We start from the raw sequence: 109,113 nt of genomic DNA, 5'->3' as shown, positions 1-109,113 counted from the left end.
GTGTTAAGCACGCCGCCAGCGTTCGTCCTGAGCCAGGATCAAACTCTCCAAACAATGTCTGAAAAGAAACCCCAGCGAGAAACCCCTCGGCTAAAAGAGGCCTCTCATCAAAGGAAAACCATCCCCGGACACGCCGAAACGAGCCCCAGGGGACGGGGTTAATGCATATTCATGCACTGGCTTTTAGCACACTGTTGAGTTCTCAAGAAACGGACGCGTACACCGGCTGAAACGGATCTTCGATCCGGCCCGCCGGGGCTCATTTCCGTTCGCTCTGGTGTCAGAGCAACCCCTCGAACTTACCCAAGTATTGGAGTCTGGTCAAACCGCGACGCAGCGCTCTGAAACTCGGACGAGTCATCGGGAGTGCAGGAGACCGAACACTGCGAGAAACCTGGTCGGTTCCTGGCCTCCGCCCGGTGGGGCGGGGGCCGTGATCGCCCTGCGGATAAAACTGTAGCACCGGTGAAGGGGTGCCATGACCAACTTCCCCGGACTGCTAGTCCTTCCCTGCGGTCCGGGGGCCAAACCTGGAAATCACCAGCGATCCGCGCAACCTGGAGAACGCTGTGAGCCCGCGACCGGGGCAACGCCGGTCGCGGGCTCACGGGAGACCTTCAGCGGGATGCTCAGCCGGTCGGCAGGGCGGCCAACTGGGCTTCCAGGCGGGCGATGTCGGCGTCGGCCTGGGCGGCGCGGGCGCGGACCTTGGTGACGACGTCGTCGGGGGCCTTGGCCATGAACTGCTCGTTGGCGAGCTTGGCGGCCACCTGGGCGGCCTCCTTGCGGGCGGCGGCGAGGTCCTTGTCCAGGCGCTTGCGCTCGGCGGCGACGTCGATGGCGCCGGCCGTGTCCAGCTCCACCGCCGAGGTGCCCACGGCGAGGCGGGCGGTGGCGGAGAAGGTGGGGCCGGGCGCGTCCAGGCGCAGCAGGGTGCGCATGGCGCCCTCGTGGGCGGCGAGGGCCGATCCGTCCAGGGAGAGGCGCGCGGCGACCCGCTGGCCCGGTTTGAGGCCCTGGTCGGAGCGGAAGCGCCGCACCTCGGTGATGAGCTCCTGCACGGCCACGATCTCGCGCTCGGCGGCCGGGTCGGCGTAGCTCGCGTCCAGCGCCGGCCAGGACGCCACCACGACGGAGGGGCGGGCGGTCAGGGCGCGCCAGAGCTCCTCGGTGACGAACGGCATGAGGGGGTGCAGCAGCCGCAGCAGCGCGTCGAGCACATGGCCGAGCACGACACGGGTGCGCTCGGCGCGGTCGCCGCCCTCGGCGATCTGGATCTTGGCCAGCTCCACGTACCAGTCGCAGACCTCGTCCCACGCGAAGTGGTAGAGCTGGTCGGAGATCTTGGCGAACTCGAAGTCCTCGTAGGCCGTGTCCACCGCGCCGATGACGGTGTGCAGGCGGGAGAGGATCCACCGGTCGGCGACGGTGAGGTCGCCGGGAGCGGGCAGCGGGGACGCGACGGTCGCGCCGTTGAGCAGCGCGAACCGGGTGGCGTTCCAGATCTTGTTGCAGAAGTTGCGTGAGCCGGCGGCCCAGTCCTCGCTGATCGCGACGTCCGAGCCGGGCGACGCGCCCCGCAGCAGGGTGAAGCGGGTGGCGTCCGCGCCGTACCGCTCGATCCAGTCCAGGGGGTCGACCACGTTGCCGAACGACTTGGACATCTTCTTGCCGAACTGGTCGCGCACCATGCCGTGCAGCGCGACGGTGCGGAACGGGGTCTCGCCGTCCATGGCGTACAAGCCGAACATCATCATGCGGGCGACCCAGAAGAACAGGATGTCGTACCCGGTCACCAGCACCGTGGTCGGGTAGAAGCGCTCCAGCTCGGGGGTGCGCTCCGGCCAGCCGAGCGTGGAGAACGGCCACAGCGCCGAGGAGAACCAGGTGTCCAGCACGTCGGGGTCCTGGGTGTAGCCGGGCGGCGGCTCCTCGTCGGGGCCGACGCACAGGACCTCGCCCTCGGGGCCGTACCACACCGGGATGCGGTGGCCCCACCACAACTGGCGGGAGATGCACCAGTCGTGCATGTCGTCCACCCAGTCGAAGTAGCGCTTGGCGAGCTCCGGCGGGTGGACGCGGGTACGGCCGTCGCGCACGGCGTCGCCGGCGGCCTTGGCGAGCGGCTGGACGTTGACGAACCACTGCAGGGACAGCCGCGGCTCGACGACGGTCTTGCAGCGCGAGCAGTGGCCGACGGCGTGGAGGTAGGGGCGCTTCTCGGCGACGATGCGGCCCTCGGCGCGCAGCGCGGCCACGACGGCGGGCCGCGCCTCGAACCGGTCGAGGCCCTGGAACGGGCCGTGCGCGGTGACGACAGCGCGCTCGTCCATGATGGTGAGCGACGGCAGGCCGTGGCGGCGGCCGATCTCGAAGTCGTTGGGGTCGTGGGCCGGGGTGACCTTGACGGCGCCGGTGCCGAACGAGGGGTCGACGTGCTCGTCGGCGACGACGGGGATCATGCGGCCGGTGAGGGGCAGTTCGACCATGGTGCCGACCAGGTGGGCGTACCGCTCGTCGGACGGGTGGACGGCGACGGCGGTGTCGCCGAGCATGGTCTCGGCCCGGGTGGTGGCGACCACGATGGACGCGTCGCCCTCGCCGTACCGGATGGAGATCAGCTCACCCTCGTCGTCGGAGTGGTCGACCTCGATGTCGGACAGGGCGGTGAGGCAGCGGGGGCACCAGTTGATGATGCGCTCCGCGCGGTAGATCAGCCCGTCGTCGAACAGGTGCTTGAAGATGGTCTGCACGGCGCGGGACAGGCCGTCGTCCATGGTGAACCGCTCGCGGGTCCAGTCGACGCTGTCGCCGAGCTTGGCCATCTGGCCGAGGATGCGGCCGCCGGACTCCTCCTTCCACTGCCAGACGCGCTCCACGAAGGCCTCGCGGCCGAGGTCGTGGCGGGACAGGCCCTGCTTGGCGAGCTCGCGCTCGACGACGTTCTGGGTGGCGATGCCGGCGTGGTCCATGCCGGGCAGCCAGAGCGTCTGGTGGCCGCGCATGCGGGCGCGGCGGATGAGGACGTCCTGGATGGAGTGGTCGAGGGCGTGGCCGATGTGGAGGACGCCGGTCACGTTGGGGGGCGGCAGCACGATGCTGTACGGCTCCCCCCCGCCGCCTACGTCCGCCGTGAAGTAGCCCTCCGCGACCCAGCGCTCGTAGCTGCGGGTCTCGACGTCTGCGGGTGCGTACTGTGTCGGCAGATCAGGCGTTGTCACAGCGACAATTCTAGGGATGTCCTGACGCTGTCTGGGCCCACGTACAGCCGCGCGCACTTAATCCGCTATTCGGACAGGCCGCCTGTTTACCGTGATCTGTCACCAAAACCCACTTTTTGTGTGGCACAAAGGGGGCCTCACTACGGAATGTAATCTCCGGTGCGGGTCCCCCGGGCCGGTCCGGCCGCAGTTCGGCCCGCCGCGGCACAGGCCGGGCGGGCCGGATGGATCACGCCACGTGAGGAGTCAGGCCGACTTCTCCCGCGGGGTGCGCTGCTGCTTGGTGGCGTTGAGCTGGTCGCGGGGCACCAGCGTGGGGTTGACGTGCTCCAGGACCGACTCCCTGGTGATGACGACCCGGGCGACGTCCTGGCGGGACGGCACCTCGTACATCACCGAGAGCAGGACCTCCTCCATGATGGCTCGCAGGCCGCGGGCGCCGGTGCCGCGCAGGATCGCCTGGTCGGCGATGGCCTCCAGCGCGTCGTCGGTGAACTCGAGCTCGACGTTGTCGAGCTCGAACAGCCGGCGGTACTGCTTGACCAGGGCGTTCCTCGGCTCGGTGAGGATCTGGATGAGGGCCTCACGGTCGAGGTTGTGCACGCTGGTGATCACCGGCAGACGGCCGACGAACTCGGGGATCATGCCGAACTTCAGAAGGTCCTCAGGCATGACGTCCGCGAAGATGTCCGAGGCGTCGATGTCGTCCTTGGAGTGGATGATCGCGTTGAAGCCGATGCCCTTCTTGCCGACCCGGGACTCGATGATCTTCTCGAGGCCGGCGAACGCACCGCCGCAGATGAACAACACGTTGGTGGTGTCGATCTGGATGAACTCCTGGTGGGGGTGCTTGCGGCCGCCCTGCGGCGGGACCGAGGCGGTGGTGCCCTCCAGGATCTTCAGCAGCGCCTGCTGCACGCCCTCGCCCGAGACGTCCCGGGTGATCGAGGGGTTCTCGCTCTTGCGGGCTATCTTGTCGACCTCGTCGATGTAGATGATGCCCGTCTCTGCCTTCTTGACGTCGTAGTCGGCCGCCTGGATGAGCTTCAGGAGGATGTTCTCGACGTCCTCACCGACGTACCCGGCCTCCGTGAGCGCCGTGGCGTCCGCGATGGCGAACGGGACGTTCAGCATCTTGGCCAACGTCTGCGCCAGCAGGGTCTTGCCCGAGCCCGTGGGGCCGAGCAGGAGAATGTTGGACTTGGCCAGCTCGATGCCGTCGTCTCGGCCGCGCTCTCCGGACTGCACACGCTTGTAGTGGTTGTACACCGCTACCGAGAGCGCCTTCTTGGCCTTGTCCTGGCCGATGACGTAGGCGTCCAGGAACTCGTAGATCTCCCGAGGCTTGGGCAGGCTGTCCCACTTCAGCTCGGACGACTCGGAGAGCTCCTCCTCGATGATCTCGTTGCAGAGATCGATGCACTCATCGCAGATGTAGACGCCGGGTCCGGCGATGAGCTTCTTGACTTGCTTCTGGCTCTTCCCACAGAACGAGCACTTCAGCAGGTCTCCGCCGTCGCCGATGCGTGCCACCCCAGATACTCCTTTGCGTGGGACCGCCTGCTCCGCGATCCGAATCTTGCGGACTCGGTCCGAAAAGTCATCCCGCTCAGGTTTCGACGTTACCGTCTTCTGGGCCCTCAGTGCGCCCCCTAGCGGTGAGTCGCACCGGAACGTGCCCAATTGGGCACCGTTCCGGTGCGATCCGCGTCCTCAGGAAGCCACCGCTTGAGCGCGCTTCTTCCGTGAGGGGATGATGTCGTCGATCAGGCCGTATTCCTTGGCCTCGTCGGCGTTGAGGATCTTGTCGCGCTCGATGTCGCGACGGACCTCGTCGGGCGACTTGCCCGAGTGCCGGGCGACGATCTCCTCCAGCAGCGCGCGCATGCGCAGGATCTCGCGCGCCTGGATCTCGATGTCGCTGCCCTGGCCGCCGCCCTCGGTGGACGGCTGGTGGATCAGCATCCGGGCGTTCGGCAGCGCGAAGCGCTTGCCCGGCGTGCCGCCGGCCAGCAGCACGGCCGCGGCCGAGGCCGCCTGGCCGAGGCAGACCGTCTGGATCTCCGGCCGGACGAACTGCATCGTGTCGTAGATCGCCGTCATCGCGGTGAACGAACCACCGGGCGAGTTGATGTAGATGCTGATGTCCCGATCGGGATCGAGGGACTCCAGCGTCAGCAACTGCGCCATGACGTCGTTCGCCGACGCGTCGTCGATCTGCACCCCGAGGAAGATGATGCGGTCCTCGAAGAGCTTGTTGTACGGGTTCATCTCCTTCACGCCGTACGTCGTGCGTTCGACGAACGAAGGGATGATGTATCGGCCGTTGATGTCTCCCGGCCGGATCAAGTCGCTCACTGTTGCCCCTTAGGAGACGGCGCCCTCAGAGGGCACCTGCCGCGCGCTGCGCACGACATGGTCGATGAAGCCGTAGTCCTTGGCCTCCTCGGCCGTGAACCAGCGGTCCCGATCGGAGTCCTTCTCGATCTGCTCAAGCGGCTGGCCGGTGTGGAACGCGATGCGCTCCGCCAAGGTCTTCTTGACGTAGAGCATCTGCTCGGCCTGGATCGCGATGTCCGCGGCCGTGCCGCCGATTCCGCCGGAGGGCTGGTGCATCATGATGCGGGCGTGCGGCAGTGCGTACCGCTTGCCGTGAGCACCGGCGCACAGCAGGAACTGCCCCATGGAGGCAGCGAGCCCCATGGCCACCGTGCAGATGTTGTTCGGCACATACTCCATCATGTCGTAAATCGCCATGCCGGCCGTCACCGAACCGCCCGGCGAGTTGATGTAAAGCCAGATGTCCCGATCGGCGTCGTCCGCGGCGAGAAGGAGGAGCTCGGCGGTGATGCGGTTGGCGACCTCGTCGTCCACCGCGGTGCCCAGCACCACGATGCGCTCGCGCAGCAGACGGTTGTACAGCTGGTCCTCAAGGCGGTACGCGCCGTTTTCACGGCCGCGCCCCTGCGGCCCGAAGCCGATGGGCGAATGTGAGGTCGGCGGGCTGGTCACAGCGTCACCTTCCGATGCGTCGTAATCGATGGGCTTTGCTTGTGACCTTAACCCGGCACACCGACCGGTTACGCCTCGTCTCCACCCTGTTCGCTGACGGCGCAGGTCCGCCGGGTGGTCAGGCGGGGCCCGAGCGGCGGCGGTGCTCCAGATCCAGTTCGTGCGTCAGCCGCCTGCGGACCTCCACGCTGATGCGGCCGCTCTCGTAGAGGTTGTCGAGCTTCTCGCGCTGGGCCCTGGCCAGTTCCTCGCGCACCTCGCGGGCGCCTTCGGCGTCCTCGTCGTCCTCGTCGCCCAGCAGGGCGCGGACGCGGTCCAGGCGGAGCTCCAGGAGTTGCCGGAAGACGTCGGCGGTGCGCTCGTCCACCTTGTCGTCGGCGGCGAGCTCGTCCAGCCTGGCCAGCGCCGCCTCGGTGGTCTCCCGGCGGGCCCCGGCCTCCTCGGCGGCCTCCTCCTCCGACTCGCCGAGCCTCAGGCGGCGTATCAGGCGCGTCAGGGTGGTCGCCTGGCCGAGCAGGGTGACGAGCACGACCACGGCGGCCAGGAAGAGCAGCAGGGGGCGGTGGCGCACCGGCAGCGGGATGGACAGGGCGATGGCCAGGGTGATGGCGCCCCTGATGCCCGCCCAGCCCATCACCAGGCGCTCGGAGCGGGCGATCCTGTCGAAGGACAGGTGGCGGCCGGGGAGCCACCTGGCGAGGGGGAACACCGCCATCGTCCAGCCGAGCCGGGGCAGCACGACGGCGGCGACCACCACGGCGGCCACGCCGGCGAGCACCGGCACCGGGTAGCCGGCGACGCCCGCGACGACATGACGGATCTCCAGGCCGAGCAGGACGAACAGGCTGGACTCCAGCAGGAACACCAGGACGTCCCAGAAGGCGTTCCCGGTGAGCCTGGAGGCGGGCTGGAGCAGGCCGTGGGCGCGGACGCCGAGATAGAAGCCGGTGGTGACGACGGCGAGGACCCCGGAGACGCCGAAGTGCTCTGCCGGGAGGTAGGCGAGGAACGGCGTGATCAGCGAGACGACGATCTGCGCACCGGCGTCCGTGATGCGCACACGCACGCGGGCCATCACCCAGCCGAGCACCAGTCCGTACAGCACGCCGCCCGCCGCGACCCGTACCAGCGTCACGGCGCCCTCGGCCGCGCTCACTTGGGTCTCCAGGGCCGTGAGAGCGAGGCCGAAGAGCGTGAGGGCCACCGCGTCGTTGACGAGGCTCTCGCCCTCCAGGATGGTCACCAGGCGCCGTGGGGCGCCGAGGCGCTTCATCACCGAGGTGGCGGAGACCGGGTCGGTGGGGGCCACCGCCGCCCCTATGGCCAGCGCGGCGGCCCATTCGAGCTCGGGTACGGCGAACTTCACGGCGGCCGTCACCGCCACGGCGGTCACGCAGGTCAGGCCGAACGCCATGACCGAGATGGGGACGGCGTCCTCTCTGGTCTCGCGGGGAGCGGTGAGGAACGCGGCGCGGTAGACCAGGAGGGGGAGGTAGATGTTGAGGATCACCTCAGGTGGGGGCACCGTGGCGTCCAGGCCGGGGAGGAAGCTGGCGCCGACGCCCAGCAGTACCAGCGGGATCGCCTGGGGCAGGCCGAAGCGGCGCGCGGTCACCCGCCCGGCCAGCATCAGGACCGCGACGAGCATCGCTATGAAGAGATACTCCTCAACCATCGGCCGGCCGGATCGCGCATGTCACAGCCCGACAGTTGCCCACGAATTCGTAAAAATCACGCTAAAGCTGACCGTCGTCGGACAGCCTCAGGAACCGCGGGGGTGCCCCGCCATGCGAACTGCCGTTGACGGCCGTCCCCGCCCCACCAGGTGCGCCACCCAGGGCTCGGCGGGGACCAGCAGGTGACAGAGAAGCCTGGGCCCGGGAAGTGATGGGGCCGTCCGGAGCCTTCCGGCTCGGCGGACGGCCCCTTTCGTCACTGGGCGGGCTGTGCGGTGGGCTCGGGGGGCGGGGCGGCGCCCTCCTGCTCGGGGTTGAGCTCGGTGTAGATGGACTTGAGGTCCACGTCGTTGCCGGACTCGTCGGTGATCTTGGCGGAGTCGCCCACCACGGTCTTGGCCTTCTCGCGGACGATCTCGACCATGGCCAGGGTGAGCTGGTCGTTGTCGGCCAGGTGCTGGGCCAGGGTGTTGGGGGCCACGCCCAGCTGGGCGGCGCGGCGGACCACGAAGTCCGTGAGTTCCTGCTCGTTGACGCCGAGCTCCTCCTGCTTGACGATCTTGTCCAGGACGAAGCCGGTCTTGATCGCCTTGCGGGCGTTGGTGTCGAACTCGGCGAAGCGCTCTTCCTCGGTGGTCTGGTAGAGGCGGAAGTACGCCTCGCGGCTGAGGCCGCTCTCCGCGATCTGGTGCTCGAGGTTGTGCTTGCGGGCGTCGATCTCGGCGGTGAGCGCGCTCTCCGGCAGCGGGATGTCGATCTTGTCGAGCAGGGCCGTCACGGCGTTCTCGCGGGCCTGCACGACCTGGTCGATGAGCTTGTTGCGGCGGGCCTGCGCGCGCAGGCTCTCGCGGAGCTCCTCGAGGGTGTCGAACTCGCTGGCCAGGCCGGCGAACTCGTCGTCCAGCTCGGGCAGCACCTTCTCCTTGACGCTCTTGACGTGGATGGTGACGTCGGCCTCCTCGCCGGCGTTCTCACCGCCCACCAGGGTCGTGGTGAAGGTCTTCTCGTCGCCGGCGGCCATGCCGACCAGGGAGTCGTCCAGGCCCTGGAGGACCGAGCCGGCACCCACCTCGTAGGAGACGTCCGAGGCCTGCTGCTCCTCGATGTTGCGGCCGTCGATGGTGGCCGCGAGGTCCATCACGACGTAGTCGCCGGTGGCGGCAGGCCGCTCGACCCCGGTGAGGGTGGCGAAGCGCTGCCGCAGGGCGTCGATCTGGGCGTCGATGTCGTCGTCGGTGACCTCGGCCGAGGGCACGGTGATCTCGATGCCCTCGTAGTCGGGGACGTCGAAGGTCGGCCGGACGTCCACCTCGGCGGTGAACTCGACCTCCTTGCCGTCATCGATCTTGGTGACCTCGATCTCGGGCTGGCTCACCGGGAAGACGTCGCTCTCGTCCACGGCCTGGCCGTAAAGCTTGGGCAGGGCGTCGTTGAGGGTCTCTTCCAGGACCACCGCGCGGCCGAAGCGCTGCTCGATGATGCGGGCGGGAACCTTGCCGGGGCGGAAGCCGGGAACGCGCACCTGCTGCGCGACCTTCTTGTACGCCGCCTGCATGCTCGTTTCGAGCTCCTCGAACGGCACCTCGACGGTGAGCTTGACCCGGGTGGGGCTCAGCTCCTCGACAGCGGTCTTCACGGGGTGGTCTCCTTGATCAAGCTTCTGGTGATCGCGGGCGCGTCATGCCGTACGGCCACCGCGACATGCTCGCGCGCCGCGCCCACTTGGGCGGCTCAGTGCACGGGCCGAACGGGCACATCCTGTGGGGCATGCGCTACCGCGGCGGGTGTCCAGCGCCGCCTGCCAGTCTAGGGCAGGTGGGCGCCTCCGGCGTCATCGACAGGCGTCAGAGTCTATCAGAGATGATCTTCTGCAGGATCTCGACGGTCGCCTCGGGAGTGGTGCTGACCGCGCACAGCCGCTCCATGACCTCGCTGTAACGGTCCACCTCCTCGCGTTTGTCCAGGTAGAGCGCACTGGCGAGCTGCTCGACGTAGACGACGTCCGGCAGTTCCTTGTCACCGAAGCGCAGGATGCTGAACGCCCCGCCCTCGGCGCTGTGGCCGCCGTAGCTGAAAGGCATCACCTGAATGGTGATCCCGGGGAGCCGCATCAGCTCCAGCAGGTGCTGGATCTGGCCGCGCATCACCTCGGCGCCGCCGATGGGACGCCGCAGCGCGGCCTCGTCGATGACGGCCCAGAAGATCGGCCCGTCGGGACGGTCGAGCACGCGTTGCCGCTCCATGCGCAGGTCGACGCGGCGGGCGATCTCCGCGGGCCCGATGCCGGCCGCCCCGGCGGTGATGACGGCGCGGGCGTACTCCTTGGTCTGCAGCAGGCCGGGCACGAACTGCACCTCGTAGGTGCGGATGCGGGTCGCGGCCTCCTCGAGACCGACGTAAGCCTGGAACCAGGACGGCAGCAGGTCGTTGAACCGGTGCCACCACCCGGGCTCGTTCGCCCGCTCCACAAGGTCCATGACGGCCGTGCGCGCCTCGCCGTCCGCGACGCCGTACAGGGTGAGCAGGTCGGCGACGTCACGCTCCTTGAAGCCGACCCGTCCGAGCTCCATGCGGCTGATCTTGGACTCGGAGCCGCGGATCAGGTGACCCGCCTCCTCACGAGTGATGCCCTTGTTCTCCCGCAACCGGCGCAACTGTGACCCCAGCATAATGCGGAGGGCCGTGGGACCGGATCCGGTCTGGAATGAAGTCATGCGCGCCCTCCTTTCTTCGGTTCACTCGGGCCCAGCCCACACAGTGTCACCACTTCCGGCCCTCGTGACAAGGGCTGGTCACCGCAGCGTTTTTCCGGACGCACCACCAGAGGGTGTGCGTCTGCACGCTCCACATGCACGTGCATTTGGGTCTTGCACCGAACCGAATACTCGCCCATGATGGCCTAGTGCATATTGGGTTAAACGTGCACCGACCCATATAACAGCCATGTGGCCGCGGAGACTCAAGATGACAGCGGGAGGTATCGGCACCATGCTGGAGCCCGTATCCGCGGCCCACTGCCTGGAAGTGACGCGCGAGGTCGGATTCCAGAAGCTGCTGCGCTCCACCGGCAGGGAGGACACCACCACCTGCCCCCTGCGCCCGCAGGCCGACTCGGTGAAGACCGCCCGGGACGTCACCCGCAGCACGTTGCGGCGATGGGGCTTCGAGCAGATCGGCGACGACGCCGCGCTGGTGGTCTCCGAGCTCGTCACCAACGCCGTCCGCTACGCCCCCCACAGTGCCCGGCACCACGACGGCCACCCGATCGTCTTGATGCTGCTCAGGCTCGCCCCGCACGTACTGCTCGCGGTCTCGGACCCGAGCGACGAGATCCCCCGCCCCAAGGAGCCGGATTTCGTCTCGGAGAACGGCCGCGGCCTGTACATCGTGGAAACCTACAGCACCTGCTGGGGCTGGGACGTACTGGACGAAGGCGGCAAAGCCGTATGGGCGTTATTTCGCAGCCCCAGCTGATCGCCCGCAACAGACCGTTTCGCGCCCGCTAAGCGCCGGACGGCTTAGGCCGGTGGTTTTCGGGCCTCTCCCCGACCATTTTCGGCGGCCCCATCCGGCGGCCGTTCCGGCGGCGCCCGGTGAAACTTTCCCACCTGGCTCGCCGCCCGAAAACCGACCCGTCGGGGTGACCGGATTTGAACCGATGATCTCCTGCACCCAAAGCAGGCGCGCTACCAAGCTGCGCTACACCCCGGACCGCCGGCCGCTCGCGCACCTGGAATCTCCGGTACGCTTACGTCCTGACGACCGGCAGAAGTCTAGACCAGACCAACACCGGCTCGCGCGGACGTAGCTCAATGGTAGAGCCCCAGTCTTCCAAACTGGCTACGCGGGTTCGATTCCCGTCGTCCGCTCTCACCACGAAGGCCCAGGCCGGGGGCATGATCCCCCATCCAGGGCCTCGTTCGTTTCCGGCCTACTTCTGATGTCGTGCCCGTTGCGTGCCCGTTCCCTGGTTCGTGCCCCTCACCTGCCGGCCAGGGTGCCCTTTCCCGGACCGCCGCTTCGGCCCTTCGCCACGGGCTACCTTGAGCGCCTGGCCCAGGGCTTCCGCGATGGCCTTGTCCCGGTCCTGCGTCGCATGCTGGTAGATCAGGGCCGCCCGGGGGCTGGCGTGGCCCATCCTCGCCATCAGCTCCTTGAGGCTCGCGCCGGACGCCGCCGCGAGGGTGTTGCCCACGTGACGGAGATCATGAAAGTGAAGGCCCGGTAGCCCGACGTCTGCTCGGGCCTTGTTCCAGATCCGCCGGAAACCCGATCGACGCAGCCATGCCCCTTTGGGACCGACGAACACCCGGCCGTTCTCCTCCTGCTCCGCGAACCGGTCGAGGTGGTGACGAAGCTCCGGGATGATCTCCTGCGGTATGGAGACCACCCGGCGCCCGGCCCGAGACTTGGGGGTGTCCTCCATGAGCTTGCCGCCGTCGAGTTCGGCCAGTTCGCTCACGACTCGCACCACTCCCCCGTCCAGGTCGAGGTTCGGACGGCGCAGGCCGGCCAGCTCACCCCATCGCAGGCTGGTGAACGTCCCGAGGAGTACGAGGGCCCGGTACCGCTCGGGGACCTTGCCCATGATCTCCAGAACCTTGGCGAGCGGGATCATCTGCCGCTCAGGCGTATCCGGGGTGCCAGCGCCTTTGATCCTGCACGGGTTCTTGCGGATCAGCTCATCTTCGACCGCCGTACTCATGATCGATTTGAGGAGTTGGTACGCCTTGGCCACGGTCGACTGTCCGACCACGCCGAGCCGTTCCTTACGCCACCGCCGTACGTCCGCCTCCTTGAGGTCGCACACGTTGTAGTTGCCGAAAGTCGGTACTAGGTGGTTCTTGAGGAGGCTCCGATACAGACCCTCTGTCCGCACCTTGAGAACCCGGTCATCGATCCACGATTTCGCGTAGACCTCGAAGAGGACCTTCCCGGCGTCCGGGCTCATCCAGTCGCCCCGCTGGATCTCCGCCTCCTTGAGGACCAGCCAACGCTCAGCCTCCCTCTCGCTGGTGAAGGTGTACGGGGCCGGATGATCGACCCCGTCAGGCCCGGGGTAACGCGCCTGGAAACGTCCTGAGGGCAACTTGCGCACGCGACCGAACCGCCGCTTACGCTTCTCGGCCATCACGCGGCCCTCCCCCGCCGCACCGTGATGGGTTCCACGACCCCGGCCCGGATGAAGTCCTCCAAAGCGGATTCAGGGATGCGGACGTTCCGCCCGACGCGCACGAAGAGGATGCGCCGCTCTGCGATCAGCCGACGAGGGAAGCGCGCCGAGGTGTTGAGACGCTCCGCCGCCTGATCAACGGTGAGAAGGGCACCGCGGACCCGGTCCGAGGTCTCCTGCCTTACGGTTTTCCGGGTCATGCCGCCCTCCCGCCCCTCTCGGTTGCCGAAAGATCTCGCCCCGCCGCTTCGGCCTGGAGTCGCTGCAAGGTCGCGCGCCAGCGCTGGCGTTCCGCGACGGAGCGCAACAGCCGCAGGGTGAGCGGCGGCACATTGGCGTCCCCGTTGGGCACAGGGCGCCATATATAGCGGTCGGGATGCGTGGCCGTTCGGTCGTCCAGCCCGAGCGCTTCCAGAACCCAGGTACGGCGGTCCTGCTTGTGTTCGGTCAGGGTCTTGTTCGACCACTTGCGTGAGACCAGGACGCGACGTCCCGCGTAGCCGAGGTGTTCGGGCTTATGGGCCTTGCCCTTGCAGCCGCCCGGCCGCATCCCCGATCTGGCGCACTTGGGCTGTATGCCATAACGCAGCCAGTTCGGGCAGGTCGGAGAGCATGGTTCGAAGCGCAGGGCTTCCGCCATCCGTGCCGCATGGTCGCGCTGTGCCGGATTGTCGGGGTCGAGGGTCTCGCCGATGGACTTGGTCAGGTACTTGGACAGGTACCGGATGCACTGGTCGACATCCGGGGTGCCGGCCAGCACGCCCTGAACATCGACCTGGGCACCGAAGCGGACCACATGCAGGGGTTCGGCACCGGCGTCGAGCCGATCGAGCGCCTCATCCCAGGTGGGCAGGATCTCCCCGGTCATCGGGTCGAGGTAGTCGCCCGCCCGCTGGTCGACGTCACCGGCGTCGTCATCCCGCCCGGCCCACACGGGCAGGTGCTCCCCCTCGAAGACGACCCGGTCCGCCTGAGGCCACCACACCTGGTGATAGGTGGCCGCCACGACGGCTTTGACGTCCGCGCGTGGCAGGGTCCCCCGGACGGCCATGTGCAGGTGCGGAGCCAGCCGCTTCTGAGGTTCGACGCTGGCGAAGTACTGGACGTCGTAACCGGCCACACGGCGAAGGTTCTGCACGAACCGATCCACCAGCTTGGAGAAGTGCAGCGCATCCCGAGCGGCCCGCCGGTAGTCGTAGGTGGAGGGGTCGAGCGGTACGCCGTTGCTCACCCGCCCGTACGAGGGAAGCGTGAGGGTCACGAACAGCGACGGCCGGTAGACCTTGCCGTCCGAGCCGGTGAACGTCCGGCCCAGAGTCGTGTTCCGCCTGGCCCGCTTGGGCAGGTCGGGAGCATCGTTGCGCCGCCTGGTGGACCGGTTCCGCTTCGGAACGGTACGGCCGAGCACGTTGCCCCGCATCCCCGCGCCTCTGATCTCCTCATCCAGTTCTGCGATGGCCGCGTCCAGGTGATCGACGGGTTCGCCGGCCGACGCGGCCCGATCGCGTTGCGCCTGGACGTCGGAGCGGAACTCGACCAGCCAGCATTGATCCGCGTCCGGCTCGTCCGGGGTGATGACGGGTTCGTGGTCGAGGTGCCAGCCCTCACGGCACTGGGCCATCCGCAGGTGCCGGTTCCGCTTGGCGCACGAAGGACACTTGCTCGCCAGAGTGGCCCCGCAGGGCACGTCGATGATCTCTGCCTTCCCGGTCCCCGTGTCGATGCGCTTGAGCGGCACGGGCCGGATGCATACGCCGTGCTGGACGGCCACCAGCTCGACCACATCACGGGCGAGGGGTTGCGCCATTCGTACCGCCCGAGGCGTCTTGCGATCAACGATCACGCCGCCTCCCCGGATTCGGGGACGCACCGGGCCGTCCCACCACATTCGCGGCACTCGACCGTGCCCCGGACGGGGTCCAGCCAGAGCAGGCCGAGAGCACCGCAGAGCGAGCAACGCAGCCCTTCGAGGAAGTAGGCCAGCGTCATCGACCACCGCCCGCCCCGGCGAACTCAGCCGCCATGGCCCGGATGTCGGAATCCGTGACGTAGGCCGCCCGGACGCGCACCGGATCGGGATCGGCCTCCAACCGGACGTACCCGATGCCCGCACCGCGTGTGTGATCGGGTGAGATCCGATCGGCCAGTGCTCCCCGGTCGCGTGCCCCGTCCCCCAACACCATGTCGACCTGTTCGGACTCGTCGAGCCGAAGAGCGATCTTGTCCGGGAACAGGTTACGGATGTTCATGACTTCCTTGCGCGGATCTTGAAGTGCCGCCATGACGCCGACGCCGACCGCGCGGCCTTGAGTCGTCAAGGTGGCAAGGGCACTGGTGATGCGCTGGCGAAGCCCCTTGTCCGATTGGTAGGCAGTCAGGAACGCCACCTCGTCGACCAGCACCAGCACGAACGGATCATCAGCGCTGGGAGCGTGAGAGCGCCGGATACCGGCGAACCGGTCGGCCCGCTCCTGCATCAGCGCCACAGCCGCCTCCAACAGGTCAGCGCACTCGCCAGGCGTCGCGGCGTACCGGTCACCGAACAGGGCCCGCCCGTAGGACAGCTCCATCCGCTTGGGATCGAGTGCCCACAGCTTGACCAGCCCGGCCCCGGCCGCAGGGAGCAGACCGCGAATGGCCGACCACAGATAGGAGCCTTTGCCGGCCCCGGTCGCCCCCGCGATCAGCACATGAGTGCCATGAACCTTGAGCCGGTAGGGTTCGCCGTCCTCCCGTATACCGATCTCGACCGGCCCCACTGATGCCGTCTCGGGCACCGGTAAAGCTGGTATGGGCACGGCCAGCGGGTCACGACGCGGGAAGGTCAGGATCAGCCGCCCGGCCCGCTGGACCGTCACCCGGCACGACACCGAGCCGAAGCCGTGCGCCAGGTGCTCGATACGGTCGGCCCAGTCCTTCACCGCCTGCCCCGACAACATCTTCACCGTGACCCGGTCGGCCCAGGAGTCGCACTCGACCCGGACCAGGTGAGGAAGATAGTCGCGCCCCTTGAGGTGACGACCTAACCCGGAGACGATCATCACGGGTTGCCAGTGCCGCCGGTAGATCCAGAACCGGCGCCAGAAGGCCAGTAATCGCCACGTCATCCAGCGGGTGAAGGAGACCCGATCGGCGATGAACCAGCCAGTCAGGGCGGAGGCCAGCACGCCGAGCGTGACGACGACGGCTAACCAGCCCGCCAGCCGCCAGAGCACGAACAGCGCCGACAGCGAGACCGTCGCGATCGGGTGAACAAGGATCAGCCGGACCAGTCCCGCCAGGCAGCGCCAGACGAAGATGATGATCGTGATGATCGCGGGAGTCTGGACGACCGCGGGCCGGAAGACGACCGCAGTGTCCGGGGTGGTGGAGACGAGATTGCGTGTCTCATCCCCAGGGAGCCGCTTGAACATAAGCTTGGTGCCTCTCGTGATGTGGAGTCAGGGGAGAACCAGGGGCCGCCGGAAGTTGCTGCTTCCAGCGGCCCCGCCTTGCGCCTCAGGCCGCTTTCTCGCCGGGGTCGGCCTGTTTGCTCTGGTCGTGGTCCGGGGTGTGTAACCGCTCGCAGTCAGCGAGGTAGCGAGCGGCGGCCTGGAACAGTTCGTGGGCGACGGACAGGTCCCCCGCCGTGACCGGACCGGCGCCCGTGGTGGAGATCGAGACAAGTCCCTGGGGCGTCTCCAAGAAGAGATGCGGACGCGTCTCGCTGACCACCAAGGCACTGACATGGAGGTCAGCGGTACGGAACGAGACCGAGACGCGGGGGTCGTGTTCCGGCTCGACGGCCACCGTGATGTAGGTGTAAGGGTCGTGTTTCATGCCGGTGCGTCCTCACCGGTCGAGGAGCGGAGGAACATGCGCTCGACCGAGACGGCGAATGCGTGCGCCTCACTGGCGAGTTCGCGAGCGAAGTCGACGTCCGAGGCGGTCACCGTGTCACTGGCCGTGGTGGTGACGAGGACCGACGTCGCCCCGAAGTCGAGCATCAGCACCGGGGTACGCGCCGGGTAGGGGTGGTTACCGGCCTTGGCTCCGTGACCGGTGTTGAGGTTGATCACGCTGGACGCACGGCGCCGGCGGTGACGGGGCATCAGATGTTCTCCCTACTGGGGTTGGGGGTGTTCTTCGCCGCACCCGCCCGAAGCCCGCGCATCTCACGGACCCGGATGGAGTACGCCAGCCGTCCCTGTCCGTTGACGTACGGGGTGACAGTCACGCCGTCGAACTCCACCGGGGTGAACGGCGAACCGGACGTCGGAGCCGGGGGAACCGGCTGGACCGGCGCCAGGATCTTGACCGCCACCGTCTTCTGAGCGGGCTTGAGCGTCGGGTCACCGTCCATCACGGCGACCTGCCAGACGAGTTCCCCCGTCTGCTTGTCACGCGCCTGGACGAACCGCCCGTTGGTCGAGGCGTCGAAGTCCTTGACCTTCTCGACCTCCCCCACGACGTAGCAGCCGTGCGGGAAGACCATGCCGAAGGTGACCGGGATGGGGCCTTGCAGTGCCATGGGATCGCTCCTGACTTGGATGACAGACACTTAACCTGTCAACTGACTAGAGCATAAGAAAACCCGCTTGATAGGTCAAGTGCCTAAGCGGGTTTTCTTGGACATCTCCGGTCAACTGATCGCGTAGGCGTCCTCCAACTCGTGACGGTCGGCAGGAAGCAGCACGTCAACCACGGCCAGGGCACGGCCGGCGGCATCTCGCAGCGAGGCGAACACCACGAGCAGCGGCACGCTCTTCGGCATGCCGAGCTGGTGTGCCTCATCGGCGGTGGGCATCCGCGCGATGATCTGCTCTAGGACGTGATCGAACCGGACGCCCTTACGTGCTTCGATGTGCTCGCGTAGCCCCTGCGACAGTGGCTCAGCACTGGTCAGATCGGTTCCCTCCGACAGGTCGAGGGGCAGCCAGACCGAGACGATCTCAGAGGGCTCATCCCCATGGGAGAGAAGGCGACGACGAAGGAAGACCCTGCTCTTGGGCTTGAGACCGAGCAGCACGGCTATCCGGTTCGGCGCGGTGACCGCCGCCACGTCGAGCACCTGGCCCGCCGTACTGGTTTCCGGACTGCTCACGTACGCCTGGCCCGGCCGAGGCTGCTCCATCGTCGTCATCACCGGACGGCCCCGTACGAACCGGCCCTTACCTTGCTGTGATTCGACCCAGCCCTGTTCCCGCAACATGCGCAGGGCCGCCACCACCGTGGGACGGGAGACGCCGAATTCTTGGATCAGTTGGTTCTCGCTGGGCAGCAGCGAACCAGGCGGGTAGGTTCCCGCATCTATGCGCCGCTGAAGTGTCTGCACAAGCTGTGCGTACTTCGGCGGCACCGACTCTAGCGACATCACGACCGTCCAACACCCGACAGGTTGTTTTACCAAGCTGAGCGTAGACCTGCACCATGCCACCTGTCACGCGAACGGAGGCTTACCACTCAGCCAGGGGCCCGGACCAGTACAGAGGGCGAGCACGCAAAGGGCGCGACGAGACAGGGGGAAGTTTCCTCCCATACCTGTTATGGGAGGTCGCCTGTCTCGCCGCGCCGGTCCTAGAAGACCCGTCCGACGATGTAGTCGGAGAGGGTCTGCGCCGCACCCTTCACGTCATTGACCGGGTGCCGCTTCTCCGCCGACTGCCAGGAGTAGAAGGCGCCGCCGTACCCGACGAAGACCCACACCGGCAGTCCGTTGTACGGGCGATGAACCATGAGAGCGCTGTTGTTGTCGCGCAGCTCGGCCCGCACGCCCAGTTCGGTCAGGTGATCACGTAGCCGCACCAGCTTGGCGGCCTCATCCGGAACCTGCGGATCCATGTCACCACCCATCACTTTCAAGATCACCGAGTTCATGCCGCTTCCCTTCCGACCCGGCCCGCGCCAAGGCAGTCGAAACAGTCGCGTTCCTCCCTGACGGGACCTTCACCGTCATCAGGGCTGATCAGGAGCCCGCGCCGCGAGTTACACAGCTTCGTGCCACGTCCTCGGCATAAGGAACAGGGGACTGTGTCGCTGGTCTCGACTGGCCGGGTCACCGTTGCCATCTCCTTGGTTGCCCCGCGCTCCCTACGACGGAAGGCGGTCTGACGTACCTTGGTTGCCTGACGGCAAGACAAACAGCGAACCGATCAAGGCGGGACCCCCAACCCGGCCCCCTTTTTCGCCCCCCTGAATGGGAGGTTTGCCCGGAGATGCCGAACACAGTGCCCAACGTGCAGCTCCGCGCCTGGCGCAACGCCCAACACCTCACCCGCGCCGAGTTGGCCGCCCGAATCAACGCCACCTCAACCGGCATCAGCGAACGCCTCAATTGCGACGAGGAACGCATCCGCCGCTGGGAAGCCGGCGAAGTCGCCTGGCCACACGCCCCCTACCGCCTGGCCCTCATCCAGGCCACCGGATACCAACCCGAAGATCTCGGCTTCATCCCCAACAAACGCGGAAACGCGAATCGCCTCATAGAGACGCCATTCATCCCGGCCGACGCCATGCGAGCCGAAGCCGACCTGTACGGCACCATGGAACTCGCCCAGCAGCTCCAAGCGTCCGACGTCGGCCCCGGAACCCTAGAGGCCCTCGCTGAAGCCGTCGATCTACTCTGCCGCGCCTACCCGGTCGTCCCCGCCGCCACCCTCCGCGACCGCACCCAAAAGCGCCTCGCCCAAATCAACCGCCTGCTGTCCGGCCGGCTCACCCTGGCCCAGCACCGCGAACTCCTCGTCATCACTGGGTGGCTTACCGCGCTACTGGGCTGCATCCACTACGACCTAGGCGAACGCGAAGAGGCAGAAACCTCCCGCCGCGCCGCCTACGAAATGGGTCACCAGGTAGGACACGGCGAACTGATGGCATGGGCCCACGAGATGTCCGCCTGGTTCGCCCTAGTCGAAGGCCGATACGAAGACGTAGTCACCGCCGCCCGAACTGGCCAGAAAGCCGCCGGTCAAACCAGCGCCATGGTTCAACTCACCCTGCAAGAAGCCCGAGGCCTAGCCCGCATGGGAAACCGCCGAGAAGCCGACCAGGCCCTCTCCCGCGGCGCCGACATCCTCGCCAAACTCCCCACCCCCGACCACCCCGACCACCACTTCGTCTTCGACCACGCCAAATGGATGTTCTACGCCGCCACCGCCTACACCTGGCTAGGCGACAACGACCGCGCCGAAGAACACGCCCTAGAAACCATCCAAATGCACACCCGCCCCGACGGCACCAGCAACGCCCCAATGCGCGTAGCCGACGCACACATAGACCTCGGCATCATCCATGCCAGACGAGGCAACCTCGACGCCGCCGTAGACCAAGGTGTGACGGCATTCCACATCGAACGCAGATCCCTCACCGACCTTGTCAACCGCGCGGCCGACCTCGATCGAATACTGCATCAACATTATCATCGCGAAAGCCTTGCCAGGGAATTTCACGACCGATATACGACAGCGCGACAAGCTCTTGCGACTAACCGTCCAGAACTGCTCGATTGATCACTAACGCACACCAATTGGTGGCAGCCCGAGCACGAAACGCGACTGCCTTAACGAATCCTCAGCAGTAACGGCCAGGCTGGACTTAATCGCAGACATTTTGACGGTGAAACGACTAGTCTGCTCACCTAAATCTGGCGGCACCTCCATAAAAAAAGGTTCGCCGAATTCCGCAACCTCTTCGGCCTTCGCTTTCACAACTCGTATGGCCTCACGGAGATGCACTTCTAGAGCAATGAACGTTCTAGCCAACATACGCTCCGTAGCCAGCATGGTGGAATTAAGAACAGGAAAGAAGTCAAAAATTCCGCCGACAGATTCAAGATCCGCTTTGACGATGCTTCCCCACCCGTCATACTGGGAAAGAAGGCTACGCGAATCGAACTCCAGCTTTAAGTAGTGTTCAAACTCGCCTGGCTCAACCTCCATCCCTCCATAGGTGAAGTTCTGCAATGCCTGCCCGACATGCTGGCTATAGTTTCGCAGTTTGCAACAGAACCGATATGCAAAATAATCATCAAAGGCTTCACTAGCAGCATTCCTGAATGATTTCAGCTCATCAGAATCCTTTCCGAAACGACCAGACAGCCAATGCGCCGTATGGTCATCCAAAGAACGTAGGCTACGCAGCCAGTCGTCTACTCCCATATGAACCCTGCGGGAAATCAAATTCACAAACGCAGAGTCCGTGCGATTAGATTTAACGAGCTCTCTAACCAAATTAACTATGCGATCAGCGGCGGCACGGAGGTCACCAATAGGATTCACTTCAACCATGAATGACAGCAGCGAAATAGCGCTTTTGGTCTGGTCTATCTCTTCAGGGGACGCTTCCCGAAGTACGCTGATCTGCGGTTCGTCGTCGCCAACCGCTCCGCGCATCGCTCCCAAATGAAGAGTTGCAGCACCCTGCTCCGCCGTCATACGCACAGTCTTACCCGAAAAGGCAGTTCAGTGCAGCTGCATGCGGAACAATCCCTCTTACGCTGCCGAATTGGTCTCATGAAGATCAAGGCGACGGCGCTCCGCGCCGCCGCACGGCCCGCCGCCCGCTCCGCCCGGCCGGGCGTGCGGCGTGGGCGCCGGTCCCGGCCGGCGGCGGGAACGCGGGCCGCCCGCCGCACCCAGCACCCGCCGACCAAAGCCTGAGCCACCGCCACAAGGCGCGCCGCCGCCTCTACCCTCTTGACGACTTATCTGCTGTGGCTTGGCACCGAGCCTTCGACCGACTTTGCGACCTTGCCGCTTATGAGGCTAGCCGTACCAGCCCTGACGTCAGGCTTAGCCACAACACCAAGTGCGCGGAGCCCAGCCAACCCCCGGGTGTCGCTCACGTGCTTTGCGAGATCAAGGTACGCGCGGTAACGGAGGTACGCGAAGAGTGAGGTGATGGTGGATGTAGCAACAGCTGCGACAGCCAACATGAGCATGGGAACTGACCCTCCAGGGTTCTGTCCCCGGTGCTCATTTCCGGGCGGCTGCGGCGGGGCCATACAGAGATGGCGCACACTCACCTTGATGCAGCGCGAGCTACCAACTTGTTCATGCCCAAACTACACGATCTCAGCGACGCTTGCTGGGGTTGCCTCGCCATGCCTCCGGCTTGGGGTGGAAGCATCTTCGCGCGAGTCCCTTTCGTACAGCTTCTGGGACAGAAGCTCGCATCTGCTCGACTGTCTCGAAGGCATGGTGCCAACCCTTGATAACACGTACAAGATCTAAAAGCCAAGCCCTTTCGAGGGTGCCATGCCCATGTCGACAGCCGACCGGAAACCAAACTGGAGGCCCGTTCCAGCCATCCGAAAAGGCCCAGTTCAGTAAGCGGGCGCGCACCACCTTGCCAGATGTACGCCCCAGGAAAAGCAAGCGTTGCCCGTCCCCTTGCAGCGGGAGAGAGTAGACCTGACCCAGCATGCAGCCCCGATGAGGACACCGTATCTCCAAGGTCCACATGTCTGCTTGAGCCGAGGGAGGTAAGGCGTCCAGCCAGTCCGCTGCAAGATCTGAGTTGTGGACATAGAACTCCCGCTCCAGATCCAGGTCACCGTAAGTCCCGGGCGGAAGTTCTTCTCGCTCTTCGTATAAGTAGGTCACTAGATCACCTGATCTCCTATGGGCAAGCAATGCGTACTTGCTTAGCCACTACCCCATCCTCCTCGCTGTCGAGTGTCCCGGTTGAGCCCACCGAGTCAAGGGCGCCTTCGGCGTCGCTACGCGATCAACTACGTTGACCCTTGACACGGCGGCCTCACCCTGGGGGTCGGCAGCTATGAGAAGGACGGGGAGGGACCAGGAGCCGGGTGGGTACTGCAACAGCCCCACACAACCGCTCACGACCACGCCCGCCGGCCACTGTCGTGAGCGTGGCCGCAGCCTCCGGATCATGGGGCGAACAATACCGACAATGAAGAGCTCCGTGGCCGGTTGCCGTGCCCGTTGCGTGCCCGATGGGGCGCTGATCAAGGGGGACTCATGGGAAGTCATGGACAGGGGCACACGGGCTTTGACGAGCGGCGCGGCAGGTCGGGCAGTCGTGAGCCGAAATCTTCCAAACTGGCTACGCGGGTTCGATTCCCGTCGTCCGCTCCCACGCCGAAGGCCCAGGCCGGGAGACTCCGTCACCCGATCGCGGGCCTCGGCCGTCTCCCCAGGTCGTGCGTCTTCTCTTTTCGAAAGCCGGCGTTCCCCGGTCAGCCCGTGAGGGCCGTGGTGTCGGCCGGGCGGCGGGAGAGGGCTGTACCGAGGGCGGCGCCGCCTACGGCGCCTGTCGTCCAGAAGACGGTCATGGCGGTGAGGAACTCGGGGCGCAGGACGTCGAGGACGGCCGCCTGCCAGGTCGGGGGGACGGCGTCGCCGGTGCTCAGGTAGCCGGCCTGTGCGTTTGCCCAGACGACGGCCTCGGGGATGCTGACGGCGAGTACGGCCGCCATGGCGGTGAGGCCGGCCAGGGCTCCTACGCGCAGGCCTGAGCCGAAGGAGCGGTGGCGCCACGCCGTGGTGAGCGTGATGGCGAGCAGCAGGACGGTCGGGGCGGCCGTCCAGAAGCCGAGCACGCCGCCCCGGTCGTGGGCGAGTGACCAGCGCGAGGCGGCGAAGACCCCGCCGCCCACGACTACGGCCGTCCCGGCGGCCATGATCCACGCGCCGCGCGGCTGACCTGATCGCAGGACGGCCCACACTCCCCCGAGGGCGAACCGGCGGCGTTCGGCCGGCGGGTCGATCGCCGCCAGCTCGGCCCGCAGGGCCGTGCCCCACGCCGACCGGTGGCCGGGCAGGTCCGCGACGGCCAGATCGACCATGAGCTGCCAGGTGTCGCGTATCGCCCGCCGGCGGCCCGGGGTCCCGGCGCGGGCGGCGAGCGCGGCGCCGAGGACGGGCCACGGCAGGGCCCAGGCCAGCGCGGCGAGGAAGACCTCGAACGGGCCGAACAGCCTGCCGGTGCCGATGACCACGATGGCGGGGAAGATGTCTGGCTCCGCCAGGTAGGTGGCACGCAGCGGCAGGTGCGCGCAGGCGGTGCCGGCGGCCACGGCGGCGAGCGCGAGAAGCCCGGCGACGGTCCCGGCCCCGAACCCGCGGGCACGGGCCACCGCGGCCGCGGCGAGGCCGGTGAGCGTGGCGCACACCAGGGCCGCGAGCAGCCCGAGCATCGTGCTCAGCAACACCACGTCGAAACCTGAGGGCAGGCCGTCCGTGACCTCCGCCAGAAACCAGCGCTCCACGCCGGCGGTGAGCAGCCCGGTGGTGACGGCGACGGCTGCCAGTCCCGGCCACACGGGCCGCCCCGTTCCGCCCCGCCACGCGGCGAGGGTGCGGGCGGCGAGCGCCCTCGCACCACCCTGGCGCACGGCGGCCCGCAGCCGGACCGCGAGCACCACGATCGCGATCGCGGGCGCGGGTGCGAGCACCGCCAGGACAAAGAGGTAGTAGTGCATCGACGGCCTCCGAACGGCAGGGGCGGGCCAGGGATCGAGGGATCGAGGGATCGGGGTGAGGTGGTCCTGGGCCAGGAGGGATCTGATCGGGTCACGGGCGGACGAGCCGGAGAGGGGCCTGGCCGCTACCGGACGGGCTGGGAGCTGAAGGTGCGCAGGTCAGGTGCGCCTGGTCGGGGGAATGCCGGATGGCCCTGGTCCATGGAGCGGGGATCAGATGGGGCCTGGTCAAGGGGCGAGGGTGCCGGGAGACGGGGTGCCGGGAGACGGGGTGCCGGGAGACGGGGTGCCGGGAGACGGGGTGCCGGGAGACGGGGTGCCGGGAGACGGGGTGCCGGGAGGCGAGTGTCAGGTGGGTCTGGGTGCCGGACGGGGGGCGCGGGCGGTCAGGGCGGGGCGCGGCGGCGCGGTCACGGTGCGGGCGAGTTCGGCGCCCGCGGTGGTGAGCCGGTACAGGTGCCTGGCCGGCCGGCCGCGGGGCGGGTCGGTCTCCCAGGAGGTCTCCACCTGCCCGCGCTCGGTGAGGCGGATGAGGATCGGGTACACCGTGCCCGCCTTCAGTCCGAGGGCGCGGCACAGGTCGTAGCCGTGGCTCCAGGCCGCGCCCGCCTCGGCGAGGGCGGCGAGCACGGCCGCGGTCTGCGGTGAGGGACGTCGTGCACGTACCATGGCTCAAATATCTACCTAGATAGAGTTAGAGCGCAAGACCTTCCGTGCCGGACGGCGCCGCGGTGGAGGCGGGGACGGCGGCACGCCACGGTGCCTCCCGCTTCGGCCCGCCGCGCCCCTGCGAGCCGAGCCGGGACACACAGCGGAGAGTCGCCTGTGACCGCGGCTCACGCGTCCGGCGTGGGTTGACCCCGTCCGGGGGCTTCCGGATCGGCGGGGCGCCGGGTGGGGACGGCGGCCAGGTCGAGGAGGTCGGTGACGATCTGCTGGAGGCGGTCCACGTCGTGGAGGGCGCAGGAGAGCAGGTCGGGGAGGTCGGTGTCCTCGGGGTGGGCGCGGGCGTCCTCCAGGCGGAGGCGCAGGCCGGTGACCGGGTCGCGCAGGCGGTGGGAGGCGTCGGCGATGAAGAGGCGCTGCCGTTCCAGTGTCTGGCGGGACTGTTCGCTGGTCTGCTCGATCCGGGCGAGGGTGGCGTTGATGGTGCGGGCGAGGCGGCCGGCCAGTCGCGCCTTGGACGGCTCGGAGATCCGGGCGTGCGGGTCGTGGCCGTCGACGGCGGCGAGTTCGGCGCGCACCGCCTCCACGGGACGCAGCAGGCGGCCGGTGATCTGCCAGCCGGCGCCCGCGACGACCCCTACGAGAACGGTCACCCAGATGGACAGCACCATGTCCATGGGAGCCGTCACCTCCTCTCGCCGCCCGAAGGGCTGTATGACCCGTGTGGGTTCGAGGGGGGTGAGGTACGCGCGTCACCGGCTGAGCCGGTGACCTTCACTGTAGGTACCGCCTGCCGTGACCTGTCAAGGCGGTGACGTAAGGCCCGCGCCACGGGCGCTTACAGGAAGGGCAAAGGCGCCGCCGCCGCCCTTCGCCCCTCCCGCGTCACCTGTCAGATTGGTGACGTGGAGTCCGTGTATCTCACCGGACGGCCCGCGCTCGACTTCGCGGCCACGCTGAGGTGGCGCGCCAGCCTCCGTGAGGAACTGCTGGCCACACCCGGCGACCTCGCGGCCTGGGCCGTGCGGGCGGGCCTCGTGACCGAGCCCGTCCCGGCCGGCCCCGGGGACCTCGCCGGGCTCCTGCGGCTGCGGGAGACGATCTACCGCATGGTCACCGCGCGGCTGCGCGCCGAGCCGTGGTCCGAGGAGGACCTGGACGCGCTGCACGACGCCGCCGCCGCGCCGCCCGTCACCCTCCACCTGGCCCCGGACGGCGCGCTGCGCCGCGCTGGGGACTGGCGCGCGGTCGCGTCCGTGCTGGCGCGCGACGCCCTCGACCTGCTCGGCGGCCCGGACGCCGCCCGCGTCAGGAGGTGCGCCGCGGAGGGCTGCACACGTCTGTACGTGGACCACAGCCGGGGCCACACCCGCCGCTGGTGCGACATGGCCGAGTGCGGCAGCAAGAGCAAAGCCGCCTCCTACCGCCGCAGGCGTGCCGGGACGGCCCGCTGAGGCGCTGGTTGGAGCGCGGGAGACCGGGCAGGGGGCATTCATGGTTTCGGAGAAGGAAGAGTTCGACGTCGTCGTGCTGGGGCTCGGCCCGGGCGGCGAGGAGATCGGGCAGCGCCTCGCCGAGGCGGGGCTGGCCGTGGCGGGTGTGGAGGCCGAGCTGGTGGGCGGCGAGTGCCCGTACTGGGCGTGTGTGCCGTCCAAGATGATGCTGCGCGCGTCGGACGTGCTGGCCGAGTGCCGGCGCGTCCCCGGCTTGGCCGGGACGTCGCACGCCGAGCCCGACTGGGCGCCGGTGGCGCGCCGCATCAGGGACGAGGCGACCGACGACTGGAACGACAAGGTCGCGGCCGAACGGTTCTCGGGCACCGGCGCCACGCTGGTGCGCGGACGCGGGCGCATCACCGGCGACCGTGAGGTCACCGTCGAGCCCACAGGGGACGGCGCCGGGGAGATCCGGGTGCTGCGGGCGCGGCGCGGGATCGTGCTCGCCACCGGCACGGTGCCGGCCGTGCCGCCGATCCCGGGGCTGGCGGAGACGCCGTTCTGGACCAACCGCGGGGCGGTGCGGACCGAGAAGGTGCCGGAGTCGCTGATCGTGCTCGGCGGCGGCGCCGTCGGGGTGGAGCTGACCCAGGTGTTCGCGCGGTTCGGCGCGCAGGTCACGCTGCTGGAGTCCGCGGACCGGCTGCTGCCCGGTGAGGAGCCGGAGGCGGGCGAGCTGCTCGCCAAGGTGTTCGCCGAGGACGGCGTCACGGTGCGCACCGGGACGAAGGTGACGCGGGTCGACCACCACGGGTCGGCGTTCACCGCGATGACCGAGGACGGCAGCTACCGCGCCGAGCGGCTGCTGGTCGCCACCGGGCGGCGGGTGGACCTGGCGGGCGTCGGGGTGGGCGCGATGGGCGTCGACGAGTCGGCGCCGGCGATCGAGGTGGACGAACGCATGCGGGCCGCCGACGGGTTGTGGGCCATCGGCGACGTCACCGGGCAGGGCGCCTTCACACACATGGCGATCTACCAGGCGGGCATCGCGCGGGCCGACATCCTCGGCGAGCCGGGGCCGCTCGGGCGACGTCACGCGGTGCCGCGGGTGACGTTCACCGACCCCGAGGTCGGCGGGGTGGGACTGACCGAGGCGAAGGCGCGGGAGCGGGGCCTCGCGGTGCGCGTCGTCACCGGGGACCTGTCGGGCCGGGGGTGGATCCACGGCGCGGAGGGCTTCGTCAAGATGGTGGCCGAGGACGGCGACGACCCGGTGCTGGTGGGGGCGAGCGCCGCGGGGCCGTACGCGGGCGAGGTCCTCGGCATGCTGACGCTGGCCGTGCACGCCCGGGTGCCGGTGCGGGAGCTGCGGTCGATGATCTACGCATATCCGACATTCCATCGGGCAGTGGGGGACGCGCTGAAGAAGATGGGCTGACCCGGGCACGGACGCGGGGCCCGCCGCCGGGAGCGGCCGGGTCCGGTCAGGGCCGGCGCGGTGAAGAGATCTTCCTGACGGGTTAACGTCGGAGCGACGACGCGGGAGGGTCAGATGACGGTGGGCATCCGCGAGGCGTACCGGCGCGCCCTGGACGACTGCGGCACGCAGGTGCAGCGGGTCGGGCCCGACCGGTGGCGGGCACCCACGCCGTGCTCCGGGTGGGACGTGCGCACCCTGGTCAACCACCTCGTGCAGGAGAGCCTGTTGGTGCCCGAGCTGCTGTCGGGCCGCTCGGCCGGCGAGGTCGGCGGCCTGTTCGAGGGCGACCTGCTGGGCGACGACCCGGTGAAGGCGTTCGACGTCGCCGCCGCGGCCGCCGTGCGCGCCACCGAACCGCCGGACGTGCTCGGCCGGGTGGTGCGCTTATCGTTCGGCGACGTGTCCGGCGAGGAGTACCTCACCGAACTGTTCGCGGACGCGCTGATCCACACGTGGGACCTGTCCACGGCCATCGGCCCGCCGGTACGGCTGGACCCTGAGCTGGTGCGGCGGTGCGCCGAGTGGTTCGCGGGCGCCGAGGAAGCGTGCCGCCAGTCGGGCGTGATCGGGGAACAGCCGCCGTTGCCCGCGGACGCCGACCCCCAGACCCGCCTGCTCGCCGCCTGGGGCCGCCACGGCTGACCGCGCCTGACGACCAGGACCTTGATCAGGCCGGCCCGGAGGTACGCGGCGGCTCAGCTCGCCGGGCGCCTGCCGTGGTTGGCCTTCTTCTTCTTGCGGGCCCGGCTCTTGCGTGCGCGTCTGCCCATCGTGGATCCCCTTTCGCGTGGGTCTCGTCCCCCACAATGCCCCCGCCGCCCGTGCCCCACAACCCTGGATCTTGCAAAAGCCCGTCGTGCGCCGCCCATGCCGGCCGTTCCACCATGTTCCAACAGTCAACCCGTGGTTATGTGGGATGATTTGCTGGAATCTGTGGAAAAGGAGGGGCGATGCTGGCCCAGCAGCGGCAGCAGGCCATCCTGCGGCGCGTGCGAAGGCACGGGGCGGCCCGGGTGGCCGAACTGGTGCGCGACCTCGGGGTGTCGGACATGACCATCCGCCGCGACCTGGAGGTCCTGGCCGAGCGCGGGCTGGTCGAGAAGGTGCACGGCGGCGCGACGGCCGTCGGGTCCGGCTCCACCGAGGAGCCCGGCTTCGCCGCCAAGTCGGTGCGCCAGCAGGCCGAGAAGGAGGCCATCGCCCGTCGCGCCGCCGAACTGGCCGGGCCCGGCACGGCGGTCGCGCTGTCGGCGGGCACCACCACGTGGACCCTCGCGCACCACCTGGTGGACGTGCCTGAGCTGACCGTCATCACCAACTCCCCCCGCGTCGCCGAGGTGTTCCACCACGGCGGGCGGCCGGACCAGACCATCGTCCTCACCGGCGGCGTGCGCACTCCCTCCGACGCCCTGGTGGGACCGGTCGCGGTGGCCGCGGTGCGGTCGCTGAACGTCGACACGCTGATGCTCGGCGTCCACGGCATGAGCACGCGGGCCGGGTTCAGCACGCCCAACATGCTGGAGGCCGAGACCGACCGCGAGCTGATCGCCGCGGCGCAGCGGCTGGTGGTGCTGGCCGACCACACCAAGTGGGGCACGGTGGGCTTCAGCACCATCGCCGAGCTCGAGAAGGCCGACGTGCTGATCAGCGACACCGGCCTGCCGGAAGACGCGCGCGAGGCCCTCGCCGAGCGGACGGGCACGCTGATCCTGGCCGAGCCCGCGGCCACCGGGAACGAGAACGAGGACGAGGCGGCGGAACGGTGAAACGGACCATCACATACCTGGCGGACGGCCGCGAGCTGATCTACTACGACCGCCGGGACGACGCGGACCGCGGCGCGCACGACACCCGCGACCTGCCGCCCCGCCCGCCCGCGTCGCAACTGCGGTACGACCCGCTGCTGGACGAGTGGGTGGCGATCGCCGGGCACCGGCAGACCCGCACGTTCCTCCCCCCGGCCGACCAGTGCCCGCTGTGCCCGTCGAAGCCTGGACGGCCCACCGAGATCCCGGCCGCGGACTACGACGTGGCGGTGTTCGAGAACCGCTTCCCGTCGTTCAGTCTCGTGCCGGTGGAGTTCGAGCAGGTCGGCGGGCTCAGCGAGGTACGGCCCGGCGTCGGCCGGTGCGAGGTGGTGTGCTTCACCTCCGAGCACGGCTCGTCGTTCTCCGCCCTCTCCCCCGCCCAGGTTGACCTGGTGCTCCAGGCATGGGCGGACCGCACGGCCGAGCTCTCCGCGCTGCCCGGCGTGGAGCAGGTGTTCTGCTTCGAGAACCGCGGCGCGGAGATCGGTATCACGCTGGCCCACCCGCACGGGCAGATCTACGCCTACCCGTACGTCACGCCGCGCACCCGGCAGATGCTCGGCTCCGCGGCGCGGTACCGGGAGCGCACCGGGGGGAACCTGTTCGCCGACGTGCTGGCGGCCGAGCGGGCGGCGGGCACCCGGGTGGTCACGGCCGGGGAGCACTGGACGGCGTTCGTGCCCGCCGCGGCGCGCTGGCCGTTCGAGGTGCACGTCTACCCGAACCGGCGGGTGCCTGACCTGAACGCCCTGGAGCCGGAGGAGCGGGCGGAGTTCGGGCCGCTGTACACCGATGTGCTGCGCCGGCTGGACGGGCTGTTCGGCGTGCCGATGCCGTACGTCGCGGCCTGGCACCAGGCGCCGGTGCGGGAGGCGCGCGACCTGGCTTACCTGCACCTGGAGTTGTTCAGCGTCCGGCGGGCCAAGGAGAAGCTGAAGTACCTGGCGGGTTCGGAGTCGGCGATGGGGGCGTTCGTCAACGACGTGCTGCCGGAGGAGGCGGCTCGCATGCTGAGAGGTGACTAGTTTCGCCCAATTTGTCCGACGAGTCGCCATAAGAGGCGGCAGAGTACTACCATCCCAACGAACCCGCCGGTCACGGCGGTAACGCCTAATCCCTGGCGCCTCGCCAGGGAACCGGGGACCCATGCTTCTCTGGGGTGAATCCACCGCGTGTGGTAGGGCGACTCCGGCCCGAACCCGTCAGCTAACCCGGTCGGCGCACGAGAGGAGAGGGCTCTGCCGCGCACTTCCGGCGGTTCCGTGGTGTTGGCCGCGTGTGTTCTGCTCATGGCCGGGCTGGTCCCCGGCCAGGCGGTGGCGGGAGCGGCCGCCCCCAAACCCACAGAGAAGGAACTCAAGGCCCAGCTCACGTCGCTCACCAAGAAGGTCGACAAGCTGATCGCCGAATACAACGCCAAACGCGTCGCCGTCACCAGGGCCAAGGCCGCGGAGAAGGCGGCGCGTGATCGTCTCAAGGCCGCCGAGGCGGCCTTCACCCTCGCCGAGTCGCAGGTCGGCGACATCGCCCAGTTGCGTTACCAGGCCGGCGGCATGGGCATGGTCCGTGAGCTCCTGACCCCCGGGTACGGCGGCGCCGCGATGCTCGAACAGCTCCAGGCCGAGCAGGACGCGCGGCTCGGCGGGTTCGCCGCGGCGCGCGACGCCCGCAAACGGGCCGCCGGCGACGCCGCCGAGCTCACCGCCGAGCTGCGGGACGACATGAGCGAGCTCACCGGGCGGCGCAAGGACGCCGAGAAGCTGATCGACGAGATCAAGGACAAGCTGGACCGGCTGGTCCCCACCGCGCCGGGCAAGCGCGCCAACGGCGCCTGGGCGCCCGAGCTGCCCACCGGGAGCGACAACATCACCCCCCGCACCCGGCTGATGCGCACCGAGGTGCGCAGCCACTTCTCGCTGCGTTTCCCCGTCGGCTGCTACCGCGCCGAGAACAGCGGCGAGCACCCGCTCGGGCGGGCCTGCGACTTCATGCTGAGCTCGGGCGGCGCCATGCCCTCCGCCGCGGACGCCGCACTCGGCGAGGAGATCGCGGCATGGGCCGTCAAGAACGGCGGCAAGCTCGGCGTCAAGTACGTCATCTACCGCCAGCGCATCTACAACCTGGGCTTCCCCGGCTGGCGCGCCATGGCCGACCGCGGCGGCGTCACCGCCAACCACTTCGACCACGTGCACATCTCGATGTACTGACGCGTGTCCGGCGCCCGGCCCGGGTCACCGGGCCGGCGGCGCGGACGAGCCGGCTCAGCCGGACAGGCGGATGGGGTTGACGATGTCGGCGTAGATGAGCAGCGTGCTCATGACGAGCAGGACGGCGACCACGGCGTACGTCAGCGGCAGGGCCTTGGCGATGTCCACGTAGGACGGCGCGGGGCGGCGGCGCACCCGGGCGTAGGCGCGTTTGAGGCCCTCCCAGAGGGCGCCCGCGATCTGGCCGCCGTCCAGCGGGAGCAGCGGGATGAGGTTGAACACGCCGATGGCGAGGTTCACCAGGGCGAGCAACTGGATCAGCGAGATGATCTTGGCGTCCAGGGGCGCGGCGGACGCGGCGATCTCGCCGCCGATGCGGCCGGCGCCGACGATGCTCGCCGGGCTGTTGATGTCGCGCTTGGCGCCGCTGAACGCGGCGTCCCAGACGTTGCCGAGGCGCTCGGGGAACCGGGCCAGCGACGCGGCGGTGCGGGTGGTGAAGTCCCACATGGTGGCGGCGACGTAGCCGAGGTTCTGCCGCTCGACGACCACCACGGGGCCCACGCCGAGGAAGCCCTGGTTCTTGTCGATCTTCGTCGGGTCGTCCGTGGAGGGACGGTCCTGCGCGATGAGCGTGGGGGTGAGGGTCAGCGGCGCGCCGTTCCGCTCGACCTGGACGGTGATCGGGCCGGCGCCGTGCGCGCGGATCAGCTTGGTGGCCTGCTCCCAGGTGGTCACCGGGGTGCCGCCGACGGCGCGGATCTTGTCGTTGACGGCCAGGCCGGCCACCGCGGCGGGGGACTTCTGGTGCGCGGCGGTGCACTTCTGGCCTTTCTGCTGCTCCTGGACCGTCATCACGCACTGGGAGACGCTGGCCACGACCGGCTTGGCGACCTGGACGCCGAACCCGATGAACACCACGGCGAAGAGCAGGAAGGCGAGCACGAAGTTCATCGCGGGGCCGCCGACGAAGATGATCAGCCGCTGCCACCAGGGCTTGCTGTACAGCACGCGCTTCTCGTCGCCGGGCCTGACCTCCTCAAGGGATGCCTGGCGGGCGCTCTCGATCAGGCCCTGCCAGTAGCCGGTGGAGAGGTTGCGCAGCTTGCCCTGGTCCTGGGGGCGCGGCGGGAGCGGCCCGATCATGCGGATGTACCCGCCGAGTGGAATCCATTTCACCCCGTATTCGGTTTCCTTGCCCCGCTTCGACCACAGGGTGGGGCCGAATCCGACCATGTACTGGGTGACCTTCACACCGAAGAACTTGGCGGGGACCAGGTGGCCGATCTCGTGCAGGGCAATCGACGCCATCAACCCGAGGAAGAAGATGAGAAACCCGGCCACGACGAGCCAGCTCATAGATGCTGCCCCCCACCTGCGGAGAAGTGCGTTGGGTTTGGATTGCCCCCTCCGAGACTAACCGAACTCCGGCACGGCCCGGACCGGGCGGGTTAATCATCTTCACACCGACCGACCGTAGGAGTGACTTGCGCGAGGTGCACCGAATCGGGAGACTGCATTGACGGTAAGCAATCATCTCGACACCGTGGGATATGACTCGGTTAAGTAACATTTGCCGGATTCTGCGCCAATGCCCCCTAGGAGAACCTTGATACGCATCCTGGTTGCCGAACATCTCCCCCTCGTCCGGCGGGGACTGGTGGCCTCGCTGGACGCGGAGAAGGATCTCACGGTGATCGCCGATGTGGCCTGCGGTGAGTACGTCGTGCCTGCGGCTCTGGAGCTCGATCCGGACGTCGCCGTGATGGACGTGGACCTCCCCGACCTCGACGGCTTGACCGCGGCCTGCCGGCTGCATGAGAAGGCGCCGCGATGCAGGGTGCTGTTGCTGTCCGCGCAGCCCAACCCCGGGCAGGTGCGCCGGGCCTTCGCCGCGCACGCCCTCGGCTTCCTCAGCATCGACGTGGCGCCCGAACAGCTCGCGGACGGCATCCGCAGGGTCGCCTCGGGGCGCAAGGCCGTCGACTCCGACCTGGCCATCGCCGCGCTGACCTCCGCGGACAACCCGCTGACCCCCAGGGAGATGGACGTGCTGCGGCTGGCGGCGCAGGGCTCGGCCTCCAAGGAGATCGCCGCGAAACTGTACCTTTCCGTGGGAACGGTCCGAAATCACCTTTCCCGGGTCATGTACAAGACCGGGGCCCGCAACCGCCTGGACGCCGTGCGCATCGCGAGCGAGGCCGGCTGGCTGTAGGGCGGCGGGAGGGCCTCAGGGGCGCCAGATGAGGATGAGGGCGCAGTCGTCGTTGTGCCCGGCGGACATGGAGTCCACGAGCGGCCGCGCGCCGCTCTGGAAGCCGGACGGCACCAGCCGCTCGGCCTCGCCGAGCAGCCGGTCGAGACCGGAGTCGATGTCGCGCCCGGGCTGCTCGATGAGCCCGTCGGTGTAGAGCATGAGGGCGTCGCCCTTGTGCAGCACGCCGTTGTCGGGCTCGCAGTGCAGGTCGGGCACCACGCCGAGCACCACGCCCTTGGCGGCCGAGACCTGCCAGGTGCCGGTGCCGGCGTCGAACTTCACCACCGGCGGGTGGCCCGCCGAGGTGATCTCGTACGCCCCGGTGGACAGGTCGAGCCGCAGGTGGACGGCGGTGACGAACCCCTCGCCCTCGGGCTGGCGGTGCAGGTAGGCGTTGCAGGCGGGCAGGAACGCGTCGACCGAGCCGAGCAGGCCGCCGAAGGTGCCCGACAGCATGAGCGCCCGGGTGCCGGCGTCCACGCCCTTGCCCGACACGTCCACCAGCGCGATCTCCAGGATGGAGCCGTTGCGGGTGGACACCAGGAAGTCGCCGCCGAACGACGACCCGCCGGCCTGCTTGAGCACGACGCGCGAGCCCCAGTCCTTGGGGAGCGCGGGCAGGTCGCCCTGCCGCTTGAGCCGGTCGCGCAGCTCCAGCAGCATGGCGTCCCCGCGCAGGCCCTGCACGCCGAGCTTGCCCCGGGTGCGGGCCATCAGCACGGCGAGCACCATGGTGAAGCCCAGCGTGACCAGCATGCCGGGCGTGAGGTGGCGCGGGCCGAGCAGCACGGCGATGGTGCCGAGCGCGAAGAAGACCGAGCAGAGCAGCACGGCGAGGCTGCGCAGCCGCAGTTGCAGGCCGCCGACCAGCGTGACGAGGATGAACAGGCTGGGCGAGAACCACTCACTGGAGACGCGGGCGGACAGGAAGCCGAGCGTCAGCGTGAGCAGGCTCAGGGTGATCAACAGGTTCCGGTCGCGCGCCAGCGGCCCCCTGCGGAGGAATCGCACGATCCGCACCAGAAAAGGGATGCGCACCAAGATCGCGCGGAGCCGCGGGGGGATCAGCGGCGCCGGACGGGAACTCATGATGCAGCGACTCTATCTGCCCGGATGCCCTTTGGGCAGCCCACTTGACCAAGACCTTGATCATTAAACGGGTATATTAGGTGGCCGATCCGGTTTGCCCGGTCCTACCGTGACTCCGTGACGTCACAGCCAAGTCCCCGCTTCAGCCCGAGAATACGCACCCTCGACAAGTCCGAGTGGCCCGACTGGATGGAAGTGTTCCAGGAGGCGTTCAACCAGGAGTTCCCGCCTGAGCGCAACGCCCGCTTCGAGGCGGTGATGGAGTTCGACCGCACCCTCGGCGCCTTCGACGGCGATCGGCTGGTCGGCACGACCGTCGGTTCCTCCTTCTCCATGACCGTCCCCGGCGGCCCACGGCCGGTGTGCGGCGTGACGGGCGTCGCCGTGCTGCCGTCCCACCGGCGCCGGGGGGTGCTGTCCTCGCTGATGCGCCGGCAGCTCGCCGACCTGCACGAGAACGGCGAGGCGCTCGCCGCGCTGTACGCCTCGGAGGCAGGCATCTACGGCCGCTACGGGTACGGCAGGGGTGTGGACAACCTCTTCTTCCGCATCCCGAGGCACGGCGCGCGGCTCGCGCCGCACGCGCCGTCCGACCCCGCGCTGCGGGTGCGGGTGGAGAAGCCCGCCACGGTGCGTGAGGAGCTGGAGAAGGTCTTCGAGGCCGTGCGTCCCACGCGTCCCGGCCAGTACGCCAGGAACCACGAGCGCTGGAACGTGCTGCTGGCCGACGACGAGACGGCCCGCCGCGGCAACGGGCCGCTGCGCTGTGTGATCGCCGAGGACGACGCCGGGGTGCGGGGGTACGCGCTGTTCCGCGTCAAGTCGCAGTTCACCGACCACGACGTCCCGGACGGCGAGGTCATGCTGATGGAGCTGTTCGCCGTGGACCCCGCCGCGTACGCCCTGGTGTGGAGCCAGGTGCTCGACCGCGACCTGTGCTCCAGCGTGTACGCGTGGAACCGTCCCGCCGACGACCCGGTCATCCATCTGCTCGCCGAGCCCCGCCACCTCAACGCGGGCTGGCTGGACGAGATGTGGATCCGAGTGGTGGACGTGGAGCGCGCCATGCCGGAGCGGGCGTACTCGGCGGCGGCCGACGTCGTCATCGAGGTCGAGGACCCGGTGTGCCCGTGGAACGAGGGCCGGTGGCGGCTGTCGTGCGACCGCGAGGGTGCCACGTGGTCGCGGACCACCGACCCCGCCGACGTGAGCCTGCCGGTGAGCGTGCTCGGCGCGGCGTATCTCGGCGGCCGCCCGCTCGGCACGTACCACTCGGCCGGGGTCGCCGACGAGCACCGCCGGGGAGCGCTGCGGGAGCTGTCCGCCGCGATGCTCTGGGACATCGCACCGTGGGGCGGCCTCGTCTTCTGAGTAAGATCCGTGCATGGCACTGCAGAGCTTGCAGATCACCACGGTCACGGCGATGCGCGCCCGTGACGTGTCACGTCCGACCAGTGAGCACCAGGAGGCCGCCGACCGGCGGCCCCTGCGTGACGAGACCCCCCGCAAGGGCGAGCCCCCGGCCCGGCGCCCGGAGCCTCAGCCCCGGCGCAAGCCCGAGGCGCGGCGCCGCGCCGACTGACGGCCGGCGCCCGGCGCCGTGCTGACGGGCCCGCTGCTCGCGTTGCCGCGTCAGTCGCCCGCGGGCAGGGGCGGCACGACGCCGGAGGTCTCGTAGGTCGCCATCTGGGCGATGCGGCGGCGGTGGCGCTCGTCGCCGGAGAACGGGGTGCTGAGGAAGACCTCGACCAGGCGGGTGGCCTCCTCGACGGTGTGCATGCGCGCGCCGATGGCCACCACGTTGGCGTCGTTGTGCTTGCGGCCGAGTGCGGCGGTCTCCTCGCTCCACGCGAGGGCGGCGCGGATGCCCGCCACCTTGTTGGCGGCGATCTGCTCGCCGTTGCCCGAGCCGCCGATCACGACGCCGAACCCGCCCGGGTCGGCGGCCACGGCCTCGGCCGCGCGCAGCACGAAGACGGGGTAGTCGTCCTCGGCGTCGTAGACGAACGCGCCGTCGTCGACGACGTCGTGGCCGTGGTCCTTGAGCCAGGACACCAGATGGTTCTTCAGTTCGTAGCCGGCGTGGTCGGCGGCGAGGTAGACGCGCACGGCCTCATTCTCGCAGCCGCGCGCCCGGCGGGTCCAACCGGGCACGCCGCCCTGGCCGAAGGGGGACCGGCCGCGCGCCGTCCGCTAGAGTAATAGGCGCTCGGGCCTTGGACCCCTTACAGGAGACTTCTATGGGCGACATCCGCGTGATCGGCGACCCGGTGCTGCGCAGTCCCGCCGCGCCGGTCACCGAGTTCGGCAAGGATCTGCGGCGGCTGATCGACGAGATGATGGAGGCGATGTACGCCGCGGACGGCGTCGGCCTCGCCGCGCCGCAGATCGGCGTGCCGAAGCGGTTGTTCGTGTACGACGTGAGCGGCCGCAAGGGCCACGTCGTCAACCCCGAGCTGACGGTCGACGACGCCGACACGGTCCTGGACCAGGAGGGCTGCCTGTCGATCCCCGGCCGCGCGACCGGCAAGCCGCTGTACGCCGCCACGCCACGCGCGGCCGGCGTGACCGTGCGCGGCGCCGACCGCCTCGGCCGTCCGGTGGTGCTGAAGGCGCGCGGCCTGACGGCCCGCTGCTTCCAGCACGAGTGCGACCACCTCGACGGCGTGCTCTACGTCGACCACCTCGCCAAGGACACCGCCCGCGGCATCCTGCTCCAGGCGCCCTGACGCCGGAGCGGGGTCTCAGAGCAGGAGCGCCTTGATCTCCTGGTACTCCTCCAGGCCGTGCTCGCCGAGCTCGCGTCCCACGCCCGACTGCTTGTAGCCGCCGAACGGCGCGGACGGGTCGAAGCGCCCGCCGTTGATCGCGACCTGGCCGGTGCGCAGCCGCCGCGCCACGGCGACCGCGGCCTCCTCGGTGTCCGCCCACACCGCGCCCGCCAGGCCGTACGGCGTGCCGTTGGCGATCTCGACGGCCTCGTCCACGGTGATGTACGGCACGATGACCAGCACCGGCCCGAAGATCTCCTCCTGCTCGATCGCCATGCCGGGCTCCACCCCGGCGAACACGGCGGGCTCGACGTAGAAGCCGCGCTCCCGCGGCGGGTCGGTGCCGCCCGCGACGAGCCGGGCACCCTCCTCCTGGCCCCGGTTGACGTAGCGGACCACCCGGTCGCGCTGCGCCGCGGACACCAGCGGGCCGAGGCGGGTGGTCTCGTCGAACGGGTCGCCGACGGTGTACCCGGCCGCGGCGGCCACCGACAGCTCCACGGCCTCGTCGTAGTGGTCGCGGTGCACGAGCATGCGGCTCCACGCCGAGCAGGTCTGCCCGGAGTTGAGATAGGCGTTCGCCACCCCCACCTTGACCGCGGCCCGCAGGTCGGCGCCGGGCAGGATCACGTTGGCCGACTTGCCGCCGAGCTCAAGGGCGACCCGTTTGACCGTGTGGGCGGCCAGCGCCGCCACCCTGCGCCCGGCGCGGGTGGAACCGGTGAACGACACCATGTCGACCCCGGGGTGGGCGGCCAGCGCCTCCCCCACCACCGGCCCGAGGCCGCTGACCATGTTGAACACGCCGGGGGGCAGCCCGGCGTCGTGGAGGATCTCGGCGAGGGCGTACGCGGCGAGCGGCGCCACCTCACTCGGCTTGAGCACCACGGTGCACCCGGTGGCGAGGGCGGGCGCGACCTTGCACACCACCTGGTGGAGGGGGTAGTTCCACGGGGTGATCGCGGCGACCACCCCGGCGGGCTCGCGCACGATCAGCGAACCGCCCGACCGACGGCCCGTCTCGTCGAGGTCGGCGGCCATGCGGGCGTGGTCCTCCAGCACCGTGAGCGGCAGGAGGGTCTGCACCTTCAGCGCCATGGCGCACGGCGCGCCCATGTCGGTGGAGATGATCCGCGCGACCTCCCCGGCCCGGTCGCGCAGCAGCCCCGCCGCGGCCCGCAGCAGCGCGCCGCGCTCGGCGGCGGGGGTCCGCGACCACGCGGGGAACGCCTCCCGGGCGGCGGCGACGGCGCGGTCCACGTCGTCCGGCGAACCGGCGGGCACGCGGTCGATCACCTGTTCGGTCGCCGGATCGACGACGTCGGTCCCGTCTCCCGAGGAGGACGGGACCCACGTTCCGCGCACGTAAAGCTGCCGCATTCTCCACCCTCGCACCCTGGCGGCGCCCGCCCCCGGAAGGGGCGACCGGCGTCTACCCGAACGACGTTACGGCGCGGCCCGCGGGATGGTCACTCCCTGATGCCGGATGTTGACAACTCGCAACCTGAACGGTACTCACGCGCGTTCGCCCGGCCTCATCGCCCGGGGGCGAACGCGCCGCGACCGACCTGGATCAGGTGAAGATCGGCGACCGGGTGCGGGAGCGCTTGATCTCGAAGAAGCCGTCGGTGCCCGCGACCAGCAGCACGCCGTCCCACAACCTGCCGGCGTCCTCGCCCTTGGGTGCGGGGCTGACGACCGGGCCGAAGTAGGCGACGTCCCCCACCGAGATCACCGGGGTGCCGACCTCCTGGCCGACCAGGCCGATGCCGCGGTCGTGCGAGCGGCGCACGGCCTCGTCGTACTGGGTGGAGTCGGCGGCCGCCACCAGGCCGGGGTCCAGGCCGAGGGATTCGAGCGCCTCGCCGAGCGTCCCGCGGACCGCGGCCACACGGTCCTGGCCCTTGGTCTCGCCGAGGGCCGCCTGGTTGTGTATACGGGTCCCGATCGCGGTGTAGAGGTCGCCGAGGATGTCCTCGCCGTACTTCTCGGCGGCGGCCTGCAGCACGCGCACCGGAGCCATGGCGTCCCGGAGGGTTTCGCGGTACTCGGCGGAGATTTCCTTGTCCTCGTTCAGCACGCCGAGGCTCATGATGTGCCAGCGAGGCTCGATCTCCCGTACCTTCTGAACCTCCAGGATCCAGCGGGACGTCATCCAGGCCCACGGGCACAGCGGGTCGAACCAGAAATCGACCGGGGTTCGTTCGGTCATGCCACTCATGCTCCCTGTACGGAGGTTCGTGGTCGCGGCACTCCGCGACAACAACCCCCAACCCACCCCGTGCGCCGTTCTATTCCAGTCTGAAGGAGTATGGAAATACGAAGCACCGGCGTGCGGCCGCCGGGCGGAAACCCGTGCGCCATCACGGCGCCCGACGTGGCAGGATTCATGCATCCCTTCCGCGAGGAGGCGGGAGGTGGGCCAGACGAGGAGTGGATGTGGCAGGCAATTTGACCCGCGATGAGGCCCGGGACCGGGCCCGACTGCTCGACGTCGAGTCCTACTCCGTCGAGCTCGACCTCACCGAGGGCGAAGAGCGCTTCGAGAGCATCACGACGGTCCGCTTCTCCTGCGCGGAGTCCGGCGCGTCCACGTTCATCGACCTGGCCGAGGCGAAGCTCCGCGCCGCCACGCTGAACGGCACGGCGCTCGACGTCTCCACCTACGACGCCGCCAAGGGCCGGCTGCCCCTGCCGGGTCTCGCCGCCGTCAACGAGCTGCGCGTCGACGCCGACCTCGTGTACATGCGCACCGGCGAGGGCCTCCACCGGTTCGTGGACCCCGTCGACCAGAAGGTCTACCTGCACTCGCAGTTCGAGACGTCCGACGCGCACCGCATGTACGCCTGCTTCGACCAGCCCGACCTCAAGGCGACCTTCGAGCTGACCACGCTCGTGCCGGGCGAGTGGGAGGTCGTGTCCAACGCCGCCCCCGACACGGTCGAGGAGCTGGAGGAGCACCAGGGCCGCCACGGCACGCTGCAGCCCGCCAAGCGGTGGCACTTCCCGCCCACGCCGGTGATGTCGACGTACATCACCGCCCTGGTCGCCGGGCCGTACTCGGTGGTGCGCGACGAGCACGACGGCATCCCGCTCGGCGTCTTCTGCCGGGCCTCGCTGGCCGAGCACCTCGACGCGGACAACGTCCTCGAGGTCACCAAGCAGGGCTTCGACTTCTTCCACCGGGTCTTCGGGCTGCGCTATCCGTTCGGCAAGTACGACCAGTTGTTCGTGCCGGAGTTCAACGCCGGGGCCATGGAGAACGCCGGCGCGGTGACGCTGCTGGAGGACTACATCTTCCGTTCCCGCGTCACCGACGCCATGGTGGAGCGCCGCGCCGAGACCATCCTGCACGAGATGGCCCACATGTGGTTCGGCGACCTGGTCACCATGCGCTGGTGGGACGACCTGTGGCTGAACGAGTCGTTCGCCACGTACATGTCGGTGTTGTGCCAGGCCGAGGCCACCCGCTGGGGCCAGGCCGCGTGGACCACCTTCGCCAACGTCGAGAAGGCCTGGGCCTACCGCCAGGACCAGCTTCCCTCGACCCACCCGATCGCCGCGGACATCCCGGACATGCAGGCGGTCGAGGTGAACTTCGACGGCATCACCTACGCCAAGGGCGCGGCGGTGCTCAAGCAGCTCGTCGCCTACGTCGGGCTGGACAACTTCCTCGCCGGCGTGCGCGACTACTTCGGCGAGCACGCCTGGGGCAACACCGAGCTGAAGGACCTGCTGTCGGCCCTGGAGCGCACCTCCGGGCGCGACCTGTCCTCCTGGTCCAAGGAGTGGCTGGAGACCACCTGGGTCAACACGCTGCGCCCGTCGTTCACGGTGGACGGCGAGGGCCGGTTCCTGTCGTTCGACGTGCTGCAGGAGGCCCCGGCCGACCACCCGACCCTGCGGTCCCACCGCATCGCGATCGGCCTGTACTCCTGGTCGGACGGCGCGCTCACGCGGGTCCGCCGCGTGGAGCTCGACATCGTGGGTGCCCGCACCGCGGTGCCGCAGCTCGTCGGCGAGGCGCAGCCCGACCTGGTGCTGCTCAACGACGACGACCTGACGTACGCCAAGATCCGGCTGGACGAGCGCTCGCTGCGCACGCTGGTGGACGGCGGCATCGCGGCGTTCACCGAGTCGCTGCCGCGCGCCCTGTGCTGGTCGGCGGCCTGGGACATGACGCGGGACGCCGAGACCGCCACCCGCGAATACGTGCGGCTGGTCGCCTCCGGGGTGCACTCCATCACCGACATCACCGTCCTGCAGACCGTGCTGCGGCAGGCCACCCAGGCCGTCCGGCTGTACGCCGACCCGGCCTGGCGCCCGCAGGGCCTCGCGGAGCTGTCGGCGGCGCTGCGCGGGCTGATCGGCACGGCCGAGCCGGGGTCGGACCACCAGCTCTCCTACGTCAACGCCTTCACCGGCGTCGCCACCTCGCCCGAGGACCTCGCGTTCGTCCGGGGCATCCTCGACGGCACCGCGGTGCCCGAGGGCCTCACCGTGGACGCCGACCTGCGGTGGTCGCTGATCCACTCGCTGGTGAGCGGCGGCGTGCTCGGCCCGGACGACATCGCGGCCGAGCTGCGGCGCGACCCGACGGCGACCGGTGAGCGGTCCGCGGCCATGTGCCAGGCGTCCGTGCCGACCGCGGAGGCCAAGGCCGCGGCGTGGCAGGCCATCCTCGGCGGCACGCTGAGCGGCGCGATGCTGCGCTCCACGATCGTCGGGTTCGTCAACCCCGCCCACCCGGAGCTGCTCGAGCCGTACGGCGAGCGCTACTTCGACGAGGTCGGCCGCGTCTGGTCGGAATGGTCGTCCGACAGCGCGCAGCGCTTCGCCATCGGCTGCTACCCCGCGGTGCTGGTGGACCCGGCGACGGTGGCCCGCACCCAGGACCACATCTCCGCGGCGGCGCCGCCGCACGCGCTGCGCCGTCTCCTGCTGGAGGGCGCCGACGGCGTCAGCCGGGCGCTGCGCGCTCGGGCCAAGGACGCCTCGGCCGCCTGACGCCCGTCCGCGAGCCCGGCCCGCCTGACGTCCAAGTCCGGTTGGACGTCAGGCGGGCCGGTCGGTCATCGGGGTTCGGCGGCCTGTAAGCGCGCTGCAAGGAGCAGGCGCTGCAATGGGGACGCAGCACCAGGACAGCGGCCGTATCCATCGGGCCGCGCGAGGTCTACCGTGCGCGCTGTCACCGTATGCCCCGGAGGCTCCCCGTGATCATCGTCGTCGCCGGCGTCGTCGCCCTGCTCGTCATCCTCTTCGTCCTCTTCGCCGTCACGACCTACAACGGCCTGGTCCGCAGACGCGGGGCCGCCGACAACGCCTGGGCCCAGATCGACGTGCAGCTCAAGCGCCGCCACGACCTGATCCCGAACCTCGTGGAGACCGTCAAGGGCTACGCCGCGCACGAACGGCAGACCCTGGAGGCCGTCATCGCGGCCCGGCACCACGCGGTCGCCGCGCGGGGGCCGCAGGACCAGGCCGCCGCGGAGAACATGCTCAGCGGCGCCCTGAAGAACCTGTTCGCCCTGTCGGAGGCCTACCCCGACCTCAAGGCCGACCGGAACTTCGCGGCGCTGCAGGACGAGCTGGCCACCAGCGAGAACCGCATCGCCTACGCGCGGCAGTACTACAACGACGCCGTGCTGACCTACAACAACGGCATCCAGACGGTGCCGGCGAACATCGTGGCCGGCATGAGCGGCTTCACGCCGCGGCCGTACTTCGAGGCCCCCGGCGCGGAGCGCGGCCCCGTCCAGGTCCGTTTCTGAGCCTTCCGATCCCCGATGACGATCGTCCTGCTGTTCCTGGCGGCCACGGCCGTCGCGCTCGCGCTGTGGGCGCTGCTGGTCGCCGCCCTGTCCTACGCGACCCGCTCCCCCGCCGTACGCCCGGGGCCCGCGACCGGCGAGCTGCGGCCCGAGTCGCCCGCGGTGGTCGACCTGATCACCGGGAACTGGCGGCTGTGCGACGAGGCCGCGTCGGCCACCCTGCTCGACCTCGCCGCCAAGGGGGCGGTGGAGATCGAGGAGATCGGTCCCGAGCTGTCCCTGGTGCGGGTGCGTGAGCCCCGCGGCCCGCTGGCGCCGTACGAGAAGCTGGTGTACGACCACGTGCGGTCGCTGGCCGTGGACGGGGTGGTGGCGACCGGCGCGCTCGCCGAGGGCGCCCGCAGCCTCGGCCGGTGGTGGAAGAGTTTCCGGCGCAAGGTGATCGACGAGGCCCGCGCGCAGGGCCTGTCCCGCGCCCGGTGGAGCAAGGCCCAGGCCACGCTGCTGACGTTCACCGCGGCGGTGCCCGCGGGGCTGGCGGGCCTCACGGTGGCGTTCCACGCCGACGACGACAGCCGGGGCGGGGGCATCGGTGCGGCCGTCATCGCGTTCGCGCTGCTCTCCGGCCTGGTGGGGCGGCTGAACGGCGAGCGGGGCACCGCCGCGGGGGCCGCGGCCGCCGGGTACTGGCTCGGCGTGCGCGAGCACCTCGCCGCCGGGGACGCCTACGCCGAGCGGCCCGCCGCGGCCGTGACGATCTGGGGGCGGCACATGGCGTACGCCGCCGCGCTCGGCCTCGCGGGCCGGGCGGTGGCGGGACTGCCGGTGAGCGTGCCCGCCGACGACCGGCGCGCCTGGTCCGACTACGGCGGCATGTGGCACGTGGTCGACGTGCGGTACCCGCGGCGGATCCTGCGGGGGCGGTCGCCGGCGGCGATCGCGCTGAGCGGCGCCGTCTCGGGGCTGTTCGCCGGGTTCTGGACGTGGATCGTGGGGATCGCGGTCAACGCCTTCGGCCTGTGGCCGGAAGCGCTGGTGCTGCCCGGTGGCCTGCTCGTGGGGGGCACCGTCGCGGCCCTGCCGATCGCGTGGGCCGTGGCCGACCTCGCCGCCAGGGCCGAGCTGGAGGGGCAGGTCGTGCGGCTGCGCCGCGTCAGGGTCAGCTCCGACAGCGACAGCAGCGTCAAGTACATCTACTGGGTGGCCCTGGACGACGGGCGGGCCCGGGAGGTCGTCGCGTACGGCGCGGACGAGGCCACGTGGCAGCCGCTCGCGGAGGGCGACGTGGTGCGGGCGCGGGTCTCGCGCCGGGTCGGGTGGGTCCACGAGGCCGAGATCCTGCGGCGCTCGCGGCACCGGGACACCGCGACGTACGACGACACGGGGGAGCACACGATCGACGCACCGCGCGACCTCGGGGAGGCGGGGCCGCTCGGCCCGGGGCGCGGCGAGCGGCCGGCGCGGGCGGCCGTGGTGCCGGACCGGGTCGCGGCGCTGCTGACACCCGCCGACCTGCGCCGGGTCCTGGGGGTCGAGACCGGGCCTGCGGGTGTGAACCCGGACGGGCCGGTCACACCGGGCTGGCTGGCCACCGAGTCGTGCCGGTTCCGCGGCACAGGGGTCAGGGGAGGCGCGGAGGTCACCGTGGACGTGTACGCGGCGTCCGGGCGGCGCGGCGGATACCTGATGGTGCTCGGGCACCTGCTCACCAGGGTCCAGGGCCGTCCGGTCGACGGCCTGGGGTCCGGCGCCATGCTGTACCCCGGGGTGATCGCGGCCCGCACCGGCAGCGGCACGTTCGCCGTCCACGTGCACTCCCCCGCCGGGCCGCCGCCCCCGGGCGCACTGGTGGCGCTCGCCCGCACGGCGGCGGAGCGTATGGAGGGCAGATCGCCGGTGGCGTGAGAGGGTGTCCGGGTGGATTCGCCCCGACATCTGCTCGCCGAGCTCGCCCGGCGCCACGCGTTCGCCGACCTCGGCGCGCTGGCACCCAAGGTCGTGCCCGAGGCGGTGCTGATCCCGCCGCTGTGCGAGTTCGGCCAGCGGCTGCTCACGCTGGACGCCGAGGACTTCGCCGCCGAGGTGGACGCCAAGACCGTGCCCGCCGGGCTGCGGCGGCGGGCCCGCGACTGCCACATGCCGCAGACGGCGCGCGAGCAGCCGCGGGGCGCGCTGGCGTCGCTGCGCCCGGCGTACGGCCTGCTCCTTGAGGTGATCAAGGTGCGGTGGGAGCGCCGCGAGCTCAGCTCGATGATGGCGGCCGTGCACATCGCCGCGGAGTACCTGCCGCTGCTGGCGTTCGAGCCGGTGCTCGGGCACGCGGGCGACCCCGCCCGCTGGCCGGAGGGCCTGCGGGCCGAGGGCAGCCGGTTCGGCGCCATCGGGGACCGCGAGTGCGACCACACCAAGCCCGAGAAGTCGGCCGCCGACCGCACGCTGCGGGTGGCGCAGGAGCCACCCACGGGCTGGCGCGCCTACTTCGACCGCCAGCACAGCCAGCTCGCCGGCGCGCTCGCCACCTGCGTGGCCCGCTGCCGCACCCCGTGCACCGCGATGGACTGGGTGCCCGCCGAGGCGCGGGCCGGCCTGGTGGACCGCTGCAAGGCCGCCCGCGCGTTCGCCGACACGCCGCTCGTGCGGCTCCGGCACGCCGCCCCGGTGGGCCACGGCTTCGGGGTGCCGTCCCCCGAGGAGGTGCAGGAGGCCTGGTCCCGCAGCCGGCTCCACCTCGCGCGGGGCGACGCGGGCCCCGCGGCCCTCACCGAGGACGGCTTCCCCCTGCCCGGCCTGCCCACGCTGTTCTCCGCGGTCGCCGCGGCCCCCATCCGGCCGGCCACCCTGCTGGCCGACGTCACCGCCCACCTGGTGCGCCTCATCGAAGGGCCCTGAGTCACCACACGGCCGGTCGGCGGTCTGCCCAGAAGCCGCCGACGGCCGCCTCGACCTGGGCGGAGACCGAGATCAGCGTGGACTCGGCGCCGACGCGTCCCGACAACATCACCCCGACCGGCAGGCCCTCCGGGGTCCAGTGGAGAGGGAGGTTGACCGAGGGCTGGCCGCTGACGTTGGAGGTGGCGGCGAACGGGGCGAAACGTTCCATGCGGCGGAACGTCTCCTCGGGGTCCTCGACGTCCTCGAACCACCCCACAGGAACGGGTGGCTCGGTGACGGTGGGCGACAGGATGGCGTCGTACTCGTTCATCACCAGGAAGGCGAAGCGGGTGGCGGTCTGCAGCGCCGACTGGGCCTGCAGGAACACCGGCGCCGGGGTGGCGAAGCCGCGCTCGCGCAGCCACCGGGTGAGGGGGCGCAGCTTGGGCTCCATCGACGGCTCCACCGGGTGCACGCCCGCGAAGCAGAACCACAGCTTCTCGAACTCCGGCACGATCGAGTCGCCGAAGGCCGGCGGCATGTCGACCACCTCGTGGCCGAGCGACTCCAGCAGGGCCGACGCCTTCTCGTATGCCGCGAGCACCTCCGGGTGCACCACGGCGCCCGGCACGACGGGCGTGGCGGTGCGGCCGATCCGCAGCCGCCCCGGCTCGCGGGTGACGGCCTCGGTGAACCCTACCTCGGGCGGCGGCGCGAGGTACAGGTCGCCCGGATGGTTGTGCGCCATGACCTCGAGCAGCGCCGCGGCGTCCGCCACCGTGCGCGTGATCGGGCCGTTGGTGGACAGGCCCGCGAGGTCCGGCAGGATCGGGGCGAACGAGATGCGGCCGCGGGTGGGCTTGATGCCGTACAGGCCGCAGAGCGACGCGGGGATGCGGATGGAGCCCGCCCCGTCGCTGCCGTGCGCGGCCGGGGCGAGCCCGGCGGCGACCGCGGCGGCGGCGCCCCCGCTGGAGCCGCCCGCCGAACGTGACAAATCCCACGGTGTGCGGGACGGCGGCGAAACGTAGGTCTCGGTGTAACAGGGCAGCCCGAATTCCGGGGTTGCGGTCTTACCCAGCATGATCGTGCCGGCCTCGCGGAGGCGCTCCACCATGCTGTCGTCCACGGGCGCGACGAACCCCTCGTAGGTCGCCGAGCCGAACAGGACCGGCACATCCTTCACGAGGTTCAGATCCTTGATCGGCACCGGCACACCGAGCAGAGGCGGCGGCTCGGCGCCCGACGCCAGCAGGGCCTCGGCGTCCCGTGCCTGCTCGAGGGCCAGTTCCGGGGTCGGCGTGACGAACGCGCCCACTTCGGCGTTCAGCCGGCCGACGCGTTCCAGGTAGTGCTCGGTGATCTCGACAGGGGACAGCTCACGGCGCCGGACGGCGGCCGCGAGCTCCAACGCTGTAAGATCGTGTATGTGCGCCACGCTTCCGCACAGTAAGGTGTGCGACCGGGAGTTATCTAGAGAGAAAAAATGTAGATACCCGCCTTTCACCGTACGAAGCGGGAACGCACGGCCACAAAAATGTGAACTAGCCAACACTAGGCACCGTCTGGGGCGTCAACTACCGTGAGTAGCGTGGATTCCGGCCTAGACCCAGACGACGGTCACAATACGTCACCCATCTGGGTGAGTGACCGCTCCTCGGAGCCGCGATCACAGCCGGCACCTCCCGAGGAGACTTACGCGCCCGTCGAGCGCGCTTCCCTGCTCGGCCTGCTCCAGCAGCCCAAGTACCGTCCGTTGCGCCTGCGCCTGTTGATCGCGCTGGGCGCCGGGCTGGTCGTCGGCATCCCGCTGTGGAGCTGGCGGCTGGGGCTCATCGCGGCGATCATCGCGGCGATCGCGGACACGATCTACCGTGCGCGCACGGTGTCCTCCGTCGCGCCCTGGCGGCGCGCCTCGGTGGCCGAGCGCCGCACCGAGGCCCAGTTGAAGAAACTCGAACGCAACGGGTACCTCACCCTGCACGCGCGAGCCATCCCCGGCAGCGACGCGCAGATCGACCACCTGGTCATCGGCCCGACCGGCGTGTACGCCGTCGACTCCGAGAAGTGGGACAAACGGCTGCCGGTTCGCGTCCAGTCGCATCGCAAGCTGTTCCACGGGCCGTTCAACCAGAAGCCGCGGCTCGACGAGGCCCGCTGGGAGGCGTCCCAGGCGAGCGAGCTCATCACCAAGGCGCTCGGCCATGAGGTCACGGTCGTGCCGTCCCTGGCGATCTACGGTCCGGCGATCCCGTGGAAGATCCTCAACATCCGCGAGGTCGACGTGTTCGACGGCGGGCGGGTGCGCAGGTGGATCACCAACCGGGAACGTTCCCTGACCCCGGAGGAGATCGAGGACATCTACGCGGTCGCCGCGGAAGTCCTGCCGGCGCGCTATCCCGAGAACTGACCGTCGGAAGGGTCCTTCGGGGCTTCCCGTCATCCACCACTGCCCCCGGGAGCCCCGAAGGATCTTCGCGTGTCCGGCCTGTGGACCGCCGGTCTCACCTGCCGGGCGGCGGCCGTACCATTTGAAGACCGAGCTGTCTTCGATGGGAGAACGGTCATGCCGGCCCTCAGGTCTCGTACGGTCACGCACGGCAGGAACATGGTGGGTGCGAGGGCCCTGCTCCGTGCCACGGGTGTGGCCGGCTCGGACTTCGGCAAGCCGATCGTCGCGGTGGCCAACAGCTTCACGCAGTTCGTGCCCGGTCACGTGCATCTGCGCGAGGTGGCCGACGTGGTGGCGGGGGGCGTCCGCGAGGCCGGGGGCATCCCGCGCGAGTTCAACACCATCGCCGTGGACGACGGCATCGCCATGGGCCATGGAGGCATGCTCTACTCCCTCCCGTCCCGCGAGCTGATCGCCGACGCGGTCGAGTACATGGTCAACGCCCACTGCGCCGACGCGCTGGTCTGCGTGTCCAACTGCGACAAGATCACGCCGGGCATGCTGCTGGCGGCGTTCCGGCTGAACATCCCCACGGTCTTCGTGTCCGGCGGGCCCATGGAGGCGGGCAAGGCCCCGGCGGGACGCAAGCTCGACCTCATCGACCCGATGATCGCCGCCGCGGACGACAGCGTGTCGGACGCCGAGCTGCTGGAGATGGAGGAGAACGCCTGCCCCACCTGCGGCTCGTGCAGCGGCATGTTCACCGCCAACTCCATGAACTGCCTGACCGAGGCGATCGGGCTGGCACTGCCCGGCAACGGCACCACGCTGGCCACCCACACCGCACGCAAGGCGCTGTTCGAGAAGGCCGGGCGGCAGATCGTCGAGCTGGCCACCCGCTACTACGAGCAGGACGACGCGTCGGTGCTGCCCCGGGCCATCGCCACCCGTGACGCGTTCGAGAACGCCATGGCGCTGGACGTCGCGATGGGCGGCTCCACCAACACGATCCTCCACCTGCTGGCCGCGGCCCGCGAGGCGGGCGTCGACTTCGGCCTCAAGGAGATCAACGAGCTGTCGCTGCGCGTGCCCGTCCTGTGCAAGGTCGCGCCCGCCACGTCCAAGTACCACGTCGAGGACGTCCACCGGGCCGGCGGCATCCCCGCCATCCTCGGCGAGCTCGACCGCGCCGGCCTGCTGCACCGCGACGCCCACAGCATCCACGCCGGCTCCCTGACCGAGTACCTCGGCGCCTGGGACCCCGCGTCCCCCACGGTGACCGACGAGGCGCTGGAGCTGTGGCACGCCGCCCCCGGCAACGTCCGCACGGTCAAGGCGTACTCCCAGAGCGCCCGGTGGGACTCCCTCGACCTCGACCGCTCCGAGGGCTGCGTCCGCGACCTCGCCCACGCCTACAGCCGCGACGGCGGCCTCGCCGTGCTGTACGGCAACATCGCCCCCGACGGCTGCATCGTGAAGACCGCCGGCGTGGACGAGTCCATCCTCCGCTTCAGCGGCCCCGCCGTGGTGTTCGAGTCCCAGGAAGACGCCGTGGAAGGCATCCTGGGCGGCAAGGTCACGGCCGGCGACGTGGTGGTCATCCGCTACGAGGGCCCGAAGGGCGGCCCCGGCATGCAGGAGATGCTCTACCCCACCAGCTTCCTGAAGGGCAAAGGCCTGGGCAAAGCCTGCGCCCTGATCACCGACGGCCGCTTCTCCGGCGGCACCTCCGGTCTCTCCATAGGCCACGCCTCCCCCGAGGCCGCCGAGGGCGGCATCATCGCCCTGGTCCAGAACGGCGACCAGATCGACATCGACATCCCGTCCCGCACCATAGAGCTCCGCGTCCCCGACCCCGAGCTGGCCACCCGCCGCGAGAAGCTGCTCGCCACCCTGGGCCGCTACCGCCCCGAATCCCGCACCCGCCCCGTGAGCGCCGCCCTCCAGGCCTACGCCGCCCTGACCACCAGCGCCTCCACCGGCGCCTCCCGCGACCTCACCCAACTGGCCCGCTGACCCAACTGGCCCGCTGACCCAACTGGCCCGCTGACCCCACTGGCCCGCCGACCCGACACGGCCCACCCGGCGCACACGTGCCCCTCGGCACCACGGCACAAGGTACAACCCACCAAAGCCGCGTTCAGCCGAGGTCGGTGCCGCTCGGCGTCGCGTGCCACTCCAGCGCCTGCGGGTCGCACACGTCTGCCGGGGCCGTGGAGCAGCCGAAGTCGTGAGGCGACCGAAGTCGTGAGGCGGCCGAAGTCGTGAGGCGGCCGAAGTCGTGAGGCGGCCGAAGTCGTGAGGCGGCCGAAGTCGTGAGGCGGCCGAAGTCGTGAGGCGGCCGAAGTCGTGAGGCGGCCGAAGTCGTGAGGCAAGGACAGGGCCGCCCCGAGCCGTGCGGACCCGGCACTGAGCGGGCGGGGCCGGGTCCACGCTCCATGTGGCGCCGCGACGGCGCGACGATGTACGGCGACCCCGGCGCCACTGCACGGCGGGACACCAGCCGGTCTGGTGCGCGACCCGGCCTTCAGTGAAGGTTCATGGGACGCTCGCGCAGGATGATCACGACGATCGCCGACGCGAGTATCGCGATCAGCTTGCCCACTTCGTGTCCCATGGAAGTGGCTCATGGTCACCGGGCTGACCGGAGCAGGGAGTCTCGTCGACGGGGCACCGCGACGAGGACGCCGCCGGATCGGCTCGGGAAAGCGTGAGGAGAAGCCGTACCCTTGTGGCATGCCGCGTTATGACTATCGTTGCCGTGCCTGTGGGTCGACGTTCGAGGTCTCCCGCCCGATGTCCGCGTCCGGAGACGCCGTGGCGTGCCCTGAGGGGCACGACGACACGGTGAAGCTCCTCTCCACCGTCGCCGTCACCGGCGGCGCCACCGCCCCCCGCCCGTCAGGCGGCGGTTGCTGCGGCGGCGGCTGCTGCGGCTGACGGCCACCCGCCCGCGGCCCATGCCACCGGCGGCCCATGCCACCGGACGTCCATGACGCCAGCCGTCCATGACGCCAGCCGTCCATGACGCCGGACGTCCATGACGCCGGACGTCCATGACGCCGGACGTCCATGACGCCGGACGTCCATGACGCCGGACGTCCATGACGTCGGCCGTTGATGAGGCCCCGGCATGTCTGGGATGTGCCCCGGGGGTCGGGCGGGGGTGCCGGCCCCCGGGGCGTCCGGTGTGGGCCGGGGCTTCAGGCGGCGGTCACGCTTCGGCGTTGGAAGGGGAGGTAGCGCTCGGCTCTGTGGGGACGGGCGGGGACCAGGGTGGGTTCCACCGCGACTATGCGGTCGAAGCGGAAGGCGCGGATGCCTAGGGCGGTGCGGCACCAGCCGACCAGGTACCAGTGGGTGCGGTGGACGAGGCAGGTGACGGGTTCCACGTCACGGGAGGTGACGCGGGAGGCGGCGTCGCGGTAGTGGAGGCGGATCACCTGGCGGCCGGTGACGGCGCTCGCGATGGTGCGGGCGCGGCGGGCGACGTCGGGGGGGAGCGGGGTGGTGAGGGTGTCCAGGGTGGAGGCGGTCACCTCGTCATCGAGGTCGAGCATGTCGAACACCCGGCGCAGTCCGCGGCGGGCGGTCACGGCCTGCGGGCCCTCGCCGAGGTGGGCCAGGGAGAGGGCGAGAGCGGCTATCTCGGCGGTCGTCAGGAGCGGCGTGGTGACGTTTGCCATACCACTACACTAGCCGCCGGGTACGACATTTTTCGAACACCAGATCTGAAACGCGCACCCCCGCAAGGTGACGCTTCCTTGCCCACCGGTAACGGCGCCCTACCTCTGCGGCCAGGTCAGCGGGCACACGCCACCCCCCACGCACCCGGGTGGGCGCGAGGGGGATGGTGAGTGCTCAGGCCGCGGTCTCCGATAAGTACGGAGCCCACTGGGGGTCGCCGTCGAACTGCGCGCCGATGAGACGCCAGTGGGCGCCCCTCGGCACGGCCGGGGCCACCCGCAGTGTCCAGCCGATCTCGTCGAGCAGGCGATCGGCCTTGCGGTGGTTACAGGTCATGCACGAGGCGACGCAGTTCTCCCACGTGTGCAGCCCCCCACGGGAGCGGGGCAGCACGTGGTCGATGGTCTCCGCGCGCTGGCCGCAATAGGCGCAGCGGTAGTCGTCCCGCCGCATCAGCGCGGCCCGGGTGAGCGGGATGCGTGAGCGGTAAGGGATTCGGACATAACGCCGCAACCGAATCACCGAGGGGACGTCCACCGTGCAGGAGGCCGAGCGCAGTACGGCGCCCCGCCCGTCACGATGCACGACGTCCGCCTTCTCCCTGATCACCAGCACCACGGCGCGGTGCAGGTTCAAGGTGGTGAGCGGTTCGAATGTCGCGTTGAGCAGAAGCACCTGGCGCATCAGCGGGGCCTTCCCGCCGCGCAGGATCGAGAAGGGGGTGCGCTGGTGCACACCCCGGGTTGCGGCCCGTCGGATTGGGCTCCGGATGATTCCGTCACGTGCACCTCCGCCGAGCGGTCCGGTGGATGGGTTCCACGGCACCGCCCTCAGCAAGTGTGGCCTTTCGGTCGACCCTCCCGCCACCCCAATTAACGGTCGTGTCGTCCAGGACCCCGCCTTTCGGTTTATGTCCGGTTGTACCCGCTAAGCAAACCTTTCCGGGAAAGATCACTCTTCTCCCGCCAGATCAGCCCACGGCGAAGCCGGACTCCTTCCGTCCGCCCATCATGACGAAGGTGCCATAAGCTCGCCATCATGACGCGAGAGCCGTACCCGAACGCCCGCCGTGACGACATCGTGGACGATCTCCACGGCACGCCGGTGCCCGACCCGTACCGCTGGCTCGAGGACCCCGAGGCCCCCGCCACCAAGGAATGGCTCGACGCGCAGGCCGATCTCTTCGCCAAGCAGATGGCGGCGGCCCCCCGGCGGGACGCGTTCCGCGACCGCGTCGCCGAGCTGGTGAGCTCCGGCACGATCGGGGCCCCGGTGTGGCGGCGTGACCGGCGCTTCTTCATGCGCCGCACCCCCGACCAGGAGCACGCCGTGCTCTACACGGCGGACCCCGGCGGCACCGAGCGGCCGCTGCTCGATCCGATCGCCATGGACCCCTCCGGCCTGACCACGGTCGACTCCTGGCAGCCCGACAAGGAAGGCCGCGCGCTCGCCTACCAGATCTCCGTGGGCGGCGACGAGGAGTCCAACCTCTACGTGATCGACGTGGCGACCGGCGAGCGGCTGGACGGCCCCATCGACCGCTGCCGCTACTCCCCCGTCGCCTGGCTGCCCGGCGGCGAGGCCTTCTACTACGTCCGCAGGCTGGCTCCGGGCGAGGTGCCCGCCGGCGAGGAGCAGTACCACCGCAGGGTCTACCTCCATCGCGTCGGCACGCCCGTCGAGCAGGACGTCATGATCTTCGGCGAGGGCCTGGAGAAGACCAACTACTACGGCGTCTCGGTCTCCATGGACGGCCGGTGGCTGAGCGTCTCGGCCTCCCGGGGCACCGCGCCGCGCAACGACCTGTGGGTGGCCGACCTGTCCGCCTCGTCCCTGGAGACGCCCGAGCTGACCACCGTGCAGCAGGACGTGGACGCCCAGACCGTGCTGCAGTTCGGCAGGAACGACCGGGTCTACGTCTTCACCGACCGCGACGCGCCGCGCGGCCGCATCTGCGTGACCGAGCCGGGGCGGTTCGCGGCCGAGCACTGGCGCGAGCTGGTCGGCGAGGACGCCGAGGCCGTGTTGTCGGACTTCGCGATCCTCGACGACCTGGAGCGCCCGGTCATGCTCGCGGGCTGGACCCGCCACGCGGTCAGCGAGATCACCGTGCACGACCTCGTCACCGGCGAGCGTGTCGGCGAGGTGCCGCTGCCGGGCCTCGGCAGCATCGGCGCGATCACCGAGCACCCCGAGGGCGGCCACGAGGCGTGGTTCGGCTACACCGACCAGACCAGCCCCACCAGCATCCGCCGTTACGACGCCCGCACCGGCGAGACCACCCTGTGGGAGGCGGCGCCGGGCGCGGTCGAGGTGCCCGAGGTGACCACCGAGCAGGTGGTGTACCGCTCGGCGGACGGCACCGAGGTCCACATGATCGTCACCTCGCGCCCCGGGGACGGCCCCCGGCCGACCATCCTGTACGGCTACGGCGGCTTCGGGGTGTCCATGGTCCCCGGCTTCTCGGCCGGCACCCTGGCGTGGGTGGAGGCCGGCGGTGTGTACGCGGTGGCGCAGCTACGCGGCGGCGGCGAGCAGGGCGAGGAGTGGCACCGGGCCGGCATGCTCGGCGGCAAGCAGCGGGTCTTCGACGACCTGCACGCCGCGGCCGAGCACCTGATCGCCACCGGGGTCACCACGCCGGACCGGCTCGCCATCTCCGGCGGCTCCAACGGCGGCCTGCTGGTGGGCGCCGCGCTCACCCAGCGTCCCGACCTGTACGCCGCCGTGGCCTGCGCGGCGCCGTTGCTCGACATGGTCAGGTACGAGCAGTTCGGCCTCGGCGCCACCTGGAACGTCGAGTACGGCTCGGCGTCCGTGCCCGAGGAGTTCGGCTGGTTGTGGGGCTACTCCCCCTACCACCACGTGCGCGAGGGGGTGCGCTACCCGGCCACGCTGTTCCTCGTGTTCGGCTCCGACACCCGGGTGCACCCGCTGCACGCCTGGAAGATGTGCGCCGCGCTGCAGCACGCCCAGTCCGACCCCGACCGGCCCGTCCTGCTGCGCAACGAGGCCGAGGTCGGCCACGGCGCCCGCGCGGTGAGCCGCTCGGTCGAGATGATGGCCGACCAGCTCGCCTTCCTGGCCCGCCACACCGGTCTCACCGGCTGAGGCCCTCGCGGGTCCCCGGCGAGCGGCCTGCCCGGCCGGTCAGCGGGGGAAGACGATGGTCTTGTGGCCGTCCAGCAGGACGCGTTGCTCGGCGTGCCAGCGGACGGCCCGGGCCAGGGCCAGGCGTTCGACGTCGCGGCCCATGGCGGCGAGGTCCTCGGGCGAGTGGGTGTGGTCGACCCGGGCGACCTCCTGCTCGATGATGGGGCCCTCGTCGAGGTCGGCCGTCACGTAGTGGGCGGTCGCGCCGATCAGCTTCACGCCCCGGGAGTGCGCCTGGTGGTAGGGCTTGGCGCCCTTGAAGGACGGCAGGAACGAGTGGTGGATGTTGATCACCCGGCCGGACAGCTTGGCGCACAGGTCCTCGGAGAGCACCTGCATGTAGCGGGCCAGCACCACGAGGTCCACCCGGTAGTGGTCGACCAGGGTGAGCACCTCGGCCTCCTGGCGCTGCTTGGTCTCGGGGGTGATGGGCAGGTGGTGGTAGTCGATGCCGTACGACTGGGTGAGCGGCCGCAGGTCGGGGTGGTTGGACACCACCGCGACGATCTCGATGTCCAGCAGGCCCGAGCGCGTGCGGTACAGCAGGTCGTTCAGGCAGTGACCGAGCTTGCTCACCATGACCAGCACCCGTGGCTTGACCGCCAGGTCGTGCAGGCGGAACTCCATGGCGAGCTCGGGGGCGAGGCCCGCGAACAACCCGCGCAGGCCGGCCTCGGCGAGGTCCGAGGTGAACTGCACGCGCATGAAGAACCGCCCCGCGCCCGCGTCGCCGAACTGCTGGCTCTCGGTGATGTTGCAGCCGTGCGCGGCCAGCAGGCCCGACACGGCGGCCACCACCCCGGGCCGGTCCGGGCAGGACAGCGTCAGCACGTACTCGGAGCTCATCTCACCCCTCCACCTCGCGTTGAGGAAGGTTACCGCTCCGAGGGGTGATCGTGGCCGGGCCTTCCACAGGTTGGACGCGCCTGCCCGCCCACCGGGCACGAACGGCCAGTACAGTGGCGCCGGGCGAGCGGAGAGGAGCCGGAGCGTGCTGAGATGGGACGCGCTTTCACCGGGGGAGAAGCGGGCGGCCGTCGCGCTGGCGGCGATGCTCCCCGGCTACGTCAACGCGGTGTTCGTCGCCGAGCACCTCGCCGAGGCCATCGCCTGGCAGCGCGGCGAGCTCACCGACGAGGAGCTGATGGAGCGCACCGGCTGGATACTCAACGCCACGCCGGAGCAGTACGCCGAGATGGCGATCAGGGCGGCCCAGGCGGCCGGCGTGGACCCGGTGGAGTGGCTGGAGGCCATGAAGGGCGCGTACGCCGAGCAGCGGGCCATCGCGGCCGAGCTGGAGCGGCAGGGCGAGCGGCGGCCGAAGGGCCGTCCCGACGAGTTCTGGGACATCGTCAACGCCAACACCTGGCCGGAACCGCCGGACGACCTTGACCAGTGACCGGCCGGCGGCCCGGGTCGTCTGCGTGGACGCGCTCGGACGGGTGCTGCTGATGCGCTGGCGCGACACCGTGAGCGGTGAGGTGTTCTGGGAGCCCCCCGGCGGCGGGATCGACGCCGGCGAGACGCCGCTGGCCGCCGCCCGCCGCGAACTGACCGAGGAGACCGGCCTGCCCGGCGAAGCGGTGCTCGACACGTGGATACCGGTGCCGCGTGACTTCCACTGGCTCGGCGTGCACTACGTCAAGGTGGAGCCGTTCTACCTGGCCCGCTTCGCCGCCGTCCCCGAGGCCGCGCCGGTCGTGCTCACCGCCGAGGAGAGCGAGACGTGTCTCGGCAGCGCCTGGCTCTCCTCCGCCGAGATCGCCGCGCTGCCCGATCCGGTCAAGCCGCCGGACGTGGTGGAGATCGCCGCTGAGCTCGTACGGCGCGCCGAGGGCTGCGCGTCCGGCGCCTAAATACCTATAAATCGCTTTTTTCGGTAAACAGCTTCACTCATTCCTCCGGTTCCCGGGGCGTTACTCGATCGAGACGCCGGACCGGCATTCCGGCACGCCCGCGAAAGCGTCCAACGACGCATGGGAATGCCGCACCCGTTCCCGCAGCCAGGGAGAACGCAGGGAAGGACAGTGGAATGGCCGACAAATCACCATCTCCCCGGCCTTGGGGGGCAAAACCCGGAAAGGAGGCAAATAATCCAGAAATACGCCTTACCCAGCGCGGCCTGCTGGGCCTGGCGGCGGGTGTCGCGCTGACGGCTGCCGGCGGGGTCTGGTATTTCTGGGCCTACGCCGAGCGCGCCCTCAGCATCCACGGGGTGGGCGCGCTGACGGTCGCCGGCACCGGCCTCGCGATGACCGCGACGATGTTGCCCCGGCAACTGCGCGCCCGATGGCGGGTACGCGCCGGTGTCATCGGCACGGTGGTGGCCCTCGCCTTCGCCGGGGCCGCGATCATCCCCCAGGCGTCGGCAGTCCCGATGGCCCCAGCCGGACCCGCGGGGCCCGCTGGACCCGGTGGACCCGGCGGCCCGATGAACCCGGACGCTTCCGTCGTCCCAGGAGCCCCGTTCACCCCGGGCCCCCCGCCGCCCCGGCCCGGACGGCATCACGACCGGCCGGAGTGCCACGACGAGGACGGGCGGCCGGCGCACGACCCCACGCCTCCGTCCGGCCGGCATCCTGGCCCGGTCGCGGTCACGCCGTCGGGCCGGGGGCTTGTCGCTCCTCGCCGCACAACTCGGCGAGAGCGGCGGCGATGTCGGAGTCGGCGGGGTCCAAGGTCTGGGCGCGGCGCAGGTCGGCCAGGGCGTGGGCGGCGCGGCCAAGGGCACGCAGGGCCATCGCGCGGTTGAAGTGGGCCTCCGCGCCGGCACCGAGGCCGATGGCGCGGGTCAGGTCCGCGACGGCGCCCTCCGGGTCGCCGCCGTCGTAGCGCAGGGTCGCCCGGCTCGCCCACGTCTGCGCGAGCTCGGGGTCGGCGGCCAGGGCCGCGGCGAACGCCGCCTCGGCCGCCTCAGGACGTCCCGCCGCCGTCTCCAGCTGCCCGAGCACGCAGCACAGGTGCGGGTCCCCGGGCGCCAGTGCCAGCCCGGCCTCGACGTCCGCGCGGGCCTGGTCGTCCAGGCCGAGCCGCAGCAGCAGCCCGGCGCGGTTGATGTAGGCGTCCAGGCAGCCGGGGTCGAGCTCCAGCACCCGGTCCAGGTCGGCGCGGGCACCCGGCAGGTCGTCCAGGTCGAGCAGCAACTGGGCGCGGTTGTAGTGCGCCTCGGGCAGCGGTGGGCTCAGCCGCATCGCGGTCTCGTAGTCGGCGAGCGCGGCGTCCGGCCGGCCCATGCGGAACAGCAGCGTGCCCCGGTCCAGGTAGTGATCGGGGTGGTCGGGGTCGACGGCGATCGCGGCGTCCAACTCGGTGAGGGCCTCGGCGCGGCGGCCGAGCCCGGCGAGCACCTGGGCGCGGTTGGCCCGCAGGACCGAGCGGTGGATCAGATGGCGCCCGGGCGGCAGGCACTCCTCGGCCAGGCCGACGGCCTGGTCCACCAGCGCGAGGGCCGCCTCGGCGTGGCCGCGCCGCATCTCGACGAGGGCCTTGCCGTTGAGGTCGAAGCCCAGTTTGAAGGCGCGGACGGCCGGGTCGGGCAGCAGGGTGGAGATCGCGACGGCCTCGTTGACCCACCGCTCGGCACGGCCGAGGTCGCGCCGGGACGGGTCGGGGTGGCGGGCGTCCAGCATGGCGGTGCCGTACGCCGCCGCCGAGTGCACCTCGGGGTCGATGCTCGCCCCGCGGGCCGTGTCGTACAGCTCGCGCGCCTCGTCCACGCGGCCGAGCCCGGCGAGGGCGGTCGCGGCCGACTGGAGGAACGTCCACCAGTGCGCGGTGCCTGGCCCGGCGAGCCGCAGCCCGCGCCGGCCGAGGTCGGCGGCCGCATCCAGGAAACCCTCGGCCAGGCAGTGGTCCAGCGCCGCGAGCAGGGCCTCGGCGCCCGCGCCGCGGGGGTCGGCGCCGTGCTCGCGGTGGTAGGGGATGGCGCCGAGCAGGAACGACGGGTCTGCGGTGGCGGCGAGTTCGCCGGCGCGCCGGTCGTGCATCCGCGCACGCTCGGCGGCGGGCAGCGCACGGTACGCGGCGGCGGCGCGCGGGTCGTCCACGGTGCCGTCGGAGGCGATAAAGCGCTCCGCGAGGCCGTCCGGCTCGCCCCAAAGGCACGATCCGGTCGTTATCTGGCGACCTTTAAATGAATCCGGTGCCGGTGTGGCAGCACAGGCGACAATTGTCAATACCTCGGGGTCGAAACGGCGCAGGAGCGTGGCCAGCAGTTCACGGTCGGTGGGGTCGGCCTCGTGCACATCGCGGACCACGATGCCGCCGAGACGCACACCGCAGTCCCGGACGAATTCCGCGATCCCGTTGGCGATGCGCGACGTGCGCCGCGCGCCCGGCACCAGAATGCGCTCGTCCTGCGGCAGGACCTCGCTCAGCGGGCGGTGCCGCGCGGGCACCTGCCCGCGCAGGTCCACGGCGGCCGCCCTGATCTCGATGTCGTGCGTGGCGACCACGCCCGGCGCCCGCTCCGCGCCGGCCGGGACCAGGGCGCGGAGCAGGGATCCGCCGAAGGTGTAGGGCCCTCGCCGCCGGCGGTGCGCGTCGAGGACGAGGACAGGAGCGGGAAGGTCCAGGCCCGCGGCCACAGCCAGCCGCGCGCCGGACGATCCGCCGTGGATCCAGCAGTGGTCAGGGTGACGGCTCACCCTTTGTGAATCGCGCCGGCCGCGCCGGACAGACGGGCCATACCAGGCTTGCGGACAACGATCTTTTTCATCCCCGGGCCTCCTCGGGTCGGTCGCTCATACGAGCCGAAAGACCCTATTAAACGCGAGTGACGATAATCCGCAAGCATCATTTACGATTGGGTTGATAAGTGGCTATTCCGCTATCTACTGATCTCCGTCGACGACCGGACCGCCACCGGCTTCTCTCCGTAAACCACCACAAGCCCACCTTGTTGCTCGCGGCGGACCTCCCGCCAGCCGAACTTGCGGTACAGCTCCAGCGCGGCCCCCTGGCTCATGGTCGTGTCACCGCGCAGCCAGGAGTAGCCGAGGCGGGCCGCGGACTCCTCCAGCGCCTCCAGCACCCGCGAGGCGAACCCGCGTCGCTGGAACTCCGGATGGACCCGCAGCCGGCACACCTCGGCGGTGTCATCGTCGACCCGACGCAGTGCGCCCATCGCCACGAGACGGCCGCCGTCCACCTCGCCGACCAGGAACTCGCCCCGGTCGGCCAGGTAGACCTCGTTGATGCGCGGCATGTCGTCCTCGTAGTACACGCCGTCCCCGGCGACGATGCCCACCTGCGCCAGGCATGTGCGGTGCAGCGCCCAGACGGCGTCAAGGTCGGACCAGCGATACCGCCTGAGCAGCAAGGTCATATGATCTCGGCCTCCACGGGATTCTCCGGCTCCGGCTCCGCTGGAGCGGTGACCCGGTCCTGGAACTCCCGCAGGCCCGGGATGTCGCCGCAGCGCAGTTGGATGGCGCGGGCCAGGTCGACCGCGCGCCGGATGATGATGTCGGTGCGGAAGCCGTCGCCGACCCGCCGTATGGCGTCCTGCCCGATGCGCAGGGCCTCCTCGCCGTCGCCTTCCAGCAGGCGGCAGTGCGCCCGGTCGAACCGGATCAGCGTCTGGTCCAGCAGGTCGCCCTCGTACTTCTCCAGCGCCTGCTCCAGGATCAGGTCGGCCTCGATGGTCTGGCCGAGCCGGGTCAGCGCGTCGCCCTGGTGGAAGTAGAGCTGGCGCTCGGTGTAGCCGAAGACGGTGTCCTCCTGCTGCGCCGGGGCCATCTGGGCGAACGCCGCCCGCGCCCGGGCGAGGGCGCGCTTGGCCTGGTCGACGACGTCCTTCTTGCCGCCGGCGTTGGCGAGCATGGACAGGGCCCGCGCCTCGACGACGGGGGCCATGGCCTTGGCGGCGCACGGGGTCTGGCCGGCCAGGTCGCGGCTCTTCTTGGCGAGGGTGAGCGCCTCGCGGGGATCGCCGTAGAACAGCGGGACCAGGGCCTCACGGGCGGTGACCCAGGCCCGCAGCGCGCGGTCGCCGGTCTCGTCGGCGGCGGTGCGTGAGGTGCGGAAGAAGGACCGGGCCAGGCGCTGGTCACCCAGGTCGATCATGATGATGCCGGCCAGGCCGGACAGGCGGGCGGCCAGCGCGCACAGGCGCTCCTGCAGGTCGATGGGCTGGTGGCGCTCCATCGCCTGCCGGACCGTGCTGAACTCCAGCAGCACGTCGCAGAGCTGGCGCATCGGCGGGGTGTTCATGTATTGGCGGCCGAACGACGCCGCCGACTCTTCCCAGTGGTCGAGCATGGCCGGCGACACGGTGGTCGACACCAGGGTCTCGTCCATGCGCCGCCGGATGTTCTCGGCGGCGCTGATGACTTGCGGTGTCAGGGGCACCGAGGCGCCGGTGATGACCTTCAGCAGGGTCCTACGTAACACGTTCTCGTCCTCCTCACCCCCGTCCCCGGAAGGATCGCCGGGCGGTTTCACCCAAAGCTCGCGGGAATCGGGGGAATCATCGGGTTTGGCCTCTTGGAGGCCGCCCCGGACGACGCCGGGCATCCGGTGGCCGTGGCCACAGATGCACGGCCCGTCGTAGCCGAGGGCGACCGGTTCGACCCGGTAGACGGAGCACAGATAGTGGAGGTACTCGGGGCCCGGCCGCTTGAGACCGCTCTCGTAGGCGCTCAAAAGCGTCTCGCCGATTCCAGGCACCGGTTTGCCGTCACGTTCGAACAACGCGCGGACTTGTTCGATGACGTCGGCAAGCGCTATGCCGTGAGCAAGCCGGTGAGATTTAATGCGAGTTGTCCCAAAATGGGGACCACACTCTTCGTAAATCTCCTCGGCGATTCGCGCGGCGGGCCGACCCACCGCGAGCCCACGCGCCCGGGTGCGCCGCGCCAACTCCGTTTCCTTGTGCTGTCTGCCGGACATCCCGGCCCCTCCTTCGTGGCCAGTCGCTCACCTGGTCACTTGTTCCGACCGGTCCCACCTGCACTGACACGACGTCTCGCCCGGGTTTTGCCGCGTCTTGTTAAGAATGATGGACCATTTGACCGAGCGCGAATGGACTGTAAGACCTGCTGGCATAGGATCGTCCCCCGCCGGGGACGTTCTTTCAACCCACTTGAAATATCCCCCCACCCATCTGATGACGATCCTTCGTTGACCCCGTCGGCGCGGTCGGTCAGATTTGGCCCACGAACCCGGAATCACCACCCCGAATCAGACGAGGCGAGGAAGGCTCCCAGTGGACGACGGCTCAGGGCACCTGGAACGATTGGTGGACGAACTCGACGCGAGGGGGCTTCTCGCCCGCGTCGTGCGCACACAGTCCGGGCGGGCGTTCGTCCGGGTGATCAACCCGAGGGCCACGAGCCTCGCCGAGAACGTCACGTGCCGGCCGCAGGCCTCCCCCGTGTACTACTGGTGGTCGTGGGGTGAGCGCATGCACCGGGCCGACGACCCCGCGGGGGCCGCGACCAAGGTCGCCCGAGTGCTGGCCGCGGTGTCCGACTAGGCCGCGCGCGGGACCGGCGGGCCCGCCCGCCTCATCCGCGTCCCGCCGCCCTGGCCGTCCACCGCGGCTGTCCGGGCCGGCGGGGTGCCCGGTGCGGAGCGACCGTACGACGTGGCGACACGCCCGTACGGCCGCTGGGCGCCCCGCCGGCTCCTGGGTGGCCCCCGGCACCACCCGCCGGGCCCGATCGACCGGCACGGCCCACCGGGTCCCGTCACCCGGCGGCCCCGTGCCGGCGTGAACCTCCCGGCGAGGCCGTGCCGGGGCCGGACCTCCCCGGCGACCCTCTGCCGGGGCGGCCCATCCGGCAGTCCCTGCCGGTGTGAACCTCCCGGCGGTCCGCCGCCGGGTCTCGAACCGCCGCCGGACCCGAACCTCCATCCGGGTCCGGCGGTTGATCGGGGATCCGTCCCCGATCGGAAACGGCACGGGACACGCTTCCGGGTGCGTGTCCCGCGCCGGGTCCGTCGTCACCGGGGTGCCAGGGCCCGCCCTCCGCGGCCCCGGGCCCGGGCACTCCCGTCTTCCCCGGCGCACCGTGACGGCGGCCGGGCCGGTCGGCGGGCGCAGTCAGGTCAAGTACCGTTTTCCCTAGGTCAAGACCGCGACTGTGCCGCCGGCCGGTCCGATCCGTGAGGAGGATCCCCCCGCGTGTCCCCGCTCGCCCTGGAGCCCACGCCCACCCCCGCACCGCCCGTCGACCTGAACAAACCCATCAACTCCGTGCTGAGCGGTTGTGAGACCGGTGATGGCAAGGGCGACCCGATCTGTGCGACGCTGCTCCATGTGCTCCCACCTGGCTGGGCGTCGCCGGTCGCGTGGGTGATCGGCCTCGCGATCATCATCGTCGGCGCGCTCGTCGTGCGGGCGGTGCTGCAGCGCCTGATCGACCGGGTGATCCGGCGGGCCGCCGAAGGACTGCGTCCCGACCGCGTGCGCCAGCGGCAGGCCGCCGAGCAGGACATCTCCCCCACCGCGCTGCTGCTCCACGAGCGGCGCCGCCAGCGGGCCGAGACCCTCGGCTCGGTGCTGCGCAGCCTCACCTCGGTGGTGGTGTTCGGCACCGCGGCGCTGATGCTCCTCGGGCGGCTGGGTCTTGACCTCGCGCCCGTGCTGACCAGCGTCGGCATCCTCGGCGTGGCCGTCGGCTTCGGCGCCCAGGAGCTCGTCAAGGACTTCATCGCGGGCATGTTCATGCTGCTGGAGGACCAGTACGGCGTGGGCGACCACATCGACACCGGCGCGGCCGTCGGCACCGTCGAGGCGGTGACGCTGCGCATCACCCGGCTGCGCGACGCCGACGGCCGGGTCTGGTACGTCCGCAACGGCACCATCACCCGGGTCGGCAACGAGTCGCAGGGCTGGTCCCGCGCGCTGCTCGACGTCCCGGTGGCCTACGACAGCGACGTGAACGGCATCCGCGACCTGCTGCAGCAGATCTCCACCGAGATGTGGGAGGACCCGCAGTTGCGTGATGTCTCGCTGGTCGAGGAGCCGCAGGTGTACTCCCTTGAGCAGCTCTCCGACAAGGCGATGATCTTCCGCATCACCGCCAAGGCCGTGCCCGCGCACCAGGCCGAGGTGGCCCGCGAGCTGCGCATCCGGGTGAAGCGGGCCCTGGACCGCGCGGGCGTCCCGCTGGCCGGCGTCTAATAGGACTCGCCGGGGGCTGGGTACCCTTGGAGGCGTGTCCGCTACTCCGCAGGAATCCGAGTCCTTCTTCGACGCCGTCGGCGGCGCCGAGACGTTCGAGCGCCTGGTCGAGCGCTTCTACGAGGGGGTCGTCAAGGATCCCCTGCTCATCCCGCTGTACCCCGAGATGGACCTCACCGGGGCCAAGGAGCGGCTGCGGCTGTTCCTCATCCAGTACTGGGGCGGCCCGAACACCTACAGCCAGCTCCGGGGCCATCCCCGGCTGCGCATGCGCCACGCGCCGTTCGTCATCGGCGAGGCCGAGCGGGACGCCTGGCTGGTCCACATGCGTGACGCGGTGGACTCCCTTGACCTGCCCGCCGACCAGCGCGACCGGCTGTGGAAATACCTCGAGTACGCCGCGCAGACACTGGTGAACTCCTAGCCTGTCCGCATCTGGTCACCGCTGTTTCCCCTCGGCACCAGAGCAACGCATAAGTACGCGGATCAGGGGGACCCCACCACATGTGACTAATTCCCCTTTTCCCTGGTGGCGTGACGCCGTCGTATACGAGATCTACGTCCGGAGCTTCGCCGACGCGTCGGGAGACGGCGTCGGCGACCTGCAGGGCATCCGGTCCCGCCTCCCCTACCTCGCCGAGCTCGGCGTGGACGCGGTCTGGCTGACCCCGTTCCAGCCGTCGCCCATGGCCGACGGCGGCTACGACGTGGCCGACTACCGCGACGTCGACCCGCTGTTCGGCACCCTCGACGACTTCGACGCGCTGGTGGCCGCCGCGCACGAGCTCGGGCTGCGCATCATGGTGGACATCGTGCCCAACCACAGCTCCTCGGCCCACAAGTGGTTCCAGGAGGCCCTGGCGGCGCCGCCGGGCTCCCCGGCCCGCGACCGGTACATCTTCCGGGACGGCGACCTGCCGCCCAACAACTGGACGTCGGTGTTCAGCGGGCCCGCGTGGAGCCAGGTGCCCGACGGGCAGTGGTACCTCCACCTGTTCGCCCCCGAGCAGCCCGACTTCAACTGGCGCAACCCCGAGGTGCACGAGGAGTTCATCGACGTCCTGCGCTTCTGGCTGGACCGCGGCGTGGACGGGTTCCGCATCGACGTCGCGATGGGCCTGTACAAGGAAGCCGACCTGCCGGACGTCCCGGCCGCCGAGGAGGGCTTCCGGTCCCGCTCCCCCATCTGGAGCCAGCCCGAGGTGCACGAGGTGTACCGCGAATGGCGCAAGGTGCTCGACTCCTACCCCGGCGACCGCGCCGCCGTGGGGGAGGTGTGGACCGACAGCGCCGAGGACCTCGCCCGTTACGTCCGGCCCGACGAACTGCACCAGAGCTTCAACTTCGCCTGGCTGGAGGCGCCGTGGTCGGCCACGGCGTTCCGCACGGTCATCGACGCGACGCTGGCCGCGGTGCCCGCGCCGACGTGGGTGCTGTCCAACCACGACGTGGTGCGGCACGTCTCGCGGTACGGCGAGGGATCGCTCGACCCGCAGGCCGGCCCGGCCCGGGGACGCGCGGCGCTGATGGCGATGCTGGCGCTGCCCGGGTCGGCGTACCTCTACCAAGGGGAGGAACTCGGTCTCCCCGAGGTGAAGGATCTTCCCCCGGAGACGCGGCAGGACCCTATCTTCGCGAGGTCCGGCGGGGAACTGCTCGGACGGGACGGCTGCCGCGTGCCGCTGCCGTGGTCCGGCACCGCCGGGCCGTTCGGCTTCTCACCGGAGGGCACCCGGCCGTGGTTGCCGCAGCCCGCCGAGTGGGCCGCGCTGACCGCCGAACGCCAGGCCGGCGACCCGTCCTCCACCCTGGCGTTCTACCGCCGGGTGCTGGCGCTGCGCCGCACGCTGCGCGGGTCGCTGCCGGACACGATCACCTGGATGGACGCGCCGGGGGACGCGCTGATGTTCTCCCGCGGCGACCTGATCCTCGCGATCAACTGCGGCGAGGACGCCGTGCCGCTGCCGCCGTACAGCGAGGTGCTGCTGACCAGCGGCCCGCCCGACCCGTCCGACCCGTCCGTCCTGCCGCCCGACACGGCCGTCTGGCTGCGCGCCTGAACCGACCGTCCGGGCGCCCGGCACGGGCGCCCGGACCAGCGGCGGCTCAGTCGCGGGTGAGCTTGCGGTAGGTGACGCTGTGCGGGCGCGCCGCCTCAGGACCCAGCCGCTCGATCTTGTTCTTCTCGTAGTCGGCGAAGTTGCCCTCGAACCAGAACCAGTTCGAACCACCCTCCCACGCGAGGATGTGGGTGGCGGTGCGGTCGAGGAACCACCGGTCGTGCGAGGTGATGACCGCGCAGCCGGGGAACTCCAGCAGGGCGTTCTCCAGGCTCGACAACGTCTCGGTGTCGAGGTCGTTGGTGGGCTCGTCGAGCAGCAGGACGTTGCCGCCCTGCTTGAGGGTGAGCGCCAGGTTGAGCCGGTTGCGCTCGCCGCCGGACAGGATGCCCGCGGGCTTCTGCTGGTCGGCGCCCTTGAACCCGAACGCCGCGATGTAGGCGCGGGACGGCATCTCGACGTGGCCGACCTTGATGTGGTCCAGCCCGTCGGACACGACCTCCCAGACGTTCTTCTTCGGGTCGATGTTGCCGCGGCTCTGGTCGACGTAGGAGATCTTGACGGTCTCGCCGATGGTGATGGAGCCGTCGTTCGGCGTCTCCTCACCCATGATCATGCGGAACATCGTGGTCTTGCCGACGCCGTTCGGGCCGATGATGCCCACGATGCCGTTGCGGGGCAGGTCGAAGGTGAGATTCTCCATCAGCAGCCGGTCGTCGAAGCCCTTGGTGAGGTCGCTGGCCCGGATGACCGTGGTGCCGAGGCGCGGGCCCGGCGGGATCTGGATCTCTTCGAAGTCGAGCTTGCGGAACTTGTCGGCCTCGGCGGCCATCTCCTCGTACCGCTGCAGACGGGCGCGGCTCTTGGTCTGGCGGGCACGGGCGTTGGAGCGCACCCACTGGAGCTCGTCCTCCAGGCGCTTCTTGCGCTTGGCGTCCTTCTGGCCCTCGACCTTCAGGCGGGCCGCCTTGGCCTCCAGGTAGGTCGAGTAGTTGCCCTCGTAGGGGTAGCAACGGCCGCGGTCGAGCTCCAGGATCCAGCCCGCGACGTTGTCGAGGAAGTACCGGTCGTGGGTGACGGCGAGGACGGTGCCGGGGTACTTCTCCAGGTGCTGCTCCAGCCACTGCACACTCTCGGCGTCCAGGTGGTTGGTGGGCTCGTCGAGCAGCAGCAGGTCGGGCTGCTCCAGCAGGAGCTTGCACAGCGCCACGCGGCGCCGCTCGCCACCGGACAGGGTGGTCACGTCGGCGTCCGGCGGGGGGCAGCGAAGGGCGTCCATCGCCTGCTCGAGCTGGCTGTCGATGTCCCACGCGTTGCGGTGGTCAAGCTGCTCCTGGAGCTTGCCCATCTCGTCGAGGAGCTCGTCGCTGTAGTCGGTCGCCATCAGCTCGGCGATCTCCTCGAAGCGGGCGCGCATCGCGAGGGTCTCGGCGACGCCCTCCTGGACGTTGCCGAGGACGGTCTTGGAGTCGTTGAGCGGTGGCTCCTGCTGAAGCATGCCGACCGTGAAGCCGGGCATCAGGCGGGCCTCGCCGTTGGACGGGTGCTCCAGGCCGGCCATCATCTTCAGCAGCGTGGACTTACCAGTGCCGTTGGGGCCCAGCACACCGATCTTGGCTCCGGGCAGGAAGTGCAGCGTGACGTCGTCAAGAACCACCTTGTCGCCGTGCGCCTTCCGCACGCGCTGCATGGTGTAGATGTACTCGGGCATGTCCTTAAGCCTAGGGGATCCCGCCCTGGGAGTTGTCCTCCTGCGCGCGCTGTGGGGACACCGGGGCGACCGGCAGGCAGATGCGGTCGCGGCCGAGCTCCTTGGCCCGGTAAAGCGCCAGGTCGGCGGCGGCCAGCAACTCGATCAGATCGTCGCCGTGCACGCTCATGATGGCCACCCCGACCGAGATGGTCACGGTGATCAGTGCCTCCTCCACCGGGATGGCCATGCGGCCCACCCGGGACCGCAGGCGCTCGGCCACCCGGCGCGCCTCGGCGACGTCCGCACGGGGCAGCAGCACCACGAACTCCTCGCCGCCGAACCGGCCCACCACGTCGTAGTCGCGTAGCTGGCTGCGGACGGCGGTGGCGACGCCGGCGAGCACCTGGTCGCCGATGAGGTGGCCGTAGGTGTCGTTGACCCGTTTGAAGTGGTCGATGTCGACGATCAGCAGGGCGAGGGTCTCGCCGGTGCGGCGCGCGCGGACGATCTCGGTGTCGGCCTCGCGCTGCCACGCCGTGGCGTTCAGCAGGCCGGTCTTGGGGTCGGTGCGGGCGGCGGCCTGGAGTTGGGCGTGCAGCAGGCTGCGCTGCAGCAGCACGACCGGCGGGAGGGTGAGCACCAGCAGCAGCGGGCTGATGCCGCAGGCGATGGCCACCAGCACGCCGAGACACAGCTCCACGACGTCCAGCAGCACCCGCTCGCGGTCCCACAACACGTCACGCCAGCGGGTGTCGGGGTCGGCCATGACGGCCGCCGCCGCGATCAGCGCGGTGTTGAGCACCGTGAACAGCACCGCGCACGCCACCGCGAGCCCCAGCGCTTCTGCCTCCATGTGGCCGCCCAGCGGCCCGGGCGCCATGCCGTGGAAGCACAACGACGCCACCATGGCGGCCAGCCCGATCGCCGCCGCGCTGAACACCCGCCGGTACAGCACGGTGGGCTTCACCCGGGCCTGCAGCAGGAACTGCAGCGGCAGCGGCGCCAGCAGGGCGTACACCGGCGGCAGCAGCAACGCCACCGGCAGCCACCACGCCGACAGCAGGTCGCGTGACACCCCCGCGGGCATGCCGAGCCGCCGCGTCGCCTCGATGCAGACCGCCCCGCATCCCATCAGCGCGAGGAACGTCAGCACCTCCGGCCACCGGAACTCGGTGGTCCGCGCCAGATGAACCCCCGCCGCGACCGCCAGCCCCACCGTGCCGCACAGGTACAGCACGAGCGTGCCCGGCTGCCCGAGCAGCGGCCACCGGTCCGCCAGCGCCACTCCGCCACGCCGCGCGTCGATCGAGGTCTCTCTGGGCGCCGTCATCCCGTTCCCCCAAGGCAGTGTCCGACCTGGATTGTCCGCAATCCCGACCCTAAGCCTCACGATGTGTAACACAATAGTCGCAGACCGTGCCCCCTGCGAAGAGAACCACTACGTTGAACCCCGCCCCTCACCTCCCCCGTCCCCCCTCCCCCACCAGCCCCAACAAGGAGCCCGCCATGCCCCAGGGCATCATCTGGACGTGACCCCGCCCCCCGGACGGCACGCCGAGGCCGGCTGACGCGGGGGCCAGGGACGGCCGGGAAAGCCGGACGAGCCAGATGCCCGCCAGGGCTACGCGGTCCACGCCGAGCCAGATATTCGCCGGGGCTACGCGGTGCCCACGCCGAGCCAGATACCCGCCAGGGCTACGCGGTCCACGCCGAGCCAGATATTCGCCGGGGCTACGCGGTGCCCACGCCGAGCCGGATGTCCGCCAGGGCTACGCGGTGTCGGCGCCGAGCCAGATGCCGACGCGGTTCAGTGTGCCCTCGCCGCTGTCGACGTCGACCTGTCCGGCGAGGTCGGCGATGCTCACGGAGCGCAGGGCGGCGCGGCGGGCCGACTCGGCCTTGGCCATCGCGCGTGAGATCGGGCACGGCGTGGTGCAGGATTCCGCCGGGGTCGCCAGGGGGCCGCGTTGACGGATCTCGGTGCAGACGAAAGCCGGGTCGGGGCCGTCGATGGCCTCGACGACATCGAGCAGGGTGATCGACGCCGGGGGGCGGGCCAGCACGTAGCCGCCCGACTTGCCCTGCACCGACTGGACCAGGCCGGCTCGCGCGAGCGCCTGGAGCTGTTTGGCCAGGTAGGTCGGCGACACGTCGTGCAACTGCGCCAGCCGGGCGGCCGGCACCGGCTCGGCCACGGACGTGAGCACGACGCAGCAGTGCAGCGCCCACTCCACGCCCCCAGACATCTTCATCCTGTCATTATCCGCGCCCCACGATACTCGGACAAACTTTGTCCGAGTATCGTGGGGCGCACAGACGTTGTTCGCATCTGGTTGAGAGGATCATCATGAAGATCGCGGTAATCGGCGGGACCGGCCTGATCGGCTCGCAAGTCGTGGCGAATCTCCAGGCGGCCGGGCACGAGGCCGTGCCGCACGCGCTGTCCACGGGCGTGGACGTCATCACCGGCGCGGGCGTGGACGACGCCGTCGCGGGCGCCGACGTCGTCGTCAACCTGACCAACTCCCCCACCTTCGACGAGGCCTCACCCGCCTTCTTCCAGACCTCGATGGACAATCTCCTCACCGCGAGCGCGAAGGCCGGCGTCGGGCACTTCGTCATCCTTTCCATCGTCGGCGTCGACCAGGTGCCCGACCTCGTCTACTACCGGGCGAAGGTCCTCCAGGAAGACGTCCTGCGGGCCGGCACGATCCCGTTCTCGATCGTGCGCGCCACCCAGTTCATGGAGTTCGTCGACGCCGTCCTCTCCTGGACCTCCGACGAGAACGGCGTACGCCTCCCCCACACCCCGATCCAGCCCATCGCCGCCGCCGACGTCGCCACCGCCGTCTCGGATGTCGCCACCGCCGCCCCCCTGAACGGCATCCGCAACATCGCGGGCCCCGACGTCTACCCCCTGGACGACCTCGGCAGGATCACCCTGAAGGCCAAGGGCGACCCCCGCCCCGTCGTCACCGACGACACCGCCGGCATGTTCGCCGCGATCAAGGGCAACGCCATCATCGCCCCCGCCGACGCCGTGATCATGCCCACCCGCTACACCGACTGGCTGACCACCACCTGACCCACCCCGGGCCGTCGGCAAGCCCCGCCCACTCCACCCCCAGGACGGGCCCGGGGCGCGTGAACGCCGGCAGGCGACGCGGACAGCCACGGGAATGCCCCCTCCCAGCCGCCCCCGGAGATCTCCTGGAGCCATCGGGTACGAGACAAGGTCCTCCAGATCGTCGAGGGCGGCCTGCGGGATGTCGATACGGAAGGGACGAATCTCGCACTGGTCACGAGGGCCGGACGCGTGCTGCCGTTGGGGAGACCTGCCGCGTCCATCGACAGCCGGCCTTCGCCGCGAGATCCGTGAGCGCCGCTCCGTTTCGCCCTCCGTCCGTGTGATCGGACAGGGACGAAGAACCCGGATCCACACCGATTTCTCGTGAGATCCCTGAGCCTTCTCACTCGGCCGGGCCACGTCTCGGTGCCGCACGGACGTGTGCGCGTTCGCCTTGTTTCCCGATGAGACTCAGGTACTCGACGGGACCGGCGCCGGTGGCTCCGAACCAGTGCGGGGTGCGCGTGTCGAACTCCGCGGCCTCGCCTGGCTTGAGGATGAGGTCGTGTTCGCCCAGTACGAGGCGGAGTGTTCCGTTGAGGACATAGACCCAGTCATAGCCCTCGTGGGTGCGCAGGTCGGGTTCGGTGTCGTCGTTTCCGGCCGGGAGGACGAACTTGTAGGCCTGGATGCCTCCGGGCCTGCGGGTCAGCGGCAGGATGACCGAGCCGTCGCCGCAGGGGATGGGACGTAGGTTGACGCGGGGATCGCCGGTCGGCGGCGCGTCGACGAGCTCGTCGAGGGTGACCCCGTGGGCGCGGGCGAGCGGAAGCAGCTGCTCGAGCGTGGGGCGTCGCAGGCCCGCCTCGAGCCGGGACAGGGTGCTGGTGGAGATGCCGGTCTCCTGCGCGAGGTCGGCGAGCGTGACGTCCCGATGCAGCCGGAGGCGTTTCAATCTCGGTCCGACGGCGTCAAGAGTGCGATCGATGGCTTCGTCCACCCCGCCATTTTGCCATTCGGCAACAAGGTTTGCCCGACCGCCTGCTCTGACAGCACCATGAAGAACCAAGGCACCCGCCGTCGGACGGGGGTGCACGATCGGCCAGACGGATGCGCCGGGCGCAGGTGCCGCACGTGGCCGCGACGAGATCTCAGGCCACGGTAGAGAGATCCGCGAACGAGGGGGACGGCCTGTGTCGCACGGATTCGACAAGGATTTCTGGGAGCGGCACTGGCTACAGGGGCGAGCCGGGGGCCCCGGATCCATGGGCGGCAACCCGCCGAACCCGTACCTCGCCCGCGAGACGGACGGATTGGCACCGGGCACGGCACTGGACGTGGGGTGCGGCGGCGGCGCCGAGGCGATCTGGCTCGCCTCCCGCAACTGGCACGTCACCGCGGCCGACATCTCCTCCGAGGCCCTTGCTCTCGCCGCCGGGCGCGCGGCGGCGAGCGGGACCGCCGAGCGACTGCGATGGGTTGAGGCGGATCTGAGCGTCTGGAACCCAGACGCAGGGTTCGACCTGGTCATGACCCATTACGCCCACCCGGCGATGCCTCAGATGGAGTTCTACGACCGCATCGCCGGATGGGTGGCTCCCGGCGGCACGCTACTCATCGTGGGACACCTGCACACCCCGGGCTCAACCGGCCACGGGCACCACCCTCCTGCCGAGGCGTCGGCCACCTCCGCGGCCGTCACCGCGCGCTTGGACGACAGGGAGTGGGAGATCGTCACCGCCGAAGAGCACCTCCGCACCCTCACCGGCCACAGGGGCCGAGCGGTCTCGCTCCACGACTTCGTCGTGCGCGCCGCCCGACGCCGGTAATCACACCATCCGGCCGCGCCGGGGCCGCCGCTCCGGCGCCGATACCTCTTGCCTTTCTCGAAAGGAATTCCATGAGTACGAACCTGTCCTCAGACCCGGGAGACCCCGACCCGACCGTCCAAGACCCACGACAACGACGTACGATCTTGGTCGGGGTCTGCATCGCGCTCATGGCGGTCATCGCTTCGGTATCCGGGCTGAACGTCGCCCAGCCGCAGCTCGCCGTCGCGTTCGACGCCTCGCAAAGCGAGGTCTTGTGGTTCATCAACATCTACACCATCACCCTGGCCGCGTTGCTCCTGCCGCTCGGCGCGATGGGCGACCGGTGGGGCCGCAGGCCGATGCTGCTCGCAGGCCTGCTCGTCTTCGGAACAGCGAGTGTGGCGGCCGGCCTTGCCACGTCGTCCGAGATCATGCTCGCTGCGCGGTTCCTGAGCGGCGTAGGAGCAGCGATGATCATGCCGGTCACTCTCGCCGTCATCACGTCGACCTTCCCGGACCAGGAACGCTCCAAGGCGATCGGCGTGTGGACCGGCGTCGCCGGCGGTGGAGGCATCCTGGGGATGTACCTGTCGGCCGTCCTGGTCGATCTGGCGAGCTGGCGGTGGCTTTTCGTCCTGCCGGTCGTGCTCGTCGTCGTCGCCATCGTCATGGCGCTACGATCCATCCCCAACTCGCGTGAGGCTTCAGGGCCCGGGTTCGACGCCGTCGGTTCGCTGTCGTCCGTGGTCGCGGTGGTCGGGCTCGTCTTCTTCCTCCACGAGGGCCCCGAACGAGGCTGGACCGCACCCGCGACGCTCCTGAGCCTCCTCGTCGGCGTCATCGCCGCTGCCGGATTCGTGGCATGGGAACTGCGCCGGCAGGCTCCGCTCCTCGACGTCCGCCTGTTCCGTGAGCGAGGCCTCGCGAGCGGTTCCGTGTCGCTCCTGACGGTATTCGGCGTGCAGGCAGGGATCTTCGTGGTCCTCTTCCCGTACTTCCAGGCGGTGCTCGGCTTCTCCGGCCTTCGCTCCACTCTGGCGCTCATGCCGATGGCGCTGCTGATGATGTTCGCCTCCGGCCTCGCCCCACAGCTGGCCGCGCGCATCGGCAGCCGTGCGACGATGGCCTCAGGGATCTTCCTGAGCGGCGCGGGGCTGGTCCTCATGGCCGCCTTCGTCTCCGTCGACGGCGGCTACCTCTCGATCCTTCCCGGCATGCTCGCCATGGGACTCGGTATGGGTTTGACGATGACGCCCTCCACCGAGGCCATCACCACCGCCTTGCCGCGTGAGCGTCAAGGTGTCGCGTCCGCGCTCAACGACATCACCCGAGAGTTCGGCACCGCGCTCGGTGTCGCGCTGCTCGGAGCGGTCCTGACCGCCGGCTACCGCGGCGCCATCGACTCCCGGCTCGACGGAGTACCGGACGACGCCGCCGACACCGCCCGCGAGGGTGTCGCCAACGCCCTCGCGGCCGCCGACGGGGTCGGCCCCCAGGCACAGGAGCTGACCCGAGCCGCCCAAGAGTCCTTCGTCGACGGCTGGCAGCAGGCCATGTGGGCAGGCGCAGTGGTCATGGCGGTCCTCTTCCTCTACGTTCTCGCGCGAGGTCCGCAGCAACGGCCCCAGGGTTCCGGTAACAACAGCCATGAATCCGGCGATGTAGTCGCCGACCTGCGCTGATCTACGGAGGGGAGTGAACGCCGGCCGTTGGGACGAGCTCCATCCAAACCACCATCTGTCAGGTCTCGCCCAGCCGGCCCGGCGACTTGATCACCGTCGACCCGCCAGGTGAAGCACGTTCCCGGCTCCCCGACGTCACCAGCCTTGCCGTTGGTCGCGGGGCGGGTCAGGCGGCCAGTGGGGGTGAGGTGGTGGCCGATGGGGGTTGGGTGGCCGGCGGTTCTGATGTTGCCGGGGTGCTGAGATGAGATTTGGTGAAGGTGGTGGTGCCGCGGCGGAGGTCGTGGCCTATGGTCGTGGCCTCTATTTCCGCTGATTGGCGGCGGTGGCCGTCTTTCTCGAAGGTGCGGAGGCGCAGGCGGCCGTGGACCACCACGGGGTGGCCGGGGTGGACGCAGGTGAGGGCGTGCTCGGCGAGGGTGCGGTGGCACCAGACGTTGTAGTACGCGGTCTCGGCCTCGCGCCAGGTCTGGGTGCGGCGGTCCAGGTAGCGGGGGGTGGCGGCGAGGCGGATCAGGGCGGCGGTGGCGCCGTCCTTCATGGTGTAGCGCCTCGGGTCGGTGATGACGTTGCCGGTGACGGTGATGAAGGTGTCTTCCATGCGGGGCCTCCTGAGATCTCGTCTTCGGAGGCCAGCATGCAGCACGTCGTCACGCCGCGTGTCAACCGAGCTGCGTTCTGTGGATGACTCAGCGGCGAGCCGACGTCAGGGCGGTGAAGAAGTCGTTGTAGTGGCGCAGTGCCTGCTCCACGGGGCGGACGACCTGCTCCTTGGCAACGGCGGCGATGCGGCGGCGCATGTCGCGCTCCAGCGACTCACGTTCCTTGGCGGCGCCGAGGACGACGAAGTTGCGGCTGGCTATCGCGGACAGCAGGCCCAGGCCCAGCACACTGGCGATCATCAACACCACCCAGGGAAGGGCGGAGACGTCGCTCAGAAGCTCCGGGGCGGGCTCGGCGGGGCGCAGAACGCCGTAGAAAAAGATGCTTCCCGCCCACGCGAGACCCGCCACGAAGAGCAGGACGAGGAAGTACTGCCAGATCTTGAGGAGACGCCACCACGCGGGGACGCGGTCCAGGCGGGGAGCGATCTCGGCGACGTCGTCGGAAATGACCTGAGGCAGGTGACGCAGGTTGGTGCGGGCGGCGTCGCGCACACCGTCGCGCCAGGCCTCGGGCATGCCGGGCGTCAGGCCGTCCGCCAGAGCCTGGACGGCGTTCTCGACCTCGGCGGGCTGGGCGCTGATCGAGGTCGCGGTGACGGCCTTGATCTCGTCGCGGAAGTTGCCGAGGCGCAGGCTGTGCGCCGGGTCGGGCCGCAGGCGGGCGGCCCAGCGGGCGTACGGCCATCCGACCCAGGCCACGGACCGGGCACCGTAGACGTTCTCCATGGCCTCCCCGACGGCGGACACGCCCACCGCGTCGCACAGGGCGTCGGTCAGGCCCTCCTGGCGGGCGAGGTCGATCTCCGGCGACACGGTCATGACCTCGGGGGCGGGCATCACCTTGGTGAGCTTGACCATCATGCGGTCGAGGTCGGCCTCCAGGCGCTGCACCGCGGCCCGCCGCCCGGCGACGGACTCGGCCAGCACGCTCTTCAGGCTGTTCACCCCGCGCCCGGTGGTCGCCGAGGTCGGCACGATGCGCGGCTGCGCGACGCCTTCGCTCTTCAGCAGGTCCGACAGGTCCACGACGCACTCGGCCAGTTCCTCGGGCGCCAGCCGGTCGGCCTGGTTGAGCGCGAAGACGGTGACCGCCTCGTGGCCGGCCAGCTCGCGCACGTACCGGGTGTGGGTGGCGGCGTCGGCGTACTTCTGCGGGTCGAGCACCCACACGATGAGGTCGGCCATCTTGATCAGCCGGTCGGCCTCGTGGTCGGTGATCGCGCGGATCGAGTCGTGGTCGGGCAGGTCGAGCAGGATCAGGCCGTGGAGCTGGCTCTCCCCCCGGTCCAGCGCGCTGGCCCGGGCGAACCGGTGGCGCCACTGGATCTGCAGCCAGTCGAGCAGCGGCCCCGCCCCGTCCAGGCCCCACACGCAGGCGTGGGTGCGGGCGGTCGTCGGGCGGCGCACCCCGATGGGCGACAGCTCAAGCCCGGAGATGCGGTTGAAAAGGGATGACTTGCCGCTCCCCGTGCCGCCGGCGAGCGCCACGACCGTGTGGTCGCCGGACAGCTTCAGACGGTCCCCCGCCCGCATCAGCAGCCGCCCGGACTCGGCGAGCAACTCGGGGTCGACCCGTCCCGGCCCGAGCTCGACGACCCTGGCCAGGGCCGAGAGGCGGTACCCCAGATCTTTGCGCTTGTCCATCGTCCCGGCACGTGCGCCGCTGACCGTCATCGGGCGACCTCAAGGTTGTACGTTGCCTGGTAGAGCCGCTTGGCCGCGGCCTCGTCGGGGATCCCCGCCTCGTCGAGCACCTGCACGTACCGCAGTGTCTCCTCGTCGAACAGCACGCTGACCCGCGCCCGCAGGTCGGTGCGCGCCTTGGTGCCGACGCTGCGCAGCGCCTCGGCGCCGAGCACGCCGCGAAGCAACCGCTCGGGCAGGGTGGTCGTGCCGGACGTCGCCGCCACGTCGGAGTTGCCGTAGCCGAGTAAGCCGACCATGAACACCAAGGCGAGAGCCTCCTCGTCGAAGGCGACGACCTTGGCCACGGACCGCTTCGCCATGCCGCCGGAGCGGATCAGCGCCACGACGTGCTCCTGCCAGGCCCCGACCATGCGCCCGGCGCGCCGCACGAGCTCCTCGGACGGCCGCCCGAGGCCGGGTGCGGCGGCGAGGCGGTCGCCCACGCCGTCACGCTGCCGCCACCGGGTGACGACCTCCTCGGCCGCCCGCTGGGCCGCCGAGACGATCACCGACTCCAGCCCGGCGCGCAGCGCGGTCTTGAAGGCGCGCAGCCGGGCCGGCGCCTGCTGCCCGGCCTTGGACGCCAGGCGGCCGGGGCGGCGCACGTGGATGGTCTTCATCAGGTCGCCGGACCCCGCGAAGTCCTGCCAGCGGGCCAGCACCTCGCCGCGCAGCAGCGAGCCGTCGCCGGTCGCCTCGTCGATCCAGGCGAGCGCGCCCATGTACGCGGCGTCCACGTCGGTGCGCAGCTCGGCGCGGAACGCGACCTGGGCCTCCAGGTGGCGGGCCAGGGCGGGCACCCGGGCACGGAAGCTGTTCAGCACGCCGTCCAGGGTGGCGCGCACGGCCTGCTCGCGGCGCTGGTCGTCCACCGACAGGTCGGTCAGCCACATGCGCAGCTCGGCGACGTCCGCATCGGGCAGGCGCCCGGCGGTGACGGTCGACTCCTCGACGACGAAACGCTCGACGTCACCGAGGCCGTACTCCTGCAGCATGCGGGCGAAGTGCTTCTCGATCACCTCGGTGGACTTCTGCGGCACCCGGGACAACACGATGGCGATCCGCGTCCCGCGCTCCTTGGCGAGGCGGAGCAGCTCCCAGGCGGGCGCGTCGGCGTAGCGGGTGGCGGTGGTGACGAAGATCCACAGGTCGGAGGCGTCGAGCATGCGGCGGGCGATGTCGTGGTGCCGTTCCACCACCGAGTCGATGTCGGGGGTGTCGAGCAGCGCGACCCCGGTGGGCAGCCGCTCGCTGTCGGTGAGCACGAGGGTGTCGAGGGAGCCGTCGCCGGTCGGGCGGTCGACCCGCACCATGTCGCCGAGCACGTCGCCCTTGGTGAACCAGTCGCGGTCGTCGGGGTGGCAGACGAGCACGGGGGTGCCGGTGGTGGGGCGGCGGACCCCGGTGAGGCTGACCTTGGCGGCGGCCAGGGTGTTGACCAGCGTGGACTTGCCGGCGCCGGTGGAGCCGACCACGGCGATGAGGGCCGGGGCGGTGCTCATGTGCACACGCGGGATGACGTAGTTCTCGAGCTGGGCGAGGATCTCGGCCTGCGCCTTGCGTGCCTCGGCCACGCCCGGGACCTCCAGCCCGAGCCGGAGGCCGGTGACGCTGTTCTTCAGCCCGGCGAGCGCGGCGCTGAGCGCCCGCGAGACGGGCTGCGGGAGCGGCACCTCACGGGTGCGCGCGGGCGGCGGGGACGGCTCGGCCTCGCCGCCGGACTCGGTGGCACCCTGCTCCTCGGCCGGCCGCTCCTCCCCGGCCTGTACGGCTTCCTCGGCCTGTACGGCGTCGCCGGCTTTTGCGGTCTCCTCAGCCTGTACAGCTCCGGCCGGTACGGCGTCGCCGGCTGGTGCCGCCTCCTCGGCCTGTGTGCCCCCCTCGCCCTGTGCGGCTTGCTGCCTCCATAGCGCGGCCAGGTCCGTCTCCGGCGGCGTGAGGTCGTCCTCAGCAAGGGCGGCGGGCTCCTGCGCGGGGGCGTCGTCGCCGACCCGGGCGGCGGGGTGCTCAGGGACGTCCGCTAGGCTCTGCGGAGCCTCAACGCCAGGGGATTCCTCGGCGGCCGGGGGCGTCACCTTGCCGGCCGCGTCGTCACTCTCCGCCACCGAATGCGAGCCGGGCTCGGCTTCAGCGGGCGGAGGTGTGGGTGCCTCGGTACCGGTGTCGGCGATCGCCGGGAACGTCATCGTCTGCTCCTCCGGCGCCTCGGGGGCAACCCCCTCGGCCGCCGCGTCATCGGGCCGTGCCGCGCGCTCGTCCACGCGACCGGCCTTCTTCGCAGTCGATTTCACGGAACCCGCTCCGCTCGTACCATTTCGATCTCCTGGCCGACCCTGACGACGTCGCCAACGATGACGATCGCCGGGGGCCGTGTGCCCGCGGCGGCAACGCGCTCCGCCACCGTGGAGAGGCTGGCATAAAGAGTGCGCTGGGTCGGAAGAGTACCGTCCTGTACCACCATCACGGGGGTTTCCGGCGAACGTCCATCTCGTTGCAATGTGTCAGCGATCACGGCTATACGTTCAACAGCCATCAGAAGTACCAGGGTTCCCGGTGATCTCGCCAGCCCCGCCCAGTCAACAGTTGATTTCGGGTCGTCCGGCGGCACGTGAACAGAGATGACGTGGAACTCCTGGCTCACCCCGCGGTGGGTCACCGGCACCCCCGCCGCGGCGGGCACGGCCACCGCGCTGGTGACGCCGGGGACCACGGTGACCGGGATGCCGGCCCGGGCGCAGGCGAGCATCTCCTCGCCGCCACGGCCGAAGACGAACGGGTCGCCGCCCTTGAGCCGCACCACGAACTTGCCCTGCCGGGCGTGCTCGATGAGCAGCTCGTGGATGCGCTCCTGGGCGAGGTAACGGCCGTACGGGATCTTGGCGGCGTCGATCAGCTCGACGTCGGGAGCCAGCTCGTCGAGCAGGGCACGGGGGGCGAGCCGGTCGGCCACCACAACGTCGGCCTGGGCGAGGAGTTGCCGCCCGCGCACGGTGATGAGGCCGGGGTCGCCGGGGCCGCCGCCCACCAGCGCCACGCCGACGGGCTTGGCGCGGTTGCGCCGGGCGTCCACGGTGCCGTCGCGCAGGGCGTTGACCACGGAGTCCCTGATGCCCGCGGCGCGGCGCGGGTCACCGCCCGCGGTGATCGCCACGCTGATCTCGCCGACCCGGCCGCTGGCGGGCGTCCACGCGGCGGACGCGTCACGGTCGTCGGCGCGCACGCACCAGATGCGCTTGGCCTCGGCCTCCGCGGCGATCGCGGTGTTGGCGGCACGATCGCTGGTGCAGGCCTGCACGAGCCACGCGCCGTCGCAGTCGCCGACCTCGTACCGCCGCCGGACCCAGGTGACGCGGCCCGCGGCGATGAGGTCGTCCAGGGCAGGGGTGACGCTCGGGGAGACCAGGACGACCGACGCGCCCGCATCGAGCAGCGTGGGCACCCTGCGCTGCGCGACACGCCCGCCGCCGACGACGAGCGCCCGCTTGCCGTTGAGGCGCAGACCGAGCAGATAGGGCGACGACGACATCAGGACGGTGTTCCCTTTCCCCGGGATGTGGCGATGCGAGGTAAACCTACAGGCCCCCGGTGGCACCGGGCGCGGAAAGCCTCCCCGAAAGGAGCGGCAGGCGGGGGTCCCACGGCTCTCCCCCGGCGGCGACCTCCCGGCGGCGGGCCATCGCCGACAGCGCCTCCAGGATCACGCGGTTGCCGAGGAACGCCGTGATGTCCGCGTGGTCGTACGGCGGGGCCACCTCGACCACCTCCATGCCCACCACGGGCAGGTCGTAGCACAGGCGCCGCACCGAGTCGAGCAGCTCCCTGGCGCTCAGCCCGCCGGGTTCGGGGGTGCCCGTGCCCGGGGCGTGGCCGGGGTCGCACACGTCGATGTCCACCGACAGGAAGACACCGTCGCAGTCGTCGAGGGCCTTCGCGGACGCCTCGGTCAGGCACTCGGTGAGCCCGCGGGCGACGATCTCGGTCATCTCGTACGAGCGCATGTTCTGCCCGGCCATCCAGTCCAGGGTCTCCGGACCGGGCCAGTAGCCGCGCAGGCCGACCTGCAGGAACCGGTCGCCGCGGATCGCGCCGGACTCGATGAGCCGGCGCATGGGCTGGCCGTGGCCGTGCAGGTGGCCGAACTCGATGTTCCCGGTGTCGGCGTGCGCATCGAAGTGGATCATCGACACTCGGCCGAAGCCGTGGTGCCTCGCGACGCCCCGGGCGTCCGGCAGGGCGATGGTGTGGTCGCCGCCGAGGACCAGCGGGATCGCGCCGGACGCCGCGACGGTGTAGACGGCCTCCTCGATGTCGGCGATCGACTTCTCGACATCGCCGGAGTAACACTCGACGTCGCCCGCGTCGAGCACCTTCAGGTCCCGCAGCCCATCGGTGCGCAAGGCGAGACTGGGCCGGGACCCGTCATGAGGCAGATAGCACGCCTGCCGCAGCGCCATGGGCCCGAACCGGGCCCCGGGCCGGTTGCTGGTGCCACCGTCGAACGGCGCGCCGAGGATGACGACGTCGGCGCCGGCGTACGTCTCCGGCTCCCCGAGATCACAACGCTCCACGCCCAGGAACGTGATGTCGGGGCCGAACATCGGGCCGTAGCGCATCGCAGTCCAATCATCTCTAACGGCGAAATGTCACTATATCGCCGTACTCCGGTAAAGACCGCTGACCCGGCGACCGCTCCCCCTCACCGGAAAGCCCCTGGACACGACACCTCCCCCGCACGCCGGTACGGCGAGACGCGGCACGGCGCAGCCGACGCCCGCCTTCGCCGCCTCGCCCCCGGCAACCCCGGCCCCCTCCGCGGCGCCGAGACGGCGAGATGCCGTGCGGTGGATCCGGCGCCGTCGTACGGCGGTTCAACCCGGTCAGGCGGTCTGGGCGTCCTTCTCGGTGACGCCTGCCGAGTCGAAGGTGGCGACCTCGTGCATCACCCGGGCCGCGGCGGCGACCAGGGGGTACGCCAGCAGCGCGCCGGTGCCCTCACCCAGGCGCAGGCCGAGGTCGACCAGGGCGCGCAGGCCGAGGCGGTCCAGGGCGACGGCGTGGCCGGGCTCGGCCGACAGGTGGCCGGCCACGCAGTGGTCGATCGCGGCCGGGGCGAGTGCGGCGGCGGCCAGGGCGGCGGAGCCGGCGATCACGCCGTCCAGGATGACGGGGACCCGGGCCGCGGCGCCGCCGAGCACGAAGCCGGCGAGGGCGGCGTGCTCCAGGCCGCCGACGGCCGCGAGCCGGCGCAGCGCCTCGGCGGGCGACATGCCGTCCTTGGAGGTGATGGCCTCGGGGGTGGTGGCGACAACCTTGGGGACGGCGGTGACGGCCTCGGCCCCAGGGCCGGTGGCACGCTCAGGGGTGGCGGGGGCCGCCTCGGGGGTGGACATGCCGTTGACCCGCAGGGCGCGGCGGACGATGTCGATCTTGTGGTTCAGGGTGGCGTCGTCCACGCCGGTGCCCCTGCCGGTGGTGGCGGCCGGGTCGCTGCCGGTGAAGGCACAGATCAACGCGGCCGAGGCGGTGGTGTTGGCGATGCCCATGTCGCCGGTGATCAGGCAGCGGGCGCCCGCGTCCACCAGCTCGCGGGCCACCGTGATGCCCGCTTCCAGGGCGGCCCTGGCCTGCTCGGGGGTCATGGCGGGGCCGAGGGACATGTCGGCGGTGCCGGGGGCGACCTTGCGGACGACCAGGCCGGGGGCGGGGGGGAGCTCGGCGGCGACGCCGACGTCCACCACGGTGACGGTCGCGCCGGCCTGGGCGGCGAAGGCGTTGGCGACGGCGCCGCCCGCGAGGAAGTTCGCCACCATCTGCCCGGTGACCTCCTGCGGCCAGGGGGTGACGCCCTGGGCGTGCACGCCGTGGTCGGCGGCGAAGATGGCCAGCGCGGCGGGCGACGGCAGAGGCGGGGGGCAGGTTCCCGCGCCGCCCGCCAGCCGCACCGCGACGTCCTCCAGCGCGCCGAGGGAGCCGCGCGGCTTGGTCAGCCGTTCCTGGTGGGCGAGGGCCCGCGCCCTGGCCTCCTGGTCGGCCGGGCGGATCGCCGCGAGCGTCGTCTCCAGCAGTCCCATGTCAGACCAGCCCCTCCACGAACCTTGACGATCAAACCTCGCAAACCCTATTGATCAGCCCGGCGCCGCCGTGGCCGGGCCCCGGCTCAGACCAGCCCCTCCGCCAGCGTGGGTTCCTCGCGTGGCAACTGGTGGACCTCGGCGAGCAGGCCGGCGTCGCGCGGGATCCACTCGGTCCCTGCGGGTTCGGTGGCCAGCGTCTCCTCGTAGCGTTCGATGATCACGTCGGCGAGGCCCTCGCAGTCGCCGATGACTTCGGCGAAGCGCACGTCCAGGTCGGTGTGCCCGGCGGCGTACGCCAGCGCCTCGGCCCAGATGCGCTCCAGCACGCCGCCCGCGAACAGCAGGTACGGCAGCACGACGACGCGCCGCGCGCCGAGGCGGCGGCACCGTTCGATGCCCTGGGCGACGCTCGGCGGGGCGTCGGAGACGTACGCGGTCTCGACGGTCAGCAGGTCGGCGGCGTGGGTCTCCCAGAACAGCCGCGACACCCGGTGCACCTCGGCGTTCTCGCGGGTGTCGGCCGAGCCGTGCCCGACGAGCACGACGGCGGTCTCGGCGGGGGACACCGGCTCGCGGGTCACCTCACCGTGGTCCTCGCCCGTGGCGACGGCGGCGAGGCGCGGCATCTCGGCGAGCGCGTCGGCGAGCCGCTCGGCCATCAGGGCGAGCACCCGGGGTGAGGCGGCGAGCGACCGGCCCTGGTCGCAGGTGAGCGTCGGGTGCGCGAGCTGGGCCCGCAGCACCGCCGCGTCGACGTCGCCGGTGTCGCACAACGTGAGGGGAAGCGTCACGAGCCGGTGGTGCCCGCGAGCCACCAGTGAGGCCACCGAATCGCTCAGCGTGGGACGGCCGCGGGCGATGAAGCCGCCGGAGACGTCCGCCGCGACGCCGTCCAGCCGGCACCGCAGGCGATGGACGAACCGGCCGAACTCTGCCGCGCCGGTGTCGTCGTGGGCACCGTGCCCGATGAGCAGAAGCGGCGGCTTCATATGATCTCCGATACGTTGACCTGCGGAAATGGTGGGTCGGGTCGCGAGGATATCTGAATCTGCCTGGTCATGGGCGAGGCTTTGCCCAGCATTTGCCCTGAACCGTCCCTCGGCGTTTCCCCTGTGCCCCGGCAGTCTCCGGGGTCACGGGATCACCAGCGGTGCTCGTCCTTGAGGAGGCTGAAGAGGACGGCGTCCGACAGCCCGTCGCCCACCGGGAGGGCCCGGCGCAGCACACCCTCCTCGGTGAAACCGGCCTTCTTCGCGACCCCTTGACTGTTGAGGTTGCCCACCGCCGCGAGGAGGGTGACGCGGTGGAAACCACGCATCATGAGGTACGTGCTGACCGCGCGGGCCGACTCGCAGGCGTAGCCGCGGCGGCGGGCCCACGGGGAGATCCAGTAGCCGATCTCGACGTCGCCGCGCTCCCAGTCGGCGCGCTGCACGCCCACCGAGCCGACCAACCGCCCGCCGGTCTTCGGCTCGATGGCGAACTGCACGCCGTTCACCGAGTCGGCGTGCGCGTACCGGGTGCACCAGTCGTAGGCGCGCTGCAGGTCGTAGCCCTCGGCCCAGGGCATCCAGCGGCGGATCTCGGTGTCGTGCTCCACGGCGGCCAGCACGTCGTGCGCGTCGGTGCCGGTGAAGGGGCGCAGGATGAGGCGCTCGCTCTCCATGCGGACGCCGGTGCCGAAGCCGCGGCCGTTCATCGTGGGCGGGCCCATGGACAGGTCGCGGGCCAGCAGGCCGAAGATGACGAGGTCGTGCGGGCCGTCGTCCTCGAAGCCGGCGCCGCGCAGCACGCCCTCGCGCGTGAAGCCGGCCTTCTCCGCGACCCGCAGCGAGGGGGTGTTGTCGAGGTTGGCGCGCAGTTCCACGCGCCGCAGCCCGCCCTTGGTGAGCGCCCAGTCGGTGAGGGCGCTGACGGCCTCGGGGGCGAAGCCGCGGCCCCGGTAGGCGGGGTGCACGCCGTACCCGACCTCGGTGGTGCCGGTGCCCCAGACGGTGCGGAACAGGCTGATCGCCCCGATGATCGTGTCGTCGGAGACCATCGCGAGGTGGATGCCCTGTCCCGAGCGCCACAACTCGTGCACACCGAACGCCAGCCACTGGGGGATGCCCGCGATGTGCCCGGGGGCGCCCGGAGGGAGGAAGGGCACCCCCGACTCGACGATGGAACGGACCCGGTCGGCGTCGTCCGGGCCGAAGGGCCGCAGGACCAGCCGCCGCGTGGTGATCGTCAAGTGCTGATCGAATCCGGTCAATGCAATCCCCCCTGTGCGGACATATCAGCTCACCGCACTTGGGGGGTGGTCCGCAACTCGGCGGGCCCCGGACCAGCGTACGGAGCCCGCCGGAACTCAGGCGGCGGTGCCGAACAACTCCCGCAGGCGCACCCGGGCGCCGGTGCGCAGCACCGCCCGCTGGTACACCTTGCCGCCGAGCGCGAGCACCGCGGCGGCGGCCACCACCATCAGGCCCATGGCGAGAGCGGTCTCCCACATCGGCACCGTCATCACGGCCGACCGCACCGGCATGACCATGCCCGAGAACGGCGGCACGATGGACAGCACGCGGGTCAGCGTGGCCTCCGGGGTGCGTGCGGCGAAGAACCCGATCAGGTAGCTCGCCATCAGCAGCATGGTGGCCGGGGTGAGCACCCCGCTGAGCTCCTCCTGCCGTGACACCGTGGACGCGATGGCCGCGAACATCGCCGCGTAGAAGGCGTAGCCCAGCAGGAACCACAAAACGGCGCTCGCCACCACGCCGTAGGTGCCGGCCGGCATCTCGGGCACCGCGCCGGTGATCTGCGCCGCGCCGAGGCCCACGACCGCGATGACCAGGAGCTGGGCGAGGCCGAGCACGCCGAGGCCGATCGTCTTGCCGGCCAGGAGCTGCCACGGCCGCACCGCGGTGAGCAGGATCTCGACGATGCGGCTGCCCTTCTCCTCGACGACACCCATGGCGACCCAGGTGCAGATCTGCATCAGCAGCATGAACAGGATGACGACCAGCGTCATGGCCATCACCAGCCGGACGCCGGCCTCCTCGCCGGTGCCGTTCAGCATCACCGGGGTCAGCGGGGCGACCTGCTGGGCCTGCTGGACCTTCGCCGGGTCCAGGCCGGCGGTGGCGAGGTTGGCCTCGGTGGTGACCACGCGGTGCGCGGTGTCGAGCATCACCGACAGGTCGTCGTCCACCACGCTCTTGGAGACGACCTTGTCGCCGACGACGGCGGCCTCCACCGTGCCGTCCTGGACGGCCTTGCGGGCGGCGGCCTCGTCGGGGTAGCGCTCGAAGCGCATGGCCGTGTCCTCGCGCTGCGCCACCTGCTGCGACAGGGCGGCGGCCATCTGCTCGGCGCGCGGGCCCGACAGTCCGACGGCGTACTCGGACGGGCCGCCGAGCAGCTTCGGCAGGGAAGCGAGGACGCCGACCAGCACGGCGGTGACGAGCAAGCCGTAACGGAAGCCCTTGGTGCGGCCGCGGACACCGATCTCGCGGCGGGCCACCAGCAGGACGATGTTCACGCGACCACCTCACGGAAGATCTCGGCCAGGGACGGCTCCTGCCATCCGAAGTGCTCCACCCGGCCCGCCTGCGCGGCGACCCGCAAGGCCTCCTGGTCGTCGGCCGGGGTGAGGACGACCTCGTCGCGGCGCGTGCCGTCCGGCCGGTCGCTCTTGGTGACGACGGTGCCGGGGAGGCGGTCGGTCCAGCCGGGCTCGGCGCCGCTCACGACGATGCGCAGGCGTTTGCGCGACTCCCGTGCGCGCAAGTCCTCGACCGTGCCGCCGGCGATCATCGTGCCGGCCTTGATGATGCCGACCGAGTCGCACAGCCGTTCCACCAGGTCGAGCTGGTGGCTGGAGAACACCACCGGCACGCCCTTGGCGGTGCGCTCGGCGAGCACGCCGGCCAGCGCGTCCACGGCGATCGGGTCGAGGCCGGAGAACGGCTCGTCCAGGACCAGCAGCTCGGGGTCGTGGATCAGCGCCACGGCGAGCTGGACGCGCTGCTGGTTGCCGAGGGAGAGGTTCTCCACGTCGTCGTCGCGGCGCTCGGTGAGGCCGAGCCGCTCGATCAGCGCGTCGGCCGAGCCGCGGGCCGCCGCGGGGGCCATGCCGCTGAGCTGCCCGAAGTAGGTGATCTGCTCGGTGACCCGCATCTTCGCGTACAGGCCGCGTTCCTCGGGCATGTAGCCGAACCGCCTGCGGGTCTCGAAGTCGACCGGCTTGCCGCGCCACTCGACCTCGCCGCCGTCGCCGGACAGGACGCCCATGATGATGCGCATCGTGGTGGTCTTGCCCGCGCCGTTCGCGCCGACGAAGCCGAACATCTGGCCTTCGGCCACGGAGAGGCTGACGTCGTCGAGGGCCACCTTGTCGCCGTATTTCTTCCTGAGTCGCCGCACCTCAAGCATGGGGGGATCCCTTCGTGATCGTCTCCAGGATGGAGACGTACTCCTGGAAGGCCGTGCGGCCTTCGGGGGTCAGTGAGAGCCAGGTGCCGGGCTTCTTGCTGATGAAGACCTTCTCGACCTTCACGTAGCCGGCCTCTTCGAGCGTGAGCATGTGCTTGGAGAGGAGCGAGTCGCTGACCTCGATGGTGTCGCGCAGGAACCGGAACTCGACCCGGTCCGCCGCGGCCAGCGCCGCCATGATCGACAGCCGTACCGGCGTGTGGATGAGCGGATCGAGCCCGTGCCGCGGGTGCGTCCCCTGCCGCGTCACCGCTCCCCCGCCCACGGCCGCATCCGCCACGCCCCGTACAGCACCGGCACCGCCGCCACCCCCGCGAGCCCCAGCGCCGCGACCACCCACCACCCCGTCGGGTCGTCCGGCAACAGGTACGTCCCGGCGAACGCCGCCCCCACCATGGTCCCCACCCAGGCGAACGTGATCACGGACTGCAGCCTGTCCAGCCCGCACCCGTACACACTCTGCCGGTACACGTAAGCGAACGACCCGATCGTCAGCAGCCCCCAGAAGACCGCGGCACTCAGCTTGACCGGCCCCGGCCCGAGGAACATGGCGGTCCAGTACACCACCGCCGAGATCCCCCAGAACAGGTACAGCCATCCTGCCCATCGCCCGGATCTCCGGACCCGGCCCCGGACACGCTCGATCTCCTCAAGCGCCTCCCCCGCGCTGAGACTCTCACTCGTGTTCATGGGCTGTCCTCCCGTTTGACCGCTCAACACGCTATCAAGCACTCAACCCGCATTCAAGTGGCTCCATGCGAGAAGCCCCGCTCCCCCGGGACACCGCCGGCGAATCCGCCGAGGACGTCCTCAAGGTGGAACGGGGCTTCGTCGTGCCGCCGCCGCAGACGCACGGGACAGACCCGGCGTCACCTCACAGCGACATCACCATGTCTGCGTGGGGCTGTTGACGGCGTAATGCAGACTTCCCGTCGAGGTGTACACCTCCACACGAGAATAGGCGGACCCGTTGGTCGGCGGTAACGTGGCGACGTTATTGCTGATGGGGCCGTAGCGCCCGGTGCGAGTGAGCGTGTACGACGCCCGCCCCACCTCTCTGCCATTCTTGATAATCTTCAGGATGGCCGTGCGCATGCTAGCGTCCGGGGTTTTGATTTGATAGAAATCCGCGTAGATGAAGTTACCCGACTTGCTGATGCAGGGCTCGGTGTTGGGGTGGTCGGTGCAACCGCCGTTCAGGACCGACGTCGCGTGCACCGGGCCCGCGGCCACACCCAACAGACCGATGATCGCCAAAAAAGCGACGATCAACGGTTGTGCGATTTTCCTTGACATCGACTTATGCCTCCCGTTTCCCCGAATGAGTGGGTCGACCGTGTGGGCGACCACGACCGAGACGTCTCGCGCAGAGAATCCACCCGAGCACGGCGGAGATCACACGGCGTCCCTCAAATGAAAAGCCATGGACAAGCCCTTCACAATGCATGCTGGCATGAGGAAATACCTGTGAATTGCTTTACCGTGCCCGATGCTTGACTCCCCGCGCACGGGAGCGGGACATCACCGCCGACGTCCTTGATGATCACTCGGCCGGCTAGGAGGCACGGGTCGCGATGACGACCTCCAGGGTGCGGGGACCGTGCACGCCCTCGACCCGGTTGAGCTCGATGTCGCTGGTGGCGGACGGGCCGCTGATCCAGGTGAGGGGACGGCGCGGGTCGAGGGTGGCGACCGCCTCGCTGACGCTGGGCACCACCTGGTCCTCCGTGACCACGCACAAGTGGTAGTCCGGCAGGAGGGTCAGCGCGCGGCGCCCCTGCCCGCGCCCGCCGTCCAGCACGATCGTCCCCGTCTCGGCGATCGCCACCGCGCACCCGCTGATGACCCCGTCAACCCCGTCCAGGTCGGCGACCCCCAACGGCGGATCGTCCCGCACCCACTCCGCATCGGGTAGCCACGCTCCGGGCAGCCCGCCCGGTACGACCAGCCGCCGCGCCCTCCGAGTCTCAAGTGCCTTCGAGATCGTCGCAGGCACGTCCGCCTCGGGTACGACGTGCACGATCGCCCGGTAGTCCCGCACCCGCTCGGCGAACAATCCCGGCAGATCACCCTCAGGCCGGGCCCACCCCCCGCCCCGGGAGATCTCCACGGCCGGCACCCCGGACACCGCCGACCGTATGGCGGCCAGAATTCGTTCCCGGGAACTCATCGTCCCTCACGCTCCCACCAGTCCCGAAACGACTCGGAGGGCACCGAAGGCACGTCCCGGGTCTGCGTCCACGCGGCCCCCGGCCCGGGCAGCCACCGTCTGGGCACCAGTCCCCGGATTCTGGACGCCAGCCACTGCACCGCCCGCAACCGCGAAGAACGCCCAAGCACCCACCCGGCGGCCCGCAGCCCTGCCCGCTCGGCCGCCGGATGCGGGGACCTGGCCCGCAGATGCACCAGCACCTCGGGAATGTCGATCGCCACGGGGCACACGTCGTAACACGCCCCGCACAAACTGGACGCGTACGGCAGCGAGGCATCCAGCTCCGACGACATCCCCCGCAGTTGCGGGGTCAGGATCGCCCCGATCGGTCCCGGATACACCGACCCGTACGCATGCCCCCCGACGCGCTCGTACACCGGGCACACGTTCAGGCAGGCCGAGCACCGGATGCACCGCAGCGCCTGCCGCCCCACCTCGTCGGCCAGTACCCGCGTTCGCCCGTTGTCCAGCAGGACCAGGTGGAACTCCTGCCCCTCGGTGGCCCCGGTCCATGTGGAGGTGTACGGATTCATCCGCTCCCCGGTGGACGACCGCGGCAGCAACCGCAGGAACAGGTCCAGGTCGGCCCAGGTGGGCAGCACCTTCTCGATCCCCACCACGCTGATCAGCGTCTCCGGCAACGTCAGGCACATCCGCCCGTTGCCCTCCGACTCCAGCACCACCAGTGTCCCGGTCTCCGCGATCACGAAGTTCGCCCCCGAGATCCCCACCTTGGTGGACAGGAACCGTTCCCTCAGGTGCAGCCGCGCCGCGTCCGCCAGGGTCGCCGGCTCGTCGGTGAGCCCGGCGGGTGCCGGCCGTCCCCACTCCCCCATGTGCTCCTCGAAGATCTCCCTGATCTCCGACCGGTTCCGGTGGATGGCGGGCACCAGGATGTGCGACGGCAGGTCGTCCCCGAGCTGCACGATCAGCTCCGCCAGGTCCGTCTCGTACGCGGTGACGCCGGCCTCGGACAACGCCTCGTTGAGCCCGATCTCCTGCGTGACCATCGACTTGACCTTGACCACCTCGCGGTGCCCGGTCTCCTTCACCAGCCGCGTCACGATGGCGTTGGCCTCGGCGGCGTCCGCGGCCCAGTGGACGTGCCCCCCGGCCCGGGTGACCGCCTCCTCCACCTGGAGCAGGTACCGGTCGAGGTTGCGCAGCACGTCGTCCTTGATCGCCTTCCCGGCGGCCCGCATCCCGGCCCAGTCCGGCACCTCCCCCACCACGGCGGCCCGCCGCTCGCGGATGGTGTGCGTGGCCTTGCGCAGGTTGAAGCGAAGCTGTGAGTCCTGCACGGCGTCCTCGGCGTTGCGCGGGAACGCCGGCATCCCGACGAACGTCCTGCTCATCGCCCGGCCTCCGTGCTCGCGAGGATCTCGGCCAGGTGCATGACCCGCACGCCGGACCGCTGCCGCCGCAGCGCGCCCCCGAGGTGCATCAGGCACGAGTTGTCGGCCGCGCACAGCACCTCGGCCCCGGTCCCCAGCACGTTGCCGAGCTTGTCCGCGCACATCGCCGCCGACACCGCCGCGTTCTTCACCGCGAACGTCCCGCCGAACCCGCAGCACTCGTCCGCCCCGGGCAGCGGCACCAGGTCCAGCCCGCGCACCGCCTCAAGCAGCCGCGTCGGCCGGTCCCCCACCCGCAGCCCGCGCAGCGAGTGACACGTGGGGTGGTACGTCACCCGGTGCGGGAAGTACGCCCCGACGTCGGTCACCCCCAGCACGTCCACCAGGAACTCCGACAGGTCGTACACCTTGGGCGCGACCTCGGCCACCTCCTCGGCGAACCGCGTCCGCCCGCCGTGCGCCCGCGTGAACGCCCCGGCCCTGGTGGCACCCATGCCGGCCGCGAGCTTGGGGTACTGCTCGCGCACCATCGACGCGCACGACCCCGACGGGGCGACCACGGCGTCGTACCCGCGGAACGTCGAAAGGAAGCCGCGCGCCAGCCGCACCCCTTCGTCGCGGTACCCGGTGTTGACGTGCATCTGGCCGCAGCAGGTCTGGTCAAGGGGGAACTCGACGTCACACCCGAGGCGCCGCAGCACAGCGACGACCGCCTTGCCTGTGCCGGGGAACAGGGTGTCGTTGACGCACGTGACGAACAGGGCGACCCGCATCCGCAGCCCTTTCTGGGGTCCGCGCCGGCCCGCCACCCGCGGGAGCCCACGGCCTCCGCACGGCTCGGAGCCCCGGACGCGGTGCCGGATCGGCGCGGGAAGTACCGTACGCCCCCGACCCTACTCCACTGATCTTCGACCGCCCCGGCCCCCCTCGCCCGACCGATCTAGAACGTGTTCTAATTACACTCTGCGCCACCAAGGCCCTCAGGAGCGGACATGAGCGACGACCTCAGACTCGGCCTCAACCTCGGCTACTGGCAGCGCCACGCCAACGACGCCACCGAGCTGGTCCAGGCGGCCGAACGCCTCGGCTACGACTCGGTCTGGACCGCCGAAGCGTACGGCTCCGACGTCTTCACCCCCCTGGCCTGGTACGGCGCCCGCACCACCCGCATCAAACTCGGCACCAGCGTCGCCCAGATCTCCGCCCGCTCCCCCGTGACCACCGCCATGACCGCCATGACCCTCGACCACCTCACCGGCGGCCGCCTCCTGCTGGGCATCGGCGCCTCCGGCCCCCAGGTCGTGGAGGGCTGGTACGGCCGCCCGTTCCCCCGCCCCCTGGCCCGCACCCGCGAGTACATCGACATCATGCGCAAGGTCTGGCACCGCGAGGAACCGGTGACGAGCGACGGCCCCCACTACCCGCTGCCCTACCCCGGCGGCACCGGCCTCGGCAAACCCCTGAAACTCATCACCCACCCACTGCGCCGGGACATCCCCCTCTATCTCGGCGCCGAAGGCCCCAAGAACGTCGCCCTCGCCGCCGAACTCACCGACGGCTGGCTCCCCCTCTTCACCCTCCCCGGCAAGATCCCCGCGATGTACGGCGACTCCCTGTCCGCGGCCCCACCCGACTTCGACATCGCCGCCATGGTCCTCATCATGGTCACCAACGACCTCCACGAGGCCCTGGACACGGTGAAACTCATGCTCACCCTGTACATCGGCGGCATGGGCGCCAAATCCCAGAACTTCCACGCCGACATCATCGGCAGGATGGGCTACGCCGACGCCGCCGAGAAGATCCAGGAGCTCTACCTGGCCGGCAGAAAAGACGAGGCCTTCCACGCCATCCCCGACGACCTCGCCGACGGCATCTCCCTGCTCGGCCCCCCGTCGAGAATCCGCGAACGCCTCCAGCTCTGGCGCGACTCCCCCGTGACGACCCTGCTCGCCATGGGCCCCCACGACGAGCCCACCCTCCGCACGGTCCGCGACCTGGTGCTCGGGTGACCGGGACAGCTCAGTGGACAGAACCCTCGTCCGGGGTGACGAGCGGGCGTAGGGTGCGGGCGGCGATGAGGAGCCCTTGGCGGGTCTTCTCCACGGTGCCGCCCCAGACGGGGTCCTCGTGTTCCACGGACACGGTGCCGGTGTAGCCGTGGGTGTGGAGGGTGTCGACGAGGCGGTTCCAGTCGAGGTCGCCGCGGCCGGGGACGCGGTAGCGCCACCAGCCGACGTCGGTGGGGGACGTGCGGGTGGCGGTCTTGCCGAAGACGCCGTGGTGGGTGCGGGCGCGGGGGTCCATCTGGATGTCCTTGGCCTGGACGTGGGCGACCATGCCGCGGTCCAGGGCGTACACCAAGGCGTCCAGGGGGTCTATGCCGAGCCAGGGAAGGTGGGAGGGGTCGTAGGTGAGCCGGAGACCGAGGGTGGTCATCCAGTCCCACAGTTCCGGGGAGTACGCGAGGTTGGCGGGGTAGCCGTCGGGGTGCCAGCCCTCCATGGGGCAGTTCTCGGCGAGCAGGCTCACGCCGCGATCCCTCGCGTACTCCACCAAGGGAGGCAGGTGCTGTTCGGCCAGTTCCAGGTTGCCCGCGACCGGGAGGGTGATGTCGCGGCCGATGAACGTGGTGACGTACGGGACGCGCAGGAGGGCGGCGGCGTCGATGACGTGGCGCAGGTGGCGGTGGACGGCCGCACGGCGCGCGGGGTCGGCGTGGAGGTTGTTGTCGCAGTAGGTGAGGGAGGGAACGGTCAGGGAGTGCCGGGCCATCAGGGCCAGCACATCGTCGGCGCCGGCAGCGGTGAAGCGGGTGACGTCCAGGTGGGCGGCCTGGTGGACATGGGTGGTGCTCTTGGGCCAGGCGGCCACTTCAAGGGACTGGTAACCGGAGCGGGCGGCCCAGGCGGCCACCTCTTCCAGTGTCTGCGTGCCCAGGCACGCGGTGAGGAGTCCGAGTCTCATGGCCTCTTCCCGATGTCGGAGAGTGCGGTGAGCCACTCGCGGGTGTCGCGGGTGTCGGGATGGTCATGGCCGGGCCCGCGGGTCTGTACGCGCAGGACGTGCCGCAGGACACGCCGGGCCCGCCGGTGTTCACGCAGGTCGTCCGGGCGGGTCAGGGTGCGGGCGAGGGCCAGGTACTTGCGGGTCTCCAGGGTGTAGGGGGAACGGGGGCCGAGGACGCGCCGCATGTCGGGGAGCAAGGGACTCAGTACCGCGTGGGCGGCGGGGCCGTCGCCGTGGAGTACGTACATCTTTCCCTTGGAGTGGCGGGCGTCCAGGGCGTCGGGGTGGTCGGGGCGGAACTCGCGGGCGCGGGACGCGATGACGTGGTCGTAGCCGTCGGCGGACTCGCGGAGGCGGTGGCGGCGGCCGACCGTCCAGGAGAGCTTGCACTCGATGTGGCGCAGGAGTGCCCTGTCGGCGTGCGGGTGCCGGGTGAGGCGGGTCCTGAGGGTGCGCAGGCCGGACTCGGCCTCCTCCAGGCGGCCCATGGCCAGGTGGGCCCAGTGCAGGAGTTGTTCCGTCGGCGCGGTGCGGGGATCGTCGCGGCCGAAGGTCCTGGTCTCGTCCTCGAGCAGGGCGCGGAGCAGTGTTTCCGCCTGTTCGCGCCGGCCCTGGGCGAGCAGGGCGCCGGCGTGAGCGCGGCGGAGGTTCATGACGTCGTGGTGACGGGGGCCCAGGCGCTCCATCAGGGGCCGGGCGGCTTCGACGAGGCCGAGCGCGGCGGTTTCGTCGCGGGCGTCCACGTACATCTGGCAGGCCGCGGCGGCGGTGGAGGCGGACAGCGCCGCGCACGCCTCGTCGAACGCCTCAGGCGGGTGGCGGAGCGCCCCGCGCAGGCGTGCGACGACCTGGTCGAACTCCTTGCGGCGGCGGGACGGCTGCGCGCGGATGTCGCCGCCGAACCCCTCGACCACGTTGCGGAGGGCCATGACGGCGCCGAAGACCTGGCTCGGGCCCGCCGTCTCCCAGCCCGCCGTGCCCGACCGCCGCGACAACCACGCCGGATCTCGCTCCTCGGCGTCTCCCCGTGAGAGAGCCTGACCGCCCAGTGGATGAGCCGCCGGCCCATCCACTCCAGCAACGTCGACGACTCGGCCGCCGCCACCGTCACCACGACCCCGACCAGTACGTCCCTGACGGTCATCGCGCGTCCCCCGGTAACCCGAAGTCCCCGAAGAACCCCGTCAGCGGCTCCGGCCGCGGCACGCCCCTCGCCCCCGACGGACGCGCCAGCGCCTCCGGCCACCGCTCCGACAACACCGCCCGGGCCGCCCGCTCACCAGTGGGCGTGAGCCGGTAGACCCGCCGCTGAGGCTTGCCGGCTTCCGGGCTGGGCTCCCACTGACCGGCGACCCACCCGGCGTCCTCCAGCCGGTCCAGCATCTTGTAGGTGGCGGCACCCGACAGGCCCGCCGCCTTCTTGATGGCCCAACCGTGCAGGCCGGTGTCGTCCTCGAACGCCTGGATGAAGACGGCCAGTACTTTCAGCAGGGATGCGGTGACACGAGACGGAAAAGCCATACCTTAGGTTACCTAGGTAATCTAAGGACGGGAAGAGCTGGTTCCCAGGAAGCGAAGTTCCTCGTCGTGGGCACGGACGTGTTCGCTGGTGGCCCAGGGCGGTGCGCCGCGTCGCGGGTGGCCGGCGGTCAGGTGTGGAGGAACGCGTCCACGGTGGTGTGGAAGTCGTCGGGGGCGGTGGTGTGCACCAGGTGGCCGGTGTCGAGGGTCACCAGGTGGGCGCCGGGGATGAGGGCGGCCAGTTCGGGGGCTCGTACGTGGCTCTTGGGGCCACCGGAGAGGACGAGGGTGGGGGTGGTGATCCGCTTGAGGGCTTCGGGCCAGGCGGGGTCGGGGGTGCGGAACTGGGCCTCGGTCTGGTGGACCATGTGCCAGTCGAAGCCGGTGGAGTCGTCCTCCTGGACCGGGTCGCGGATCACCGGGAAGGGGGGTGGGGGGTCCTCCAGGACGAGGCGCTCCAGGCGGTGGGGGTGGGTCATGGCGAAGTGGTAGGCCACGACGCCGCCCAGGGAGTGCCCGATGATGGAGGCGCGGTCGATCCTGAGGTGGTCGAGGAGGGCGCGGACGTCCTCGGCCATGACCGGGAAGCTGTAGTCGTCGGCGTACTCGCTGGCGCCGTGGCCGCGCATGTCCATGGCGTACACGCGGTGGCGGGCGGCGAAGTGGGCGATGGACCCGCCCCAGTCGCGGTGGGTGGCCGTACGGCCGTGCAGCAGGATCAGCGGCGGGCCGGACGTGCCCTCCATCCAGTAAGCCAGGCCGATGCCGTTGACATGTGCCGTGATCAACATTCGCCCATGGTAATGAGGCCCCGCCCGACATTTCCTTACTCAGGGCTAAATTTCTACCGTTTTCGCAGGTCCCCGCCCTGTCCTATCGGAGATTACGCCTTCGGCGGAGAACGGGGATCTTCTGGGCCCGAGGGTCGATTAGGGGGGTTCGCGACTGGATACAAGTCAACCAGGCGTCGCGCTGCGTCACCGGATTGGCTGTGCCCGCGCATGCCGAGAGGAGAACGACATGCGCTACGCGCGGTCCGCACTGGGCAGGGCGGCGATCGGCGTCTACCTGGCGCTCGCCGCTCAGATCGCCACGCTGGCCTGCCTGGTCGTCTTCGAGGAGGCCAGGGGCCGGCAGCTCGCCCGCCAGGTCGCGGTGCTCGGCACCGACCCCCGGGCCCCTGAGACGCAGGCCATGGTGGGCGCGGTGACGTGGTTCGCCGTCCTGGTGCTGCTGGTCGTGGCGGCCACCGTCGCCGCCGGCTGCTCGTACTTCTCCTGGCTGCGCCACGCCGGCGCCACCCCCGGCATGATCGCCGTCGCGTGGTTCGTCCCGGTGCTCAACCTGGCCGCCCCCGCGCTGCTGCTGTACACCCTGCGTGAGGACGCCACCGGCGCCCGCGACGCCCGCCGCGCCTCGTGGCTGGCCCTGCTGGCGGCCTGGTGGGCGTCCTGGCTGGCCACCCTGTTCCTGATCGCGATCCACCTGCCCATCGGCCAGGCTCCCGCCGGCCACTCCCTGACCGGCCTCGGCCCCACAGAACTCGCCGTGGCCGTCCTCGCGGCCCTGCTGTGCGCGGCCACCGTCCGCCAGGTCACGATGGCCAAATGGATCGCCCGTCCGTCCGGCCTGGCCCCCCGCCTGAAACTGCTGCCCGCCTTGAGGTCACTGCCCCGGCACACCTACCCGGCCGGGGACTAGCTTCACGCCTGCCACAGTCTGATCTTGCCGTCGCTGCCGCCGATGGCGAGGATGTCGCCCGCGGGATGGAACGCCAGGGCCGTGACGAGGCTGGAGTGCTTGAGGAGCGTGCCGAGAGGCTGGCGGGTGGTCATGTCCCACAGCCAGACGCCGTCGCTTCCACCGGTGGCGAGGACGGAGCCGTCCGGGGTGAAGGCCATCGTGCGGATGCTCGCGATGTGGCGTTTGGGCAGCTTGGCGATGGGGGTGCTGGTGCCGGGGTCCCACAGGGAGACCGTGACGTCGTCGCCGCTGGAGGCCAGGATGTCGCCGCTTGGGTTGAACGCGAGGGTGACGATCCGGTGCGGGTGCCTGAAGGGCGGGTCGATGGGGGCGCGGGAGCCGATGTCCCACAGTTGCAGCTCGTTCACGTCGCCCACCTCGCTGGCGCTGGCGAGGAGCTTGTCGTCGGGGCTGTACGCCAGGGTGTCGGCGTTGTTGCCCTGGCGGGGGAAGCCGACGAGCCGCTCACGGGTGGCCGTGTTGTAGACGCGGATCACGAAGTCGTAGTTGTGGAACACCGCCAGCCGTTCACCGCCCGCGCTGAACGCCATGCACCGCGCGTAGTCGCCGGTGTCCTCCAAGGTGAGATCACCGACAGCCTGGCGGGTGGTTGTGTTCCACAATCGGAGCGTGTTCTTGTCACCCGTGCTCGCCGTGCCGGGAATCCTCCCGGCGGCGGCCAGGAGCTCGCCGTCCGGGCTGAGCAGCGTCTTCGGAGGGTGGTCACCGCCCTCGCCGGTGGTGAACGGCCTACCGACAGCCTTGCCGTCGAAGACGTCCCACCAGCGCACGACGTCCTCCCAGCTCGCGCTGACCATGGTCTTGCCACCGGAGCCGAAGACCAGCGAGATGATTCCCGCGTTGTGGCCGGGGAAGTCCGCGTCCAGGACGGCGGGGGCGCTCCAGTCCGGGCCGGTACCGCGGGTGAGGAAGTAGGCCGTGGGGGCGGCGGCGAGGACGCCGGCGGCACCGAGGCCGAGCAGGACGCGGCGGCGGGTCACGCGCGGGGCTCGCGGGGGGACCTGGGTCTGCTGCCGGGTGGGCGGGAGTGTCTCGGCGGGCTTGGTCCGGCCGCGTACCGAAGCGGTGGAGGCGTCGGGGCGGTCGAGCAGCGTGGAGAGGGCGGAAGCGGCGCGGGCGGCGGTGGGGCGGGCGGCGGGGTTCTTGCTCATCAGGTCGCGTAACAAGGGCTGTAACGGTCCAGAGTGGGCCATCGGCGCGGGTTTGCCGCGGCTGACCGCCATCAGGAGCGCGGCGGTCGTGGGGGCGCTGAACGGCGGGCGGCCCTCGGCGGCCGTGTAGAGGGTGGCGCCGAGTGACCACATGTCGGACGCCGCGGTGGCCTCCTTGCCGTCGATCTGCTCGGGCGCCATGTACGCCGGGGTGCCGATCATGACACCGGTGGGGGTGAGGGTGGCGTCGCCCTCCAGGGTGGCGATGCCGAAGTCGGTGAGCACCACCCGGTCGCCTTCGAGCAGGATGTTGGCCGGCTTGACGTCGCGGTGGACGATGCCCGCGGCGTGCGCCGCCGCCAGCGCCGAGGCCACCTCCGCGCCGATGCGCGCCACCCACTCGGGGGACAGCCGCCCGCCCTCGGACACCACCTGGTTGAGCGAACCGCCCGCGATGAGCTCCATGACGATCCAGGGCAACCCCTGCTCGTCGGTGATCTGGTCGTACACCGTGATGATCCCGCGGTGGCGTAATCCCCCGGCCGCCTGCGCCTCCCGTTCCACCCGTGCCACGAGCTGGTCGCGCGCCTCGGGCCGCAGACCGGGCGGCAGCCTGAGCTGCTTGATCGCCACGTCGCGCCGCAGGCGCTCGTCCACGGCCTGCCAGGCGGACCCCATGCCGCCCTCGCCCAGCAGCCGCACCAGCCGGTACCGGCCGGCCACCACCGTTCCCACATCCTCCGCCACAAGCATCAGGAAACCATGCGTACCCCTGCGTACCGGGCATGCCTGCCGATTGTGATTCAGCGGTTACGGGGCCGTGGGACCCGAGCTGCCAGGGCTGGTGTGCCAGAGCTTCTTCGGAGGTGTGCGGGCACCCGGCGCGGGGCCGATGTCGGCGTACGGGGAGATGCGGTAGCCGTTGGCGTACGTGAGCGGGACGCCCGCGACGCCCGGGGTGGTGGTGGCGCGCGGGGTCAGCAGGAGGCGGCGCAGTTCGTCCGGGCCCTGGGTGCGCCACAGTTCGTCCAGGTCGACCAGGTTCCAGCAGTCCACGGCGCGCAGGGTGACGGCCCGGCCGCCCACGCGGCGCACCACGCCCTTGGCGACCAGGAGCCAGGAGCTGAAGACGGTGGCGGCGCAGTGGCCCTGGACGGACTCGAAGAACGTCAGGTCCACGGGGCCGGTGGAGTCGTCCAGGGTGGTGAAGATGACCCGCTGGCCGGAGCGTACGGCGGGGGTCTGGGTGGCGACCTTGACGCCGGCCACCAGGATCTCGGCGCCGTTGCGCATGGTGAGCAGCTCGCGGGAGCGGACCACGCCGATGGCGTCGAGGAGCTCCTGGTGGAAGTCCAGGACGTGGTGGCTGACGTCCATGCCGAGGATCTCCAGCTCCGCCTGGACGGCCTCGGCCTCGGTCATCTCGGGGAACTCGCCGGGCTCGATGCGCTCGGTGAACGCCATGGGGATCTGCACGGCCGCGGCCCGCGCGGCGGTGACGGTGCCGGTGGCCGAGGCGCGGTCCAGGGTGCCGATGTGGGCCACCAGGTCGCGGCGGGTCAGCCTGCCGGGACGCCAGCGGGGGCCGCCGGGGTGCACGTCGTGCAGGGCGTCGAAGCCGCCGACCTCCACGATGCGCTCGGCGACGGGACGGGAGGGGCGGGCGCGGGCCCAGAAGTCGGCGAGGGAGGTGTACGGACGGCCGGCGACCATGCGGTCGATCTCGGCCTCGCTGACGCCCTTGACCGAGGAGAAGGGGACACGCAGGCCGTAGCCCCGCCCGATGTGGTCGAGGTCGTCGCCGGGCGTCCCCGCGTGGCGTTCCACCTGCCAGTGCCGCCCGGAGTCGTTGACGTCCAGCGGGAGGATGGCGACGCCGCAGCGGCGGGCGTCGTCCAGCAGCACCCGGGAGGGGTACATGCCGGGCTCGTGGGTGAGGACGCCCGCGAAGAACGCGGCGGTGTGGTGGCGTTTCAGCCAGGCCGACTGGTAGGTGGGCAGGGCGAACGCGGCGGCGTGCGCCTTGCAGAAGCCGAACGAGCCGAAGGCGTCGAGGATGTGCCAGGCGTGGTCGGTGGTGGCGCGGTCGTACTCGGGCAGCACGTTGAGCTCCCACCACGTCATGACCTCCTGCCGGGCGGTGGGGTCGCCCAGCTTGCGGCGGATGCGCTCGGCCTCCGACAGCCCGCAGCGGGTCATGACGTCGATGACGCGCAGCACCTGTTCGTGGAAGACGACCACGCCGTGCGTCTCGGCCAGCGCCTCGCGCAGCCGCGGATGGGGGTAGGACGGCTCGCGCCAGCCGTGCCGGGCCTCCAGGAACGGGGTGACCATGTCGGAGTTGACCGGGCCCGGGCGGAACAGCGAGATGTCCACGATCAGGTCGTGCAGCACCTTGGGCTCCAGTTTGGCGACCAGCTCGCGCTGCCCGGGGGACTCGATCTGGAAGCAGCCGAGCGTGCGGCCGGTGCGGACCATGGCGTAGGTGGGGGCGTCGTCGCGGGGCACGTCGCGCTCCAGGTCGACGCGCGTGCCGTCCACCCGCTCGATCTCGGTCAGCGCGTACGCGATGGCGGACTGCATGCGCACGCCGAGCACGTCGAGCTTGAGCAGCCCGAGCTCCTCCACGTCCTCCTTGTCGAACTGGCTCATCGGGAACCCCAGCAGGCTGCGCTCCACCGGGGTGCGGTCTCGCAGCCCCGCGTTGCCGACGAGGACGCCGCAGGGGTGCAGGGCGATGTGCCGGGGCAGGCCGTCGAGCTTCTCGGCGAGCGTGAACATGGTGGACAGGGCGCGGTCGTTGAGGCCGCTGCCGCGCAGTTCCGGCAGGTCGGTGAGGGCGGTGCGGATCTGGCGGGCCCGCACGTGCGGGAACGCCTTGGCGATGGCGTCGATCTCGTGCGGCGGCAGGCCCATGGCGGCGCCGACGTCGCGGATGGCGCTGCGGGCGCGGTAGGTCTCCATCATGGACACGCAGGCGACGCGGCTCTCGCCGTACCGGCCGAGGATGGCGCGGTAGCAGTCCAGGCGCCGCGCGGACTCCACGTCCACGTCGATGTCCGGCAGGCCCCTGCGGCTGTCGCACAGGAAACGCTCCATGAGCAGGCCGTGGTCGAGGGGGTTGACCTCGCCGATGCGCAGCAGGTGGGTGACGAGACTGCCGGCGCCGGAGCCGCGGATGGCGCAGCGCACCCCCATCTCGCGGATCATGTCGGTGATGCCGGCGACGACGATGAAGTACCCCGACAGCCGCTTGCGCTCGATGACGGCCAGCTCGTCCTCCAGGCGCCGGCGGGCCTCGCTGGAGCGTTCCATGCCGCGGTGGAGCAGGCCCTCCTCGCAGCGGCGGCGCAACAGCGGCACGGGATCGCCGTCCACCTCGGGAAGGTGCAGCCGCTGCGGGTCGCCGACCAGCGCGAGGACCTCCAGCGGGTCGAGCACGCAACGCTCGGCGACCCGGCGGGTGGCGGCGAGCAGTTCCCCTCCGGCGTCGCCGCAGAGGCGCGACGCCATCAGCGCCATCTCCCTGCCGTCCTTGAGGTAGGCGTGCGCGGCGGAGTGCTCCAGATGGCGGGGGTGCAGCGGCACGAGCTTGCGCGCCGCGTCCAGCACGTCGCCCACCCGGTAGTCGCCGGGGTCCAGGTGGCGCACCGCGTTGGTCAGCACGGCCGGCACGCCGGCCACCTTGGCCAGGGCCAGCATGCGGCGCGCGACCCCCATGTCCCGCTGCCCGTAGTGGTCGACCACCTCCACCACGACGCCGGGGACGGCGGCCCGCCACGCCGCGAGCAGGTCGCGGGCCCGCTGGTCGTGGCGCACGGCGACCGCCTGCCCGGTGTCGGACCTCGGCCCGAGCAGCACCACCAGCCCGGCGGCGTGCCGGGCGATCATGGCACGGGTCACGTACGGCTCGCCGCGCTCCCCCGCCTGGTGGGCCTCGGTGGTGAGGCGGCACAGGTGTGCCCAGCCGTCCGACCGGGCGAGCACGGTGACCCGGCAGGCGTCGTCGCCGGGGCGGTCCAGCGCGAAGTCGACGCCCACTATGGGGGCGACGCCCGCCGCGGCGCACGCCTGGACGTGCTTGACCGTGCCGTACATGCCGTCGCGGTCGGTCAGCGCGAGCACGTCCATGCCGCGCTCGGCCGCGCGGGCCACCAGGGCGTCGGGGAACGCCGAGCCGTACCGCAGCGAGTACGCGGAGGCGACGTGCAGGTGGGCGAACATCAGTCCCACGCCCTCAGCAGCAGCCAGCCTTCGCTCGCGGTGTCGTAGCGCAGCTCGTAGGTGCCGGCCTGGCCGCCGGGGCTGGCCTCGACCCGCCAGAAACGCCGCTCGCCCGGGTCGCTCTCGGCGATCTTCCACCATTCGCGGGAGGTCACCCAGTGGTCGAGCACGCGGCGCACGACGTACAGCCGATCCCGCCAGACGAAGCGGGCAGGCTCATCCTCCCGCGTCCACACCTCGATGGGATCGCCGTAGATTCTGCTCAAGGCGGATCTTCTCCCTGGGTCCTTGGAACTGTGGAGCACCCGGGGGAAGACGGGCGGTGCTGGTTCGAACATACGTTCCCAGCGGCCATACGGCAAATCCATACGAGCCGGGCGTGTCGCGCGACGTGCCTGGTGATCGTGTGGACTTGACCGTGACGATCACATCATTGTTCGTTCACACCACTACACCCGGACGCAGCGGACAAGTCACTGTTTATTGTCCGAGACGGCGTAGCTTCCCCTCACACCTCTGATAGCGGGAGCTAAACGTGCATTCTTCTCGTACGCGTATGGCCGGCCTGGCGGCCGTCCTTACCGTCGCCGCTTCTCTTGGCGCCGCCTGTGGCGCCGCGCCGACCGCCGGCTCCGGCGGTGACTCCGCCGCGAGCGCGGGCAGGACCGCCACCTCGGCGGCCGACTTCGGCGGCATGGACAAACTGGTCGAAGCGGCCAAGAAGGAGGGGCAGCTCAACGTCATCGCCCTTCCGCCGAACTGGGCCAACTATGGCGAAATCATCTCGGCGTTCTCCACGAAATATGGCATCAAGGTCAACAGTGAGAACCCCGACGGGTCCAGCCAGGACGAGATCAACGCCGTCAAGACCCGCAAGGGCCAGGACCGCGCCCCCGACGTCCTCGACCTGGGGACCGCCTTCGCGCTGAGCGGCGCCGCCGAGGGCCTGTTCGCGCCGTACAAGGTGCAGAGCTGGGACAAGATCCCCGAGGGCCAGAAGGACGCGAACGGCGCCTGGTACAACGACTACGGCGGCTACATCTCCATCGGCTGCGACGCCAAGAAGGTGGAGAACTGCCCGCAGACGTTCGCCGACCTGCTCAAGCCCGAGTACAAGGGCAAGGTCGCGCTGAACGGCAACCCGACCAAGGCGGGGGCCGCGTTCGCGGGCGTGTACGCCGCGTCGCTCGCCAACGGCGGCTCGTTCGACGACATCCAGCCCGGCATCGACTTCTTCAAGAAGCTCAAGGACGCGGGCAACTTCAACCCCGTCGAGTCGACCCCGGCCACCGTGCAGAGCGGCGAGACCCCGATCAGCATCGACTGGGACTACCTCAACGCCGGTTACACCGAGGAGTTCGTCAGCAAGGGCGTCGACTGGAAGGTCGCCGTCCCCACCGACGGCAAGTACGCCCAGTTCTACGCCCAGGCCATCAACAAGGACGCCCCGCACCCCGCCGCCGCACGGCTGTGGGAGGAGTTCCTGTACAGCCCCGAGGGCCAGAACCTGTGGCTGAAGGGCTACGCCCGCGCGGTGCTGCTGCCCGCCATGCAGACCGACGGCACGGCCGACGCGGCGCTCGTCGCCAAGCTGCCCGCCGTCGAGGGCACGCCGGAGTTCCCGAGCGACGCCCAGGTCACCAAGGCCAAGGAGGTCCTGGCCACCGGCTGGGGCGCCGCGGTCTCCGGCTGACCCGTCCTGCCATGACGGACACCTCCTCAACGGCGCCCGCCCGCCTGCCCCGGACCGCGAAGGCCCGGAGCGGCGGGCGGCGCCTCCGCTCGCCCGGCTGGACCGCGGCGCTGCCTCTGCTGATCTTCGTCGGGCTCGCCTTCGGCATCCCGGCCGTCGCCCTGCTCGGCGGCGCGTTCACCTCCGAGGGCTCCTTCACCACGGCCAACCTCACCGAGTCCCTCCAGGGGGCCTACCTCACCGCGCTGCTCGGCAGCGTCAAACTGTCCGCGCTCGTCGCGGTGGCCGGCGCGGTGCTCGGCACGTTCCTCGCCCAGGCCGTCGTGACCTCGCGGTTCCGCGCGCTGCGCGAGGCCGTGCTCACCGCGTCCGGGGTGCTCGCCAACTTCGGCGGCGTGCCGCTGGCGTTCGCCTGGATCGCCACCCTCGGCAACTCCGGTGTGCTCACCCGGAGCCTCGGGCTGGACAGCGCCGGGTGGAGCCTCTACAGCTTCTGGGGCCTCGCCCTGGTGTACCTCTACTTCTCCATCCCGCTGATGGTGCTGGTCGTCGTGCCCGCGCTGGACGGCCTGCGCCCCCAGTGGCGTGAGGCGGCACGCAACAACGGCGCCTCGGCCTGGCAGTTCTGGCGGTACGTCGGCATCCCGGTGCTCACCCCGGCGTTGCTCGGCGGGGTCGTCCTGCTGTTCGGCGGGGCCTTCGCCGCGTACGCCACCGCCGCCGCCATGGTCGGCACGGTCGTGCCGCTGGTCACCCTGCAGATCGCCGACGCGCTCACCGGCAACGTGCTGATCGGGCACGAGAACGTGGCGCTCGCCCTCAGCTTCGACATGATCGTGGTGGCCGGTCTGGTCATGGCCGTCTACCTGCCCCTCCAGCGCAGGAGCGCGAAATGGCTGCGCTGACCCCGGCCGTCCTGCCCGACGTCGACGCCCCGCGTCCGGCGCGGCCCCGCCGCGTGCGGGTCTGGCGCGGCGTGGTGCTCGCGGTGGCCGCGCTGTACTTCGTGGTGCCGCTGCTGGCGTCGTTCGTGTTCACCGTGAACGACCCCGTCCGGGGGTTCACGCTGGACGCCTACCTGGAGATCTTCGGCGCCGAGGGCTTCGTGCCGAGCCTGCTGCTGTCGCTCGGGCTCGCCGCCGCGACCATCGTGGTGGTGCTGGCCCTGACGCTGCCCGCGATGCTCGCCGTACGGCTCAGCGCGCCGAAACTGCGGCCGGTGATGGAGGTGCTGTGCACCCTGCCGCTGGTGGTGCCGCCGATCACGTTCGTGGCCGGCATCGGCACCGTGCTGCGCTGGGGACCCGACCACCTCGCCACCACGCCGTTCTACCAGACCGTGATCGCGATCCAGAACCCCGCGTTCCCGGTGGTGCTGGTCATCGCGTACGTCGTGCTGGCGCTGCCGTTCGTGTACCGGGCGCTGGACGCCGGGCTCGGCGCGATGGACGTGCGCACGCTGGTGGAGGCGGCGCGCAACTGCGGGGCGTCCTGGCCGCACGTGCTGCTGCGGGTCATCGTGCCGAACCTCAAGTCCGGGCTCGCCAGCGCGTCGTTCCTCACGCTGGCGCTGGTGCTCGGCGAGTACACCGTCGCCCGGCTGCTCGGGTTCCAGCCGTTCTCGGTGTGGATCGTCACGATCTCCGGGGCGAACGCCGCCATGTCGGTCGCCGTGTCCATCTTCAGCCTGCTGCTGACGTGGCTGCTGCTGCTCGTCCTCTCCACCGCGGGAACCAACAGAAGGAGTCGATCGTGAACGGGGCTCGGGTGGAGTTCCGGGGGCTGCGCCGGACGTTCGGCGCGACCACCGCCCTCGACGGGCTGGACCTGACCGTCGCGCCGGGCGAGCTGATCGCCCTGCTCGGGCCGTCCGGGTGCGGCAAGACGACGGCGCTGCGGTGCGTCGCCGGGTTCGAGACCCCCGACCAGGGGGCCGTGCTGGTGGACGGCGACGACATCACCCACGTGCCGGCCAACCGGCGGGACGCGGGCATGGTGTTCCAGTCCTACAGCTTGTTCCCCAACCTCGACGCGCGCGACAACGTGGCGTTCGGCATGCGGGTGCGCAAGGTGCCCGCCGCCGAGCGGCACGCGCGGGCGTCCGAGCTGCTGGAGCTGGTCGGGCTGCCGGTGCACGGCGACCGGTACCCGCACCAGATGTCCGGCGGTCAGCAGCAGCGGGTCGCGCTGGCCCGGGCACTGGCGCTCGAGCCGCGGGTGCTGCTGCTCGACGAGCCGCTGTCGGCGCTGGACGCCAAGGTGCGCGTCACGCTGCGGGAGGAGATCCGGCGGCTGCAGCAGTCCCTGGGCATCACGACGATCTTCGTGACGCACGACCAGGAAGAGGCGCTGTCGGTCGCCGACCGCGTGGCGGTGCTCAAGGACGGGCGGCTGGAGCAGTCCGGCACGCCGGCCGAGGTGTACGACTCGCCCGCGACGCCGTTCGTGGCGGAGTTCGTCGGCACCATGAACCACCTGCCGGGTCGGCTGTCCGGCTCCGCGGAGGTGGAGGTGCTCGGGCAGCGGCTGCCGGTGCAGGGGGCGCTGCCGGGCACGACGGACGTCGACGTGCTGGTGCGGCCGGAGACCGTGCTGGTCAGCCCGTCCCCGGACGGGGCGGCGCTGGTGGTGTCGTCGTCGTTCCGTGGGGCGTCGGTGCGGCTGCGGCTGCGCGTCGAGGGCACCGAGTTCCTCGCCGACCTGCCGGGGCACGACGCCACGCGGTACGCGCCCGGGGACCGGGCCGCGGTACGGCTGGTGGAACGGCCGGTGCTGGTCGCCGCTTCTTCCACTGTCGCCGCACCGGAGGCCGTCGCGGCCGAGTGACCACGCGTCCGCCTGCTGCCCGGCTCGGTAAGGTACTCGCCAAAAGGCGCATAGCGGTTAGGCGACGTGGTGAACAACCTGAGTCCGGGTGAGCCCTCCCAGATCGGCCGATACCAGGTGATCGGCCGGCTGGGCAGGGGCGGTATGGGCACGGTCTACCTCGGGCTGGACGGCACCGGGCATCGGGTCGCCATCAAGGTGATCAACCCGGAGTACAGCCGTCACGAGCAGTTCCGCACCCGTTTCCGGCGGGAGGCCGAGTCGGCGCGCCGGGTCCGCCGCTTCTGCACGGCGGCGGTCCTGGACGCCGACCTGGACGGCGACCAGCTCTACGTGGTCACCGAGTACGTCGACGGCCCCGACCTGGAACACGCCGTGCGCACCGGCGGCCCGCTGCGGGGCTCCAGCCTGGACGCCCTGGCCGTCGGTGTGGCGACCGCGCTCACCGCCATCCACAGCGCCGGCATCGTGCACCGCGACCTGAAGCCGTCCAACGTCCTGCTCTCCCCCGTGGGCCCCCGCGTCATCGACTTCGGCATCGCCCGCGCCATGGACACCCTGAGCGCGCTGACCGGCACCGGCCAGCTCGTCGGCACCCCGCGCTACATGGCCCCCGAAGCCCTGCGCGGCGAACCCGTCTCCCCCGCCTGCGACGTCTTCTCCTGGGGCTGCCTGGTCGCCTTCGCCGCCAGCGGCCGCACCCCCTTCGGCGGCGAGGCCCTCCCCGCCGTCCTCTACCAGATCCTCAACGCCGACCCGATCGTCTCCGGCCTGGAACCCTCCCTCCACACCCTGGTCACCGCCACCCTCGCCAAGGACCCCACCCGCCGCCCCACCTCACAGCAGATCCTCGACCAGATGGTCGGCCGCACCACCCCCGAACAAGCCCAGCACTCGGTAGCCGAAGCCTGGCGCCACTCCACCC

At 70.6% G+C, this 109,113-nt stretch carries 97 protein-coding genes, 2 tRNA genes and 1 riboswitch; of the genes, 38 read left to right on the top strand and 61 right to left on the bottom strand.

The window, feature by feature from the left end; translation table 11 throughout:
* Positions 1 to 629: 629 nt before the first annotated feature.
* The 7 genes from ABGB17_RS23430 to ABGB17_RS23400 all read right to left on the bottom strand — a co-directional run bounded on the left by ABGB17_RS23430 (position 630) and on the right by ABGB17_RS23400 (position 10,623).
* Entirely contained in the window at positions 630 to 3,221 is a 2,592-nt protein-coding gene (locus tag ABGB17_RS23430) for a valine--tRNA ligase (RefSeq protein ID WP_347632989.1), read from the bottom strand.
* 246 nt (positions 3,222 to 3,467) lie between these two features.
* Positions 3,468 to 4,754, bottom strand: coding sequence for an ATP-dependent Clp protease ATP-binding subunit ClpX (clpX, locus tag ABGB17_RS23425; RefSeq protein ID WP_347632987.1), 1,287 nt, complete (start codon positions 4,752 to 4,754; stop codon positions 3,468 to 3,470).
* A 180-nt stretch (positions 4,755 to 4,934) separates the two neighbouring features.
* Positions 4,935 to 5,579 (bottom strand): ATP-dependent Clp protease proteolytic subunit, encoded by a 645-nt coding sequence (locus ABGB17_RS23420; protein WP_347632985.1) that lies wholly within the window; start codon positions 5,577 to 5,579, stop codon positions 4,935 to 4,937.
* A 9-nt stretch (positions 5,580 to 5,588) separates the two neighbouring features.
* Positions 5,589 to 6,233, bottom strand: coding sequence for an ATP-dependent Clp protease proteolytic subunit (locus tag ABGB17_RS23415; RefSeq protein WP_347632983.1), 645 nt, complete (start codon positions 6,231 to 6,233; stop codon positions 5,589 to 5,591).
* 118 nt (positions 6,234 to 6,351) lie between these two features.
* Positions 6,352 to 7,881: a Na+/H+ antiporter gene (locus ABGB17_RS23410; protein WP_347632981.1), complete on the bottom strand. Its 1,530-nt coding sequence runs from the start codon at positions 7,879 to 7,881 to the stop codon at positions 6,352 to 6,354.
* Positions 7,882 to 8,165: 284 nt separating this feature from the next.
* Positions 8,166 to 9,545: a trigger factor gene (gene tig, locus ABGB17_RS23405; RefSeq protein ID WP_347632979.1), complete on the bottom strand. Its 1,380-nt coding sequence runs from the start codon at positions 9,543 to 9,545 to the stop codon at positions 8,166 to 8,168.
* 208 nt (positions 9,546 to 9,753) lie between these two features.
* Positions 9,754 to 10,623 (bottom strand): helix-turn-helix transcriptional regulator, encoded by an 870-nt coding sequence (locus ABGB17_RS23400; protein WP_347632977.1) that lies wholly within the window; start codon positions 10,621 to 10,623, stop codon positions 9,754 to 9,756.
* A 250-nt stretch (positions 10,624 to 10,873) separates the two neighbouring features.
* Between ABGB17_RS23400 and ABGB17_RS23395 the strand changes: the two genes are divergently transcribed.
* Complete coding sequence (locus tag ABGB17_RS23395; protein ID WP_347632975.1) at positions 10,874 to 11,383, top strand: ATP-binding protein; 510 nt, start codon at positions 10,874 to 10,876, stop codon at positions 11,381 to 11,383.
* A 161-nt stretch (positions 11,384 to 11,544) separates the two neighbouring features.
* On the opposite strand, the gene ABGB17_RS23390 is transcribed toward ABGB17_RS23395, so the two are convergent.
* Positions 11,545 to 11,618: transfer RNA gene (locus tag ABGB17_RS23390), tRNA-Pro, on the bottom strand.
* 89 nt (positions 11,619 to 11,707) lie between these two features.
* Between ABGB17_RS23390 and ABGB17_RS23385 the strand changes: the two genes are divergently transcribed.
* Positions 11,708 to 11,778, top strand: a tRNA-Gly gene (locus ABGB17_RS23385).
* A 62-nt stretch (positions 11,779 to 11,840) separates the two neighbouring features.
* On the opposite strand, the gene ABGB17_RS23380 is transcribed toward ABGB17_RS23385, so the two are convergent.
* From ABGB17_RS23380 to ABGB17_RS23335, 10 genes are all read right to left on the bottom strand, one after another.
* Positions 11,841 to 13,040 carry a tyrosine-type recombinase/integrase gene (locus tag ABGB17_RS23380; protein WP_347632997.1) on the bottom strand — a complete coding sequence of 400 codons (1,200 nt, stop codon included), beginning with the start codon at positions 13,038 to 13,040 and terminating at the stop codon, positions 11,841 to 11,843.
* Complete coding sequence (locus ABGB17_RS23375; protein WP_347632973.1) at positions 13,040 to 13,282, bottom strand: excisionase family DNA-binding protein; 243 nt, start codon at positions 13,280 to 13,282, stop codon at positions 13,040 to 13,042. Before ABGB17_RS23375 ends, ABGB17_RS23380 begins: the two co-directional genes overlap by 1 nt.
* Positions 13,279 to 14,889, bottom strand: a complete 1,611-nt coding sequence (locus ABGB17_RS23370) for a replication initiator (protein WP_347632995.1) — start codon at positions 14,887 to 14,889, stop codon at positions 13,279 to 13,281. Before ABGB17_RS23370 ends, ABGB17_RS23375 begins: the two co-directional genes overlap by 4 nt.
* Before the next feature lie 32 nt (positions 14,890 to 14,921).
* A complete protein-coding gene (locus tag ABGB17_RS23365) occupies positions 14,922 to 15,071 on the bottom strand; it encodes a hypothetical protein (RefSeq protein WP_347632971.1) in 150 nt (49 codons plus the stop codon).
* Positions 15,068 to 16,495, bottom strand: coding sequence for an FtsK/SpoIIIE domain-containing protein (locus ABGB17_RS23360; protein WP_347632969.1), 1,428 nt, complete (start codon positions 16,493 to 16,495; stop codon positions 15,068 to 15,070). Before ABGB17_RS23360 ends, ABGB17_RS23365 begins: the two co-directional genes overlap by 4 nt.
* An 85-nt stretch (positions 16,496 to 16,580) precedes the next feature.
* Positions 16,581 to 16,901, bottom strand: a complete 321-nt coding sequence (locus ABGB17_RS23355; RefSeq protein WP_347632967.1) for a hypothetical protein — start codon at positions 16,899 to 16,901, stop codon at positions 16,581 to 16,583.
* Positions 16,898 to 17,173, bottom strand: a complete 276-nt coding sequence (locus ABGB17_RS23350) for a hypothetical protein (protein WP_347632965.1) — start codon at positions 17,171 to 17,173, stop codon at positions 16,898 to 16,900. Before ABGB17_RS23350 ends, ABGB17_RS23355 begins: the two co-directional genes overlap by 4 nt.
* Positions 17,173 to 17,592 carry a plasmid replication, integration and excision activator gene (locus ABGB17_RS23345; RefSeq protein WP_347632963.1) on the bottom strand — a complete coding sequence of 140 codons (420 nt, stop codon included), beginning with the start codon at positions 17,590 to 17,592 and terminating at the stop codon, positions 17,173 to 17,175. Before ABGB17_RS23345 ends, ABGB17_RS23350 begins: the two co-directional genes overlap by 1 nt.
* 111 nt (positions 17,593 to 17,703) lie before the next feature.
* The gene (locus ABGB17_RS23340; protein WP_347632993.1) at positions 17,704 to 18,435 is read right to left on the bottom strand and encodes a GntR family transcriptional regulator; all 732 of its coding nucleotides are present in this window, start codon (positions 18,433 to 18,435) and stop codon (positions 17,704 to 17,706) included.
* A 203-nt stretch (positions 18,436 to 18,638) separates the two neighbouring features.
* The gene (locus ABGB17_RS23335) at positions 18,639 to 18,938 is read right to left on the bottom strand and encodes a hypothetical protein (protein WP_347632961.1); all 300 of its coding nucleotides are present in this window, start codon (positions 18,936 to 18,938) and stop codon (positions 18,639 to 18,641) included.
* Positions 18,939 to 19,297: 359 nt separating this feature from the next.
* Between ABGB17_RS23335 and ABGB17_RS23330 the strand changes: the two genes are divergently transcribed.
* Positions 19,298 to 20,569, top strand: a complete 1,272-nt coding sequence (locus ABGB17_RS23330; RefSeq protein WP_347632959.1) for a helix-turn-helix transcriptional regulator — start codon at positions 19,298 to 19,300, stop codon at positions 20,567 to 20,569.
* A 3-nt stretch (positions 20,570 to 20,572) separates the two neighbouring features.
* Here the strand turns inward: ABGB17_RS23330 and ABGB17_RS23325 are convergent, their stop codons facing one another.
* Positions 20,573 to 21,493, bottom strand: a complete 921-nt coding sequence (locus ABGB17_RS23325) for a hypothetical protein (protein WP_347632957.1) — start codon at positions 21,491 to 21,493, stop codon at positions 20,573 to 20,575.
* Between the two features lie 78 nt (positions 21,494 to 21,571).
* Between ABGB17_RS23325 and ABGB17_RS23320 the strand changes: the two genes are divergently transcribed.
* Positions 21,572 to 21,718 (top strand): hypothetical protein, encoded by a 147-nt coding sequence (locus ABGB17_RS23320; RefSeq protein ID WP_347632955.1) that lies wholly within the window; start codon positions 21,572 to 21,574, stop codon positions 21,716 to 21,718.
* Between the two features lie 1,541 nt (positions 21,719 to 23,259).
* On the opposite strand, the gene ABGB17_RS23315 is transcribed toward ABGB17_RS23320, so the two are convergent.
* From ABGB17_RS23315 to ABGB17_RS23305, 3 genes are all read right to left on the bottom strand, one after another.
* Complete coding sequence (locus ABGB17_RS23315) at positions 23,260 to 24,504, bottom strand: hypothetical protein (RefSeq protein ID WP_347632953.1); 1,245 nt, start codon at positions 24,502 to 24,504, stop codon at positions 23,260 to 23,262.
* A 348-nt stretch (positions 24,505 to 24,852) separates the two neighbouring features.
* Positions 24,853 to 25,173 (bottom strand): PadR family transcriptional regulator, encoded by a 321-nt coding sequence (locus ABGB17_RS23310; protein WP_347632951.1) that lies wholly within the window; start codon positions 25,171 to 25,173, stop codon positions 24,853 to 24,855.
* 167 nt (positions 25,174 to 25,340) lie between these two features.
* On the bottom strand, positions 25,341 to 25,859 hold the full coding sequence (locus tag ABGB17_RS23305; RefSeq protein WP_347632949.1) for a histidine kinase dimerization/phospho-acceptor domain-containing protein: 519 nt from the start codon (positions 25,857 to 25,859) through the stop codon (positions 25,341 to 25,343).
* 216 nt (positions 25,860 to 26,075) lie between these two features.
* On the opposite strand from ABGB17_RS23305, the gene ABGB17_RS23300 reads away from it, so the two are divergent.
* The 6 genes from ABGB17_RS23300 (at position 26,076) to ABGB17_RS23275 (ending at position 32,101) form a co-directional block, all read left to right on the top strand.
* A complete protein-coding gene (locus ABGB17_RS23300; protein ID WP_347632947.1) occupies positions 26,076 to 26,624 on the top strand; it encodes an ABATE domain-containing protein in 549 nt (182 codons plus the stop codon).
* Between the two features lie 40 nt (positions 26,625 to 26,664).
* Entirely contained in the window at positions 26,665 to 28,044 is a 1,380-nt protein-coding gene (locus ABGB17_RS23295) for an NAD(P)/FAD-dependent oxidoreductase (RefSeq protein ID WP_347632945.1), read from the top strand.
* Between the two features lie 114 nt (positions 28,045 to 28,158).
* A complete protein-coding gene (locus ABGB17_RS23290) occupies positions 28,159 to 28,728 on the top strand; it encodes a TIGR03086 family metal-binding protein (RefSeq protein WP_347632943.1) in 570 nt (189 codons plus the stop codon).
* Positions 28,729 to 29,036: 308 nt separating this feature from the next.
* Positions 29,037 to 29,852, top strand: coding sequence for a DeoR/GlpR family DNA-binding transcription regulator (locus ABGB17_RS23285; protein WP_347632941.1), 816 nt, complete (start codon positions 29,037 to 29,039; stop codon positions 29,850 to 29,852).
* Positions 29,849 to 30,919, top strand: coding sequence for a galactose-1-phosphate uridylyltransferase (gene galT / locus ABGB17_RS23280; protein ID WP_347632939.1), 1,071 nt, complete (start codon positions 29,849 to 29,851; stop codon positions 30,917 to 30,919). Before ABGB17_RS23285 ends, galT begins: the two co-directional genes overlap by 4 nt.
* Positions 30,920 to 30,991: 72 nt before the next feature.
* Positions 30,992 to 31,130, top strand: a riboswitch (cyclic di-AMP (ydaO/yuaA leader).
* Between the two features lie 53 nt (positions 31,131 to 31,183).
* A complete protein-coding gene (locus ABGB17_RS23275) occupies positions 31,184 to 32,101 on the top strand; it encodes a hypothetical protein (protein WP_347632937.1) in 918 nt (305 codons plus the stop codon).
* A 54-nt stretch (positions 32,102 to 32,155) separates the two neighbouring features.
* Here the strand turns inward: ABGB17_RS23275 and ABGB17_RS23270 are convergent, their stop codons facing one another.
* Positions 32,156 to 33,460, bottom strand: coding sequence for a M50 family metallopeptidase (locus ABGB17_RS23270; protein WP_347632935.1), 1,305 nt, complete (start codon positions 33,458 to 33,460; stop codon positions 32,156 to 32,158).
* 250 nt (positions 33,461 to 33,710) lie between these two features.
* Here ABGB17_RS23270 and ABGB17_RS23265 point away from each other — a divergent pair, with 250 nt between their 5' ends.
* Entirely contained in the window at positions 33,711 to 34,316 is a 606-nt protein-coding gene (locus ABGB17_RS23265; RefSeq protein ID WP_347632933.1) for a response regulator transcription factor, read from the top strand.
* 15 nt (positions 34,317 to 34,331) lie between these two features.
* On the opposite strand, the gene ABGB17_RS23260 is transcribed toward ABGB17_RS23265, so the two are convergent.
* A complete protein-coding gene (locus ABGB17_RS23260; protein ID WP_347632931.1) occupies positions 34,332 to 35,447 on the bottom strand; it encodes a PP2C family protein-serine/threonine phosphatase in 1,116 nt (371 codons plus the stop codon).
* A gap of 117 nt (positions 35,448 to 35,564) precedes the next feature.
* On the opposite strand from ABGB17_RS23260, the gene ABGB17_RS23255 reads away from it, so the two are divergent.
* Together ABGB17_RS23255 and ABGB17_RS23250 are read left to right on the top strand one after the other, a co-directional pair.
* Complete coding sequence (locus tag ABGB17_RS23255; protein WP_347632929.1) at positions 35,565 to 36,818, top strand: GNAT family N-acetyltransferase; 1,254 nt, start codon at positions 35,565 to 35,567, stop codon at positions 36,816 to 36,818.
* Between the two features lie 13 nt (positions 36,819 to 36,831).
* Positions 36,832 to 37,029: a hypothetical protein gene (locus ABGB17_RS23250; protein ID WP_347632927.1), complete on the top strand. Its 198-nt coding sequence runs from the start codon at positions 36,832 to 36,834 to the stop codon at positions 37,027 to 37,029.
* A 50-nt stretch (positions 37,030 to 37,079) separates the two neighbouring features.
* Here the strand turns inward: ABGB17_RS23250 and ABGB17_RS23245 are convergent, their stop codons facing one another.
* Positions 37,080 to 37,556, bottom strand: a complete 477-nt coding sequence (locus ABGB17_RS23245; RefSeq protein ID WP_347632925.1) for a ribose-5-phosphate isomerase — start codon at positions 37,554 to 37,556, stop codon at positions 37,080 to 37,082.
* Between the two features lie 131 nt (positions 37,557 to 37,687).
* Here ABGB17_RS23245 and def point away from each other — a divergent pair, with 131 nt between their 5' ends.
* A complete protein-coding gene (gene def / locus ABGB17_RS23240) occupies positions 37,688 to 38,176 on the top strand; it encodes a peptide deformylase (protein WP_347632923.1) in 489 nt (162 codons plus the stop codon).
* 15 nt (positions 38,177 to 38,191) lie between these two features.
* Here the strand turns inward: def and ABGB17_RS23235 are convergent, their stop codons facing one another.
* A complete protein-coding gene (locus ABGB17_RS23235; protein ID WP_347632922.1) occupies positions 38,192 to 39,598 on the bottom strand; it encodes an aldehyde dehydrogenase family protein in 1,407 nt (468 codons plus the stop codon).
* Between the two features lie 193 nt (positions 39,599 to 39,791).
* Entirely contained in the window at positions 39,792 to 40,430 is a 639-nt protein-coding gene (locus tag ABGB17_RS23230; RefSeq protein WP_347632920.1) for a disulfide bond formation protein DsbA, read from the bottom strand.
* A 227-nt stretch (positions 40,431 to 40,657) separates the two neighbouring features.
* Here ABGB17_RS23230 and pepN point away from each other — a divergent pair, with 227 nt between their 5' ends.
* The 4 genes from pepN to ABGB17_RS23210 all read left to right on the top strand — a co-directional run bounded on the left by pepN (position 40,658) and on the right by ABGB17_RS23210 (position 46,878).
* A complete protein-coding gene (pepN, locus tag ABGB17_RS23225; protein WP_347632918.1) occupies positions 40,658 to 43,225 on the top strand; it encodes an aminopeptidase N in 2,568 nt (855 codons plus the stop codon).
* Between the two features lie 206 nt (positions 43,226 to 43,431).
* Entirely contained in the window at positions 43,432 to 43,989 is a 558-nt protein-coding gene (locus ABGB17_RS23220) for a LemA family protein (RefSeq protein ID WP_347632916.1), read from the top strand.
* Between the two features lie 15 nt (positions 43,990 to 44,004).
* On the top strand, positions 44,005 to 45,894 hold the full coding sequence (locus tag ABGB17_RS23215) for a hypothetical protein (protein ID WP_347632914.1): 1,890 nt from the start codon (positions 44,005 to 44,007) through the stop codon (positions 45,892 to 45,894).
* 12 nt (positions 45,895 to 45,906) lie between these two features.
* Positions 45,907 to 46,878, top strand: a complete 972-nt coding sequence (locus tag ABGB17_RS23210) for a hypothetical protein (RefSeq protein ID WP_347632912.1) — start codon at positions 45,907 to 45,909, stop codon at positions 46,876 to 46,878.
* 1 nt (position 46,879) lies between these two features.
* Here the strand turns inward: ABGB17_RS23210 and ABGB17_RS23205 are convergent, their stop codons facing one another.
* A complete protein-coding gene (locus ABGB17_RS23205) occupies positions 46,880 to 48,298 on the bottom strand; it encodes an amidase (protein ID WP_347632910.1) in 1,419 nt (472 codons plus the stop codon).
* Between the two features lie 204 nt (positions 48,299 to 48,502).
* On the opposite strand from ABGB17_RS23205, the gene ABGB17_RS23200 reads away from it, so the two are divergent.
* The 3 genes from ABGB17_RS23200 (at position 48,503) to ABGB17_RS23190 (ending at position 52,192) form a co-directional block, all read left to right on the top strand.
* Positions 48,503 to 49,270, top strand: a complete 768-nt coding sequence (locus ABGB17_RS23200; RefSeq protein WP_347632909.1) for a nuclease-related domain-containing protein — start codon at positions 48,503 to 48,505, stop codon at positions 49,268 to 49,270.
* Positions 49,271 to 49,426: 156 nt separating this feature from the next.
* The gene (ilvD, locus tag ABGB17_RS23195; RefSeq protein ID WP_347632908.1) at positions 49,427 to 51,268 is read left to right on the top strand and encodes a dihydroxy-acid dehydratase; all 1,842 of its coding nucleotides are present in this window, start codon (positions 49,427 to 49,429) and stop codon (positions 51,266 to 51,268) included.
* A gap of 720 nt (positions 51,269 to 51,988) precedes the next feature.
* On the top strand, positions 51,989 to 52,192 hold the full coding sequence (locus ABGB17_RS23190; protein ID WP_347632907.1) for a zinc ribbon domain-containing protein: 204 nt from the start codon (positions 51,989 to 51,991) through the stop codon (positions 52,190 to 52,192).
* Between the two features lie 263 nt (positions 52,193 to 52,455).
* Here the strand turns inward: ABGB17_RS23190 and ABGB17_RS23185 are convergent, their stop codons facing one another.
* Together ABGB17_RS23185 and ABGB17_RS23180 are read right to left on the bottom strand one after the other, a co-directional pair.
* Positions 52,456 to 52,938, bottom strand: coding sequence for a WYL domain-containing protein (locus tag ABGB17_RS23185; RefSeq protein WP_347632905.1), 483 nt, complete (start codon positions 52,936 to 52,938; stop codon positions 52,456 to 52,458).
* 175 nt (positions 52,939 to 53,113) lie between these two features.
* Positions 53,114 to 53,623, bottom strand: a complete 510-nt coding sequence (locus ABGB17_RS23180) for an HNH endonuclease (RefSeq protein ID WP_347632903.1) — start codon at positions 53,621 to 53,623, stop codon at positions 53,114 to 53,116.
* 354 nt (positions 53,624 to 53,977) lie between these two features.
* Here ABGB17_RS23180 and ABGB17_RS23175 point away from each other — a divergent pair, with 354 nt between their 5' ends.
* Positions 53,978 to 56,050 carry a prolyl oligopeptidase family serine peptidase gene (locus ABGB17_RS23175; RefSeq protein ID WP_347632901.1) on the top strand — a complete coding sequence of 691 codons (2,073 nt, stop codon included), beginning with the start codon at positions 53,978 to 53,980 and terminating at the stop codon, positions 56,048 to 56,050.
* Between the two features lie 39 nt (positions 56,051 to 56,089).
* Here the strand turns inward: ABGB17_RS23175 and purU are convergent, their stop codons facing one another.
* Positions 56,090 to 56,938 carry a formyltetrahydrofolate deformylase gene (purU, locus tag ABGB17_RS23170; protein WP_347632899.1) on the bottom strand — a complete coding sequence of 283 codons (849 nt, stop codon included), beginning with the start codon at positions 56,936 to 56,938 and terminating at the stop codon, positions 56,090 to 56,092.
* A 145-nt stretch (positions 56,939 to 57,083) separates the two neighbouring features.
* Here purU and ABGB17_RS23165 point away from each other — a divergent pair, with 145 nt between their 5' ends.
* Complete coding sequence (locus tag ABGB17_RS23165; protein ID WP_347632897.1) at positions 57,084 to 57,491, top strand: hypothetical protein; 408 nt, start codon at positions 57,084 to 57,086, stop codon at positions 57,489 to 57,491.
* Positions 57,481 to 57,948: an NUDIX domain-containing protein gene (locus ABGB17_RS23160; RefSeq protein ID WP_347632896.1), complete on the top strand. Its 468-nt coding sequence runs from the start codon at positions 57,481 to 57,483 to the stop codon at positions 57,946 to 57,948. Before ABGB17_RS23165 ends, ABGB17_RS23160 begins: the two co-directional genes overlap by 11 nt.
* Before the next feature lie 738 nt (positions 57,949 to 58,686).
* On the opposite strand, the gene ABGB17_RS23155 is transcribed toward ABGB17_RS23160, so the two are convergent.
* From ABGB17_RS23155 to ABGB17_RS23145, 3 genes are all read right to left on the bottom strand, one after another.
* Entirely contained in the window at positions 58,687 to 60,738 is a 2,052-nt protein-coding gene (locus ABGB17_RS23155) for a tetratricopeptide repeat protein (protein WP_347632894.1), read from the bottom strand.
* A gap of 182 nt (positions 60,739 to 60,920) precedes the next feature.
* Entirely contained in the window at positions 60,921 to 61,418 is a 498-nt protein-coding gene (locus ABGB17_RS23150; RefSeq protein ID WP_347632892.1) for a GNAT family N-acetyltransferase, read from the bottom strand.
* Positions 61,415 to 62,737: an XRE family transcriptional regulator gene (locus ABGB17_RS23145; protein WP_347632890.1), complete on the bottom strand. Its 1,323-nt coding sequence runs from the start codon at positions 62,735 to 62,737 to the stop codon at positions 61,415 to 61,417. Before ABGB17_RS23145 ends, ABGB17_RS23150 begins: the two co-directional genes overlap by 4 nt.
* A gap of 562 nt (positions 62,738 to 63,299) precedes the next feature.
* Between ABGB17_RS23145 and ABGB17_RS23140 the strand changes: the two genes are divergently transcribed.
* From ABGB17_RS23140 to ABGB17_RS23125, 4 genes are all read left to right on the top strand, one after another.
* The gene (locus ABGB17_RS23140; RefSeq protein WP_347632888.1) at positions 63,300 to 63,569 is read left to right on the top strand and encodes a hypothetical protein; all 270 of its coding nucleotides are present in this window, start codon (positions 63,300 to 63,302) and stop codon (positions 63,567 to 63,569) included.
* A 651-nt stretch (positions 63,570 to 64,220) separates the two neighbouring features.
* Complete coding sequence (locus tag ABGB17_RS23135) at positions 64,221 to 65,222, top strand: mechanosensitive ion channel family protein (protein ID WP_347632886.1); 1,002 nt, start codon at positions 64,221 to 64,223, stop codon at positions 65,220 to 65,222.
* Positions 65,223 to 65,256: 34 nt separating this feature from the next.
* Positions 65,257 to 65,646, top strand: a complete 390-nt coding sequence (locus ABGB17_RS23130; RefSeq protein WP_347632884.1) for a globin — start codon at positions 65,257 to 65,259, stop codon at positions 65,644 to 65,646.
* A gap of 82 nt (positions 65,647 to 65,728) precedes the next feature.
* Positions 65,729 to 67,282 carry a glycoside hydrolase family 13 protein gene (locus tag ABGB17_RS23125; protein ID WP_347632882.1) on the top strand — a complete coding sequence of 518 codons (1,554 nt, stop codon included), beginning with the start codon at positions 65,729 to 65,731 and terminating at the stop codon, positions 67,280 to 67,282.
* Positions 67,283 to 67,328: 46 nt separating this feature from the next.
* Here ABGB17_RS23125 and ettA read toward each other — a convergent pair whose 3' ends face one another.
* The 3 genes from ettA to ABGB17_RS23110 form a co-directional block, all read right to left on the bottom strand.
* A complete protein-coding gene (ettA, locus tag ABGB17_RS23120) occupies positions 67,329 to 68,993 on the bottom strand; it encodes an energy-dependent translational throttle protein EttA (protein WP_347632880.1) in 1,665 nt (554 codons plus the stop codon).
* Between the two features lie 10 nt (positions 68,994 to 69,003).
* Complete coding sequence (locus ABGB17_RS23115; RefSeq protein WP_347632878.1) at positions 69,004 to 70,305, bottom strand: GGDEF domain-containing protein; 1,302 nt, start codon at positions 70,303 to 70,305, stop codon at positions 69,004 to 69,006.
* Between the two features lie 439 nt (positions 70,306 to 70,744).
* Positions 70,745 to 71,227 carry an Rrf2 family transcriptional regulator gene (locus ABGB17_RS23110; protein ID WP_347632876.1) on the bottom strand — a complete coding sequence of 161 codons (483 nt, stop codon included), beginning with the start codon at positions 71,225 to 71,227 and terminating at the stop codon, positions 70,745 to 70,747.
* A 95-nt stretch (positions 71,228 to 71,322) separates the two neighbouring features.
* Between ABGB17_RS23110 and ABGB17_RS23105 the strand changes: the two genes are divergently transcribed.
* Positions 71,323 to 72,060, top strand: a complete 738-nt coding sequence (locus ABGB17_RS23105) for an SDR family oxidoreductase (protein ID WP_347632874.1) — start codon at positions 71,323 to 71,325, stop codon at positions 72,058 to 72,060.
* 385 nt (positions 72,061 to 72,445) lie between these two features.
* Here ABGB17_RS23105 and ABGB17_RS23100 read toward each other — a convergent pair whose 3' ends face one another.
* Complete coding sequence (locus ABGB17_RS23100; protein WP_347632872.1) at positions 72,446 to 73,042, bottom strand: XRE family transcriptional regulator; 597 nt, start codon at positions 73,040 to 73,042, stop codon at positions 72,446 to 72,448.
* Between the two features lie 193 nt (positions 73,043 to 73,235).
* Between ABGB17_RS23100 and ABGB17_RS23095 the strand changes: the two genes are divergently transcribed.
* The gene (locus ABGB17_RS23095) at positions 73,236 to 73,871 is read left to right on the top strand and encodes a class I SAM-dependent methyltransferase (protein ID WP_347632870.1); all 636 of its coding nucleotides are present in this window, start codon (positions 73,236 to 73,238) and stop codon (positions 73,869 to 73,871) included.
* A 71-nt stretch (positions 73,872 to 73,942) separates the two neighbouring features.
* The gene (locus tag ABGB17_RS23090) at positions 73,943 to 75,535 is read left to right on the top strand and encodes an MFS transporter (RefSeq protein ID WP_347632868.1); all 1,593 of its coding nucleotides are present in this window, start codon (positions 73,943 to 73,945) and stop codon (positions 75,533 to 75,535) included.
* A gap of 166 nt (positions 75,536 to 75,701) precedes the next feature.
* Here ABGB17_RS23090 and ABGB17_RS23085 read toward each other — a convergent pair whose 3' ends face one another.
* The 16 genes from ABGB17_RS23085 to ABGB17_RS23010 all read right to left on the bottom strand — a co-directional run bounded on the left by ABGB17_RS23085 (position 75,702) and on the right by ABGB17_RS23010 (position 92,773).
* The gene (locus tag ABGB17_RS23085) at positions 75,702 to 76,136 is read right to left on the bottom strand and encodes a single-stranded DNA-binding protein (RefSeq protein WP_347632866.1); all 435 of its coding nucleotides are present in this window, start codon (positions 76,134 to 76,136) and stop codon (positions 75,702 to 75,704) included.
* An 88-nt stretch (positions 76,137 to 76,224) separates the two neighbouring features.
* Positions 76,225 to 77,874, bottom strand: coding sequence for a GTPase (locus ABGB17_RS23080; protein ID WP_347632864.1), 1,650 nt, complete (start codon positions 77,872 to 77,874; stop codon positions 76,225 to 76,227).
* On the bottom strand, positions 77,871 to 80,177 hold the full coding sequence (locus ABGB17_RS23075) for a dynamin family protein (protein WP_347632862.1): 2,307 nt from the start codon (positions 80,175 to 80,177) through the stop codon (positions 77,871 to 77,873). Before ABGB17_RS23075 ends, ABGB17_RS23080 begins: the two co-directional genes overlap by 4 nt.
* Entirely contained in the window at positions 80,174 to 81,412 is a 1,239-nt protein-coding gene (gene cobA, locus ABGB17_RS23070) for a uroporphyrinogen-III C-methyltransferase (protein WP_347632859.1), read from the bottom strand. Before cobA ends, ABGB17_RS23075 begins: the two co-directional genes overlap by 4 nt.
* 46 nt (positions 81,413 to 81,458) lie before the next feature.
* Positions 81,459 to 82,499 carry an agmatinase gene (gene speB / locus ABGB17_RS23065; protein WP_347632857.1) on the bottom strand — a complete coding sequence of 347 codons (1,041 nt, stop codon included), beginning with the start codon at positions 82,497 to 82,499 and terminating at the stop codon, positions 81,459 to 81,461.
* 264 nt (positions 82,500 to 82,763) lie between these two features.
* Positions 82,764 to 83,957: a nicotinate-nucleotide--dimethylbenzimidazole phosphoribosyltransferase gene (locus tag ABGB17_RS23060; protein WP_347632855.1), complete on the bottom strand. Its 1,194-nt coding sequence runs from the start codon at positions 83,955 to 83,957 to the stop codon at positions 82,764 to 82,766.
* Between the two features lie 86 nt (positions 83,958 to 84,043).
* Complete coding sequence (locus tag ABGB17_RS23055; RefSeq protein ID WP_347632853.1) at positions 84,044 to 84,949, bottom strand: sirohydrochlorin chelatase; 906 nt, start codon at positions 84,947 to 84,949, stop codon at positions 84,044 to 84,046.
* Between the two features lie 152 nt (positions 84,950 to 85,101).
* Positions 85,102 to 86,193, bottom strand: a complete 1,092-nt coding sequence (locus ABGB17_RS23050) for a GNAT family N-acetyltransferase (RefSeq protein WP_347632851.1) — start codon at positions 86,191 to 86,193, stop codon at positions 85,102 to 85,104.
* Positions 86,194 to 86,310: 117 nt separating this feature from the next.
* On the bottom strand, positions 86,311 to 87,480 hold the full coding sequence (locus tag ABGB17_RS23045) for an ABC transporter permease (RefSeq protein WP_347632849.1): 1,170 nt from the start codon (positions 87,478 to 87,480) through the stop codon (positions 86,311 to 86,313).
* Positions 87,477 to 88,373: an ATP-binding cassette domain-containing protein gene (locus ABGB17_RS23040; protein WP_347632847.1), complete on the bottom strand. Its 897-nt coding sequence runs from the start codon at positions 88,371 to 88,373 to the stop codon at positions 87,477 to 87,479. Before ABGB17_RS23040 ends, ABGB17_RS23045 begins: the two co-directional genes overlap by 4 nt.
* On the bottom strand, positions 88,366 to 88,683 hold the full coding sequence (locus ABGB17_RS23035; RefSeq protein ID WP_347632845.1) for a transcriptional regulator: 318 nt from the start codon (positions 88,681 to 88,683) through the stop codon (positions 88,366 to 88,368). Before ABGB17_RS23035 ends, ABGB17_RS23040 begins: the two co-directional genes overlap by 8 nt.
* Positions 88,680 to 89,123 (bottom strand): hypothetical protein, encoded by a 444-nt coding sequence (locus ABGB17_RS23030; protein ID WP_347632843.1) that lies wholly within the window; start codon positions 89,121 to 89,123, stop codon positions 88,680 to 88,682. Before ABGB17_RS23030 ends, ABGB17_RS23035 begins: the two co-directional genes overlap by 4 nt.
* Positions 89,124 to 89,318: 195 nt before the next feature.
* Positions 89,319 to 89,729, bottom strand: a complete 411-nt coding sequence (locus ABGB17_RS23025; protein ID WP_347632841.1) for a hypothetical protein — start codon at positions 89,727 to 89,729, stop codon at positions 89,319 to 89,321.
* 259 nt (positions 89,730 to 89,988) lie between these two features.
* The gene (locus ABGB17_RS23020; protein WP_347632839.1) at positions 89,989 to 90,603 is read right to left on the bottom strand and encodes a lactate utilization protein C; all 615 of its coding nucleotides are present in this window, start codon (positions 90,601 to 90,603) and stop codon (positions 89,989 to 89,991) included.
* Entirely contained in the window at positions 90,600 to 92,000 is a 1,401-nt protein-coding gene (locus tag ABGB17_RS23015) for a lactate utilization protein B (protein WP_347632837.1), read from the bottom strand. The genes ABGB17_RS23020 and ABGB17_RS23015 overlap by 4 nt, the downstream gene beginning before the upstream one ends.
* Entirely contained in the window at positions 91,997 to 92,773 is a 777-nt protein-coding gene (locus tag ABGB17_RS23010) for a (Fe-S)-binding protein (RefSeq protein ID WP_347632835.1), read from the bottom strand. Before ABGB17_RS23010 ends, ABGB17_RS23015 begins: the two co-directional genes overlap by 4 nt.
* Positions 92,774 to 92,992: 219 nt before the next feature.
* Here ABGB17_RS23010 and ABGB17_RS23005 point away from each other — a divergent pair, with 219 nt between their 5' ends.
* On the top strand, positions 92,993 to 94,012 hold the full coding sequence (locus ABGB17_RS23005) for an LLM class F420-dependent oxidoreductase (protein ID WP_347632833.1): 1,020 nt from the start codon (positions 92,993 to 92,995) through the stop codon (positions 94,010 to 94,012).
* Positions 94,013 to 94,022: 10 nt separating this feature from the next.
* Here ABGB17_RS23005 and ABGB17_RS23000 read toward each other — a convergent pair whose 3' ends face one another.
* The 4 genes from ABGB17_RS23000 to ABGB17_RS22985 all read right to left on the bottom strand — a co-directional run bounded on the left by ABGB17_RS23000 (position 94,023) and on the right by ABGB17_RS22985 (position 97,321).
* A complete protein-coding gene (locus ABGB17_RS23000; protein WP_347632831.1) occupies positions 94,023 to 94,967 on the bottom strand; it encodes a sugar phosphate isomerase/epimerase in 945 nt (314 codons plus the stop codon).
* Positions 94,964 to 96,004, bottom strand: coding sequence for a tetratricopeptide repeat protein (locus ABGB17_RS22995; protein ID WP_347632829.1), 1,041 nt, complete (start codon positions 96,002 to 96,004; stop codon positions 94,964 to 94,966). Before ABGB17_RS22995 ends, ABGB17_RS23000 begins: the two co-directional genes overlap by 4 nt.
* Before the next feature lie 145 nt (positions 96,005 to 96,149).
* On the bottom strand, positions 96,150 to 96,530 hold the full coding sequence (locus ABGB17_RS22990; RefSeq protein WP_347632827.1) for a helix-turn-helix transcriptional regulator: 381 nt from the start codon (positions 96,528 to 96,530) through the stop codon (positions 96,150 to 96,152).
* Between the two features lie 128 nt (positions 96,531 to 96,658).
* The gene (locus ABGB17_RS22985; RefSeq protein ID WP_347632825.1) at positions 96,659 to 97,321 is read right to left on the bottom strand and encodes an alpha/beta hydrolase; all 663 of its coding nucleotides are present in this window, start codon (positions 97,319 to 97,321) and stop codon (positions 96,659 to 96,661) included.
* A 229-nt stretch (positions 97,322 to 97,550) separates the two neighbouring features.
* On the opposite strand from ABGB17_RS22985, the gene ABGB17_RS22980 reads away from it, so the two are divergent.
* Positions 97,551 to 98,231 (top strand): hypothetical protein, encoded by a 681-nt coding sequence (locus ABGB17_RS22980; RefSeq protein ID WP_347632823.1) that lies wholly within the window; start codon positions 97,551 to 97,553, stop codon positions 98,229 to 98,231.
* A 2-nt stretch (positions 98,232 to 98,233) separates the two neighbouring features.
* On the opposite strand, the gene ABGB17_RS22975 is transcribed toward ABGB17_RS22980, so the two are convergent.
* Genes ABGB17_RS22975 through ABGB17_RS22965 form a run of 3 tightly spaced genes read right to left on the bottom strand, consistent with a single transcriptional unit; the run spans position 98,234 to position 103,935 of the window.
* The gene (locus ABGB17_RS22975; RefSeq protein WP_347632821.1) at positions 98,234 to 100,198 is read right to left on the bottom strand and encodes a serine/threonine-protein kinase; all 1,965 of its coding nucleotides are present in this window, start codon (positions 100,196 to 100,198) and stop codon (positions 98,234 to 98,236) included.
* Between the two features lie 57 nt (positions 100,199 to 100,255).
* Positions 100,256 to 103,669, bottom strand: coding sequence for a DNA polymerase III subunit alpha (dnaE, locus tag ABGB17_RS22970; RefSeq protein WP_347632991.1), 3,414 nt, complete (start codon positions 103,667 to 103,669; stop codon positions 100,256 to 100,258).
* Positions 103,669 to 103,935, bottom strand: coding sequence for a DUF6504 family protein (locus ABGB17_RS22965; RefSeq protein ID WP_347632819.1), 267 nt, complete (start codon positions 103,933 to 103,935; stop codon positions 103,669 to 103,671). Before ABGB17_RS22965 ends, dnaE begins: the two co-directional genes overlap by 1 nt.
* 290 nt (positions 103,936 to 104,225) lie before the next feature.
* Between ABGB17_RS22965 and ABGB17_RS22960 the strand changes: the two genes are divergently transcribed.
* From ABGB17_RS22960 to ABGB17_RS22940, 5 genes are all read left to right on the top strand, one after another.
* The gene (locus tag ABGB17_RS22960) at positions 104,226 to 105,362 is read left to right on the top strand and encodes an ABC transporter substrate-binding protein (RefSeq protein ID WP_347632817.1); all 1,137 of its coding nucleotides are present in this window, start codon (positions 104,226 to 104,228) and stop codon (positions 105,360 to 105,362) included.
* Positions 105,363 to 105,373: 11 nt separating this feature from the next.
* Positions 105,374 to 106,267: an ABC transporter permease gene (locus ABGB17_RS22955; RefSeq protein ID WP_347632815.1), complete on the top strand. Its 894-nt coding sequence runs from the start codon at positions 105,374 to 105,376 to the stop codon at positions 106,265 to 106,267.
* Positions 106,255 to 107,118: an ABC transporter permease subunit gene (locus ABGB17_RS22950; protein ID WP_347632813.1), complete on the top strand. Its 864-nt coding sequence runs from the start codon at positions 106,255 to 106,257 to the stop codon at positions 107,116 to 107,118. The genes ABGB17_RS22955 and ABGB17_RS22950 overlap by 13 nt, the downstream gene beginning before the upstream one ends.
* Positions 107,115 to 108,188: an ABC transporter ATP-binding protein gene (locus ABGB17_RS22945; protein ID WP_347632811.1), complete on the top strand. Its 1,074-nt coding sequence runs from the start codon at positions 107,115 to 107,117 to the stop codon at positions 108,186 to 108,188. Before ABGB17_RS22950 ends, ABGB17_RS22945 begins: the two co-directional genes overlap by 4 nt.
* 69 nt (positions 108,189 to 108,257) lie before the next feature.
* Positions 108,258 to 109,113, top strand: an 856-nt coding sequence (locus ABGB17_RS22940) for a serine/threonine-protein kinase (protein ID WP_347632809.1), incomplete at its 3' end; no start/stop codon positions are given.

This window comes from Sphaerisporangium sp. B11E5 (genome assembly GCF_039871875.1).
GTDB lineage: Bacteria > Actinomycetota > Actinomycetes > Streptosporangiales > Streptosporangiaceae > Sphaerisporangium.
The sequence above is the reverse complement of the archived record's forward strand: the minus strand, read 5'-3'. Positions and strand labels throughout refer to the sequence as shown.

What these genes read in the sequence shown, in the direction of transcription:
- ABGB17_RS23410 (WP_347632981.1), bottom strand. Translation starts at nt 7,881, where the DNA reads ATGCTCGTCGCGGTCCTGATGCTGGCCGGGCGGGTGACCGCGCGCCGC.
- ABGB17_RS23400 (WP_347632977.1), bottom strand. Translation starts at nt 10,623, where the DNA reads ATGACTTCATTCCAGACCGGATCCGGTCCCACGGCCCTCCGCATTATG.
- ABGB17_RS23395 (WP_347632975.1), top strand. Translation starts at nt 10,874, where the DNA reads ATGACAGCGGGAGGTATCGGCACCATGCTGGAGCCCGTATCCGCGGCC.
- ABGB17_RS23380 (WP_347632997.1), bottom strand. Translation starts at nt 13,040, where the DNA reads ATGGCCGAGAAGCGTAAGCGGCGGTTCGGTCGCGTGCGCAAGTTGCCC.
- ABGB17_RS23375 (WP_347632973.1), bottom strand. Translation starts at nt 13,282, where the DNA reads ATGACCCGGAAAACCGTAAGGCAGGAGACCTCGGACCGGGTCCGCGGT.
- ABGB17_RS23370 (WP_347632995.1), bottom strand. Translation starts at nt 14,889, where the DNA reads ATGGCGCAACCCCTCGCCCGTGATGTGGTCGAGCTGGTGGCCGTCCAG.
- ABGB17_RS23365 (WP_347632971.1), bottom strand. Translation starts at nt 15,071, where the DNA reads ATGACGCTGGCCTACTTCCTCGAAGGGCTGCGTTGCTCGCTCTGCGGT.
- ABGB17_RS23360 (WP_347632969.1), bottom strand. Translation starts at nt 16,495, where the DNA reads ATGTTCAAGCGGCTCCCTGGGGATGAGACACGCAATCTCGTCTCCACC.
- ABGB17_RS23355 (WP_347632967.1), bottom strand. Translation starts at nt 16,901, where the DNA reads ATGAAACACGACCCTTACACCTACATCACGGTGGCCGTCGAGCCGGAA.
- ABGB17_RS23350 (WP_347632965.1), bottom strand. Translation starts at nt 17,173, where the DNA reads ATGCCCCGTCACCGCCGGCGCCGTGCGTCCAGCGTGATCAACCTCAAC.
- ABGB17_RS23345 (WP_347632963.1), bottom strand. Translation starts at nt 17,592, where the DNA reads ATGGCACTGCAAGGCCCCATCCCGGTCACCTTCGGCATGGTCTTCCCG.
- ABGB17_RS23340 (WP_347632993.1), bottom strand. Translation starts at nt 18,435, where the DNA reads ATGTCGCTAGAGTCGGTGCCGCCGAAGTACGCACAGCTTGTGCAGACA.
- ABGB17_RS23335 (WP_347632961.1), bottom strand. Translation starts at nt 18,938, where the DNA reads ATGAACTCGGTGATCTTGAAAGTGATGGGTGGTGACATGGATCCGCAG.
- ABGB17_RS23325 (WP_347632957.1), bottom strand. Translation starts at nt 21,493, where the DNA reads ATGACGGCGGAGCAGGGTGCTGCAACTCTTCATTTGGGAGCGATGCGC.
- ABGB17_RS23320 (WP_347632955.1), top strand. Translation starts at nt 21,572, where the DNA reads ATGAAGATCAAGGCGACGGCGCTCCGCGCCGCCGCACGGCCCGCCGCC.
- ABGB17_RS23315 (WP_347632953.1), bottom strand. Translation starts at nt 24,504, where the DNA reads ATGCACTACTACCTCTTTGTCCTGGCGGTGCTCGCACCCGCGCCCGCG.
- ABGB17_RS23310 (WP_347632951.1), bottom strand. Translation starts at nt 25,173, where the DNA reads ATGGTACGTGCACGACGTCCCTCACCGCAGACCGCGGCCGTGCTCGCC.
- ABGB17_RS23295 (WP_347632945.1), top strand. Translation starts at nt 26,665, where the DNA reads ATGGTTTCGGAGAAGGAAGAGTTCGACGTCGTCGTGCTGGGGCTCGGC.
- ABGB17_RS23290 (WP_347632943.1), top strand. Translation starts at nt 28,159, where the DNA reads ATGACGGTGGGCATCCGCGAGGCGTACCGGCGCGCCCTGGACGACTGC.
- ABGB17_RS23285 (WP_347632941.1), top strand. Translation starts at nt 29,037, where the DNA reads ATGCTGGCCCAGCAGCGGCAGCAGGCCATCCTGCGGCGCGTGCGAAGG.
- ABGB17_RS23275 (WP_347632937.1), top strand. Translation starts at nt 31,184, where the DNA reads ATGGCCGGGCTGGTCCCCGGCCAGGCGGTGGCGGGAGCGGCCGCCCCC.
- ABGB17_RS23270 (WP_347632935.1), bottom strand. Translation starts at nt 33,460, where the DNA reads ATGAGCTGGCTCGTCGTGGCCGGGTTTCTCATCTTCTTCCTCGGGTTG.
- ABGB17_RS23260 (WP_347632931.1), bottom strand. Translation starts at nt 35,447, where the DNA reads ATGAGTTCCCGTCCGGCGCCGCTGATCCCCCCGCGGCTCCGCGCGATC.
- ABGB17_RS23250 (WP_347632927.1), top strand. Translation starts at nt 36,832, where the DNA reads ATGGCACTGCAGAGCTTGCAGATCACCACGGTCACGGCGATGCGCGCC.
- def (WP_347632923.1), top strand. Translation starts at nt 37,688, where the DNA reads ATGGGCGACATCCGCGTGATCGGCGACCCGGTGCTGCGCAGTCCCGCC.
- ABGB17_RS23235 (WP_347632922.1), bottom strand. Translation starts at nt 39,598, where the DNA reads ATGCGGCAGCTTTACGTGCGCGGAACGTGGGTCCCGTCCTCCTCGGGA.
- ABGB17_RS23230 (WP_347632920.1), bottom strand. Translation starts at nt 40,430, where the DNA reads ATGACCGAACGAACCCCGGTCGATTTCTGGTTCGACCCGCTGTGCCCG.
- ABGB17_RS23215 (WP_347632914.1), top strand. Translation starts at nt 44,005, where the DNA reads ATGACGATCGTCCTGCTGTTCCTGGCGGCCACGGCCGTCGCGCTCGCG.
- ilvD (WP_347632908.1), top strand. Translation starts at nt 49,427, where the DNA reads ATGCCGGCCCTCAGGTCTCGTACGGTCACGCACGGCAGGAACATGGTG.
- ABGB17_RS23190 (WP_347632907.1), top strand. Translation starts at nt 51,989, where the DNA reads ATGCCGCGTTATGACTATCGTTGCCGTGCCTGTGGGTCGACGTTCGAG.
- ABGB17_RS23185 (WP_347632905.1), bottom strand. Translation starts at nt 52,938, where the DNA reads ATGGCAAACGTCACCACGCCGCTCCTGACGACCGCCGAGATAGCCGCT.
- ABGB17_RS23180 (WP_347632903.1), bottom strand. Translation starts at nt 53,623, where the DNA reads ATGCGCCAGGTGCTTCTGCTCAACGCGACATTCGAACCGCTCACCACC.
- ABGB17_RS23175 (WP_347632901.1), top strand. Translation starts at nt 53,978, where the DNA reads ATGACGCGAGAGCCGTACCCGAACGCCCGCCGTGACGACATCGTGGAC.
- purU (WP_347632899.1), bottom strand. Translation starts at nt 56,938, where the DNA reads ATGAGCTCCGAGTACGTGCTGACGCTGTCCTGCCCGGACCGGCCCGGG.
- ABGB17_RS23150 (WP_347632892.1), bottom strand. Translation starts at nt 61,418, where the DNA reads ATGACCTTGCTGCTCAGGCGGTATCGCTGGTCCGACCTTGACGCCGTC.
- ettA (WP_347632880.1), bottom strand. Translation starts at nt 68,993, where the DNA reads ATGCCCGAGTACATCTACACCATGCAGCGCGTGCGGAAGGCGCACGGC.
- ABGB17_RS23115 (WP_347632878.1), bottom strand. Translation starts at nt 70,305, where the DNA reads ATGACGGCGCCCAGAGAGACCTCGATCGACGCGCGGCGTGGCGGAGTG.
- ABGB17_RS23110 (WP_347632876.1), bottom strand. Translation starts at nt 71,227, where the DNA reads ATGAAGATGTCTGGGGGCGTGGAGTGGGCGCTGCACTGCTGCGTCGTG.
- ABGB17_RS23105 (WP_347632874.1), top strand. Translation starts at nt 71,323, where the DNA reads ATGAAGATCGCGGTAATCGGCGGGACCGGCCTGATCGGCTCGCAAGTC.
- ABGB17_RS23090 (WP_347632868.1), top strand. Translation starts at nt 73,943, where the DNA reads ATGAGTACGAACCTGTCCTCAGACCCGGGAGACCCCGACCCGACCGTC.
- ABGB17_RS23085 (WP_347632866.1), bottom strand. Translation starts at nt 76,136, where the DNA reads ATGGAAGACACCTTCATCACCGTCACCGGCAACGTCATCACCGACCCG.
- ABGB17_RS23080 (WP_347632864.1), bottom strand. Translation starts at nt 77,874, where the DNA reads ATGACGGTCAGCGGCGCACGTGCCGGGACGATGGACAAGCGCAAAGAT.
- cobA (WP_347632859.1), bottom strand. Translation starts at nt 81,412, where the DNA reads ATGTCGTCGTCGCCCTATCTGCTCGGTCTGCGCCTCAACGGCAAGCGG.
- speB (WP_347632857.1), bottom strand. Translation starts at nt 82,499, where the DNA reads ATGCGCTACGGCCCGATGTTCGGCCCCGACATCACGTTCCTGGGCGTG.
- ABGB17_RS23060 (WP_347632855.1), bottom strand. Translation starts at nt 83,957, where the DNA reads ATGGGACTGCTGGAGACGACGCTCGCGGCGATCCGCCCGGCCGACCAG.
- ABGB17_RS23055 (WP_347632853.1), bottom strand. Translation starts at nt 84,949, where the DNA reads ATGAAGCCGCCGCTTCTGCTCATCGGGCACGGTGCCCACGACGACACC.
- ABGB17_RS23040 (WP_347632847.1), bottom strand. Translation starts at nt 88,373, where the DNA reads ATGCTTGAGGTGCGGCGACTCAGGAAGAAATACGGCGACAAGGTGGCC.
- ABGB17_RS23030 (WP_347632843.1), bottom strand. Translation starts at nt 89,123, where the DNA reads ATGAACACGAGTGAGAGTCTCAGCGCGGGGGAGGCGCTTGAGGAGATC.
- ABGB17_RS23025 (WP_347632841.1), bottom strand. Translation starts at nt 89,729, where the DNA reads ATGTCAAGGAAAATCGCACAACCGTTGATCGTCGCTTTTTTGGCGATC.
- ABGB17_RS23020 (WP_347632839.1), bottom strand. Translation starts at nt 90,603, where the DNA reads ATGAGTTCCCGGGAACGAATTCTGGCCGCCATACGGTCGGCGGTGTCC.
- ABGB17_RS23015 (WP_347632837.1), bottom strand. Translation starts at nt 92,000, where the DNA reads ATGAGCAGGACGTTCGTCGGGATGCCGGCGTTCCCGCGCAACGCCGAG.
- ABGB17_RS23010 (WP_347632835.1), bottom strand. Translation starts at nt 92,773, where the DNA reads ATGCGGGTCGCCCTGTTCGTCACGTGCGTCAACGACACCCTGTTCCCC.
- ABGB17_RS23005 (WP_347632833.1), top strand. Translation starts at nt 92,993, where the DNA reads ATGAGCGACGACCTCAGACTCGGCCTCAACCTCGGCTACTGGCAGCGC.
- ABGB17_RS23000 (WP_347632831.1), bottom strand. Translation starts at nt 94,967, where the DNA reads ATGAGACTCGGACTCCTCACCGCGTGCCTGGGCACGCAGACACTGGAA.
- ABGB17_RS22990 (WP_347632827.1), bottom strand. Translation starts at nt 96,530, where the DNA reads ATGGCTTTTCCGTCTCGTGTCACCGCATCCCTGCTGAAAGTACTGGCC.
- ABGB17_RS22985 (WP_347632825.1), bottom strand. Translation starts at nt 97,321, where the DNA reads ATGTTGATCACGGCACATGTCAACGGCATCGGCCTGGCTTACTGGATG.
- ABGB17_RS22980 (WP_347632823.1), top strand. Translation starts at nt 97,551, where the DNA reads ATGCGCTACGCGCGGTCCGCACTGGGCAGGGCGGCGATCGGCGTCTAC.
- ABGB17_RS22975 (WP_347632821.1), bottom strand. Translation starts at nt 100,198, where the DNA reads ATGCTTGTGGCGGAGGATGTGGGAACGGTGGTGGCCGGCCGGTACCGG.
- dnaE (WP_347632991.1), bottom strand. Translation starts at nt 103,669, where the DNA reads ATGTTCGCCCACCTGCACGTCGCCTCCGCGTACTCGCTGCGGTACGGC.
- ABGB17_RS22960 (WP_347632817.1), top strand. Translation starts at nt 104,226, where the DNA reads ATGGCCGGCCTGGCGGCCGTCCTTACCGTCGCCGCTTCTCTTGGCGCC.
- ABGB17_RS22955 (WP_347632815.1), top strand. Translation starts at nt 105,374, where the DNA reads ATGACGGACACCTCCTCAACGGCGCCCGCCCGCCTGCCCCGGACCGCG.
- ABGB17_RS22950 (WP_347632813.1), top strand. Translation starts at nt 106,255, where the DNA reads ATGGCTGCGCTGACCCCGGCCGTCCTGCCCGACGTCGACGCCCCGCGT.